Here is a 115,343-nt window from a genome sequence, read left to right as displayed (position 1 = left end):
GACTGCAGAAATACTTGCTAATGCTTTAAAAATTAAAACCTACGAGACAGAAGGACTTGCACCTCTTGATCCACCAGAAATTTGGGCAGATAAATTGAAAAATATTGATAAGTCTATAATGTTAGTTGGACATCTTCCCCATCTTGGACATCTTGCTTCATTGCTAATTTGCGGAGACAAAGAAAAAAATATTGTTTTGTTCAAAATGGCAGGCATCGTATGTCTTGTAAAAGAAAACTTAAAATGGTCACTAAAATGGATGATTACTCCAGATGTTATTCCTGATTAATCTTTTAGTAGGAATTTTTAGGATATAAAAATAAAGGTTGACAAAAGGCAAAATATTGCATAGAATATTTAAAAATTCGATCTGAAGATCGAATTTTTTTATTTGATTGAATATAATTTAGTGGTCATGAAGGCCACGGTTTTAGGCAGAAGCCTGAAGCCGTGGCTTTTTTATTTGAACTATGATAGTAGCTGAAATAAATAAAATCTCTTACTGGAATGAGTATGCCAAGTGGTATAAACTTTGGCGTGAACATAACAATTATCATGACCCAATAAAAAATTTTCTTCTAAAATTTACGCATCGAGGTACAAAAATTCTTGATATAGGTGCAGGAGATGGTATATTAAGTTTTCCTCTTGTTGAACATGGATGTCATGTAACTGCTCTTGAACCATCCCAATCAATGCAAAGCTACTTACTTGAAAATGCAAAAAATTATAAAATTCCAATTTCTATTGATTCAAGAAGATTTGAAGAATTGGATTCCCATGAAATATCAAAATTTGACCTTGCATTAGCCTGTAACAGTTTACATCTTACTGAATATGGAATTGAAGGAGCTCTATGTAAAATTTTTGACTCAAATATTAAAAATGTATTTATGGTTACCGAAAAAATTTTTGCCATTGAAAAACTTCAGGGTCTTTATCCTGGATACATGCTTAATTTTTCCTATTCATATCTTTGTGAGAGTTCCTTTGCCTATCACTGTTCTGAAGAACTCTTTTCTCATTGGGAATGTAAATACAAAAGAAAGCTTTTCAAGTGGGAAAAAATTAAACTTCTAAGCATGGTAACCTTTGAAAGAGAACATATTTGGCTTAAAGACTATGTAGTTGTCAATATATTTTACTGGAGGAGAGGAAGATGATTTTCATTATTTTATTTGCACTTATACTGTTTTTTCCTGTCTTTGTAAATTCAGAGGAAATTTCAAGAATCTATCAACTTGATGAAGTTACAGTCACAGAAGAAAAAGTTAAGGAAGAACAACAAACACCAAATTCCTCAGTAGTTATTCCTGAACTGCTTCTTCAGGGAATTAGTTCAAATCTTGATGGAGCATTATTTAGACAACCTGGCGTAGATGTTCAGAGGCTTCAGGAAATTGGAGGCTCCCTTGATGATGACTCAATCAAAATAAGAGGATTTGGAGCAAGAAGAATAACCCTTGCAGTAGATGGAAGGATTTTAAATACTCCAGGAACAGCAGGTGGATATTTTATTGACTGGACAACAATTCCCCTTATAAACATTGAAAAAATTTACATCATAAAAGGTGTAAGTGATCCAAGATATGGAAATACTTTAGGTGGTGTTATAAATCTTATAACAAAAAAACCATCTGATAAACCTGTCTTTGAATCTCAGGCAATGAAAGCAAGATATGATACTGATAAGTTAAGCTTCTTCCATTCATGGAAACCATCAAACTTTGAATATTCAAGAAGAAAAAAACTTTGATGCTGTGATTCTTTCAAGAGCCTATCTTTGGGATCCTGATATTTATGACCTGTGGCATTCCTCAAAAACTGAAAAAGGACAATGGAATTTTTTCTCATTCAAAGATAAAGAAGTAGACAAATTTCTTGAATTGGGAAGAAAAACAGTTAATTTTAATGAGAGAAAAATTATTTATCAAAGGATTCACAAACTTTTATATGATAAACAAGCCTGTGTGTTTTTATATGAAATTCCTCTAATCTTTTATGCCGATAAAAGAATAAAGCAGATTAAGCCTGCACCCTATGGTTTACTTTATGGAATTGAAAAATGGGAATATGAAATCTCCAAGTGATTTCTCGAATAAAACAAACACCCTTTTATAAAGCCATATTATTTTCAAAAAATTTTTACCAAAATCTTTTCTTTCCTAAATAAACTGTAGGAATTCCAAAATTTTTTTGAAAGTAGGTATTTAGAATATTAATATTAGCAAAAACTTCTAAAACTTTTTCTTTTCTATAGCCAAATTCTGTAAAGAATAACTGCTTTTTTCTGCCATTCTTCAATCTTCCATAAATTTGAAAAATGTATGTACCAGTTCTATTTGCCTTTATCTCCTTTAATTCAATTTGTTCGATTTGATAGAGAGGAAAACTAACTTTTATGAAAAGCTTTTTAACTGTCACTATACCCTTTATTTTTGAAATTTCAAGTTTAATAGGTGCTATTAAATCTTTCATTAAGTAAAGAATTAAAAGATAAAAAGGAATTAACATCGATATAGCATAATAATTTTTCGGAGTAGCATAAATAAAAAGCATTATTATAGCGAAAGGGAAAAAAACCAAAAGAAGGAAAATTCTCAATAAATCATAAAAATTTGCTTTTCTACATAAAACTATCCTTAGAGGATTTAAATCTCTTACTTCAACATAGGGAATTTTAATCTCCTTTGGATTTATATCTTCTGATATCTCTTCAAAAACAATATTATCAATTTCCTCCTCTATTTTTCTTTTCTCATCAAATGTCTTACTCAGGTCCATAATAAAACTCAACTCTCCCACAGTCTTTGCTCCATAGGTATGGAAATTGAGAATATAGCCAATGTTAAGAAAAATCCGTGCAATTTCCTTTATATTATTTGAGCCAGAGATAGAAAAGCTTATTAAAGTTGGTGTTTTTTTATCAGTAAAAATCTCTAAAAGAATTTTTTCATCACTATCCTTTTTAAGATATGAAACAACCATTTTTTTAATTTCATTACAGTGGATTCTTTGAACTCTCTTAAAAATAAAATTTTTTATCCATCCTATCTCAATATTGCAATTATTTGCCCTTATCATAAAAACCTTTGGAACTGCAGAGGCAAATATTATAAAAAATACCAAAATAGGCAATGCAAAGTAGATTATATAAAAATAATCTGACAAATTTTGAATGGTCTTTTTAAGAAAAAGAAGTATTATTGGCAATTCAACAATTATAAGAACACAAATTAGTATTATAATTAGCAAATCTTTTGATAACTTTTCCCTTTTTGCTTCCAAAACAACAGATTCTTTCAATCTAAAATCAATTAAATCAAGAATCATATCTAATTCTTTCTATTTCTCTTCCTTCTCCTTATCCATTTATCTATCTCTACTACAAAAACAACTGACATTGAAACAGCGATAATATTTATCCAGTCGGAAAATGAAATTGGTTCTGTTCTAAAAATCCACTGAAAAGGTGGAAAGTATATAAATGCAAGCTGAGCTAAAAAGGAGGCAACCAAACTAAAAAACAAGAAAGGATTACTTAGTAAACTTATTCTAAAAATTGATTCATATTCAGACCTGCTGTTCCATGCCTGAAAGAATTGAAATAAAACCATCGTGGTAACTGCCACTGTACGAGCCTTTTCAAGGGAGTATCCCTCTTGAAGAGCGCTCATAAAATTAAAAATAATTCCTAATGATATTAATGTTCCAACAATTATAGTTCTTTCTATGAGAAGTCTTGACATAATTCCTTCCTTTGGATTTCTGGGAGGTCTTTCAAGAATTCCTTTCTCACCTGGTTCAAAGGCAAGGGATATGTCCTTAAGTGAATTTGTTACAAGATTTATCCATAATATTTGAGAAGGTACATATGGTATGGGTACTCGGAAAATCATTGCAAAGATAATTGAAATGATAGAAGCTACCCCGGTAGGTATCAAAAAGAATGTAACTTTGCGGATGTTGTCGAAGACAATTCTACCTTCTCTTACAGCATGGAAAATACTTGCAAAATTATCATCAGTAAGAACCATGTCAGAAGCTTCACGAGCTACATCTGTGCCACTCTTTCCCATCGAAATACCTATGTGAGCTGACTTAAGAGCTGGTGCATCATTTACTCCATCTCCTGTAACTGCAACAATTTCTCCATGACGCTTAAGTTGCTGAACAATTCTTAATTTATGCTCAGGAGAAACCCTTGCATAAATTGATACTTCCTTTACTTTATTAAAAAGTTCATCATCTGTCATTTTTTCAAGTTCTTTTCCAGTAAGTACCTTTGATTTTTTATCAGAAATACCAAGCATCTCACCTATTGCCTTTGCTGTAAATGCGTGGTCTCCTGTTATCATTACAACTCTTATACCTGCTTTCTTGCATCCTTTTATTGCATCTAAGACTTCTTGCCTTGGTGGATCAATCATTCCCTGAAGTCCTGCGAAGGTAAGTCCAAAAATATGGTCACATTTCTCAACTTCTTTACATGTAAGCTCTTCTACATGTTCTTCTACTTCTCTGTGAGCAAAGGCAAGAATTCTTAGTCCGTTCTTTGCAAACTCTTCAGCAATCTTTAAAATTTTTTCTCTATCTATTTCATTACCTAAACTATCCCTTACACACATATCAAGAACTCTTTCAGGTGCGCCTTTTACATAAAGATATTTTTTACCTCTATGTTTATGTAAGGTTGCCATATATCCTCTTTCAGATTCAAAAGGCACCATTGAAATCTGAGGATACTTTTCTTTTTCTTCTTCAGGAGTTAGTCCTGCTTTCATTGCAGATACAATTAATGCTCCTTCTGTTGGATCTCCTTCAACTTTGAATTGTCCGTCTTCAATATATAAATTTGATTCATTACAGAGTAAACCTATTCTTAGAACATCAATTAGATGCCTATGTTGTTTTGGATTAACTTGAATACCCTCATGAAGAATCTTTCCTTCAGGTTCATATCCGATTCCTTCTACTTCATAAATATTCTCTCCATCATAAATTACTTTTACAGTCATCTCATTTTTAGTTAATGTGCCTGTTTTATCAGAACAAATTACTGTAGTACTACCGAGAGTCTCTACAGCATGAATTTTTCTGATTAAAGCATTGTATCTTGCCATTCGAGACACTCCAACTGCAAGGGCAATTGTTACAACCACAGGAAGACCTTCAGGTATTGTAGCAACAGCAGCTGCAACCGCTGTCATAAACATATCTTTAATTGATTCTCCAATTATTAATCCTATGCCAAAAAGGAATAAAGATGCCGATATTACAATTATGCCGAGAGAATTGGCAAATTTTTTTATTTTTTCTTGAAGAGGAGCCTTTACTGTTTCAGTTGCTTTTATATATTTTGAAATATTACCTAAAACAGTATTCATTCCAGTTGCAACAACGATTCCCTTTGCTCTACCACTTACAACAATCGTTCCCATAAATGCTATATTTTTTTGATCACCATAGGTTAAATTGTCTTCTTTTATTGCATGGTAATGCTTTTCTACTGGCAAAGATTCTCCTGTAAGAAGAGACTCGTCTGTTTTGAATTCCACACAATGTATGAGTCTTATATCTGCTGGGACACGAATTCCTGAATAAAGCATTACAATATCACCAGGTACAAGTTCATCAGCAGGAATATCTCTTTCAATTCCTTCTCTGATTACTTTAGCTCTATTTACAAGCATCTTTTTTAAAGCTTTAACACTTTGTTCAGCTTTGTATTCCTGAAGATATCCTATTATTGTATTTAAAATCACTGCTACAAAAATTACCCCTGCATCAACATATTCTCTGAAAAGAATGGCTATTAACCCTGCAACAAGTAAAATGTAAATAAGGGGGCTTGCCAATTGTCTAATCAGTATTTTAAGTTTGTTTATTTTATCTTCTTCCTGAAGCTTGTTATAGCCATACTCGGTAAGTCTTTTCTTTGCTTCTTCCTGACTTAATCCTTTTTCTGAAGTTTTCAGTTTATGATAAATATCTCTAATGCTCAGTTGATACCATTGCATAGAATTTCCCCTTTTGTTTTTCTTAAATATACATTGATGTATTTTAAATTAAAGAGCATCTTTATGGTGAAATATTATTTCTTTAAGCTATAATAAAAGCTTATGGAAATAGAGTTTCTAAGAAATATTGGTCAAAGTTTACTTAAGGAGATTTCCTCATCAAAAATTCATCTTAGTGGAACTGCTCTTGGAAGAGGTGCTTCAGGTGATACAACCTTTCCCATTGATAAATTAGCTGAAGACCTAATTATTGAAACCTTTGAAAAAGCAGGGATTAAAATTAATATAATTTCCGAAGAAAGAGGTTCTGAAAACATAGAAGGGAATCATTCATTTCTAATAGTTGATCCAATAGATGGCAGTAAAAATGCAATATCTGGTATTCCCTTTTTCTCTACATCAATCGCCATATCCGATGGAACAACCCTAAAAAGTCTTAAATTAGGTTATATAATAAATCTCATTAATGGAGATGAATTTTGGGCAGAAAGAGGAAAGGGTGCATTTTTCAATGGAGATAAAATTACAACAAAAAATAATGAAAAACCTGTAATAATCGGCTTTGAAGCATCAAATCCCTATGAGGCTTTAAAAAATATATTGTCTCTTTTTAAAATAGCCAACAGAGTAAGATGTTTTGGAAGCACTGCCTTAGACCTTGCATATCTTTCAGCAGGAGCTTTAAATATTTTTGTTACTCCAACTCCATCAAGAATTTTTGATTTTTCAGCAGGGATTTTGATTGCAAAGGAATCTGGGGCTATCATTTCTGACATCAAGGGAAATTCAATTGATGAATTTGAAGTTGCCTTTGATACAAAAACAACTTTACTTGTATCGGCTAATAAAGCTCTTCATAAAAGGGCTCTCAATTTAGTTAATATTAAATAATAGATGAGTCATTCTTCAACAAAGAAACTATCTATCACACTTGGAGTAACTTTACTTATTTTCGTTGTAGAGGTAATAGGCGGTTTGATTAGCAATAGTCTTGCTTTACTTAGTGACGCAGGGCATGTTTTTACAGACTCTTTTGCTATAATCCTAAGCTTAATCGCTTCAATTATTGTAAGAAAGCCTTCTGGGAAAAGAGCTACTTACGGATATCATAAAATTGGCATTCTTGCAGCTTTTATAAATGGAATAAGTTTAATAATTATTGCTTCTGTAATTCTCTTTGAAGGTTATCGAAGATTGATAAACCCTCCCCATATTGATACTGATGTTATGCTTCCTGTTGCTTTATTTGGTTTTATCGGTAATCTATTTATGGCATGGATATTGGGGCATAAACATGAAGATTTAAATATTAAGAGTGCATGGCTTCATGTGATCGGAGATACTATATCATCGGCAGGAGTAATATTTGCAGGATTAACGATAAAATATACAGGCTGGTTAATTATTGACCCCATAATAAGCTGGTTTGTCGGAGCTATTATTATATTTGGTGGTGTGAAAGTTGTTAAGGATTCCCTATGGGTCTTTCTTGATTTTGTGCCAAAAGGATTTGATGTAGATGAGATATCAAATAAAATCAGAAAAATTAAAGGGATTATTGATATCCATGATATCCATATATGGTCAATTGGCTCTGGTGTTACAGCTTTTTCAGCCCATATTGTTGTAAAAGATCAGCTTTTAAGTGAAGTTGATAAATTAAGAAAAGAGATTGAAAGAGAGATTGAACAATTTGGTATTAATCATAGTGTTATTCAGATAGAAAGTATCAAATGTAAAGACAGTTCTATTTATTGTAATTTCGAAAAGCAGTTAAATCATAAGCACTGATGAATCTTTTAAGTCTTTGCTCAATCTGAAGCTGAAGATTAAGATGAAGCCCTTCAAGTTCTCTTAATCTTCTCATTTTATCAACAGGAATTTTTTCTTTTATTTTGTCACATATGAAATTTATACAAAAAGCATCTCTTGCAATAAGACAGCATCCTGATGGAGAGAGAAAAAAACACATATCAGGAATCTGAGACTGATTTGGGAAATTTACCCCTAGAATAAGATTTATTAAAAGAAGCTCATCGGAATACTTAAATTCTATGGCACTGCCACAACAAACCTTGCCTGATTTACCACAATCAATACATATTTCTGTCATTCCAATTTTTGCTCTTTCATTATTTTCTTCAATAATAATTTCTCTTAGTTGATAGAGATTTTCTTCAATCTGTGATAGTATTTTATTTTTTTCTAATTCCTTCATTTTTTTTCTCAATGACTCTATTTTTTCAGTTATCAAATGCATAATTTTATTTTAAACCGGACTTTATAACTTTTTGAATGTAAGTCATTGTAAAATAAGGAAAGTAGTGTTCATTTTCGCCAATACATCTGTTCTGCCTTAATTGACTTTATCCCAAAAAGACCCTCTGAATTACCATGCCTTCTTAGCCAATCTCCAACTGTAGAGGTGGAAGGCATTTTTTGATTCCTATGAGTTTCCTTAATGCTGTATCATTGTTTATCTCTCTTAAATCTTCTATTGTTTTCCCTCCCCCTGTAAGCATAAGAAGTATTGGTTCAATAAACAGTATGCAGGATAACCCAATCTTTGAGGGACAAAGTCCCTCAAACTCTCCTTAGATAAAAATAAAGAATTTATCTTTTTGGGATACAAAGGTGCAAAGCCCCTTTGAGAGTTTCATCATAAACTGCTAAGCCTGCTTTTACTGTTATTTCATCTTTTGTGCGGGATAACTTGAAAGAAAGTATATTTTGTTTTATCATATCGATGAACCTCCTTTTTTTTATTTATTTAATCTATCGGAGGATATTTTATATCACCCTTAAAATTAAAATCCTATAGAAAGGAGGCTCACTTTTTTATATGCCTATCGGCAATCTCAGGATTTATTTCATTAATTAAAGCGGAGACAATTTCATTTTCCTTTACAGTTTTTACAATTTCACCTTTTACAAAAACTATTCCTTGTCCCTTTCCTCCAGCAATTCCAAAATCTGCTTCTCGAGCCTCACCAGGACCATTAACTGAACAACCCATTACAGCAATTTTAATTGGTTTTTTAATTTTTTTAACTGCTGATTTTACCTCTTTAACCATTTTTTTAAGATTTATCTCGCATCTTCCACAGGTTGGACAACTTATAACTTCTACACCAACTTGTCTTAATTGAAGTGTTCTTAATATTTCATAGGCAACTTCTACTTCAGTGACAGGTGATGTAGTCAAGGATACCCTTATTGTATCACCAATGCCTTCCATAAGAAGAATTCCAATTCCAATAGAACTTTTCACTATTCCCTCAGGTGGACAACCTGTTTCAGTAATCCCTACATGTAAAGGATAGTCATGTTTTTCGCTAAATAATCTATAGGCTTCTATTGTTTTTAAAACATCGGAGGCTTTAAGGGAAACTTTTATATCTTTAAAATCGAGTTCTTCAAGTATTTCAATGTGCCTTTCAGCTGCCTCAACCATAGCCTCTGAAGTTGAACTACCATATTTTTTAATTAAATCCTTTGGGAGAGAACCAGCATTAACACCTATTCTTATTGGAATCCCTCTTTCTTTTGCAGCCCTTACAACCTCTTTTACTTTCAATCTGTCTCCAATATTACCTGGATTTATTCTTAATCCATCAACACCTTGTTTTATTGCTTCAAGGGCTAATTTATAATTAAAATGTATGTCTGCGATAAGAGGAATTTTTATTCTTTTTTTTATTTCTCCGATTGCTTTTGCTGCTTCCATATCGGGAATGGCGATTCTTACAATTTCACATCCAGCTTTTTCAAGTTTCTTTATTTGTCTAACTGTTTTAAAAATATCCCTTGTATCAGTTTTTGTCATTGATTGTACAGCGATAGGAGCTCCATCACCTATTGGTACACTACCAATATAAATTCTTCTTGTTTTTTTTCTATTCATTCTTATTACCTCTTATTTCATTTATTGCAGATAGATGACTATCATAATTTACTGAAAATTCATGGGAACCATCACCTTTTGCAACAAAGTATAAATATGGAACTTTGGCTGGATTTAATGCAGCATTAATTGAACTTAAACTTGGAGAGGCAATAGGACCCGGAGGCAATCCCTTAATAATATAAGTATTATATGGGGTTCTATTTAAAAGGTCTTTTTTTGTTACTCCCTGTTTATATCTCTTAATTCCATAAATTGCTGTTGGATCAGCCTGAAGAGGCATTCCGATTTTTAATCTATTGTGATAAACAGCAGATATTAATGGTTTTTCCTCTTCAAGTTTAGCTTCCTTTTCAATAATTGATGCAAGTGTTACTACCTGATTTACTGTCCATCCCATTTTTCTTGTTTTTTCCTGAAGTCTCTCATCGTAAATGCTCCAAAAATTTTTAACCATAATCTTTATTATTTCTTCAATATCCATACCCTTTGGAATACTGTATGTTGCAGGATAAAGATAACCTTCCAAAGATGGAGCATCTATATTGAGAGTTTTTAAAAACTGTTTGTCTTTGCTTAATTTAAAAAGTTTTTCCCCGTAATCAGGATTTAACTTGGAAAGTTTTTCTGCTATTTCAAAGAGACTATCTCCCTCAACGATTGTAATTGTGTAATCAATTATTTTCCCCTCAAGAAGTTTTTCAAGTAATTCAAGAAGATTCATATCCTTTGTTATAAGGTAATAACCTGCTCGGGCTTTTTTTTCCACTCCCAATAGGCGTCCTGTTATTTTAAAAATTGTTTCATCTCCAATTATGTTTTTTCCCTTTAAAATGGAAGCAATAGTTGAAAAACTTGATCCTTGCGGGATAAAAACCTCTGTATCTTCCTTTAATTTTAAAGGTTTTGTAAGTTCAATGGTCACATAAAGAGATAAAAAAACAAGATAACTGAGAAAAACTACTAAAAAGGCTTTCCAGAACTTCATTTTTAAATGATATCAAATAATTGAATTTTATGGCAAATTTGAAAGATTTTACAATTCAAAGATAAAATCCATCTCTAAAGGAGAATCAAGGGGAAGACTACAAACTCCTACGGCAACTCTACAATGCTTACCTTTATCTCCAAATATTTTCAGTAAAAATTCTGATGCGGAATTAAGAATCTTTGGATGTTCGGTAAAATCTGGTGTAGTAGCCACATAACCTGTGATTTTTATGCACTGTTTAATATTTTCAAGACTACCAATGTAATCTTTTACAATAGCCAAAGCATTAAGGACAACCTTAATAGCCTCATTCTGTGCTTCTTCAATAGTTAAATTTTTTCCAACTTTACCAGTTTTTAAAAGTTTTCCGTCTACAAAAGGAAGAATTCCACTTAAAAAAAGTAAATTTCCAATTTTTAATGCAGGAGTGTAAGCCCCAACAGGCTTTATAGCTTTTGGAAGTTCGTAACCAAGTTCTTTAATTTTCTCCTCAATGGTCATATTTTTAATTTAACATAAAGCCGTTGCTAAACTTTAGACAAAAAATTTTTAAACTTTTGATTTAAAACAAAAGATGGTTGTTAAAAGTTTAAAAAATGATTATTATTTAATTAATTAAAGTATGATTAAACTTTTTATTAAAATAAAGTCTAAGATTTTTTCGGAACTTTTGTCTGAATGTATTCTTAAAGATGAAGATTTTAAAATTATAAAGGCAGACAATTTATCAGATGAAGTCCCAGATATAGTTATTACTGACAAATATGAATTGAAGAATGAACTGATTAATAGACATCCTGAATCAAAGATTTTTTTAATTGATACGGGGATTCCAAGAGAAGAATTAATTTCTTTACTTATAAAGTATAAATTAAAAGGAATTTTATCCATGAATTCAGATATTTCACACCTTAAAAAGGCTTTAAAAGTAATTTATAGCGGTCAAACATGGATAAGTGATGAATTAGTTAAATGTCTAATTGAGTTTGATCGATTTAATAATGTTGTAGATATTAAATTGACCGATAAAGAAAAAAAGATTATGAAATTGGTTTGCGAAGGCTTATCAAATAAGGAAATTGCTGCAAAATTATTTATAAGTGAGCAAACTGTTAAGGCACACCTTCACAGAATTTATCAAAAATTAGCAATTAAAAATAGACCTCAGCTTGCAGTAATATATTCAAAGATTTTTAATCAGTAAAACGTTAGTATTAACCCTATCGAATACTTTTTTAAAACTACAATCTTAACCCTTAAGAAAACTAAAAAATATACTTTTGATTAATTGTTTATTATTTGAGAAATCTTTATTCTTAAAGTAAGAACAAGCCCGGCACAGGAATTTTAAAATCTGAAAAAGGAAGGAGGTGAAAAAATGACAAAACTTACAAAAATAATTTTAGCATTAGTTTTAGTTCTTGGTATACCAGCAATGAGTATGGCAACTTGTTTTAATTGTAATCCTTGCGGTGCTAATGGATACAAAGGTTGCACTGAGGCAACAATAACTCAGGTTGGTGGCTTTAACCAGGCTTCTATTGAACAAAATGGTGGTTCATGGTCTTCGAATTTGGCAGTTATTGACCAAAGTGGAATAGGAAATAAAGCTTCTATTTTACAGGCACCATTTGCAGATCATAATAAAGCTATAGTTGATCAGGAAGGATGGAGTAATCAGGCAAATATTAAGCAACAAGGATTAAAAGCTGATTATAATGAAGCCTATATTACCCAAAATGGTCTTGGTAACAAAGCTAATATTGAACAGTATAGTTCCCATAATTTAGCATCAATTACACAGAATGGAATGTGTAATAATGCCTCTATAAATCAAGGAACTATGGGAGGTTCACATTATACTGGTACAATAACTCAAACAGGATTTGCTAACACAGCATCAATTCTTCAGAAGTAAATTCCCAGAGATATTATTTTACCTGTGCTGGGTTTTTGGGGCGGATGAACTCCGCCCTTTAATAAAAAGGAGGTAGTGAAAATGCATCTAAAAGAAATTTTACTCTTGATATTTATAATGTTCATGACAACAACAGTATCTGCTTTTGATTGTGGATATAATGGATACAGAGGCTGTGCGAATGCCGATATTGAACAGATAGGAGCTTTCAATCAAGCTGATATTGAAACCTCCGGGATGAATAGAGTCACAATAAGGCAGGAAGGTATTAAAAATATAGCAAATATTAAACAAAGCTTTGCACTGTTTGGAAATAATGCTGAAATTCTCCAGTATGGAAGTCACAATTCTGTCTTTCAAAATCAGACAGGATTAAATAATTATATTTATGTAGAACAACTGGGAACATTTAATGTTTCCAACCAGATTCAAAAGGGAAATAATAACATTGCTTCAGCAATCCAGTTCGGAATTGGCAATACTATATCACAAACTCAATATACATCGCACAATTTAGCCTTAGCACTTCAAATAGGATTTTACAATAAGGCTTACCAAATTCAGGGATTGACAGGAACTAATGGCAATAAGAGTAATTTACATCAAATAGGTTTTGGTGTTTTAACAATCATTATTCAATGAAAGAGTATAATATGAAAAACTTTTTATTTTTAATTGGAACCATGCTGATTTCAACTATAGTTTTTTCAAATTCCTATGGAGATGAAAAAAAGGATTACGAAGCGTGGTTGATAAAGGAAATTAAAAATTCCCAATTGATTACAAAAGCTTGTGTTAGAAATAACACAAATCGAAGTGTTATACTGATGATCAAAATAACTGGAGAAAAAATAAGTAAAACAGGCATAAGTAGAAGTACTCAATCTAATGAAATATTTCTGAAAGCAAATGAAGAAAAGTGTTCTTCTCAACTAAGTTTTAACTTAATTGATATTGATAATGATGATTATCAGATATCTTTGGAATGTTATAAGGATAATCAATTAATTGCTAAAGATTCAATAAAAAAAGGAATTAAAAGTGAAAAGCCTATTTAAAATAAATTTTATTATTTTCTTGCTATTAATTTTTAGCTTAAACACTGCAGAGTCTCAAATTGAAGGATTCGTAATTGACAAAACAAAAACCAAAATTGGCAGAGATTTTTATGAACTTTTCTATATTAATCTAAGCACAATAGTGAGTGTTGAGAACAGATTAAACATAACTATCGAAGAATTTTTCGATCCTCAGTTCGGCAGTAGAGTATCTGTTTTAATTGATGAAAATATAATTTATCAAAACTTTGTAAGCTCAAGATTTGATGATATAGAAGAGAAAGTTAAAGAAGCAACAGAGATTATTCAATACTTTTTTATGAACTGGAAAGAATATGAAAAATATTTAGAAGAAGAAGGAAAAATAAGATAAAGAGAGGAGTAAGAAAAATGAGAGTATCAATCTTAATAAGCAGTTTTTTAATTGTGTTAGCCTTTACTGTAACTAAATCTAACAGTAGTGAATTAATCTTTCAATTTACAAATCCCTCATTTGGCGGTAATCCACTCAATGGAAGTTTTTTGTTACAGCAGGCTCAACTTCAGAACAAATTTAAGGAAAAAACACAGGAGAAATCTCTTCTTGAACAGTTTGAACCTATGTATCAAGCTCAATATCTTAGCAAAATACTTGATGATGCATATGAGAATAATGGTCAAAATTTAGTTGACGGAACATATGTAATTGGAGGTTTAACTGTTACTGTTACAAAAGATTCTACAAATCGAATTATTACTTTATTAGTTTCAGATCCAGCAACTGGCAGACAAACTACATTTCAAATACCTTATACGCCTTAAAGGAGGAAAATGAGATGTTTAATTTTATAAAATTCAAGTTCATATTAATTCTTTTTTTACCCCCGATTCTATTTGGATGTATGGCAATGACACCAAATATTGCATCTATTAGAGCTACAAGCGGACCAGAATATATTACATCGATTCATCGAGATCTTGTATCTTTGCCAAAGCCTGAAAATCCTATTCCAGTAGCAGTATATAAATTTAGAGACCAGACAGGACAGTATAAAGCACCTGGTAATGCAACAAACTTCTCTACAGCTGTTACCCAAGGTGCTACGTCAATTCTAATAAAAGCCCTTGAAGACAGCGGATGGTTTTTACCTGTTGAAAGAGAAGGGTTGGCAAATCTACTTCAAGAGAGGAAGATTGTCTTACAAATGAGAGAACTTTATCTTACTGAAGAGCAGAAAAAACAGTTTGAACCATTGCCACCTTTACTTTATGCAGGAATTATTTTTGAAGGAGGAATCATAGGTTATGATTCCAATGTAACAACAGGAGGAATCGGTGCAAAATATTTTGGCGCAGGTGGTTCAGCAGAATATAGAGTTGATAAAGTTAGTATTTATTTAAGAGCTGTATCTGTAAAAAATGGGGCTGTTCTTAAAACTGTACAGACTTCAAAGACTGTTTTATCTCAGATGTTGTCATTGGGAATATTTAGATTTGTAAGGCTTAACAGATTACTTGAAGCTGAAGCAGGGATTGCAGCAAATGAGCCAGTTGAGATGGCTGTTCAGGAGGCTATTGAGAAGGCTGTGTATGACATAATAATTGAAGGTGTAAAAACAGGAATATGGAAACCTAAAGATACCAAAGAATTTGAAAAATGGTTAAGTAAATATGAAAATGAACTTAAAGAGAAAACTTTTGCATCAGAATCTATTTCAAAATTATCCAAACAAAAAGAAAGTAAAGACATAGTAAAAGAGCTTTTCAAATATTGACAATTTCCTTCTCTGGTAAGCTTGAATAATTTAAATGCTTACCAGAGTATTTTTTTATTCTTCTGCCATTGAAAATTTTTTCTATAAAAAATATAATTTAAAAAAATTTAATTCAAAGAAGGAGGTGAATCAATTTATGCCAGAAGAATTAAAAGTAGGCTGTGCAAGACCTACAGGTGGTCTTGTAGGTGAAGAACCAAAAAAAGAAGAATCTCAGGAACAAATTATTAAAGAAAAGGAGGGAAGGCAAGTGGTTAAAGTAGGTAAAAAAGCTTCTGATTTTATAGCCCCTGCTTATTATAAAGGTAAGTTTGTAAATGTTAAACTTTCAGAATATCTTGGGAAATGGGTATTACTGTGCTTTTATCCGGGTGATTTCACCTTTGTTTGAGCTACTGAAATTTCGGCAGTTGCCGAAAAATATGGAGAATTCAAAAAGCTCGGGGTTGAAGTTCTATCAATGAGCATTGATAGTATCTTTGTTCATAAAATGTGGAATGATTATGAACTAAGTAAAATGGTTAAGGGCGGAGTACCTTTCCCTATGCTTTCTGATGCAGGAGGTAAAGTAGGAACATTATACGGAGTTTACGATGAAGATGCAGGAGTTGAGACAAGAGGAAGATTTATTATAGACCCTGATGGAGTTATTCAAGGATATGAAATTCTCACTCCACCTGTTGGTAGAAATGTTCTTGAAACTATAAGACAAATACAGGCTTTTCAGCATGTAAGAAAAACTAAAGGAGCTGAGGCAACACCTTCAGGCTGGAAACCAGGAAAGGCAACATTGAAACCAGGACCTGACCTTGTTGGAAAAGTCTGGGAAGTCTGGAAAACAAAAGAAGCCTTTGAATAATTAAAAAATAAAGGAGAAAAGATTCTTCATAATCTTCTTCTCCTTTATCTACCAAATACTTTTCTTAAAAGTTCTGTTACTCTTGCAGATGGGTCTGTTCTAATTTTTTTCTCTTCTAATGCTAACATATAAAATAGTCCATCTAAGGCTTTTTTAGTTACATAATGGTCAAGGTCAATAGATTCCATTCCAAAAAAGGGTGACATAGATGTATATTTATTCATCATATTTTTGTATGCTTTTGTTGTGCCAACTTCATTCATGCTGTTTGAAATTATAGGTTTAAATGATTCATAAAGTTTATTGAAAGTTTTTGACTTGAAATAATCTGTTGCAGATGTTTCGCCTCCAGTGAGAATTTTCCTTGCATCATCAAATGTCATCTCTTTAATTGCCGATATGAATATATCCTTTGCCTTAGGAGTTGCTTTTTCTGCTGCTCTATTCATAGATAGAATAAATTCATCTACCTCTTTTTGATAGCCTATTTTACTTAGGATATTGGCTATATTTTGAATATTTTCAGGGAGTAAAATTTTTATTGCTTCATTTTTAAAGTAGCCATCAATTTTAGAGACCGCGCTTACAGCATTACCAGTTCCAATGGTAAGAGCTTCTTTAAGACCTGCCACTGTTGTATCAGTATCTGTTGTACTTTGTTCTGGTAATTGAAGGTTTCTTAAAATATCATCGAATATTCCAGCTGATGAATGTCCTGCATATAAAATTATTACAAATGTTAAAAACAGAATAATATTTCCAAATTTTTTTATTTTTGACATAACAGCCCTCCATATTTTTTAATTAAAGTATACCATTTATTAAAAGGAATATTTCGATTAACCAATAAACACCATCGAAGTTTTTATTGTTTACCTTAATGCTTATTTTTTGCTAAATTAAATATTATACTTCTATAATGAGGAGGCGGAGTTAATGGAAAGAATTCCTATGACACCTGAAGGTTACGAAAAACTTAAGGAAGAACTTGATAGATTAATAAAAATAGAAAGACCTGCTGTTATAAAGGCAATTGCTGAAGCTCGTGCCCATGGTGACCTTTCTGAAAATGCTGAATACCATGCTGCAAGGGAAAAACAATCCTTTATTGAAGGAAGGATTCAGGAATTACAGGCAAAGCTTGCAAGAGCACAGGTTATTGATCCTGCAAAGATTAATCATGATAAAGTAGCCTTCGGAGCAAAAGTAAAAGTATTAGACCTTGATACAGAAGAAGAAAAGGAGTTTCATCTTGTAGGTCCCGATGAAGCAGATGTAAAAAATGGAAAAATTTCAATTACTTCTCCTGTTGGTAAAGCCTTAATTGGAAAAGAAGTTGGGGAGCAGGTGACAATTAAAGCTCCTGCCAAAACATTTAATTACGAAATAATCTCAATCAGCTTTGAATAAGATATTTAAGGCAGAAATTTTAAAAAATCAAGCACTAACAGAGGATGTTTATTGTCTTAGCATCAATGTGCCTTTTAATATAGAAGCAAAACCAGGACAATTTTTTATCATTAAAATTAACGAAAGATTTGATCCCCTTTTAGGAAGGCCCTTTAGTATTTTTGATTTAGAAGACAAAACATTAAAATTTCTATACAGGGTAAAAGGAAAGGGTACATCTGTATTAAGTAAACTCAGAGAAGGACAAAATCTTCAGATTACAGGTCCCTTTGGAAAATGGTATCCCTTTCCAAAGGATGATTATATTGTAATTGCTGGTGGTATAGGAATAGCTTCAGTTTTTTATCTGATGAAAAAATTTCCGAAAAGAGCTTATTTATTCTATGGAGCACGCCATAGGAGAGAAATTTTTTACTATAAAGAATTAGAAGAAGTTGCAAAGGAAGTTTTTATATCTACTGAATGTGGAACTCTTGATTACAAAGGTGTTATTACGGAGTTATTTAGACAGAAGGGATTACATCTTAATCTACCCATTTACAGTTGTGGACCGATGATTATGATTAGAGAGTTAAAAAAATTACTTAAAAATAAAGATGTTCCCTGCTATGTAGCAACAGAAGAGAGAATGGCTTGTGGTGTTGGTGCCTGCCTTGGTTGTGTTATTGAGACAAAGGAAGGATTTAAAAGAGTATGTACAGAGGGTCCTGTTTTTGAGATTGGAGATTTAATTTTATGAAACCTTTGCTTGAAGTTAAAATCGGAGAATTGACTCTCAAAAATCCTGTTTTAACTGCATCTGGTACTTTTGGTTACGGGCTTGAGTATTCCCAATTTTTTGATATAAGCAAATTAGGAGGAATTGTAGTAAAGGGACTTTCCTTGAAACCCAAGGAGGGAAATCCTCCACCAAGAATATATGAAACACCCTGTGGAATGATTAATTCAATCGGACTACAGAATATTGGATTTGATGCCTTTGTTAAAGAAAAATTGCCTTTTTTAAAAAAATTTGACACAAAAATCATTGCCAACTTTTTTGGCGAAAATCTTGAAGAATATGAAGAGATAGCCCAAAAACTTGATGCCACTGATGGAATCCATGCCCTTGAAATGAATGTTTCCTGTCCAAATAAAACAAGTGAATGGAGGAAAATGGGGCTTCAACCTGAACTTTTAAAGGAATCTGTAAGAAAAGTAAGAAGTAAAGTTAAAAAAACATTAATTGTCAAGCTTTCACCTCAGGTTACTGATATAGCCTATATGGCAAAAATCTGCGAAGAAGAAGGAGCAGATGCCATTTCCCTTATAAATACCATTCCAGCTATGGTTATAGATGTAAAAACAAGAAAGAGCTTAATTGGAACATTAACAGGAGGACTTTCAGGTCCTGCTATCCGACCCATTGCATTAAGAATGGTCTGGGAAGTTGCAAAGGCAGTGAAAATTCCAGTAATAGGAATAGGAGGCATTGTAAATGGCAGAGATGCATTGGAATTTTTTATTGCTGGAGCTAAAGCTGTAGCTGTTGGAACAGCAAATTTTATAAATCCTCTTTCTTCAATAGAGATAATTGAAGAAATAGAAAAATTTTTAATTGAAGAAAAAATTGAAAACATAAATGACCTTATCGGAAGCCTCATCGAGTAAAATAATTACTCTTACCACAGATTTCGGATACTCTGACCCCTTTGTTGGTCAGATGAAGGGAGTTATTTTATCAATAAATCCTGATGTCAAAATAGTTGATATTACCCATGAAATTGAAAACCACTGTATTGAAGATGCTTCCTTTGTTTTATATAACAGTTACAAATACTTTCCTGAGGGTACTGTTCATGTAGTTGTTGTAGACCCAGGAGTAGGTTCTTCAAGACGGGCAATAATAATCCAAACCGATGGTCATTACTTTGTTATGCCTGATAATGGACTTATAAGTTATGTTGTTAAAAATAAATCCTTTAAAGCAGTAAAAATAGAAAACAAAAAATATATTTTAAAAGACAAAAGCCCAACTTTTCAGGGACGGGATGTCTTTGCTCCTGTAGCTGGTTGGTTATCAAAGGGAGTAAATATTGAAGAATTTGGTTCTGAAATAGAAAATCCTGTTATTTTTCCAATTCAAGAACCAGAAATAAAATCAATAAAAGGAAAAAGGAAGATAAAAGGAAGAATTATCTATATAGATAAATTCGGCAATGCCATAACAAACATAAACATAAAACATCTTCAAGAATTTTATAGCCTAAAAGATATTTCAGTAATCAGAATAAAAATTGGTAGACTCTATCTTCCAATTGTCAAATGTTATAGTGAATCACCAAATAAGCCAGCAGCATTAATAAACAGTGATGATTATATAGAAATTTTTGTATACAAAAATAAGGCATCAAAAATTTTAAATTTATCAAAAAATAAACCAGTAGAGGTAGTCATTGATGGATGAGATAGTAAAAGGAATTATCAAGGATGAACATGTTTTAGTTGTTGCTGTAAACTGCACTGAAACAGTCGAGAAAGCAAGAATAATACATGATACCTGGCCTACTGCATCAGCAGCTATGGGTAGAGTAATTGCTGGAAGTCTACTTTTAGCCTCAACTCTCAAGGATAGACAAAAGATAATGATACAAATAAAAGGGGATGGTCCCTTGCAGGAAATTGTTGCAGAGTCAGACTGGCTTTATAGAGTTCGTGCCTATGTGCGAAGACCTCATATATACATGGGGCTTAAAGGTGAAAAAATTGATGTTGGAAGAGCTGTAGGAAAGGGCTTTTTAAATGTTATAAGAGACCTTGGATTAAGAGAATATTATCAAAGCAGTGTAGAATTACAAACAGGAGAGATTGCAACAGATTTAGCTTACTATCTTAATATTTCTGAACAGATTCCCTCTGCTGTATCATTGGGAGTTTTTGTTGAAACTGACAACTCTGTTAAAGCTGCCGGTGGATTCATGATTCAGACAATGCCAGAGACAACGCCACAAATAATAGATTTTCTTGAAAGAAAACTTTCTCATAGTCCTTCTGCCTCATATATGATTCGTCAGGGAATGTCTCCTACACAGATGCTTGAAGAAGCAGTTGGACTTCCAATTGAGGTTTTACAACAAAGTCATGTAACTTACTACTGCCCCTGTTCAAAAGATAGAGTTATAAATGCAGTAATAACATTAGGGAAAGAAGAGATAAAAAAGATGATTAAAGAAGGTGAAACTGTTCAGATTGAATGTTATTTCTGCAAAGAAAAATATCAGTTAAACATAGATGAACTTAAAAACATTCTACGAGATTTATAAATAATTCTTAGAAGACATCAAAAAGTTTAAAGTTTCTCAAACTCAGATAGTGGGCATAAAGAATCAAAAGAGTTCCCTTAGAATTTAGAGTATATAATTTTTCTGGTTGAAGTTTTGAGAGAGCATCTAAATTTGCCATAAGTATATTTCGAAGACGCATTTCTCCATACTTTACATTTATATCAAGATTTAAAGGTTGAAGATAACCATTTTTAAAAATCTCCTGTGAGAATTCCTCTGCATCATGGAAATCCCTTGCAAGTTCAGTAAGTCCTGCTTTTATTTTAGAGAAAAACTCAGTATCATTCCCCTCATCATCAAATAATCTCTCTCCTTCCTCGGACACAAAAGTTTCATCAACTACAATTGAGTAATAATCGTCATCTTTAAAAATTCCAAAGGGATAATGTTTGCAAATATTTGGTATTGCTTCAACTTTCCATGTTCCGTCATCATTTAAAAATATGTTTTTCTGATTAATTCCAATAATTGCAAAGGGAAAAACTATATTGTCTTGAATTCCGAACATTACTGGATAATACATTGTAGCAGTTAAAATTTCAGAATAAGTAAGAGGAACTTTTTCAACTTCCTTCATGAAAGATAAATTATCTGGCATCTTTATCTTTAATTCTCTATGAAGGGTACTATCTAATGCAATGGCTTTCTTAAAGGCTTTCATCAATGCTTTCATTTTTAACCTCCGTAATATTGAAATTTTATGATTATATCCAAAAATTGCTAATTGAGGAAAGACTGTTTTCCTCTCGTCTGTTATTCCGAAGGAGTCCATCCCTTAATGTATCGTCCTCTTTTTTGTCACCCTGAGGCGTAAGCCGAAGGGTCTTCTTCCTACAATAAAAAAAAGAGAAGATATTTCGCTATCACTAAGGATGACAAAATCGCTCAAGACAGCGCTTTTCTAATGGCAATTTTGGGTATCTCAAAGAGTTTGACAGATATTATTAATAAAAAGCAAAATAAATCAATGTCAAAAAATATTGAAATTCCAATAAAAGGGATGACCTGTGCTGCCTGTGCTCAGGCTGTACAGAGAGCTTTAGCTAAATTAAAAGGCGTGGTTAAAGCAGAGGTAAATCTTCTTACTGAAAAGGCAACAGTTGAAGTAACAGAAGAAATTGATATAAAGAGAGTTGTAAGTATAGTAAGGGCAACAGGTTATGATATAGGAAAAACATCTATTTTTCTTCAAGTTAATGAACTTGACCAAGACATAGCAAGGTTAATCGAGGGAAAATTACCCAAACTTGACGGAATCCTTGAAATCAAAACTGACATTGTTAATAAAAATATTAGATTATCATATATTCCCACACTAATTGATGAAAAGGAAATTTTATCAGTCTTTAGAGATTTAAGTGTCAAGGCTAAAAAATATGCAGATAAAGGACTTGAATATGAAGAAAAAAAGAAAGAATTTGCAAAGTTAAAAAGAGACTTGATTTTAAGTTTTATTTTTACACTACCAATTTTTTTAGGAAGTATGTTTAATATTCCCTTGCTTAATAATGGCTATCTACAAATGATTCTTGCCACTTTTGTTCAATTTGTAACTGGATGGAGATTTCACAGATTAGCATTCATTGCTCTTAAACATAGGCAGGCAAACATGAATAGCCTTGTTAGTCTCGGAACAAATGCAGCATATTTTTATAGCCTCCTATCACTTATAACATCACCACATATGCCACATCTATATTTTGAAACATCCGCTGTAATAATTACCCTTATACTTTTTGGTAGAACCCTTGAAGAAAGAGCAAAGACTAAAACCTCAGATGCAATTCAAAGACTCATTCAGATGCAACCAAAAATGGCAACTGTAATAAGAGATGGTAAAGAGATTGAAATTTCCCTTGAGGAAGTCAAATTTGGAGACTCCGTCTTAGTAAAACAATCAGAATCTATTCCTGTTGATGGAACAATTTTGGAAGGCGCAGCATCAATAGATGAATCAATGATAACAGGAGAAAGCATTCCTGTTGAAAAGTCTGTCGGTGATAAAGTAATCAGTGGAACAATTCTTATTTCAGGTGTTATTAAGGTTAAAGCAGAGGCAGTTGGTAAAGAATCCCTTCTTAGTCAGATAATAAAACTCATTGAAGAGGCTCAAACAGGCAAACCACCTGTTCAAAGACTTGCAGACAAAATCTCAGCTATATTTGTTCCAATAGTATTGGCCATTTCAGTAATTACATTTTTATTATGGTTTGTTTTTGGAAGGGAGCTTTCTTTGGCACTTTCAAATGCCATTGCAGTGCTTATTATTGCCTGTCCCTGCGCTTTAGGACTTGCTACACCGACAGCAATAATGGTTGCCACAGGAAGGTCTGCTTCTCAGGGGATTCTTTTAAGAAATGTGGAAAAACTCGAAGAAATTAACAAAATTGAAATTCTTTTTTCTGACAAGACAGGTACTCTAACAATTGGAAAACCAGAGGTAAAAGAGGTGAAATATTTTGGAAGTAATATTCAGGAAATTTTAAAATTGACTGCCAGTGCAGAAAAATACTCTGAGCATCCCTTAGGTAAGGCAATTATAAGACATTGTATGAGACAGGGAATCAGTATTGATGAGCCTCTTCATTTTGAAGTTATTGCAGGGGGAGGTCTTTTTGCAAAGGTTATAGACTCTCAAAACATTGAAAGAGAAATTCTGATTGGGAGTGAAAAATTAATGATAAAAAAACAGATTTCACTACCAGAAATTTTAGATGATGAGCCAACAACTAAGGTATATGTTGCCATTGATGGCAAAATTGTTGCAGTTTTTTCCATTACAGATCCATTAAGGGAAGAAACTTCAGAAATTGTTAATGAACTCAAAAAAATGGGTATAAAAATTGTTATACTTACAGGAGACAATGAAAGGACTGCTCAAGCAGTTGCAAAAAAGCTTGGTATCGAAGAGTATTTTGCGGGAGTTCTTCCAAATGAAAAGGCAAAAATTGTAAGAAAATTTAGAGTAGAAAAAAGAAAAATTGTGGGAATGATCGGAGATGGAATCAATGATGCACCTGCTTTGGCAGAATCTAATGTTGGCATAGCAATGGGAGGTGGTACTGACATAGCAATACATACAGCAGATGTAACTTTAATAAAAGGGGGGCTTAAAGGAGTTCCTTCACTTATCAGATTGAGTAAACTTACTTTAAAAACAATAAAAGAAAATCTTTTTTGGGCATTTATTTATAACATAATAGGAATTCCTATTGCTGCAGGAGTTTTATATATTTTTGGTGGACCCCTTCTAAATCCTATGATTGCGTCCCTTGCCATGTCTTTAAGTTCTGTATCTGTTGTGAGTAATTCATTAAGATTGAAAAGAAGAAGTGGAAAAGAATTTGTCTAAGAATAGTGACCGATGTTTATACTGGGAATTATTCTAATTATTGCTGGATACTTCATACTTTTTAATACTTCTTCCGATGAGTCTGTTGAGATTATTATGAGACAAGCAATAGCAGGAATATCATTAAGCATCTTAGGTGCAGGATTTATTATGTTTTGGATATATAAAAGGTCAAAATGAGTGTAAATTTTATCATTTTCTTTTTATGATATAATAAATTCAAATGAAAAATAAAAAATTTTGGGTTTCGAATAAAATTATGACTAAAGAAGCATATATAAGTATTGAAGGAGTTCATACAAAGATATTTATTCCAAAAAGTAAAAATATTGAAAGAGGTATTTTTTATCAAATTGAAACCAATGAACTTTTAACATTTTTAAAGGAAAATGAAATAAAAGAAATTACGGTATCTCAATTTATCCCTGATTTTATCACATTAACTATTTCAATTCCCTTTGCATCAAAGATACTTAAGAATAAAAAATTATTAAATGGTATAGCGATAACAGAAATTCGTAAAAAATATCCAGCAATACAAAATTTTTCATATTTTTATAAACCCTATGAATCTGCTGGTAGAACTTATTTAAGATGTTATATTATTTTTGAAGAACAATTTAATATTTTCAGTAATCTTGTAATTGAAGGAATTAATGTCAAAGCCTTTTATCCATCTTTTATTCCAATTGTTGAAATTGTTAGAGATTATCAAAATTCTCTGGATACCAATCAGATTATATGTTACATTTCTAAAAATTTGAGATTTCTTTTTATTCTTAAAAAAGATGAAGTCATATTCCAAAGATTTTACGAAAGTGAACCAGATAAATTGACCGAAGAAGATGTTGTTAATATTAATATGACAGTCAATTACGCATTACAAAATCTGAGAATTAATCCTGAAAAAATATTTTTTATCGGTATAAAAACAAAAGAGATTGAAGGATTAAATATACCCTATGAATTTTTAAATTTTTCATCTTTCGAAGAATATATTATTCCGATTTCTCTTCAAAATATTAAGGATAAACTCAAAGGTAAAGAATTTTTCCCCTCTGAATACACAAATTTCAAGAAAACAAAAAGATATTTTCAAATTGCAGTGAGTGTTCTTCTATTGATTGGATTAATTTTAATTTTCAATAATTTTGCCATGATAAAGGAGATACAAATTAATAAGAAACATTTAAATGTTCTAAGAAGCGAAATATTAGCGAAGGAGAAGGAATTTTTTATTTTACAGGATTCCATTAAATATTTTGAGGAAAATATAAAACCTTTTTTAGATCTTCAAAACAAAAAAAATTTTCTTAATGATATAAGGGCATCCATTTATCCTGTAAGTGAAGCAGGAAAGAACAAAGAGAGTCAGATAAGTTCAGTTGAAGTTGAAAATACAAAACCTCAAAAAATAAAAATTACAGGCAAAATATCAGGCAACTCTTTTACTGAACGAGAGATTGCATATACTAAATTTAAAGACATTCTTATCAATAAGGGATTCATAATAACCAAAGAAAACTGGAGTTTTATTAAAGGAGAATTCAATTTAGAGGGAGACTATGAATTTACAGCTCTATCTCAAAAATAATATACAAAGGGAAATATTAAAAATAGCATTAATTTTTACATTAGTCTCCTTTTTGTTTTCATCTTTTATATATCTGAAAAAGATAAATACCGCCCTTAATGAAGATATAAAAAAGCTTGAGATAATTAAAGGTAAAATTCAGAGGACTTCTAACATTGTAAAAACTTTGGAGAAAATTTCTCTTCCTGAATTAAAAACTCCCGAGCTTTTATTAGCTTCCTTACTCGATAATTTAAAATCGAAGTTTCCTGAAACTACCTTTGAAATATCAGAAATAAAAAAAGAAAATTTAGAAACCTTTTGTTCTTTCTCTTTAAAAGGTGAAAGTAATTTTCAAAGACTAACAGATATTTTAGGATTCATTGAAGAATTAAGTTATCCAGTGATAATAATAAAATCAGTTTCATTAAAATCTAAGGATAGTCTTGTAAACTTTGAAATTAAAGGAGAAATTAGGATAATATCTATTAAAAATGAGCGGAAAACTTAAATTATCCTTATTGATACTTATTATTATTTCTATAATAATGCCTGTGGTTGCTTATAAAATCAAGGTGCCCAAGTTTATAACATCCTTAGAAAGTCAAATATTAGAGTTTCATGAACCTGTTCAAATGCAGATTGCTTTAAGAAAAGAATTTAATAAAGTTCTATCTGATCCCTTCAAACTTTCAGAAAAAACGAAAATTTCTGAATCAAAATCTCCAGATATTCAGGTTTTGCCTATTTTGTCTATGATATATGAAGGCAAAGGTCGCTATGCAATAATAGGAGACAGTATTATTAAAGAAGGTGACAGAATTGGTGATTTTAAGATAATAAAAATACTTAAAGATAGGGTTTTATTAATGGATAAAAAAGGAGTGCAACAATGGTTAAAATTGGAAAATTATTGATTTTTTTATCTTTATGTTTATTTATTTTTAGTTGTAATGGTAGGAATATAAAAAGTGAAATTCAAGTTCCTAAGATTGAACCACCCCAAAAAGAAACAGTACTCCAAACACAAAAACTTAAACCAGATTTTAGAATTGAAAATGAAGTTATTAATCCTTTAAAAATTAAGAAAATATCAATTAATGTAAGAAATACTCCTTTAAGAGATGTTTTATTTGTTATTGCAAAGGATGCAGGATTAAATCTTATTCTTGATAAAGATGTTGATCCAGAACTTCCAATTACCCTGATTGTAAGGGATGTTACATTGCAGGATGCCCTTGATTCAGTAATATCATCAACAGACTACTTTTATAAAATTGAAAGAAATATGCTTAAAATATCAGCAACAGATACAAGAATATTTCATTTAAATATATTTCCAATACATCAAACTTACTCAACAGAGGTTGGTGGAGATATTCTTGGAGGTGTAACAGGTCAGTTAACAGGCGCTGGTGGTACAGGAGGAGGTGGTTCTACAGAGCTTAAGGGTAATGTATCTAAAACTGAAAAGTCCGATGATTCAGCCTATAAATTTTGGGATTCTGTTGAAAAAGCTCTTTCATCTATTCTTGGAGTGCAAACTCAAACAATAACTCAAGCTACAGTAACTCAACCTGTTACAGCACAGCTTCAGCCTGGACAAGTTCAGCCACCAAGAGTGGTTGCTCAACCAGTAATACCTACACAGGAAAACTTTGTAATAAACAGACTTACAGGTACAATAATGGTTACAGCAACAAAGAAAAATATGGAGAAAGTTGAGCAATATCTTAATACTGTGAAAGCAGTTATGGGTAGACAGGTTTTGATAGAAGCTAAAGTAATAGAGGTTACTTTGTCAAATTCTCTCAAATACGGAATTGATTGGTCTTTTTTACGAGAATGGTCTCACGGAACACATAACTGGAGCATAGGAGGAAGTACAACTGATTTTACATCAGTTATTCCATCGAATACTCCCTTTTCTGATATTAGATTTTCTCTTACTACAACAGCAATAAAAGATTTCTCTGCTGTAATAAAAGCTCTTGCAGAATTCGGTGATGTAAGAACGCTTTCAAATCCAAGAATAAGCATAATGAATGGTCAAACTTCATTATTGACTGTTGGTAGAAACTTTAGTTTTATATCAAAGGCAGAAAGTAATGTAACAACCTCAGGTACAGGTTCACCAATAGTTACATATACTGTTGAGACAAGCAATCTTCTTTCAGGACTTATTATTGGTATAGTTCCATATATTGATGATAAAGGAGAAATATCTCTTACAATTACTCCTGTCATATCAAATCTTTTAGGGATAACCGAGAAAACTTTTGGCTCTGCAGGTGCTCAAACTATTATTCAGCTTCCCACGGTTGACTTAAGGGAACTTAGTACAACAGTAAAAGTTAAGGATGGAGAACTTGTAATTATTGGAGGATTAATTAAAAGGGAGGAAAATCTTACCGAAAATAAAACACCTATTCTTGGTGATATACCTATATTGGGTAATCTTTTTAAAAGTCATGACAGGGCTCAAACAAACACTGAACTTGTAATCCTTTTGCAACCAAGGATTATTTCACAATGAAGCTTGGGGACCTTTTAATTGAAAAAGGGATCCTTACAGAAGAACAACTTAATATTGCATTAAGTGTTCAAAAAATAACAGGACAAGTTTTGGGTAAATGTTTAACCATGCTTGGCTTTATATCAACACAGGAACTCGCAGAGGTCCTTGCAATACAACACAATCTTGAATATATCGATGTGAGAAACTATCCAATTCAAACAGACCTTCTTAAAAAATTTCATAAAAGTCTTACTGAAACAGCAAAATTTTTACCCCTTGAAGAAATGGAGGATTTTGTTAAAGTTGCTGTAGTTGACCCAAGCAATATAGTTGCTATTGATAGAATTAAAGCATTGACTGGTAAAAGGGCAAAACCTTATCTTACCGATGAAGAAGGTTTTATTGATACCCTAGAAAAGGCATATTATTTTATAGAAAATCCTACTGAAAAAATTATTGAAGATTTTATCCAGATTACATTAAATACAGGTACTGTTCCACCTGAAAAACTCCCATTGCTTGTTGAGTCTATTTTAGCAGAGGGTATAAGAAGAAATGCTACAGATATTCATATATTGATAAATGCAGGTGTTGTCAGTATCTCCTATCGCGTTGATGGAATTCTTCAGTATGCCTACTCTATGTCAAAGACAGTTCATAGTGGAATTATATCTCGATTAAAAATTCTTTCAAAGTTAGATATTGCTGAACAGCGATTACCTCAGGATGGCTCTTTTGTATTCAATTTTCTTGGAAGAAAGTATGAAATAAGAGTTTCAACAATACCAACCATTGAAGGAGAATCAATGGTTTTAAGGATTCTTTTTGGTGGTTCAGAGGAAATATACAGCCTTCCAAGACTCGGGTTTAATGAAGAACTTGTCCATATGATGCAGAGATTAATAAAAAAACCGAATGGAATAATCCTTGTTGTTGGACCCACTGGTTCAGGGAAAAGTACAACCCTTTATGCACTTTTAAGAGAAGTTGACAGACTTCGCAGAAGTGTTATCACTATTGAAGATCCCGTTGAATACAGAATGAGCTTTGCAAAACAAAGTGAAGTTAATGAAAAGATAGGCTATGACTTTGCCCTTGCAGGAAGAAATTTCATGAGGCACGATCCAGATATAATTCTTCTTGGGGAGATAAGAGATGAAGAGACATCACGCATTGCCATTAGAGCATCTATAACAGGTCATTTGGTATTAAGCACTCTTCATACAAATGATGCTGTTAGCGCTATTCCAAGACTTTTTGATCTTGGTGCCGATAAATTTCTTCTTAGTTCTTCTTTGCTTGCTGTTTTAAGTCAAAGATTAATAAGAAAAATATGTCCATATTGTAAAGAATCAAAACAACCGAATGACTATGAAAGGTCTGTTTTTAATAAAGAAGGCATGGAAATATCAAAAGTTTATTATGGAAAAGGTTGCAAAATATGTCGTAATACGGGATATCTTGGTAGAACAGCTATAGGTGAATTAATGATTGTTAATGACGAAATCAGAGAGATGATTTATACAGGAGCCTCTTTCAATGCCTTAGTGCAGGCAGCCAAGAAAAACGGAATGGTTTCACTTAAAATTGATGGCTTGAAAAAAGTTATTGAAGGAATATCAACACTTTCAGAAGTTGAAAGAGTTGTAGGATGAATATTTATTTGTATAAAGCAATTGATCCGAATGGAAAACTTTTTAGAGGTCTCATAAAGGCACAAAATGAAGCATTGGCTATAGATAATTTAATAGCAAAAAATTTTTATGTTGTATCTTTATCTTCTATCCCTAAGATATTTTTACCCCTTTTAACTTTTTTCTCTCCGAAGATAAAAAATATTGAACTTATTGAGTTTACGAAAAATCTTTCAATAATGCTTAAAGCTGGGATACCTTTAACCACAGCACTTTCTGACATATCTGAAAATATAACAAAAGAAAAACTAAAAAGAATTATTTCAGATTTAAAAGAACTCGTTGAAAAAGGAGTTTCATTTAGCCAAGCTATTTCCTATCATAGTGAAGTTTTCCCTCAGATTTTTCAATATCTTATAAAAATAGGAGAGGAAACTGGTAGGCTTGATAAATCCCTTGATGATCTTGCAGAGCATTTTCAAAAAATTGAAGATTTAAAAACTGCTATTAAGAGAGCGTTAATTTATCCTGTTTTTGCAACAGTTGCTTCATTTGGTGCAATGGGTTTCTGGATTATCTATGTTTTACCTAAAATAGTAAGTGCAATGAGAGATATGGGAATAAAGATTCCTTTTATTACCAATCTTCTTGTAGAAATCGGTGTTATCTTACAAAAATATTTTTATCTTATCCCTGTAATTGTCTTTGCCTTGATTGTTGTTTTTAAGATTTTTAAAAGAAATGAAAAGTTTCAATGGGCAATAAGTTACTTAAGTTTTAATCTTCCTATTTTTAAACAGATATTTTATACCCGTGCTGTGGCTCTTTTTTGTGAACAGATGAGAATACTTTTTAGTGCTGGTATTCCTATTGATAATGCCCTTGACATGACAGCAGAAGTTATAAATAATGAACTGATGAAAAAGGCAATAAAGAATGCTAAGGAAAAAATCTTAACAGGAAATCCCATTTCTGATTCCCTTAAAGAGGAAAAAATTTTCCCTTCTCTTTTAATAAGGCTTGTGCATGTTGGAGAGACCTCTGGACGACTTGAAGAACAGTTAAACTTTTTAAATAACCACTATACAGCCTATTTAAGAGAATATTCCGCAAGGCTTGGTAAAGTGATTGAACCTATAATGATAGGAGTTATCGGAGCATTTTTTGCAATTGTCCTTGTAAGCCTGTTAAGTCCTCTTTATGAATTAATTTCCAAATTAGGGAGAGGCTAATGGAGTATTTGAATTTTTATAAATTTAAGGAAGATCCCTTCGGAATAACACCCGATCCGGAATTTTTCTATCCCTCAAGGGTTCATATGGAAGCGCTTCAATCAATGGAGTATCTTTTAAGAAAAGGCGAGGGTTTTATGCTCATTATCGGTGAACCTGGTACAGGAAAAACCACGTTAATTAGAACCTTTTTAAAGAATTTCAACCATGAAGTATCTCCGATTATTGTTTATCAGTCTACTCTCTCCGCAAAGGAATTTCTGAAAGCAATTGTGAGAGAACTTATAAACAATGAGATAATGATAACAGAAAAAATTGAAAAAGTCTTTGACAAGATTGATCTTTTTGAAATTTTGAAAGGTGAATTTATAAAAAGAAAAAATATGGGACTGAAAAATTTAATTATAATTGACGAAGCACAGGATTTACCAGAGGAAACTCTTACAGAGATAAAACATTTATCAAATATTGAAACAGAAAAGGAAAAACTTGTTCACTTTATTTTACTTGGTCAACCTTATTTTGAAGGAATCCTCAAAAGTCCCCATTATGCCCAACTTAATCAAAGAATTAGTCTTAAAGTAAGATTAACACATTTCGACAGAGAAGAGGTAGAAAATTATATAAAATTCAGAATTCAAAGAGCAGGGGATGTGCCTGTAACCTTTGAAAACAAAGCAATAAAGACAGTCTATAAAGTTTCAAAGGGTATTCCAAGAATAATAAATCTAATATGTTCAAGAGCTTTAATGGTTGGTTACTTAGAAAGTTCTTATGTAATTAAAAAATCCTATGTAAAATCTGCTATAAAACATCTCAATTTTTAAAGGTTTTATAAACCTTGATCATTCTCTTTATCTTTTTCTTTCTTTTTAAATAACTTTGACATTTCTTCAAGCTTTTTCATTATATGATAGTTTATAGTTCCTTCAGGATATGTTCCATCGGCAGTAAGTTCACCAGCTTGCATATCTGTAAGTATTTCAAGTCCTTCCTCTACATAATCAATAGCATAAATGTGGAAGGTTCCTTCTTTTATTGCTTTCTGGATTTCCTCTTTCAACATTAGATGTTTTACATTTCTTCTTGGAATTATTACTCCATGGGTTCCATCGAATCCTCTAATTTTACATAGTTCAAAGAATCCTTCAATTTTTTCATTAATTCCTCCAACAGGTTGCACTTCTCCCCTTTGGTCCATTGAGCCAGTAACTGCAATATTTTGTTTAAGAGGTATTTCAGCAATGCTACTTAAAAGGGCATAAAGTTCTGCACAGGTTGCGCTATCTCCTTCTATCATTTCATAGAGTTGCTCAAAAGTAAGAGAGGCACTAAGGCTAATTGGTTTTTTTATGGCATATTTACTCATTAGATAACTTGAAAGAATCATTATAGCTTTTTCATGGATCTTTCCGGACATCTTTGTCTCTCTTTCAATGTTAATTATGCCTGCTTTCCCAAGATATACTCTTGCAGTAATACGAGAAGGTTTGCCAAAGCTATAATCTCCCAAATCAATAACAGCAAGTCCGTTAATTTGTCCAATCTTTTTACCTGAGGTCTCTACAATCAAAACATCTTCAAGAATTAGTTCTCTAAGTTTTTCTTCTATACTTGCTGATCTGTAAACCCTTTGCTCGAGAGCTTTTTTTACATGTTCAGCATAAACTATATCTTTCCTGTCTTTTTTTGCCCAGAAATGGGCTTCTCTTATTAAGTCTGCGATACTGCTAAACTGAGTTGAAAGTTTCTCTTGATGTTCAGCTAACCTTGATCCATATTCTACAATCTTTGCAACAGCTCCTCGATGAAAAGGAAGAAGTCCTTCATCCTTTTGACACAAAGCGATAAATTGAGCATATTTTTTTATATTTTCTTCATTTCTTGGCATTCTAATATCAAAATCTGCTTTTACTTTGAAAAGTTCTCTGTATTCATCGTCATAGTTGTATAGTATGTAATACAGAAAAGGAGTTCCAGTAAGAATAACTTTAACATCTAATGGAATTGGTTCAGGTCTGAGTGTAGTAGTGGTGATTAGCCTATATTGTTCCCAAACATCTTCTATGCGAATTTCTCTGCTTCTTAATGCTCTTTTTAAGGCATCATAGGAGAAAAGATTTTTTATTAAAGCCATAGCATCAATTACAAGATAACCACCATTTGCTTTATGAAGAGAACCAGGTTTGATCATGGTAAAATCAGTTATTGCCATTCCATATTGGATTTTATATTCAATTCGTCCGAAAAGATTAAGATATGTTGGATTAGGTTCATAGACAACAGGAGCTCCTTCAGTGTTAGAGTTGTCAACAATAACATTAACGCTGTATTTAGCAAAGGAGACTTCTCTTTGAAGCTTCATAAAAGGAGGCATGGGCGGAACAGCTTCTTCTTGAATCTTAAAATCCTGAACATTATTAAGTATGTCTTCTTTTACAGCATTGAGGTATTCTATAATTTTTTCATTGAAAGAATACTTTTTCTTAAGCTCTTCAATGGGTTGCTCTAATACATCAAGGGCAATCTGTCTTTCTAAACGGATTAGCATATCTTTTACAATTTTTTCTGCTTCTCTAACTGCTCTTACAACATCATCAAGTTTGTCTTGAAGCATTTTGCCAAGTTCATCAATTCTCTTTCTTGTCTCAGAATCAAGGGCTTGGAATTCTTCTTCTGTAAGTGGTTCACCATCCCGTTTTACAGGAACAATTATTAATCCAGCAAGAGCTTTACGAATTGCAAAGCCTTTTGCTCTTGCCTCTTCTTCTATTGCAGAAAACCATTCTTTTTGTTTTTGCTGAAAATCTTCAAGAATTCTGTTCCTCTGTTTGTCATATTCCTTTGATTCAAAGGCTTTGGGAATTTCAATTTTCAAGGTATTTATTAGATTTTCCATATCTTTTTGAAATTCTTTAGCTTTCCCTGGAGGTAAACTCACTGCAATTGGAGCATCAGGGTTTTTAAAATTATGAAGATAACACCAATCTGGAGGTACAGGCTCTTGTTTGACTTTTTCTGAAAGCATAGTTCTAATGGCACGCATTTTCCCCGTACCCTGAATTCCTAAAGCGTATATATTAAATCCCTTTGCAGGTAAATTTAATCCGAAATCTAAAGCAGCGATAGCTCTATCCTGACCAATGGTACCTGTTAGGGGTTCTAAATCTATGGTTGTATCAAACTGAAAGATAGATTCATCGCAATTTTTATAGACATCCTCTGCTTTTAGTTTGAAAACCATCTTACCCTCCAGTTTTAATTTTTCATATTATACCACTTTATCTTTTAAAATTAGGAATAATCCTTTCGAGTTTATGCTAAATATAATTTATAATAAAAATAATGAACTCTAAAAATTTCTTACAGGAAGAACTTACCCCTCTTATGCGTCAATATATGAAAATAAAGGAACAATATAAAGATTCTATTGTCTTTTTCAGGCTCGGTGATTTCTATGAAATGTTTGCAGAAGATGCCATATTAGCATCAAAAATTTTAGGCATAACCCTAACATCAAGAGATAAATCAAAGGAAAATCCTATTCCAATGTGTGGCATCCCCTATTTTGCTGCTGATTCTTATATTGAAAAACTCATAAAGGAAGGTTATAAAGTAGCAATTTGCGAACAAGTTGGTGATCCAAAAACATCAAAAGGAATTGTTGAAAGACAGGTATTGAAAGTATTAACTCCAGGAACTTATTTACCAGAAGGAGTCAAAGAAAATGTTTATATAATGGCAATGTATCCAACAAAAGGAAAAGTAGGAATTGCCCTTGCAGATATTACTATCGGAGATTTTATTCTTTATGAAAGCAAAAAAAGCATAATTGATGAAATAGGAAGATTTGAACCAAAAGAGATTTTGATTCCAAAAAGTCTTGAAGATACAATAAAATTTGAAAATCTTTCCTATTCTATTACCTGCCTTGATGACTGGAAATTCGATTATATGCTTTCTTACAGGACTTTATTAGAGCATTTTAAAGTTACATCTCTAAAAAGCTTTGGTATTGAAGATTTTTCAACTGCTGTGTCAGCAACGGGAGCACTTATCAAATATTTAGAAGAAAATAAACAGAAGACAGAGTTTAAAAAGTTAAGAGTTTTGAATCTATCTGATTTTATGCTTCTTGATACTGCTACTAAAAAAAATTTAGAAATTTTTACCTCCCTTGATGGTAGCACAGAGGGTTCTCTTTTAGGGGTTTTAGATGAAACAATGACTTCAATGGGAACAAGATTTTTAAAAAATGCTCTTAATTGTCCTCTTCTTAAGATATCAGAAATAGAAAAAAGACTTAATCAAGTGGAATTTTTCTATAGAGATTCCATTTTGAGACAATCTATTCAGAGCATTCTAAAGGATTTTCCTGATATAGAAAGACTTGCCCTTAAAATTAAGTCAGGAAGTATTTCTCCAAAGGAACTGAAAGCATTAAAAGAAGGTTTAAAAAAGATACCTAATATAAAATCAAGCCTTGCAAAGGCTGAATTATTAGAAATTAAAGAACTCTTTGATAAACTCTTTGAACTAAATGAGATGGTAAATCTTATTGAAAATGCCCTTGTTGAAAATCCACCTCATACTGTAACAGAAGGATCAATTTTTAAGAAAGGTTATAATGCAATTATTGATGAACTGAGAATTTTAGCTCATGAAAGTAAAAAATATATTTTGAATATTGAATTAGAAGAAAGGAAAAAAACAGGAATAAATTCGCTTAAAATAGGATTTAATAGAGTTTTTGGATACTATATTGAGGTAACAAAGCCTAATTTACATCTTGTCCCCTCTTATTATATAAGGAAACAAACCCTCGCTAATGCTGAAAGATTTATAACAGAGGAACTTAAAGAGCTTGAATCGAAAATTATCGGAGCTGAGGAAAAACTAAAAGCCCTTGAACAAGAACTTTATATAGAATTGATAAATAAAATAAATCCCTACACAGACTTTATACTTCAAAATGCTAATACATTAGGTTATCTGGATTTTTTATGTAGCCTTGCCTCAGTAGCATCAAAAAATAATTATGTAAGACCTGAGATATGTGAAGATGAAATAATAGAAATACAGGATGGAAGACATCCAGTTATAGAAAGACTTATTCAATTGGGCAGACTTCCTGAACAGAGATTTATCCCCAATGATCTTTTAATAGGTTCAGAAGAACAAAAAATTATAATCCTTACAGGTCCAAACATGGCAGGAAAATCTACATATCTGAGGCAGAATGCTTTAATTGTATTGATGGCTCAGATTGGTTCTTTTGTCCCTGCAACTAAAGCAAAAATAGGAATAGTAGACAGAATTTTTACTCGTATAGGAGCTTCTGATTATCTATCAAAGGGACAGAGTACTTTTATGGTTGAAATGATAGAGACAGCAAATATTCTTAATAATGCTACATCAAAAAGTTTCATAATACTTGATGAAGTAGGTAGAGGTACAAGCACTTTTGACGGAATAAGTATTGCTTGGGCTGTTGTAGAATATATCGCTGAAAAAATTAAAGCAAGAACTCTTTTTGCTACTCACTATCATGAACTGACCGAACTTGCTTTTAATATAGAATGTGTTAAAAATTATACAGTTGTTGTTAAAGAATGGGGCGATGAAATAATTTTTTTAAGAAAAATAGAAAAGGGAGGAACTGACAAGAGTTATGGTATTCAAGTGGCAAGACTTGCAGGGCTACCACAGGAAATATTATGCAGAGCAAGAGAGATTTTGCAGAGATTGGAAAAAAGAGAATTTCAAACCTTTAAGCCACTGGCAAGACAACTTGATCTTTTCTTTCAGGGAGACCCTATTTTAGTAGAGTTAGCAAAAATTGATATAGAAAATTTATCTCCCCAAAAAGCTCTGAAAAAACTTAGAGAATTAAAGGAGATGCTTAAAAATGATTAAAGTGGGGCTTACAGGAAACTACGGAATGGGTAAAAGCACAGTGGCAGAAATTTTTCATAAACTTGGTGCTTATGTTATAAACACAGACAAAATTGTAGAAGAACTTCTTGAAAAGAAAGAAATAATCGAAGAAATCAAGAGATTATTTGGAGAAGAAGTTTTAGTAAATGGTAAGTTAGACAAAAAATACATAGCAAAAGTAGTTTTTGATAATCCTCTTATGCGAATATATCTTGAAAATATTCTTCATCCAAGGGTTTTTGAAAAAATTGATGATTTAATAAAGAACATTCCTAAGAGAGGAGAACCTCTAATTGTAGTTGTTGAGGCTCCAATTATTTTTGAAAGAGGTTATCAAAACAAATTTGATATAATAATTACAGTCTATACACCAGAGAAAATCGCAGTTGAAAGACTCAAACAAAAGGGAATTTCTGAAGAAGAGGTATCACGCAGACTTAAATGTCAGTTTCCAATAGAGATGAAAAAATCAAAGTCAGATTATATAATAGATAATTCTGGAAGTATTGAGGAAACTTCCGTACAGGTTGAGGCAATATTTCAAAAACTCATCACTTTGGAGAGAAAATATGCAGGTAATTAGGGAAGTTAAAAAAATTGAGCATGCTAATACAGTTATTACAATAGGTAATTTTGATGGCGTTCATCTTGGACATCAAAAACTTTTTGATTTTGTAAAGAGAAAGGCAAAGCAAATTAGTGGTAAAAGTATTGTTGTTACCTTTAATCCTCATCCAATAAAAGTACTTTTTAAAGAGCATCCATTAAAACTTATAACAACAGTAGAAGATAAAATAAAATTAATTGAGAAGTGTGGAATAGATATTACAATTTGCATACCCTTTACATTGGAATTTGCTCAAATAGAGGCAGAAGATTTTGTGAGCAAAATACTTTTAGATAAATTTAATGCAAAATGGATTATAGTTGGATATGATTACAGGTTTGGCAAAAATAGACGAGGAGATCGAGAAATGCTTAAAAAACTTTCAGAATTTTACGGATTTAAAGTTACAGTAGTTAAAGCATATAAAAAAAGAGGAAAAATTTTAAGTAGTACTGCTGTAAGAAATGCTCTTATGGAGGGTAACATTAAAGAGGCAAACCTTTTTTTAGGTAGAGCTTATCACATAGATGGAGAAGTGATAAAGGGAGCTGGCAGAGGTTCATCAATTCTTGGATATCCCACAGCAAATATACTGCCAAAACAGGAGATAATTCCAAAGGAAGGAGTATATGCTGTTAAAGTGACCATTAAAGATGGATTAACTTTTAAAGGCGTTGCAAATATTGGCAAAAATCCTACATTTGGCAATACAAATTTAAGTTACGAAGTTCATATCCTTGATTTTAAAGAAGACCTACTTGGAAAAATCATAAGAGTTCATTTTATTGAAAGACTTAGAGATGAAAAAAAGTTTACTTCTTCAGAGGAACTTAAAAACAGAATAGCTCAGGATATTGAGTTCGCAAGAAAAATATTTCGGAAAGACAAAACAAAACTTTTTTTAGATTTTTAAACTTACAGGGTCTACTTCTATTTTATAAGTAATTCCTTTGAAATCTTTAAGCTTATCAATATTTTTTGATAAATCTTCAATTAGTCTTCTTTTTTCCTTTGAGCGAAGGATAAACACAAATTCATATGTTTGTTCTCCTTTAACTGGACCGATTATTTCTCCTGATATATTAGATTTTAAGAATCTTTTTAACTCTTCAATTATATCTGTTGAGGTTGTTTTTTTTAGAAGGAAACTTATTTTAACCAATCTAACAAAGGGAGGGAAATTAGCTTCTCTACGATTTTTAAGTTCCGTCAAGTAGAGTTCTTTAAAATTGTAAGAACGGAAAAATTTGAAAATATCCATTTCTGGTTTTCCTGTCTGAATAAAAAGTATACCTTCTTCCCTTATAAGATGGCTGATAGATAAAACTTTAGCAAAGGCATTTTCAATTGCCCTGTAATCAGGAATAGTAAGGAAGAAATCAAAATCTACAAAAACAGCTCCTTTAAATATTGACGTATATGTTTTTTTAAGCTTGCTTGCCTGTCCAATAAAAATTCCCTGCATTTGATTTTGTCCTAAATCAAAATCTTTTATTTCCACATCTCTTTTGGAAAAAATTTTTTGAAGTTCTTCTTTTAATCTTTCAACACCGATGCCTAATGGATAGAGGTCTAAAGAGGCACAGTAGGGACAAGATTCGAAGGTTTTAACAGTTAAATTACAGCGATTACATCTAATGGTTAAATTATTCTTATTAAAAATCATTCTACTTCCACATCTATCACATTTAATTATTTCTCCACAGTCTGAACATCTTAAAAGACTAAATCCAGCTCTTGGAGAAATCACAAGTACTTTTTCTTTTTCCAAAAGTTTCAGATTAAGCAGAATATCAGGATGAAAAAGGTTGTTTCGAGGTTGCCTTAAAATTTTTATTTCAGGATGTTTAAGTTGATTAAAATCATCAATAAATTTAAATTTTCCAGATAAAACATTATAATAAGAAGTTACTGAAGGTATTGTGTCAAAAAGAATTACAGGACAATTTTCAATAAAGCCTCTTTTTACAGCGCAATCCCTTGTTTGATATCTTGGAGATTCTTCAGCTTTATAAAGCCAACTTGATTCTTGGGAAATCATAATCATAGAGAGTTTTTTAACAGGAACAAAAATTGCAGATCTTGTTCCAACAATTATTTTTACTTCATTAGATATTATTTTTTTTATGGAGTTTTTTAATTCAGTTTTTGTCATTTCACTATGAATTAATACAGCTTTATCATTAAAATGCTTTTCAAAATATTCAAAGCATGATATAGCATCTCTGATTTCAGAAAAAATCAACAGCACAGTTCCCTCAAGATGTAAAAGCTCTTTTACTGCTTCTATCATTAATTTTATTTCATAAAGGATATTTGGAGTGTGAATTAGTAATGTCTTATATTTAGATTCTTTAGCTAAGTCTGTTATTTTTGATAATGTTTCGATATTTATTGGGATACTTTCAAAGGATAAATTTATTTTTTTCTTATTTAGTAGCTTAGAAGAAGATTTTTTTCCTCTTTTTCCTTTTAAAATGGAAATTATCTCATTAAAGAAGGTTGCTCTAAGAACAGTTCCTGTTTCTGTGAGATAATAAAAACTCATCCATTTCAAAAAATCGATAAAACTTTTTGAATAGGCTTCTCCGAGAATAGATTCAATTTTTTTTATCTGTTCAACTTCAACAGGTTTATAATCTTTTTTATCTATTACAATTCCTTCAACTAATTTGTTTTTTAATGGAACTGTTACTGCATAACCTGTTAAATCAATCTCCTTTTCGAAATAGTATGTTAACACTTTAACTTTTTGGGGAATAGATACATCGAAATAAGGCATAATGTAATTTTAACAGTTTTATGGTATAATTTATTCAATGTTTAAAAAAGAGTTGTCAATAATTTTTCTCTTCTTTATTTTTATTTCTGGATGCAGTATGCCTCAAATAGTAGTTTTAAAGGATCCTCTTACTCCTGAAGAACATCTTCAACTTGGATTAAGTTATGAAAAAAAAGGACTTATTGATGAAGCAATAAAACATTTTAAAGAGGCTTCAAAATATGATGCAAGAGGCTTTCTTTTTCTCGGAAACTTATATTTTAAGCAAAACCAATTTGATGATGCTGAAGTAAACTTTAAAAAGGCGATTAAAAAAGACAATAAACTTGCCGATGCCTACAACAACCTTGCTTGGCTTTATTTAACAAAGAACATAAATCTTGATGAAGCGGAAGAATTGGTTAAAAAAGCAATAGAACTTGAAAAGGAAAATACAGAAAAAATTAAGTATTATCAGAATACTCTTGATAAAATTAAAAACCTAAAAACCAAATAGGAGGTGCTTTATGTTTAAGAAATTTTTATCAATTTACCTAATTGTAGCCATATTGGTAATCGGAATGGTTCAATCTGCTACTGCTGCTTTTATCCCATCCGAATTAACTCTTAACACAAAAGCACAGGATTTGGAAAAAGTTCAAAAATTTCTCGAAATGAAAATTGTTTCGCAAAGACTTAAAGATTTTGGATACTCTGAAAAGGAAATTATGGACAGGCTTTCAAAACTCGATGAAACAACTTTACATAACCTGGCATTAAAAATTGATGAAATTAAGGTTGCAGGTGATGCTGGATTAGCTGTAATTTTAGCTTTGGTAATCATAGCATTAGTAGTTTTAATTATTAATCTTACAGGACATAGAGTGGTTGTAAAATAGATAAAAAATAGGGTTGACAAAAAGATATACTCAATGGTAAAAAATAAAAGTCAAAGGGATTTCGGTTTTGACATTAAAAAATCATAGTTGAAAGGAGGTGAATACGTAAGATGAAGAAAATATTGGCATTAGTACTTTCATTAATTCTTATGGTATCCTTTAGCTTTGCTTTGGGATGTAAGAAGGCTGAAGAGCCAAAGAAACCTGAGGCACCAGCACCTGCACCAGCACCAGCACCTGCACCAGCACCTGAGGCACCAAAGGCTCCTGAGGCACCAAAGGCTCCTGAAGCACCAAAGGCTCCTGAAAAAGCTCCTGAAAAACCTGCTGAGAAAAAATAATTTAGCAGGATATAATGAAAGCAACACCGGATTTATTCTGGTGTTGCTTTAAAGTTTTTAAAAGTGTTAAACTTTTTGAAAGAGTGGGTACTCCCACTCTTTTATTTTGATGGAATAGAGGTATCAATTGAATATTAAAGAATTAAAAGAAATCATAAGTAATTATGCAGTTGAAGTTAGCGAAACCGAGGGAGTTGAAGTTATTGACATAGAAGTTCATCCTGGGGGGAAAGGATTGGTAGTTACAGTTTTTATTGATAAAAATGGTGGTGTTACTGTAAAAGATTGTGAAAATTTTTCTCGTTCTTTGGAGGCAATACTTGATATTGAAGATCCTATAAAAAGTTCCTATATATTACAGGTATCTTCTCCAGGTATAGACAGACCTTTAAAAGGAAAAAGAGATTTTTTAAGAAACATAGGAAAAAAAGTGAAAATAACTACAAAAGAAAAAATATCTGATAAAACATTTTTTATTGGTAAAATAATAGATGTTGGTGATGATTGGGTGAGAATAGAAATTCAAGAGACTGATAAAAAGGGTAGAAAAAAATCTGAAAGGGGAGAACTTTTATTTATTCCATTAAATAAAATTCTTAAAGCACAAATTTATATAGGGTAATGATATGGGAAAAGAGTTAAAACTTTTAACAGAACAAATAATGAGAGAAAAGGGTATTAACAAGGATGCAGTAATAGAACTGCTTGAGGCTGCTCTTATATCAGCTATTAGAAAAAAATATGGAAATAAGTCAACTATTAAATTAAAAATAGATCCCCAAATATTTGATATAAAAATTTTTGAGATTAAAAAGGTTGTTGAAGAAGTTAATGATCCTTCTTCAGAAATTTCCATAGAAGAAGCTAAGCAAAAATTTGTAGATAAAGGCATTGGAGATACAGTAGAAATTCCTCTTTCCATTCAAGATTTTGGAAGAATTGCTGTACAGACTGCAAAGCAGGTTCTTTTTCAAAAAATTAGAGATATTGAACGTTCTATAATATATGAAGAATTTAAAGATAAAGTAGGCAGTATCATAAGCGGAACAGTTTTAAGAAAAGAAAAGGGAAATTTCTATATTCTTGTTGGTAAAGCTGAAGTAATTTTGCCTGAGAAAGAAATGCTCCCTCAGGACAATTTAAAAAGAGGAGATATAATTAAAGCCTATATATACGAAGTTAGACAAACAGCTAAAGATCCAATTATAAAAATATCAAGAACCCATCCTAATTTTGTTATAGGATTATTTCATCTTGAAGTGCCTGAAATTCAGGACGGAATAGTACAAATAAAAAGCATTGCAAGGGATCCAGGAGAAAGAACTAAAATAGCGGTATTTTCAAAGGATCCATCTGTAGATCCAGTGGGTGCTTGTGTGGGTATGAAAGGAACAAGAGTTCAATCTGTTGTTAGAGAATTAAGAGGGGAGAGGATAGATATAATACCCTATAGCGAAGATCCAAGTTTATTTATTGCTAAGGCTTTGACACCTGCAACTGTTTTAAAGGTTGGGATTAATGAATCAGAAAAAACTGCAATAGTAGTAGTGGAAAATGATCAGCTTTCTTTGGCAATTGGGAAAAAGGGGCAGAATGTGAGATTAGCCTCAAAATTAACAGGCTGGAACATTGATGTTTTAAGCGAATCTGAATATGCTCAATTAAAACTTAAAGAGGCAGACAAATCTCTTCAGGAAGGTTTCCGTAAAGAAACTTAAATTGAAGTCGTCTATTTTAAAAATTTAAAATGCTTGTAGACAAAGGATTAGACTTACCTATACGATATCTTAAAGGAGTAGGTCCTAAAAAACTATTACTTCTTCAAAAATTAGGAATAAACACAGTAAAGGATGCTGTTTATTATTTTCCTATACATTATGAAGACCGTAGAAACAAAAAAAAGATTTATGAAATAAGTATAGGTGATTTTGTAAGTATTGAAGGTGTTATCGTACAAATCAATGAGATTAAAACTAAAAGAGGATTAACAATCATAGAAGCAATAATTTCAGATAAAACAGGATTTATAAGAGCAAAATGGTTTAATCAAAACTATCTCAAGCGAATTCTTAAAGAAAGAATAAAAATAAAAATATTTGGTAAAGTTCAGTTAGATTATACAGGTACATCATACGAAATACTTAATCCCGAATTTGAAATCTTAGAATTTTCTGAAACGGAACAGGACAGAAAAATCGTTCCTGTATACAGACTTACAGAAGGACTATCTCAGAAACAGATACAATTAGTTATTAATTCAGCATTAGAATACTCCTTTAATTACATAGAAGATTTCATGCCAGATAATTTATTACAAAAACTTAATTTACCCAATCTTTATGAAGCAATTTATAAAATTCATTTCCCTCCCGATGATTCTGATATTAATCTGCTAAATGAGAAAAAAACTCCATATCATAAAAGAATAGCCTTTGATGAATTATTTCTCTTACAGCTTGGCATTCTGATGTTAAAAAATGAAAGATTAAAAGAAAAGGGGATATCAATAAAGGGAGACGGAAACTTAATTGATAAACTTATTAAAAATCTTCCCTTTAAGCTTACAAAAGCACAGAACAGAGTTATTAATGAAATACTCAATGATATGGAAAAAACAGTGCCTATGAATAGACTTCTTCAGGGAGATGTGGGTTCAGGTAAAACAGTTGTAGCATTGATTGCAATGCTGAGGGCAGTTGAATCAGGATATCAATCTGCTTTAATGGCGCCAACAGAGATTTTGGCAGAACAACATTATTTTAATCTTTTGTCCCTTCTAAAAGGTTTGAAAATAAACATTGTAATCCATACATCTTCTTACAATAAGTATACAGATTTAATATCATCTGGAGTAGCAAATATAGTTGTTGGTACCCATGCTCTTATTCAAGAAGATGTACAGTTTAAAAATCTTGGACTTGTAATAATTGATGAACAGCACAGATTTGGTGTTTTACAAAGGTCGATTCTTAAGAAAAAAGGTTTAAATCCTCATACTCTTGTAATGACAGCTACTCCTATACCAAGGACATTAGCGCTTACTGTTTATGGAGATCTTGACTATTCTATAATTGACGAGCTTCCGGCTGGAAGAAAACCGGTTTTAACAAAGGTTGTTGAACCTAAGGATAAAAAAATTGTTTATAAAATGATTGAGGAAGAAATAAATTCTGGTGGACAGGTTTATGTTGTTTATCCTCTTATAGAGGAATCAGAAATTTTAGATTTAAAGTCAGCTACACAGGGATACGAAGCTCTTCAAAAGATTTTTCCTAATTATAAAATTGGACTTCTTCATGGAAGAATCCCTCCAAAACAAAGAGAAGAAATAATGAATGAATTTAGAAAAGGTAATATACAAATACTTGTTGCAACTACAGTTATTGAAGTAGGAGTTGATGTCCCAAATGCAACACTTATGATAATAACTCATGCTGAAAGATTTGGACTTGCCCAACTTCATCAATTAAGAGGAAGAGTCGGAAGAGGACAAAGGTTATCAAAATGCATTCTTATACCTTATAAAATGACAGAAGAGGCAAAATTGAGATTAAAAGCTATGGTAAATTCTAATGATGGGTTTAAAATTGCTGAAGAAGATTTGAATATAAGAGGACCGGGAGAATTTTTTGGGACTAAACAATCAGGGATGCCGGACTTAAAATCTGCTAATTTAATCAAAGACAAAGCTCTTTTACAAATTGCAAGAGAAGAAGCGGAAATACTCTTAAAAAAAGACCCCTATTTACAATCCTTCTCCTCTTTAAAAATCCGATTAGAGGAGTTTTGGAAAAATAAAATAGAGACCTTTTCTGTAGCTTAGTTTTTGTTGTGAGCGTAATTTAAGAAAACTTCTATCTTATTTTTACCATTTTTCTTTGCCTGATAAAGGGCTTTGTCTGCTTTATCTATTGATGATAGAGGATGTTCATTGTAAGATATTTCCTTAACGCCTATACTAACAGTTATATAAAGATATTCCCGTCCAACTCTAATTGGTTTTTTAGCGACATTCATTTTGACTCTATCTAAAGCCATGATAGCATTAATTTCATCGGTATCAGGCAAAATTATAAGAAATTCTTCACCTCCATATCTTGCTACAATATCACAGGTTCTTAAAGAATTTTTAATCTGCAATGCTACATGCCTTAAGACTCTATCTCCTACAAGATGACCGTATGTATCATTTATAATTTTAAAATTATCTATGTCAAGAATAGCAACACAGATAGGTTTTCCGCTCCTTCTTGCTCTTGCTATTTCTTCGTTAAGTCTGTTCATACCTGCTTTTCGATTATAAACTGAGGTTAATTCATCGAAATAAAGTTGGGTTTCAACCTGATCAAGGGAATGTTTTATAATCTTTTCCATTTTTCTTTTTAATGTTTTTGCAATGGTGAAATTGGAAATAATTAGACCTAAACCTGCTAATAATATGCCTGCAAGCACTTCTTTTTGTTCATATTTACTGAAATATAGAAAAATAGCCCATGTGGCGATTAGCATAAGAATATTTAAAACTATAAATCGGTTCATATTTTTTGATAAGTTTATTGATATCTGTCTTATATTCATTCTAATACCTCCATAAATTTTTTGATAATTTTGAAATAACAATTTACATGCCAGGGAAGTATTTCCTTGGCTAATACTACAAGTCTTATAATTTTAAGGAATTTCTTAGGAATTATTAATCTTGTTGACAAAAAGTATGTCAATAAAATAGGCAATTTTTGCCTACAATAGTCAAAAATTTCATCAAGATTCATATTTTTGAAAAAGGATTTATAGGGTTTAGTATAATTAGTATAATTAGATATGGGTGAATTAAAAGCCTTTTCAGAAGAAGTAAAAAGTTTTCCAAATTTTACAATTGTTAAAGCTTCAGCAGGAAGTGGAAAAACTTATTTTCTCACAAAGACTTTTGTTGAATTTCTTCTTTCAGAAAAAATAATTCACAATGAATTAAAGAATATTCTTGCCATTACTTTTTCAAATAATGCTGCCATAGAAATAAAGGAAAAGATACTGAACTGGTTAAAAAAACTTTATTTTAAAGAAGAAGATGCTTTAAAGGAGTTTTGGCATCTTAATTTGTCTGATGAGGCAATTACAGAGAAGGCTGGTATTTTAATAGAAAAAATTCTTGATAATTATTCTGATTTGCAGATTAGAACAATTGACAGTTTTCTAACAAAAATATTTAAAGCAGAAGCTATTAGATTTGGTTATTTTGGTGATTTTGATATTCTCATGAAAAATGAAAATTTCCTTTATAGTGCCTTTGAAAATTTCTTAAATTTATTCAGAGATGAATCTGAAATGACCTCCTTTATTATGGAAGTTATAGATAAAATGGAAGAAAATCTAACAGTAGACTCCAGTTATATATGGAATCCTGGAGAAAAAATTTTTGATGAATTGAAAAATATTTATAATCTTCTTTCTATCAATGGTTATAATTTATCTTACGAAGATATTGAAAAATTTAAGGGATATCTTAGAGATTTTGATAAGGCAAAGGAAAAATTAAAAAGGGCAGTGATAGATTTTGAAAAAAAAGTTCAAGACAGTGGAGGCAGTTTTAGATCAGATAGTAAAATCCCAGGAATAATTGAATCACTTAAGAAGGATGATTTTAATGCTGTAATGAAAGGAACTTTTAACAAAAATCCTGTAAAAAAAAGTACTCCTCAAATAGATGAAGCCTGGAGCAATCTAAAGAGAGCTGTTGCTGATTATGTAACAATTTACTGTAAGAAATATTTCTTGCCCTATTTTATTGTCTTTTTCTATTTTGCAGAAAATCTTGAAGCCCTTAAAAGGAGACAACAGAAGATATTTATTGAGGATGTTAATAATCTAATAAAATCAAAGCTTGATGAGCTTTCAATCCCTGAAATTTATATTAAGCTCGGTGAAAGAATCTATCATTATTTTATAGATGAGTTTCAGGATACCTCTCCTGTGCAATGGAATAATTTGAAGATGCTAATTGAAAACTCTCTTTCAGAGGGTGGAAGTCTTCTAATAGTTGGCGATACAAAGCAGGCTATCTATGGTTTTAGAGGAGCTGACTATACAATAATGACTGAACTTATTAAAGAAGCAGAAAGCCCCCAAACTTTTAAATCTGTTCCCAAATATTACATACTTAACTTATCAAAAAACTACCGTTCTGGTGGAAAAATTTTAAATTTTGTAAAAAATTTTTTTAAAAAGGAACTTAACGAATATCTAATTAATATATCCGATGACAGGGAATATTATGTCGAAGATAACGATCCTACAAATTCTGAGTTTGCTATCCCTCTTGTTCTTTCAGGACTCTGTGATTGTGAACAGCAGGAAAAGGATGATTTAAAAGAAATCGGTTGCGTAAAAATTGAAAAAATTGAATATGAAAAGGGTGATAAAGATGAAAAAGAGGAAAAGGAAAGGAAGACAATTATCCAGTTAATTAAGAAAATCAGAAAACAGGGATTTTCTTATTCAGACATTGCCCTTTTAGCCTTTAAAAACGAAACACTAACAAACATAAGTACATGGCTTAATGAAGAAGGATTTGATTTCTTGTCATATAGCAGTCTTGATGTACGAAAAAGGAAGATTATTGCTGAACTAGTTTTTCTTCTCAAATTTCTTGATTCTCCTGTTGATGATTTTTCTTTTAGTAGTTTTTTGCTTGGAGATATATCGAAAAAAGTCTTTTCAAAGGAGTTTACAAACTGGGAAAGTAAAGTTGAAAATTTTTTGCTTTCTTGCAACAAAAAATTGAATTATGATGGTCAACCATATTACAAAAAGTTTCAAAAACACTTTCCTTATATCTGGAAAAATTATTTTTCCAATATCTTAAGGAAAACAGGTTTTTTACCTCTTTATGATCTATTAACAGAAGTTTATAATCGGTTTTCTCTTTTTGACAATTTCCCTGATGAAGAATCGGCATTGATAAAATTTTTAGAGGTTATTTTAAAGTTTGAAGCAGAAGGAAGCGGATTGAAAAAATTTATTGAATTTTATGAAACAAGTGGGGATGAAGATGAACGATTTTGGGATATAAGTAAACCTATTGGCAAAGATGCAATGACTCTTATGACTGTTCATCAGGCAAAGGGATTAGAATTTCCTGCTGTAATATTGTTAACGGATATTAATACAACTAAAATAGATAAAATTGTTTTTGATGGTAATGATTTCCTAAAGCTTCCTGATGACAAAATTTTGCAAAATGAATACCTGAAAAGAATAAAAAAAGTAAAAGATAAATTTTTTAATAGAAATTTTACTGATGATCTCAACAAATTATATGTTGCTTTAACAAGGGCAAAAGAAGTTTTATACATAGTAGTGTCCTGTGAAAGGAAGGATGAAAATTCAAAAAGTAAAAGCTGTCCAAGAAAAAATCAAGTAGTTAAGTGTTTATATGAAAATCAAGAGTATTCCATTGAGCAAGAATATTACCGTATGATTCCTAAAGTCAAACAGGAAAATAGTCAACAAATATTTGTAAATCATTTTGTAAATAAAAACTTCTTTGATTATCCATTGGAAGAAGAACCTGTAAATATTTATGAAATAAAGAAGGGAGAATTCATTCACAAATTAATGGCTTCTATTTTATTTATCGAAAACAAAGATTTCTTTGAAAAAGACCTTGAAGAAAGAATAAGAAAACTTAATTTTGAATTTAAACAAAACTATGACCCTGAAGAAATAAAAACTCTAATAATGAAAACGATAAATAGATTTGAAAAATATTTCAGATATCAACCTAAAAGAGAGATTTACACAGAAAAGGAGATTCTTGATTTAGATGGAAATCTTCACAGAATTGATAAATTAATTGTAGATTCAGATAGAATAACAGTTATCGAATATAAATTTGGTATTCTCCCCGATGAACAGAAGGCAATAAATCAGACAAAGCTATATATGGAACTTCTAAAGGAACTCTATTTTGACAGAAAAATAGAAGGGTTTATTTATTTATCTACCAAGGACAGAATAATCAAATTATGAGAAAAAAAGTATGAAAGAAATAATACTGTCTCCCAGAGAAAATATGATAGAAAAGATTGTAGATTATATAATTGATAAGGCAGACAACACCACGGATTATTCATCAACCTTGATAGTCTTCCCTAACAAAAGACCAAAATACTTTATGATGAAATGTTTTAAGGAGCGCATAAGAAAAGCTATTTACCCTCCAAAAATTTTTTCAATGGATGAGCTGATTGATTACATATTCAATAGTTTTTTCAAGGACTTTAAAGATCTTTCCTTTCCTGATAATATTTATCTTCTTTATCAGATAATCAGAGAGGATTTTCCTGACTTTTTAAAATATGAGGAAACCCTTTCTATGATTAAATCCTTTTATGAGTTTTATCCCTTAGGTTTGAAAATTTTTGATACCTTTGAGGAGCTCTTTATTGAAATGGTAAGCCCAGAAAAATTCAAATACTATGATTCTCTTATTAGTTCTTACAATTCTTTGTATAAAGTATACGAGATGTTTTATAAATTCATTGAGAATAACAGATTTGCAACAAGATCTTTTAAATACAGAAAAGTTGCGGAAAATGAAATTTTTTCAATTTTTTCAGAATTTAAATCTATAATTTTTTGTGGTTTTTTTGGATTAACAAGAGCTGAAAAGAAATTTTTTAAAAAATTAGATGAACATGTCCAAAGTGGAGACATTTCAGAAGATTTAACTTTCTGGATTTACGAAGAAGAATCATCAGATGAAAAAAAACCTGATATTAAAATTTACCAATGTCCTGACAGACATGGTCAGATTTATCTAATCGGGAATATTCTAAATGAAAGAAAATTAACTGAAGATATCGTGGTTGTCTTACCTTCTGAGGACTTACTTTTCCCTCTTTTAAGGCAAGGATTAACATTTTTAGAAGAAAAGGAATACAACATATCGATGGGGTATCCCATAATAAGAACTCCTATTTGGAATTTTTTTGAGTGTCTATCTCAACTTTTAAATAATATTTTTACCGATGGCAGTGGTAAACATTATGTGGCTCTATCAGAGTATCTGCAGTTTGTTCTTCATCCCTATGTTAAAAACATAAAATACCATGAGGAATCTTTATATTTTAATGAAATCCATAAAAGTGCTACTTTAACAAGAATAATCTTTCACTCCATTGAAAACTACTTTTCAGAAGAAGGAAATATAGTTTTATCAATCGAAGATATAGAAAATTCTGTACTTGAGAGAGTATATCAAAATACAGAAGAATTAAAAGAATACAGTCTCAGCAAGATAAAAAAGCATTTAAAGGAAATACACAAAACGCTTATTTTTCCCTTTTTAAAAATAGACAATCTCTTGGATTTTGCTTCAAAATGCAATGATGCCATTGAATTCATATACTTACAAAGCACAGCAAGGTATCACCCTCTTTTTTTTCCCTTCTATCAAATTTTTTTAGATAAACTCAGAGAACTCTGCCATAGTCTTGCAAAAGAGACAAAATTTAAAGATATAGTAAGCTATTTCAATTTTTTAAAGGGATTTATAAAGAGTGTAAAGTATCCCTTTGAGGGACTGCCTGTAAGGGGGCTACAAATTCTTGGTTTTCTTGAGACAAGAAATATAAGATTTAAAACTGTTTTTTTCCCAGATTTAAATGAAGAAATTTTTCCTCCTCTTTATGAAGACTATATAATGCCATTAAAATTAAGAGAAGCCCTTGAATTACCAACATTTAAAGACAGAGAAAAGTTAATTGAATATTATTTCCGAGTGCTTATAAATGGAGCAGAAGAAGTCCATTTATTTTATGTAAAAGATGAAAAGAGGGAAAGATCAAGATTTTTAGAAAAAATTATATGGGAGAAAGAAAAGTTAAAGGAGTCAATATTAACTCATTCTGTTTTTTATAAAGTTAATTTATCAGCAGTAAAACCCCAATCCATAGAAAAAAACGAAACTCATCTACAGATTCTTAAAAATATTGATTTGAGTCCTTCTGCCATTGATACCTACTTAAAGTGTCCTTTAAAATTTTATTATTCTTATCTTTTAAGATTAAGAAATAAGCAGGATACAGAAATAGATTCAACCTTTATAGGAACTATACTTCATAATGTTCTGGAAAAATATTTTAGGCTTTTTGTCCATAAAAATTATCTTAGCTCAGAAGATATAGACATTACCCTCGTTGAAAATTTTGTTAAAAAAGAGTTTGAGGAACGATACGGACATTACATTGTAGGTAATCCTTACTTAATTATGAGACAAATGATAAAAAGAATAAGAGAGCTACTTGAAAAATATTATTTGCCAATTATTAGAAAGAAAAAATTAAAAATAATGGAAGTTGAATATCCTTTTATTTTTGAATGGAGAAATATAAAAATTACAGGACGTATAGATCTTGTAGAAGAAAGGGATGGGAAAATATTTATAGTTGACTTTAAAACATCTGGCAGGGAAGAATCCTATAAAATTAAAATAGATACTTTAATTGAAGGCATAAAAGATTATGAAAATACTAGAAAATCAGAAAAAAATGAATATCTATCTTACTTTGTAGAGGATAAAGTAGGAAGTATTCAAATACCCCTTTACATAATAGCATACAGTAAAGAGAAGAAAATATCTTTTGAAGATATTGAGGGAATATATCTCTTAATTGGAAAATCAAAATTAAATAATATCGAATTTAAGCCATTGAATAATTTACGGTCTCAAATTGAAGTTTTAAAGTATATAAAAAATTTACTTTCAATGACAATTGAAGAGTTATTTAACATACAAATTCCTTTTTATCCCACTAAAAATTTACGAAAAAACTGTCAATACTGTGATTATCAGGCAATATGTGGCACTCTATGGATAAAGCCAAGATTATAACCTCTTTCACTAAATTTACAAAATTTTTTCAATTTCTGTTAAAATAATTTATCTCCCGTTTAACGGGAGAATTTTATTTTTGAGGTTTTTTAAAATGAAAATTGAGGTCTTTGATATACCAGAAGAAGGACTTGCTTTAGCGGTTGAAGAAACTCCAAAAATAGAAGGAGTAAAAATTATTCAACCTTTTAAAGCAATTTTAAGGGTAGACAAAAGAGGGGTTGAAGTATTTATAAAAGGAGTTGTCAGTGGAGAAGTTGAACTCCAATGCAGTAGATGCCTTAAAGAATATATATTACCTATAAAAACTTTACTTGAAGTTACATATCATCCTGTTCAGCATTTAAATAAAGAGGAACTAATAGAGCTAAAGAGAGATGAAATGGATGTTGATTTCTACAGAGAAGGATTAATTGATACTGAGGATATTATTAGAGATCAGATTTTACTAAATATTCCAATGAAACCTTTATGTTCTGAGGATTGTAAAGGTTTATGCACTATATGTGGAACAGATTTAAATTATTCTGAATGTGGATGCATTGTCCAAGAAATTGATCCAAGAATGGCAATATTACAATCACTTTTAAGGAGGATGAAAGCAAATGGCTAATCCAAGACATCGGCATACCCCTTCAAGAAGGGATAAAAGAAGAGCAAATTGGTTTAAAATGAGCTTACCATCTTTGGTTGAATGCCCAGAATGTAAGGAACCTAAGCTACCTCACAGAGTATGCCCAAATTGCGGAACCTATAAAGGTAGGAAATTATTAGAGGTCGAAGAGTAAATTTAAAAAATGTTAAAAATTGCTGTTGATGCAATGGGGGGCGACTTTGCCCCTGAAGTAAATATCTTAGGTGCCTACGAAGCCGTATCAGATAATGAAGAAATAGAAATTATCCTTGTTGGCGATGAAAAGAAAATAAAGGAGTTTCTAAAAGAAAGAAAGGATTTTAAGGGTAGGTTACAAATTTTAAATGCAGAAGACCAGATTTTAATGGATGAAAATATATCTTCTGCTATCAGAAGAAAAAATACATCCATGAGAAAGTCTGTTCAACTTGTTAAAGAAGGCAAGGCTGATGCTGTAATAAGTGCAGGCAATTCTGGAGCGATGATGGCTTTAAGTTTTCTCTTATTAGGAAAACTTCCTAATGTTGACAGACCAGCAATTGCCACTGTAATGCCCTGTCTTAAAGGACACTTTATTCTACTTGATGCGGGTGCAAATGTTGATTGTAAAGCAGAACATTTATTCCAATTTGCCCATATGGGTGATGCCTATCATAAAGTTCTTTTTAATTCCTCCTGTCCTCGAATAGCTCTTCTTAGTATTGGTGAAGAAGGAACAAAAGGAAATGAGGCAACAAAGGAAGCCTTCAGACTTCTTCAAAAATCCAAACTTAACTTCATAGGTAATATTGAAGGAAAAGATATATTTTTCGGTTCAGCAGATGTTGTTGTTTGTGATGGTTTTGTAGGTAATATTGTTTTAAAAGTAGGTGAAGGACTTGCTGAGGCATTAATGAAAATGCTTAAAAAAGAAATTGCTGATATAATAACAGGAAAACTTGGTTATATGATGATAAAACCTGCAATAAAAAGTTTTCGTAAAAAAGTCGATTACTCTGAATATGGTGGAGCCTTATTACTTGGGATTAATGGAACAAGCATAATATGTCATGGAAGATCTTCAGCAAAGGCAATAAAAAATGCAATAAAAGTTGCTGTAGAAATGGCAAAAAAGCAAATATATAAAAAAATCTTAGACAGTCTAAATTATGCGGAGGAGATAAATGAAAGCCAGAATACTGTCAACGGGTTCTTATGTCCCTCAGAAAGTGTTAACAAACCATGACCTTGAAAAAATGGTAGAGACATCCGATGAATGGATAACTGAACGAACAGGAATAAAAGAAAGAAGAATAGCATCACCACAACAGGCAACAAGTGACCTTGCCTATGAGGCATCAATTAAAGCATTGAAAAATGCCAATTTAAAAGCTGAAGATATAGATTTAATAATTGTTGCTACTGTTACACCAGATATGCTTGTTCCATCCTGTGCTTGTATCCTTCAGATGAAGCTTGGAGCAACTAATGCAGTAGCCTTTGATATAAACGGAGCCTGCTCTGGTTTTATTTTTGCTTTGGCAGTAGCAGAAAAGTTTATTAAAACAGGTGCATCAAAAAGAGCATTGGTTATAGGAGCAGAGACTCTCTCAAGATTTACAGACTGGACTGATAGAACAACCTGTGTCCTTCTTGCCGATGGTGCGGGCGCGGTTATACTTGAACCAACTAAAAAGGATGAAGGAATAAAGATTATAGATATATTTTCTGATGGAACAATGTGGGATTTTATTCATATGCCTGCAGGTGGGGCAAAAATGCCTGTTACAGAAGAAGTAATAAAGCAAAGGCTTAACTTTATAAAAATGAGAGGCAATGAAACCTTTAAAGTTGCAGTAAAAACCCTTGAAGAAACTGTTGATAGTACGTTAAAAAAGGGAGGAATAACTTCTGCAGAACTTTCCTTATTGGTTCCCCATCAAGCAAACATAAGAATAATTCAGGCAATGGCAAAACGTCTTGACTTATCTATGGATAAAGTAATGGTTAACATTAATAAATATGGAAATACCTCTGCTGCTTCAATTCCAATTGCTTTAGATGAGGCTGTTGATGGGGGAAGAATAAAAAGAGGTGATTATGTAATGCTTGCAGCCTTTGGAGCCGGGCTTACCTGGGGTTCAGCTTTGATTAAGTGGTAACTATTTCTTTTTATTTTTTCTGTATTTCCTTATATGCCATATTCTGAAAAGGCGTTCAATTTTTTCTTTAAATAGCCATACCGTAACTGTTACAATGATTGCTATACCAGCAAGGCTTATGAATTTTTTATATTCATGATGCCTAAGATAATCTCCACTTAGTGAAAGAAGAGTTGTTCCAAAAAGTCTACCAACCCCTGCAATCACTGTAAATTCAAACAAACTCAGTCTACTTAATCCTAAAAAATAACTTAGATAATCCTTAGGAAAACCAGGAATGAGAAAAAGAAAAAAAACTAAAAATGCACCTTTATGGTGTAGAAGATAATCGAACTTACCTAAAATAATAGGGTCAACAACTCTTTCAACAAAGGGTTTTCCAAAAACTCTTCCAAGAATAAAAGCAATTACTGAACCAAGGGTAAGCCCTATTGTTGAAAGAACAGTTCCCCAAAAGGTACCATATAAATATCCCCCAAGAAATCCAGTAACCTCACCAGGAATTGGAGCTGCCACAACCTGAAAGGCTTGTAAAATAATAAAACCAACCACCCCGAAAGGACCAAGAGATTGAATAAATTTTTTTAACTTTTCTTCATTAAGAAATAATTCAATAATTCCAAATTCATAAGCCAAAAATACTAATAAAGCAACAAGCACTGCTAAAGCAAAAAGCCTTAGCAGTGCTTTAAAGGTTAATTTATTTTTTAGCACGAGATAAAAGCTCCATAAATGGAGTTATTAAATCAATGGGTAAAGGAAAGAGAATTGTTGAATTTTTCTCTGAGGCAATTTCCTTTAAGGTTTGTAAGTATCTTAGTTGCAATGCTGCTGGTTCAGAAGATATTATTCTTGCTGCCTCGGTAAGTTTTTCAGCAGCCTGAAGTTCTCCTTCTGCATGAATAATTTTTGCTCTACGCTCTCTTTCTGCTTCAGCCTGCCTTGCCATTGCTCTTAACATTTCCTGAGGTAGGTCAACATTTTTAACTTCAACAGCAGTAACTTTAATTCCCCAGGGTTCAGTTTGAGAATCAATCACTTGTTGTAGTTCTGCATTAATCTGTTCACGATTTGTAAGCAAATCCTGAAGTTCGCTCTGTCCAAGAATACTACGAAGAGTAGTTTGTGCAATCTGGCTTGTGGCATAGTAAAAGTCTTCAACTGCTGTTACTGCTTTAATTGGGTCAATCGGTCTAAAATAAACAACAGCGTTTACTTTTACTGAAACATTATCTTTTGTAATAATGTCTTGAGCTGGCACATCCATTGTAACAATTCTTAAGCTTACTTTAACCATTTTGTCAATTACTGGCCAGATAAGAACCAATCCTGGTCCTTTAACTGGAATTACTCTTCCAAGCCTGAAAACAACTCCTCTTTCGTATTCTTTAAGAATTTTGATTGCGCTACTTAAAATGTAAATAGCTAAAAAAACAATTACAATTACAGTTAAAAAAGATGTTTCAAAAAACATATTAACCTCCTTTTTAGATGGTGATATTAAATTTTAAACTTATATATTATTATTTTGCAAATTATGATTAAGTTTCAGGGTTTTAATTTTTGTTATACTAAAGAAGACATTCTTTTAAAGTTTTTTCATGAAAGATATAAAACAGAAAGGAGGAGAAATTAATGGAAATACCACTTAATAAAACACCTGCGTCTCCTGAGGAAAGAAAGGAACTTATTGGCAACATAATTAAACAACAGGAAGAACTCTTTGCCCAAAGCATTGGTTACATTCAAAGATTAATAATAGAAAAATTGATTGATTTAGGATATAAATTTAGTGATATAGAGATAAACAAGGGCTATGAAGTCATTGTTTCTGAAAAGGAAAAATTTTTTGCCACTGTTGATATTCTTTTATGCCTTGAAGGAAAAGTTCTATACGCAATCAAGTGTACACCTGCGAGTATTGAATCATGGGAGAGATTCATGTTTGCCTTTTGCAGAGTTGTTGAACCCTATCAGATTCCTTTTGCAATGGTCACTGATGGTCTAGAGGGAAGAATGATCGATATTATTACAGGAGAAGTAAAAGATTCTATGGATATTCCAAAAAGAGAGGAACTTCTACAAAAACTCAAATCACTTAATTTTATTCCTTATCCTGAAGAAAAACTTCCTAAGGAAAAAAGAATACTTTATGCCTTTGATGCAATTAAGTGTTGTCCAACCTATAACCTATGAGAAAGATTAAAATTGCCCTATGTCAGATAAATCCTACTGTTGGAGATATTGATGGAAATCTTAAAAAGATTCTCTTTTACATAGAAAAGGCATCAAAAGAAGCTGAGATTATTGTATTTCCAGAACTTGCAATAACTGGATATAATCCTGAAGATTTATTATTTTATCCAGCTTTTATAAAAAAAGCAGAGAATGCTTTAAAAGAAATAGTTAAAAATGTTAAAGATTTTATTGTAATTGTTGGTTTACCAGTAAAAAGGGAAGATCTTTATAATTCTGCTGCTGTAGTTGCAAATCAAAGTCTTATTAATATTTATCATAAAATTTATCTACCAAATTACAGTGTTTTTGACGAGATGAGATATTTCAAGCCAGGCAACAGAACTCCAGTTTATGAATACGATGGAGTATTCTTCGCTGTAAATATTTGTGAAGATATATTTCATCCATCACTTCCAAGTCTTATTCAGGCATCAAGTGGTGCAGAATTGATAATAAACATAAGTGCATCACCCTTTTATTCAGGGAAATACAAGAAAAAATTTAGAATGCTTTCAACAAGAGCTTACGACATGGGAGTTTATATTTGCTATCTAAACATGGTTGGTGGACAGGATGAGACTGTTTTTGATGGAAGAAGTTTAATTATTTCACCTTCTGGTGATGTTATTGCATTAGGTAAGGATTTTGAAGAAGATTTAATTTTGGCGGAAATAGATTTAGAAGATGTTGTAAGAACTCGAATGAGAGAACCAAAGATACGATGGGAAAGTGAATTTGAAGATGTAGAAATAATCAAAATTCCTTTAAAAAGAATGCAAAGGTTTGTAGATTCTTCGTCTTTGGCTCAGAATGACATAAAGAGGGCTCAGAATGACATAAAGAGGGTATCTCAAAATGACCTAAAGAGGTTTCTGGTTGATGATGAAGAAGCAGAGGAAGAAGAAATCTTTAAAGCCCTTGTTACAGGATTGAGAGATTATGTTAACAAAAACGGTTTTAAAAGAGTTTGTCTTGGCTTAAGTGGAGGGATTGACTCCTCCTTTGTTGCATTAATAGCCACGGAAGCTCTTGGTAAAGAGAGAGTAGTTGGTGTTTTTATGCCATCAAGATATACATCCCAGGAAAGTAGAGAAGATGTATACGAACTCGTAAAAAATCTCGGGATCGAACTTATTGAAATATCAATAGATGAAATATTTCAGAAATATCTTGACAACTTTAAAAATGTATTTAAAGGGCTTCCAGAGGATACAACAGAGGAAAATATTCAGTCCCGAATAAGAGGAAATATTCTTATGGCACTTTCAAATAAATTTGGCTGGCTTGTGATTACTACAGGAAACAAATCAGAACTGGCAGTAGGCTATTCAACCCTTTATGGAGACATGGCTGGTGGATACGCAGTAATAAAAGATGTATATAAAACAATTGTTTACAGGGTTGCAAAAGGGGTATCTCATGGAAGAATCCCCGAAAGGGTATTTACAAAAGCGCCTTCAGCAGAATTAAAACCTGGACAGACTGATCAGGATACTCTGCCAGCCTATGAAGTTCTTGATAAGATTTTATATTTTCATATAGAAAAATGTATGGGCGAAGATGAAATTGTTGAGTACGGATTTGACAGAGAGGTTGTGAAAAAAGTATTACAGATGATCAAAAAAGCAGAGTTTAAAAGAAGACAGGCGCCTATAGGAATAAAAATATCTCCAGTATCCCTTGGCAAAGACTGGCGCTTCCCAGTTACAAATAAATTTTGAGGAGGGGATAAGATGAAAAAAATATTTATAATTTTAATCAGTATTTGTTTTATTCTTTCAATATCTATTGAACAAGGATACTCACAAACTCAGGTGCAGGTTACAAAAGATAAGGTTCTTCAGTATGCTAAACCTAAAAAACCATTAAAAATAAAGCTTCACAGGGATAAAAAGGGAGAGTACAGCTGGGATATCACTGGTGAAAGTGTTGATGATATAATTAAAGCTGACAAAAGATTAAGGCAATTATTGAAGGAAGAGTAAATGGCAAAAGGAAGGCTTTATATAGTTTCAACTCCTATTGGAAACCTTGATGATATAACATTCAGAGCAGTTGACACCCTTAAAAAAGTTGATTATATTGCCTGTGAAGATACAGAGCATTCTTTAAAGTTACTTAATCATTACGGAATAAAAAAACCTTTGATAAGTTACTGGTCAGAAAAGGAAAAAGTTCGGGCAGAAGAGATAATTGAAAAAGTTAACTCTGGACATTCAGTAGCTTTAATTACTGATGCGGGAACTCCGGGAATTTCAGACCCTGGAGCAGTTGTAATAAAAAGAGCAATAGAAGAAGGCATTGAAATAATTCCAGTACCAGGTCCTACAGCTTTAATCACTGCATTAAGTATTTCAGGACTTTCTACAGAAGAATTCACCTTCATAGGCTTTCTTCCTGTTAAACAGTCGCAAAGAAGAAAAAAACTTCTTGAGTTAAGCTCTGAAAAAAGAACTCTTGTATTTTACGAAGCACCCCACAGGATACTTCAGAGCCTTGATGATATGCTTGAAGTCTTTGGAGACAGAAAAGTATGTATAGCAAGAGAGCTTACTAAAATGTTTGAAGAAGTTTTGAGAGACAATCTTTCAGAGATAATTGAAAGACTTGAAAACTCTAAAATAGCTGGTGAATATGTTATAGTAGTTGAAGGTGCACCTGAGTCAACTCAAAGCTTTGAAGAGGCATTAAGGGAAATAAAAGAGCTTATGAAAAAAGGAAAGGGAAGAAAAGAAGCAGTCAAAATAGTAGCTGAGCTTTATGGATTGAGTAAAAAAGAACTTTATGAAAAAAGTTTGAAGGAACAGGGATAACAAAAATAAGCATATTAAAACTTTAGAATAATGGAAATTAAGTAAAAGAGAATGATGAAAACAGCATATTTAATTAAGCCTGGTAAAATAGAAATTGTTGAAAAAGAAATCCCTTCTCCAAAGGAGGAGGAAGTTTTAGTTAAAATTAAGGCGGCTTTAACCTGTGGTACAGACTTAAAAGCCTACTTAAGAGGTCATCCACTAATTCCAATGCCTGGTCCTTTTGGTCATGAATTTTCTGGAATAGTTGAGGAAGTTGGACAGGCAGTTAATGGATTTAAAAAAGGTGATGAGGTTATGCTTGTTCACACTGCACCCTGTGGAGAATGTAATTACTGCAAAAGAAGATTTTTTAACCTATGTGAAATTTTAAAGAAGGATATGATGCTTGGAGCTTTTTCAGAATTTATTGTTGTAAAAGAAAGAGTTGTTAAACTGAATATGTTTCATAAACCTGAAGAAATAGGCTTTGAAGAAGCAGCTTTTCTTGAACCTCTTTCCTGTGTTGTTCATGGAGTAAAAGCACTTTCTCCTAAAAGAGGTGAGAAAATACTAATAATCGGAACTGGTCCTGTTGGTTTACTTTTTCTCCAGGTTCTTAAAGCTATGGATGTTGATGTTGCTGTATTAGGCAGAAACAGGCATAAATTGGAATTAGCTAAAGCCTTAGGTGCTGATGAGGTTTATAATTCCCATGAGAATCCTATAAAATTTACTGATGGCTTTGGTTTTGACAGCGTTGTTGAATGTACAGGTCAAAAAGAAATATGGCTTAAATCCATTGACTACTTAAGAAAGGGAGGAGTGAGTTTACTTTTTGGAGGACTTAAGGCAGGAACAGAAGTATGCTATGATGCTGGTAGACTTCACTATGATGAAATAACTCTTAAAGGTGCTTTTCATTATACACCAGAGGATGTTAAAGAAGCAGCGGATTTAATAAAATCAGGTAAACTAAAACTTAAAGAGCTTATATCAGAAAAGTTTTCACTTTCTGAAATCTCTAAAGCCTTTGAAAAACTATCAAGAGGGGAGGGTATAAAGTATCTTATTGAAATATGAAAAAGATAAAAAAAGAACAAATAATTGAAACAGTAAAAAAACTTTACATGGAAGCAGTTGTTCATTTACCTCAAGATGTTTCAGATGCATTAAAAAATGCCTATAAAAAAGAAAAGGGACTTACCCAAGAAATCCTAAAACAGATAATTGATAATGAAAAAATTGCTCAAGAAGACAAAATTCCCCTTTGTCAGGACACAGGAGTCGCAGTTTTGTTTGTTGAATGGGGAACAGATGTAATATTCGAAGATGGAGAACCTATAGAGGCATTTAATGAAGGAATAAGAAGAGCAGTAAAAGAAGGTTATTTAAGGGCTTCAGTAGTTGATGACCCTTTATTTGAAAGGAAAAATACAAGAGATAACACCCCTTGTATTATCCATTTTGAAGTTTTAAAGTCAGATAAAGTAAAAATTATTCTTGCTCCAAAGGGTGCTGGAAGCGAAAATATGTCAGCCTTAAGAATGTTAAAACCCTCTCAGGGACTTCAAGGTGTAAAAGATTTTGTAATTGAAACAGTAAAAAATGCAGGAGGGAATCCCTGTCCTCCTGTCATTGTTGGTGTTGGAATTGGAGGAAATTTCGAAAAATCTGCAATTCTTGCTAAAAAAGCTTTATTAAGAAAAGTTGGTGAACCAAATAAAAATTCCCTCTATGCAAATTTAGAAATGGAATTACTCAATGAGATAAATGCACTTGGAATAGGTGCAATGGGAGTAGGGGGAAGCATCACTGCACTGGCTGTCCATATTGAGTATGCACCATGCCACATAGCCTCGCTTCCAGTTGCTGTAAATATTCAGTGTCATTCAGCAAGACATAAGGAGGCAGAGATATGAGCTTGCTTAAGACAGAAGGATTAAGGCTTAAGATAGAGACCCCTCTTACAGAGGAGGTTATAGAAAGCCTTAAGGTAGGAGATATGGTTTTAATAAATGGATATGTTTACACTGCAAGGGATGCAGCCCATAAAAAAATTGTTGAATTAATAAAAAATGATGCACCTCTTCCGTTTTCACTTAAAGGACAAATTATTTATTATGTTGGACCAACTCCTGCTCCACCAGGAAAAGTCATAGGTTCTGCAGGTCCTACCACTTCTTCAAGAATGGACAGTTACACTCCTCTTCTTCTTTCTTTGGGGCTTAAAGGAATGATTGGTAAAGGACAGCGTTCAGAGGAGGTAAAAAGAGCTATAAAACAATACAAAGCAGTATATTTTTTAGCAACAGGAGGAGCAGGTGCTCTCCTTAGTAGACACATTATTTCCTCTGAAGAGATTGCTTTTTCTGAATTAGGCACAGAATCAATAAAAAAGCTTCTTTTTAAAGATTTTCCTGTCATTGTTGCCATTGACTGTCATGGAGGAGATATTTTTAAAAAATTGTAAAATTTTATAACAGAATTAATAGATTTGCCCTCCCTATGAAAAAATTTAATTAAATGTTATAATAAGCACATTTATATAAAGGGAGGGTTATAAAATGAAAAAGTTATCACTAATTTTACTGTCCTTTTTGTTTTTAATCAATTTTACTGCAATTTGCTATGCCATTGAAAATGAATTTGGTGCATCATTAAGATTAAGACAGGAAATATGGGACAATGTTGTTGACCTTGGAACAATGCCATCAGTTCAACCTGATAGAAACTTCTTCAGACTGAGAATTCAACTATGGGATAATGTAAAGTTTAATGAAAACTTCGGAGCCTATGTTAGAATCACAACAGAGCCAAAGTATTACGATAGCCCATATCTTTTACCTCTTGACAACAGAACAAATTTCAAACACTTTGACCAGGACGAAGTTGTTATTGATAATCTCTATATTGACATCAAAAAACCCTTTGACCTTCCTGTAAGTTTTAGAATCGGAAGACAGGATTTTTTAGGAAAGGATATGTATGGTGAAGGTTTTCTTATTCTTGATGGAAATCCTGGAGATGGTTCGAGAACATTTTATTTTAATGCAATAAAAGCAAAAATAGACATTACTCAGGGACATTCAGTAGATTTGGTTTATGTATCAAATCCAAAAACAGATATATATCTGCCAAGCCTTCATCCTGCCTATTTTGATAGTGCATCAGGAGGGCTTTATATTGATCATAAGAAAAGACTTACAGGTTCAAATGAAAGAGGTTTTTGGATTTATGGAAGGCATAAGATAATTGAAGCATTAAATATTGAACCCTATTATATTTACAAAAAAGAAAAGGAATATGATGTAATCAAAGAAAATTACATAAATACCTTTGGAATGAGAGCTGTATTTAAATTAAGCGATTTTTCTTTAAGAGGTGAAATCGCAAAACAATATGGTAAGTATGAAAACGGTAATAAAAGAAGTGGTCTTGGTGGATATGCCTTTGCTGGTTATACTTTTAACAAATGTCCTGTAACTCCAACATTAGAAGTCGGATATGTTTATCTTTCCGGAGACAAAGCAGATACTTCAAAGGATGAAGGATTTAATCCTCTGTTTTCAAGGGCTCCTCAATGGAATGAACTTTTGATTTACACATTAATACCTGAAACAGTAGGTAAGGGAGGACCAATTCCCGGTTACTGGACAAACCTTGAAGCATTGGTAGCAAACTTAAAGTTAAAACCGATAAAAGATATGGAAATAAAGCTTTCATATCAGCATTTGTGGGCTGATGAGAAAACAAATATAACTTCTAGAACATATAAAGACATGTTCTCAAACAATGGTAAAAATCGTGGTGACCTGTGGGCATTTATAACAAATTACAAATTTACAAAAAATCTTGATGGAATGCTTCAGATTGAATACTTTGAGCCTGGAAACTTCTACTCCGATAAGGCAAGAAATGCCACCTTCATAAGATGGCAACTTCAGTATAAATTATAACAAGGGGGTGGAGGATGAGGAAATTACGATACATAACCATATTAATTCTCATCCTCCTTTTTTATTCCAATTCCTATGCATGGGATTGCCTTACCCATTCATACATTGCTAAAAAGGCTGGAATAAGAATTCCTGAGGCAGCCTGTATGCCCGATGTTATCCGTGATGAAAATTATGAGCTTTTAGCTCCTATGCATTATCATAATGCTGCACCAAATGCAGTTGTAACACCAGAATATATTGATAAATATGATGTGAAAGAGGTAATAGTAAATATTGATGGAAGGGCAGTTAAAATTTTGCTACCCCATCAGGCAGGAGTACTTTACTGGAAAATTGTTGATCTTTATGAAAAAATGAAATCCCTTGATAAAACAAAAAATGATGATCGATTAACCTATGAATACTATCTTGTAACAATTGCTCATTATATCGGAGACCTCTCACAACCATTACATAATTTTCCTTACGGAGAATCTCTATCAAGTGATGGGAAAATATATATTGAGGAGGGCAATTTTAATAAAGAATATCACACAAGATTTGACGAAGCATTTAGTGTTTATCTTAATAATCCTAAAACAGAAGAAAAAATAAATAAAGCAATAAAGGAAATAACAATTTCTAATAAACAAGATTTAAAGTATGAGATCTCCAAGATTGCCAATTCAGCAATCAAGATTGCCAATAAATGTTTTAAAGAAAAGAGAATACCCACTGAAGAAGAACTCATTGAACAGATTTCATGGTCAGTTTCTTTGTTAAAGGCAGTTATCAAATCTACCATGATAGTTCAGTAATAAAGTTATTTATATTTTATGTCACCCTGACCCTCATCAAAATGAGGCAAAGACAAAGATCTCCTTTTTTTGAATTGAGATACGTTGATGTTATAGAAAATAAAGGCTATGGTATAATTTTCATAAGAATAAATGAATCACAGGGAGTGTGCAATGAAAGAAATTCCCGAAGAAATAAAAAAGGAGATTGAGAAACTTGTAAAAGAAATAAATTATCATAACTATCGCTATTATGTTCTTGACAGCCCTGTTATTTCCGATGAGGAATATGACATGTTGCTTAGAAAATTAAAAGAACTTGAGAAAAAGTGGGGCTATGTTTTACCAGATAGTCCTACCCAAAGAATCGGCGCTCCGCCTTCAGAAAAATTTGAAAAAGTACAACATCGTGAACCAATGCTTTCACTGGATAATGCCTTTACAATTGAAGAATTAAGAGAATTTGATGCCCGCATAAAAAGACTTCTTGGAAGCAACGATGAATTAGAATATACCGTTGAGCCAAAGTATGATGGCTTAGCTGTAGAACTTAGTTACAAAGAAGGATTTCTCTATAAAGCTTCTACAAGAGGCGATGGTTATGTAGGTGAGGATATTACCCAAAATATTAAAACAATAAAAGCAATTCCATTGAAAATTGAGGGAGTTGAACACATTCCAGAAGAAATTGATATTCGCGGTGAAGTCTACATGAATATTGACGAGTTTGAAAGAATAAATAAGGAAAGACAGCAACGAGGAGAACCTGTATTTGCTAATCCAAGAAATGCAGCATCTGGTTCAGTCAGACAATTAGACCCTGCTATTACAGCAAGTAGAAGACTGCATATGGCATGTTATGGAATAGGATATGTAAAAGGAATAGAGTTTAAAACACAGTTTGAGTTTATTAAATGGCTTGAGCAGGCAAGATTCCCAATCCCTGTATATGTTAAGGTAGTAAAGGGTATTGATAAGGTGATAGAGTGTATTAAAGAAATTGAAAAATTAAGAGAAACCTATCCCTTTGAAACAGATGGTGCGGTTGTTAAAGTTAATCATTTTGAATTTCAGGGACGCCTTGGAGCAAAAACTCGTGAACCTCGGTGGGCAATTGCCTATAAATATCCAGCCCATCAGGGAATTACAAAACTTTTGGAGATTTTACCAAGCGTAGGTAGAACAGGAGTAATTACTCCCGTTGCTATTCTTGAACCAGTTTCTATTGGTGGAGTTACTGTATCAAGGTCAAGCTTGCATAATTGGGATGAAGTAAAAAGAAAAGATATAAGAATTGGTGATTATGTCATAGTTGAAAGAGCTGGTGAAGTAATTCCTCATATAATTGGAGTTGTCGTAGACCGAAGAACAGGAAATGAGATAGCATTAGAACCACCTAAACACTGTCCAGTATGTGGTTCTAAGACGATAAGAGAGATAGGTGAGGTTGCAGTAAAATGCATTAATTTTAACTGTCCTGCACAAGTTGAAGAACGCATAAAGCATTTTGCCTCTCGAAGGGCAATGAACATAGAAGGATTAGGGGAGAAGACTGTAGAACTTTTCCATAAAAGGGGGCTTATAAAAAGTTTTGTTGATATTTATAAACTAAAAGAAGAAGACATAATAGGCTTACCAGGTTTTGCAGAACTTTCATCAAAAAAACTTATTGAAGCAATAAACAAGAGCAAAAATACAACTTTTGCAAGATTTCTGTATGCTTTAGGAATAAGTCAGGTAGGTGAATATGTAGCAAAACTTATTGCTCAACATTTTAAGAATTTTGAAGACCTGTATAATATAAAAATTGACAGCCTTATTGAGATACCTCAAATTGGAGAAAAAACAGCCCGAGCAATTGAACAATTTTTCAATAATCAAGAAAATTTAAAAGCAATTGAAGAACTGAAAAGATTAGGACTAAAAGTCGAAAACCCAGATTATCAAGAAAGGGAAAGGATTTTACCTCTTAAAGGGCTTACCTTTGTTATAACAGGCAGTCTTTCAAAGCCAAGGCATGAAGTTCAGGAAATGATTGAAAAAGCAGGTGGAAAGGTATCATCTTCTGTTTCAAAAAATACAAATTATCTTATTGTAGGAAAAGAGCCGGGAAGTAAACTTGCAAAGGCACAAGCTTTAGGTGTAAAAACTATTTCTTATGAAGAATTATTAAATATGATAGGGTAGCTTTATTTGTATAGGATAAAAATTTTTTGCCCCGGTAAAACAAAGGCAAAATTTATTAAAGAAGGCATAGTTCATTATATCAAGCTTGTTCAACCATATTCAAAAATCGAGTTTACTGAAGTTAAGGAAGGATACGGCGACAGACAAAGAGTAATTGAAGATGAGTCAAAAAACATACTTAACTCTGTTAAAGGAGATTTTATACTTTTACACCGAGAAGGAAAATTAATAGATTCTTTAGAATTTTCTAATCTGATAAAAGCAAAATCAACTCATCAGTTTGTCATAGGAGGAGTTTATGGAGTAAGTGAAGAAGTTTTGAAAAAAGCTTCCTTAATACTTTCCCTTTCACCACTTACTTTTACCCATGAACTTACAAGACTAATCCTTCTTGAACAAATCTATAGAGCCTTCACGATTATTCATGGGAAAAATTATCATTACTGAATAATTCGCATAGACTAAAAGCATTAATGAACGATTTTATGGTATCTTTAATAAATGGAGCTTATAAAAACTTTTTTACTTACCTTTATACCTCTTTTTGTTGCCATTGATGCACCAGGTATCTTACCTATTTATATTTCCCTCGTTGAGGGAATTCCAGAAAGAGAGAAGAAAAAGATTGCCCGACAATCGGTCATAACAGCCTTCCTTGTTGCCATATCTTTTTTATTCCTTGGAAATATTTTATTTTCATTGCTTGGTATAGGATTAGAGGATTTCATGATTGCTGGAGGAATTCTTTTATTGATTCTTTCAATTTCTGAAATTCTTCGAGTAAGGGAAAGAGAATTTTCCATGAGCGAGACTCTTGGTGTTGTGCCAATTGGAACTCCTCTTTTGGCAGGACCTGCAACTCTGACAACTTTAATAATTCTTGCAGGTACTTACGGATATCCAATAGTTATTTTTTCACTTTTTCTTAATCTTATAATTGCTTGGGTTATGATTGAAAAAGCTCAGGTTTTAATAAAAATTTTTGGAATTCATGGCATAAAAGCCTTTGCTAAGGTAATGGCACTTCTACTTGGAGCCATAGCAGTAAGTTTAATAAAAAAAGGACTTATGAGGATTTTAAATTTATGAGAGGATTAATCCATATTTATACAGGCGATGGAAAAGGAAAAACAACAGCTGCTGTGGGGCTTGCAATCCGAGCAGTAGGAAATGGACTAAAAGTTTTCTTTGTTCAGTTTATCAAAGAGAGTTTTACCGGTGAATTGTTAACTTTTTCAGCCTTTCAGGATTCTATACATATATATCGATGTAGTACAGGATTTATAAATGGTAAGCCTACAGATGAGCAAATAAAAAAGATAAAACACTGTCTTAAAGAATTAGAAGAGATTATTACTTCCTATGACTATGATATTATCGTATTTGATGAACTTATAGTTGCATTGAGATTAGGATTACTTTGTAGAGAGGAAGTAGAAAGGTTACTTAAATTGAAGAAGGAGAAAACAGAAATTGTCATTACAGGTAGAGGATCACCAGAATGGCTTATTGACATGGCTGATTTAGTCACAGAGATGAAAAAAATAAAACACTATTTTGACTTAGGCATTACTGCAAGAAGGGGGATTGAGTATTGATGAAGCCAGAATGTGTTTTATACCTTTTAAGACATGGCGAAACAGAAGGACCCAAAAAAGTTTACAAGGGACATATAGATGTTCCATTAAGTGAAAATGGCATAGAGCAAGTAAGTAAAGTGGCTGAAAATTTAAAAAAATTTTTAAGCCGATATGAAATAGACCGAAGAATTATTCTTTCATCCCCTTTAAATAGAGCAATAAAAACTGCTGAAATAATCGGAAAAATTCTTTCAACGGAATATATTCCAATGGAGATACTTAAAGAGAGAAGCTTTGGAAGATGGGAAGGAATGAGCATAGATGAAATAATCTCTCTTTATCCTGATGAATTTGAGAGATGGAGACAAAATCCTGCTCTTTTCTCACCACCAGATGGCGAAAGTACTATGGATGTGAGTAAAAGAGCAAAAAAAGTAATAAATGAAATATTGAAACTATACAAAGGTTTTCAGGTAATAATAACTGCCCATGGTGGTATAAACAGGGTTATCCTTTGTAATATTATGAATATTCCTTTGGAAAAAATTTTCTGTATTGAGCAAGATTTTGCATGCTTAAATATAATTGAGTTTTATGATGGCTATCCTGTTGTAAAGTTGTTAAATGGTGTTTTTTGGAGATGAATATTCTTGAAAGTTTATATCTCTTTTTTTATCAAAGACAAAAGAAAAAAGCTCTCTTTAATCAAAAAAGGCTTCCCTTTCCTGTAATAAGTGTTGGTAATCTCACTTTAGGAGGAACAGGAAAAACTCCTTTTACAATTGCTTTGGCAAAGGAGTCTCAGAAAAGAGGATTCACTCCTGTTATTCTTTCACGAGGATACGGAGGAAAACTCAAAGGTCCTCTTGTTGTGACTACAGAATATAAAGCAGACGATGTTGGGGATGAGCCTCTTATGATGTTTTTTGAGGGTCTTACTGTGATTAAAAGTATTGACCGATACAGAGGTGGTCTTTTTGCTATAGAAACACTTTCAATAAAAGACAATGATAATCCTATATTTATCCTTGATGATGGATTCCAACATAGAAAACTTTACAGGGATATAAATATACTTCTAATTGATGGAATTAAAGGTTTTGGCAATAAAAAACTCTTCCCCATTGGACCATTAAGATCGCCCTTAGAGGAAATCAGAGAGGCTGATATAATTTTTATAACAAAGGAAAAAAATTTTGAACTTACTACACAGTTAATTAATCTTGGAGTAAATTCAATATATAGTGCTCCATTAGAAATAAAAGGTTTATTTGACATTAATAATAAGAAAATAGAGCCTAAAGGACAGGCAATATTTGCCTTTGCAGGAGTTGGGAACTTTGAAAGCTTTTTAAAAAGTCTAAATTTATTAAACATCAATATAATCGGTCATAGAAAATTCATAGATCATAAAAAATATACAAAGCTGACAATCAGAAAGATTATAAAAGATGCGAAAAATTCAGATTTGATTGTTACAACAAAAAAGGATTTTATAAAAATTGCAGGCAATTTTGAAATTGATGGAAGATTTTGCTATTTAGATATTTCTCTTTCAATTCAGAAAGAAGCATTAGCAGAGATATTTTCAAAGTTAGATAACATCCGAAATTTATGAAAAACTGTCTTTCGCTTATTAGATATTCTTTGGCAGTTCAAGCACGCTTCGTTAAAGCTAAATATAAAGTTATAGGCTTCAAGTTGAAGACTGAAGTTTCTTATTGAGTATTTTTTATTCTTTAGCTTTTAAATTGCTTAAAAAAGCTTTTTTATGTTATATTTCCGAATCTTTTATCAATAAATTGATAGGGATTCAAAATGAAAACTAATTATTACTTAATGGAAAATAATGAAGAAATTTTTAGATTGGAATTAAAAACAGATACAGAAGCAGTTAAAAAACAGGCTAAATGGGCTGGTATAAAACCCGGAATGAAGGTTGCTGATATAGGTTGTGGAGCAGGCATAACAACTGTTGTATTATATCAACTGGTTCAACCTGGCGGTGAAGTATTAGGAATAGATAGTTCTATAGAAAGAATAAATTATGCGAAAGAAAATTATGGTAAAAAAGGGATAGAATTTAAATACTTTAATATACTTGAACCTTTAAATATCGAGCATTCTTTTGATTTTATCTGGGTAAGATTCCTTCTTGAATATTATCGTAGGGAATCTTTTGAAATTGTAAAAAATATCTCTAAGCTATTAAAACCAGGTGGTATTTTATGTTTGATTGATTTAGATCATAACTGTTTAAATCATTATCAACTTCCGCCAAGATTAGAAAAAACCTTATTTAAATTAATGAACTCCTTAGAATCGGAAGCAAACTTTGATCCCTATATAGGACGTAAATTATATTCCATGTTATATGATTTAGGATTTACTAACATAAAGGTCAAAGTCGAAGCCCATCATCTTATTTATGGAAAAATTAAAGAAAAGGACGTTTATAACTGGTTTAAAAAAATAGAAGTTGTCTCAAAAAAGATAAAATTCAAATTTGAAGAATATGAAGATGGATATGACGGATTTTTAAGAGAATTTAAAGAATTCTTTTTAAATTCAAGAAGATTTACCTATACTCCTCTCATTTTATGTAGAGGCCAGAAGTCTGTTTTACATTGATTGAAGGCAGGTTGACACTATAAGTCTTTTTATAAAACCTTATAAAGGAATCTACAATTTCCTCATCGTAGTGGACCCCTCTTTTTTCAATTAATAAAGAGAAGGCTTCATCTAATGGTAAAGCATTTCGGTAGTGTCTATGAGAAGTAATGGCATCAAAAAAATCTGCAACAGCAAGAATTTTAGCACCAATCGGAATTTGATCACCTGTAAGACCTTTAGGATAACCGCTTCCGTCAATTTTCTCATGATGATAGGTAATCACTTCAACAATACCTTGATATTTTTTATCAAATTCAATCTGTTCTATTATTTTTTGAGTCTTATCTACATGTGATTTTATTTCTTCATATTCATAATTAGTTAAGGGTCCTTCTTTTTTTAAGATAGAATCAGGGATTCCTATTTTGCCATAATCATGAAGTAATCCTGCTACATAAATCATTTCTATAAAATCATCTGACATTCCAAGTTCTTTAGCAATTCCTTTAGCATATTCTGCGACTCTTTCAGAATGTCCTCTTGTTAAATTATCTCTTGCATCAATGCTTTCTGCTAAAACTTTTAGTGTAGACTGGAATTGTTTTTCCTTTATTTCAAAAAGTTTTGCATTATTGATGCTTATACCAATTTCCGTAGCAATTCCCATAAGTAAATTTATATCTCTTTGAAGCAAAGGTCTTTTTGATTTAACATTATCAACTGCAAGAATTCCCAATGATTCTTCATTATAAACTATAGGGCAACAAATAAATGATTTTGTACCGAGCTTCTTTGCAAATTGAAGACTTCGAGGAGAAAGATTTAATGCTATTTCATCTAAATCATTAACTAAAATTGGTTTTTGTTCTCGAAAGGCAACAATAAAAGGTCCCTTAGACTCAGGCTTGTCAAGATGAAAATTTGTATTCTTTATATATTCATACTGTTCAAAGTCATATCCAAAACCTGTTTGAGGAATAAGTTTTGTTTTGTCCTCATTTGCAAGAAGGATAATTCCTCTATCATAATCAAGTCTGTTTTGTAAAATTTGTATGGTTTCAGAAAGTATATCTTCAATTTTTATTTGTTTACTTAAAACCTGTCCTATTTCATTTATTAAAAAAGCCTGATCATAATTTATTTGTATATTTTCTAAGACTTCTTCAGATGCATCCTGAAAATTTTTTAATGAAGCTTCTAATTCCTTGTTTTTAATTGAAGCAGAGACATTTGTAAGGGTTAATATTAAAATAGCAGATAAAGGTAAAGCAAATAAAGAAATTTCTGGATAAAAAATAAAAAATATTATGTTCAATACTAAAAATAACAAAGCCAGATAAACTACCAATCTATTTAATCTTGCTGAAAGTGATTCTTCCCAAGAGATTATATATCGGCAAACATTACCGCCATGGAACATGCATTCTGGATGTTCTATTTTGGGTAATCTGTAATTAAACAATAAAGCAATTGCTTCCCAAAATCCCATTCTATTTTCACATTGAAAAATTTTTTCTTCTATTCCTTTAAAAGGAGTTACAGTTATTTCAACTCTATTCCTTTTTATTTTTTTTGATTTGTAATGTGATGATCTGGTGAACTTATTAGCATATTCACCGATAAATTCATAAACTTTCGCAGGTCCAACAAGGGAAAGTATGTATTGTCTAATTAGCCCAAGAGCATCAGGTGAGGCAGCATATCTACCTGCTTCTCTTGCAATATTTGGATTACCTGTTAATTTCACTAATTTTTCATAGAATCTGTCTATTTGTTCCTGCGTAAACCAGTGCCCTTCATCATCTACTTGATATGGCTCTATGCCTGCATAATTTAATATTTCGTAAATATCAACATAACTGTATTTATTTTTTATTAGTTGAAGATAGATTTTTATGATTTTACTGTTGTATAAAGGTTTATTTTTCATTATTTCTAATCCATTTTCTTAAATATTTAAGAAATTCATCTGAATACTTTGGATTCAGAATCCATAAACTATACACCTTTTTATATAAAATCGGCTGAAATTCGAAATAATTTAATGGATAAATAAGAACAGGAATTTTTTCCTTATCATAATGTTTTGAAAGTAAGAATACTGTAAAATATAACAATTGATCATTTAGTAACTCAGGCTTCATAACAATTATGTGAATGCAGTTTGCCAAATTAGAAAGATTTAAACCGGTTTCCGATATTGTAAGTGATATTATCGCAATTAAATCTCTATTTTTTTTCAAAGAGTATATTTTTCTTTTTCTTTTAAATCCTGCTTTTTCATACTCAAAATTTAAATTATGAACATTAATCATTTCTGGTTTAAGGTCTAAAGCATCAAGCAGGAGACCGCCTGAATTAAATTTATAAAAATTTTCTAATTCTGACAAGTCATCTTCAGTACTTTTATTTAGTTTCCATCCTAATAAATCATAGGGCTGTAACGTCAAAATATAAGAATTCTTTCTAAAATTGAAATATCCAAAATTATCAATAGAACAACCTTTTAAATTATTTAATTCCTTTTGAAAACCCCCAAAAACACGAGCTGGGAATTTATTATTAGGTCTGAAGTAACAAATGATAAAATCAATAGATGTTGAATTCATATGATAAAAATCATTTACATATCTGCTAATTTGATCTAATACTGACAAACCAGCTGATAAATTAATAGATCTGCTTGCATGATGATGAAATAGCCATGTTTTTTCATATAATCTTAACATTGATATATGTCCAACAATTTTACCTTTATCCTGATATATAAAATGCCTTGCAATATGAGGATTTTCAAAATATAGTTTCTGATAGATTTTTTTTATTTCCTCTTTATTTGATTGTAAAAAAGCATATTTTTCAGCATAGAAAAAACCAGTATCAAAGAAAAACTCCCATAGTGCATCAAGGTCAACCCTGTTACATACATATGCTCTATCATCTTTTGCTCGATGAAGGAATGATGAGAGTTTAGCCTGATCTTGAATATTTAAATCAAGGAATGTAATGCCAGATTTTACAGTTGATTTTTCATCATCAATTTGGTTTATTTTTCTGTATATAACTTGAGCTTTGCAATTTATGGTAAATCCCGGTGTAAATTCTATCTCAAGCTCAGGAATTATTAATCCTGGTAAAAGGATTGAATCATTATAATATTCTTCTACTGAAACCCCTGAACCAGATATGTCTTCAACTTTAAGTGTTACAGTTCTATCTGTTAAAGGATGTTTAAAAACAATAACTGGTAAAGGACATAATTTATATCGTGGGCTTCTTATTTCTTTCGGTTTAAATATTGGTATATTTTCGTCTACAGGTTTTAATACAACCACAGGGTTTGGAATAAGTTTTCCTTTATCATTGACTATGTTTTTTCTTATTATTTCACATTCTCCTGAATAAAAAATGTTTTCTTCTTTCCTAAAAACTGCTGTAACTCGAGATTCAAGAATTAAATATTGATGGAGGGTTTGTAAGCTAAAAAGCTCAATACAAAAGGCTGTATTGCTAAAATCAACGAGTTTTCCTCGTAAGACAATACCAGATTTAAATATTTCAACATCTATATCTTTACATTTATATCTTTTAAACTTTCGTGAATTAAGATCATAACTTATTTCAGGAAGAATGAAAGATATTTTTTCTTTATTTATATCTTTTAATTCTGGTTCAACTAAAATAAACCTGTAACCATCTGCAATAAAAAAATTCAGAAATTTATAATCACTTAGATTTTCTTTTCTATCTAATAATATGCAAACTAAGGTATCGGAAAAACAGGGTTCAATCTGAGCTCTGACAGATATAACATTGTTGTACTTGAGATGTTTAAATTTTAAAATTATGTATTCATTCTGAAAATTTATGTAGTTTAGAATATTGATTAAATTTTTTTTAAAAATTTTTTTTGCTCTTTCTTGAAATAATTTTGATTCGAATTGTGAATTAATTTTTACATCATCTAATTTTTCCATTATTTTATTAATTAATGTTTTTTAGTTATTCTATTTTTCTTTAAAACATTATCTATTGTCAATAACATATTTTTCAGGTTACAATCTGTTAATCATCAAATTAGGAGGTATTGAAAATTATTAACCCAATTAAAGGAGGGTGAAGCAGATGGAAAAAATATTTAAAATTAGCAGATGGAGTATTATTTTTATTTTTGCTTTTTTCTTAAATGTCTCTAATACTTACGGGTCTGGATTTGCTATATATACCCAAAGCTCATCATCTCTGGGGCAAAGTGCTGCAACTATTGCTCATACTGAAGATGCTTCAGCTATTTTTTTTAACCCAGCCTTGATCAACAAACTCGAAGGTACTCAAATACAGATTGGAACAACTTTAATGTTTCCAAATAGAAAGTTTACAAGTGATTATTCGGGAAAAACATATAAAGAGGAGACAGATTTACATTTCCCATCAACATTTTATATGACTCATAAATTTAATGAAAAGGTTAGTGTTGGCTTAGGTGTTTTCAGCCCCTTTGGACTTGGGACAAAGTGGCCAGATGACTGGGAAGGCAGATACATTACAACCAAGGCTGATATGAAGACTTATAATATTAATCCTGTAATTTCCCTTCAGATAACACCTGATATTTCATTGGCTGGTGGTCTTAATATCCTTTATCTTGATACAACTTTGGAGAAAAAATTGAATTTTTCACCTCTTCCTGATGGAAATCAAAAATTTAAAGGTGATGGAATGGGTTTTGGTTGCAATTTTGGAGTCTTAGTTGACCTTACAAAGGATTTATCAATTGGTGCATCTTATAGAAGTAGAATAAAAGTTGATATAGATGGCTCTTTAACTCATAATTTACCATCTCCATTGCTATCTGATTTATTCCCAAATACAAATGGAAAGGTTCAACTTACATTACCAGCACAGTTTCATTTTGGTGTCTTTTATAAAGGATTAGATCCATTCACATTTGAAATTGCAATGAGATGGGAAGGCTGGTCTTCCTATAAAGAGTTAAAATTAGATCTGGAGCAACCTATTTTTTACTCTAATACATTAATTACTCCAAAGAATTGGAAGGATACATACTCTTTTAACGTAGGTATAAAATATCAGATAAATGAAACCCTTGCATTACTTGCAGGCTATCTATACAGCGGAAATCCTGTTCCTGACAGTACCTTTGAACCAACAATTCCTGATGCTAATACTCATTTGTTAACTGCTGGGATATTAATAAAAAAGAAGAATTTCAATTTTGACATATCCTATGCCTATCAGAAATTGCAAAATAGAAAAAAGAATAATACAATTGACGATAATCCCTTGGATGTTTCTTTTAATGCTAATTACAGTGCAAATGGAACTTATAAATCTGATATACATATGATTGGGCTAAGTTTGACTTACAAATTTTAATTATCCTTTTATTTTGAATAATAATAAAGGGTGGTGAAATTTTATGAAAGTTGTTAAATCACAGGAAATGGCAAAAATTGATAATTTAACCATTGAAAAATACGGTATTCCATCTATTGTTTTAATGGAGAGGGCTGCTTTGTCAGTAAGTAATCATGTTATAAAGGAATGTCCAGATAGCCTAATAATTTTAGCTGGTCCGGGAAACAATGGTGGAGATGGAGTTGCTGTTGGAAGGATTTTAAGTAGTAAAATAAAGGATATTAAGATATTTCAGATATTTCCCGATGAAAAACTTTCATCAGAATGTAAAATTCAGATTGAAATAGCAAAAAAATTTAAAGTATCTATTTTAAAAGGATATCCGACAAAAAGAGAGTTACAAGAAACGCAAGTAATAGTAGATGCTCTTTTTGGAACAGGTTTAACAAGAAATATTGAAGGTGAACTTGTGGAATTTATAAGGGTTCTAAATTCCCTTAAGAAAAATGTTATTGCAATAGATATACCCTCAGGTATTTCTTCGGATTCAGGAGAAGTGTTAGGAGAGGCTATAAAGGCTAAAAAAACAATAACCTTTGGTCTTCCAAAAAGGGGACACATTCTTTATCCCGGTAAAGATTATGCAGGTGAGCTCACAGTTGAAGATATAGGGTTTCCAAAGGAATTAACTGAATCGGAGGATTTGAAGGTAAATCTTGTAACAAAAAATTTTGCAAGAAAAATTATTCCAGAAAGACCTGCATATTCTCATAAAGGCAAATATGGACATGTTTTGGTTATTGCTGGTTCAGTAGGGAAAACAGGGGCAGCACTTATGACAGCTAAATCTGCTTTGAGAACAGGTTCAGGATTGGTTACTTTAGCAATACCGTCAACACTTAAAGGAGTCTTTCAAAGTAATGTCCTTGAAGAAATGATTCTTCCTCTGCCATGTAATACCAAAACTTTGTCAAAGGAGTCAGCAGAACAAATTATTAGTTTTGTCAATGAAAAAGCAGATTCAGTAGCCTTTGGTCCTGGAGTAGGAATAAACGAAGATATAGAAGAAATTCTAAAAAATCTTTTAATGAATTGTTCTGTGCCAATTGTTATTGATGCAGATGGAATAACTTTATTAAGCAAAAAAAAGGAAATTTTAAGGGATGCTAAAGCAAAGACAGTCATTACTCCCCATCCTGGTGAGCTGAGCAGATTAATTGGACTTTCTGTTAAGGATATTGAAAAACAAAGAATTGACATCGCAATGGATGTTGCAAAGGAATTGAATACTATAGTTGTTTTAAAGGGTGTTCCAACAGTTATTTCCGATGGAAATCAAGTATTTGTTAACACGACAGGTAATCCAGGAATGGCAACAGGTGGCTCAGGAGATGTTCTTACTGGAATGATTTCATCACTTATTGGACAGGGGGTGAATGTTTTTTATGCTTCAATTTTAGGTGTCTACTTGCACGGTTTAAGCGGAGATATTGGTTCTTCTGAAAAGGGATATCACGGACTTATTGCTCGAGATATCATAGAAAATATTCCTTTTGCCATTAAAGAGACACTAAATGAAATGGATTAATAGTACAGAAAATCCTCTTATTAAAACAATTTTAAAAATCAAAAAAAATCCTGTTGACAGAACGCTCATAGAAGGTTTAAATCTAATAAAAACTGCTATAGAAGCCTTATCCATTCAAAAAGATGCTCCTTTTTATATAGAACAGATTCTTGTTACAGAGGAGTTTATAAGAAAAGAGAAATCTTTTTTTTATTTGATAAATAGAAAAAATTATCCAATTGTTGGTATTAGTGAAAAAATTGCAGAAAAGATATCTGATACTATAACTCCACAGGGTATTTTTGGAGTTTTATCCTTTCAAATAAGAAATCTAAAGGATATAAATATCAATAATCCAGAGATTGTTGTAATACTTGATAAAATTCAAGACCCTGGGAATCTTGGTACAATTATCAGAGCTTCTGAGGCATTGGGTGCAAATTTTATAATTTTAACTCTGGGAACATGTAATCCCCTTTTAACAAAGGTTTTAAGGGCATCGGCAGGAAGTATTTTTTATATTCCCATTGTAAGAGCAGATTATATTGAAATAGAAAAATTTATCGTAAGAAATAATTTAAATCTTATAATTGCAGAGCCAAAGTCTGAAAAATTCATTTTTGATGTAGACTTTTCTAAACCCTTGGTAGTTGTTTTTGGAAATGAATCAAAGGGAGTAAGTGGAGATTTAAGAAAAATTCCTCATATATCCTGTCGAATACCTCATATTGGGCAATCAGAAAGCCTCAATGTGGCAATTAGTGCAGCTATTTTTCTTTATGAAATATTAAGAAGCAAAATAAAGAAGTCCATTTAGTCGAAATAGTATATAAGTCCCAAGCCTGTTTTCCATTCATTATATCCACCAGATATATTCCCAACTCCGTATCCGTAAATTTTAAGATTTTTATTTATAGAGTGCTTTATTTTTCCTTCTAAGGTTCCACCAAATTTTGATTTTTTCTCACCAGCATAGAAGGCTTTTATGTCATTCTGTGCTGAAGGATTAAATAAATCTATACTGTCTTGAAATTTTGGATAATGGGGAGAGTTATCGGTTCTGTAATATAAGTAACCGAAAGATAGTCTCAAATCAATAAAGTTTTCACAACAATCTCTTACCTGGTATCTAAATGTTGGTCCAATCATCTGAAAAAGCTGGGGACTAAAATAACCACCATGCCCAAAGGTGAAAAAGTTGCTGTTTCTTCTAAAATGCTGTATTACATAAAATAATCCTGCATCAAACTGAGATTTTTCATTTAAAATAAAAGTTTTACCAATGCTAATATTTCCTTTTAAAGAGTAGTTTTCCCATACATTTTTGCCCCATATATAGTTAAAATCAGTAGATAGTGCTGTCCAGTAAGAATTGGAAAAACTGAAATTCAAGCCTGTGCTAATACCTGTTTTTAATACTCTTCCCCATTTTGTATTAGTATAAGGGTCTTTTTGTCCCTGTATTGAAAGAATAGATTCCTCAATGGGAAGTTGATGAATATTAAACCATAATTTTTTGTAATCTACATTTATAGAAAAAGTGGGCATAGCAGAAACAAGTCCATTCAAAGGAGTGCTTCCGACTGAGATTTTTATATGAGGATATCCTTCAACTTCATAGGAAATATCTGGTTGAATAAGCCATTTTAAGGTGACAGGCGTGTTTTTTTGCTGAGTTCCATTTAAAAAGTAATAGTAATTCCCCAAATATGGATTTTTCTCTATTTCCCCAGAATTTACATATTTTGGAATTACTGTAAAAGTTAATTTTTTCCCTGATTCTATTGGATAATGAAAAGAAAGGGGTAGAGAAAATTCTTTTAGTTTGGAGCTTCCCTCATCTCCTGATTTCTGTCTATAAAAGAAGCCAGTCTCAAAGTGGGGAAATTTTTCCTTATAATAACAAGCTTCTTTTGATAAATCAGTATGGGAGGCTAACAGGAAAAATCCCTGTCTACAATACCATTGGGCAGATCTTTGCTTAAATAATTGATTTTTTTGTTTTGAAAGTTTATCTATTGTTAAAAATGCTGTTTTGAAATCCCTTTCTGAAAAGGCTTTGTCAGCTTTTCTTATATAAGAATTGGCTTTGATTTCATCTAACTTTGGTGATTGTAAATTTACTTTTTCAGCAAATTCAATTAATTCATCGTCTTTATTTAATGAGAAATAACAGTAGGAAATCCCAAGTATGTAGTCCTCTTCATCGGGATATTGTTTGTTTAAATCGGTAAAAATATCAAGGGCTTTTTCGTATTCTTTTTTGTTAAAGTGATACCACGCAAGAGAAGTTTTTGCTGATTTGTCTTCAGGTTGAAATTTTAAAATTTTATTAGCTATTTTCTCTACCTCAGGAGAGTTTAAATCTAATGAAGCGAGTTTTTGCCTGTATAGATTAATTTCAATTGATTTAATTTTATCAAGATAATCTTTATCGTTGATTGAATAACTCTCTCTTTTTAAAATTTCTAAGGCTTGATTAAAAGAAACAAGGGAAGTATATTCATAGATTATTCCTAATCGGAATTGTAAATCTTCATTTACACATTGCAAAAGCTTATTTAAGATATCAACTGCTTCTTGATTTTCTTTTAATAGAGCCAATTTTTTGCTTAGTTCAAAAAACACAGATGTTCCAATGCATTCTTTTAGCATTTCTTCTGTTTCATTTTTAAATTTTAAATAGGCAGAACGTTCATCTTTTGGAGAAAGGCTTTCAAATTTTTTTTGCAAATAGGCTTCTCTAATTTTATTTGTTATAGGTTTTCTATCTGATTCTTTTAAATAATTGGCGTATATTTCAGCTCTTTCAAAATCTTCTTGTTTAATATAAAGCTCAATTATATGGATAAGAATTTCGTCTCTTCTATAATTTTCCTGCCATAGTTCTTCAAAATGAAGCAATGCTTCTTCATTTTTATTGAGATTTTTAAGACTATAGGCAACTCCCAGTCTTGCAGAATTTGATATTTCTCTGTCAGTTGAATGAATAAGATTTTTAAACTTTATTAAAGACTCTTCATATTTACCTTCCTCATAAAGTTTCCATCCTTCCTTTAATCTATTTCTCTCAACAAATTTTAACTCCAATTTTTTAGGTTCATAAATAGGTTTTTTTATTTTTGGCTCTTCCGTAATTTTTTTGGTTTTTTCATCTATATTTGTTAAAATTTCTTGCTTAAGAGGATTTTGAATTACTGTAGTCTGCTCCCTTTGTTTTTCAATTCTTATTATGTTTTCTTGTTTTCCTTCTTGAGCAAGGATGCCAGAGGGAAGCAAAAAAATTAAAAAGATAAATATAATATTCTTCATTTTACTTCACTCCCTTAGAAATTAATGATAAAGTATAGGAATAATAATTTTGGGTTTCTTCTTCTAATTTTTTATACCCTCTTTCTCTTAGACTTTCTGCAAGTTCCTTCTTCCCAGTTTTATCTGCTAAGAGAGAGGCAATAAAATATTGAAAGGCAGCTCCTTCTTCTGGTGATATTTCATTTGTTTTTAAATTAATTTTCATTGGCACATAGCCTATTTTTTCTATAACATTGAGATATTCAGAGAATTTATTCAGAATAGCGTTATCATTTATCATTGCTGAGTATAGAATTATTCTGATTGCTTCAATACCAAAGGATTCATTTTTCTCATAAAATACTGAGCTTTTTCCATCTTTTACAATAATCCAATCTGCAGGAAGTTTAAAATCACCAAAATTTAGATTTATAAGAAAATTAAGGCTTTTTTCAAAAAATTTATTCCAGAAATCTTTATCGTCACATTCTGAAAAGGCTTTAAAGGCTGGAAGCACATAGTATGAGGGATTTATGATAAGAAGATCATCTTTATAAAAACCAAAATATCCTGGTAAAAGGTAAAATGAATCATTGTTTTTTAATATGAGTAGTGCTTTTATGTCCTTTATAATTTTCTTTGCTTCCTCTAAATATTCGGACTTTCCCCAATTTTTATAAGCAAGGCAGAGACCATAGGCAACAAGAATATCTCCATCTGTTGCATTGTTATAATCCAGAATTGTCCATTTTCCTGAAATATGTTTACCCCAACTCCATGATAAAAGGTTGTCTGTTTTCCTTACCTTTAAGTTATTTTTTGTCCAGTTCCATAATTTTTCAAAGGTTTCTATATCATTGAACATTAAACTTAGAAGTATACCATAGCCCTGTCCTTCAGAATGGCTAATAGAGTTATTCTGAAAATCAATAACTCTTCCATCATGGGAAATAAAAATTTTTTTGTAAAGCTCCCATTCTTGATTAAAACCCAAAACATTCTGATTACTCATAAACGTAATAAAACAAATAATGAATAGGCTAACTCTTTTTTTCACCCATTCTAATCCTTCTGAATTTTTTAATAAATCTAAAAATGAAGAATGCCAGAATAGCTATAATTAGCATTATCAATAGAGTAAATAAAACTGGATGAGCATATATCCAGGAAGTTACTGAGGTTAAAAATCCTAAATTACCCAAATAATAGGTATCCTCTCCTTTGGAAGCAAAAAGAGTCTCTTCGGGATTTGTTGTATCAAAGATAACCAGAGAGCCAAAGGTTTTTGCACTAACAGAGGGTTCCCATAAAGCAGAAATTCCTTTAGAAAGTTCCTTTCCATCTATTGAAGAAATCATTAGAATCGTATTCCTGCTTTTATAAGGAGAGACAAATTCAGAAATTACTAAAAAATTGCCTTCAAGCTTTGAAGAAAGATTTATCAGACTTTTGCTGTATTCATAATCGGATTTTGTTTTAGTAAGAGGGAATATTTTTTCAATAATTGAGCGAATTTTGCTGTTTATACTTGATTCGCTCTTTTCAAAATTTTTTGATAAATAATATACAAAACTTCCCGCATGTTCATTTTTTATGTTTCCTGCCTTTAAATATTCCTCTGGAATTTTTGTTATAGTTCCTACAATCAGGAGATTTTTATCCTTTAATTTGCCGATATCAAAGGAGACTTTTAAATTAATTGGAAGATATCCTGCTTTTTGAGATGCCATTGCTATTAAATTAATGGCAGATGAAAGAATTTCATTACTTTTTTCTGTGAGATAAACTCCAGAATTACCGAAATCATAGGGTCTTGAAAAAGGAAAGGCATCTACAAAAAATAAATTTATATTAGGCATTTCTGCCCAGTAGGAAGCCTTAGGAAATAGTATCTTTGAATCTTCAAAGAGAGTTAATTGTAAATTTTCTGTTTGAACAAACTCACAGTATCCAGTAATGAGTGGAGAGAGTACTGCTGTGAAAGTTATCTGGTTATATCCTGGTTTAAAAAGACTTAAAGGTATATCAATAAGATAATTTCTTATCAAACCACCTCTTACATTTTCAAGATAGATTGATGCAACATATTTTCCATTTATTTGAATATTAAGAGTACTGTCTTTCCTCATACCACTTCCATAGCTAAAGTTAAGTTTAAGAGTAACAAAGGAGTTTGGTTTTAAAAATGTATCTGATGGAATTTTAAAATCCATTGAAACAGATTTTGCGCCAACTCCCTGAAAATTAGTAGTAAAAAATCCTAAATCCTTAAAAGAATACTCATAACCTGGTAATACTGTAGATTTCCCTATTTTGGGTGTTTGAGGTGTGATCTTTACATTTTCAATTTTCATAGACGAAGTTTTTGGAAAGGGAAAATTTATTGAAGCAAAAGCTAATGCTGATTTTTTTATTTCTTCTGCAGTATCTCCTTTTAAAATTATAAGAGCATGATAGGGATCATTTGGTAGTGCCTTGATTTTAATGTAAGCCTCCTTTTCTGGAAATAAATCTCCAGTTAATTCTTTGATGAATATACTGTCACCTATTACAATGTTATCAACTCCATTCTTTATGCTCTGAGAAACAATAAAATTAACAGGTCTGTATTCAAATTTCATAGCAATACCAGAGGCAACTATCATAGCAGATTCTATGTATTCTTCTTTTAGTTCTGGAATAACCAGATTTATTTCATGCTTTATAAAGCTCTTTGAATCAAAAAGAAAATTGGATATTGCTGTTAAATCCTCAGGCACTTTTTTTAAAGCTATTTCAAAATCAAAGGAAGCTTTATCAAATTCTATTGTAGTCCATAATTCTGAAGACCCCGGGTCTTCGCATTCTAATGTATAGTGTTGGGCAACAGTGAATTTTAGCTCGTTATATCCTGATTTTATTAGATTAACTGGTAAATTTACAGAAACTTTACCCTCTGGTAGATGAGGATTAAGAGTTATCTGGGCAATGGGATGTTCATTTAACCATACAACAAGCCTTGACCTGCTTTGTAAGAGTGCTGTTGAATTTATATAGGAAAAATTAAGTGTTGCCCTTTTAATCTGCCATCTATCAGAGGCAGGTATTTTAACTTTTATAAAGTTAGAAGCTCCTGTAAGAGTAGAGGTTTTTATAGGAGCAACCTTTGAAAAGGGAACATTAAACTTTAATATTTCCTCTGAAAAGCATAATCGAGGATTTGTAAAAAGTATCGTAAATATAAAAAGTGAGACAAAAAAAACTATGCTTTTTAAATTTTGCTTCTGAAAATTTTTAAACTGTATCGTCTCCATAGACCCTCCATAAAATTAAATTTTATTAAATTTGAAAAAATAAATTTAAATAATCCTCTTATATTTCTTCCCATGGAAACAAAACCAATCCTGAGTAAATAAATAAATCCCGAAAGAATTCCTTTTTGTATTTCTCTTCGTTCCCAGAATTTTTCCCATCTACCTGAGTCTCCATAAACAAATTTTACTATTTCTTGAAAATCGTTTAAATCATTAAAACTACATCCTATTGTAATGGCTTTGTCTGTGCTTACTCTTTTTACTGTTGTTTTAAATCGATATTGCTTGCCATAACTATCCCATGTAACTACTTCTATGTTACTTCCCAAAAAGGGAATAAAGGCTTGCTCTTTCAATTGTAATGCCATACCTCCTAATGATATATCTTTTATTGATGCCTTGAAACTTTTAAGAGTATTTGGAATTATCAGTAAAGCTTCCTCATTAGTTTCAATTCTATGGAATCTTCTTATTTGTCTTAATTCATAGAGAGCTCCGATACAGGCTATTATCATTGCTATATTGAAAAGATTCCATGAAATACATACTGCAACAGCTCCTCTTTCAAGGGGAGAATAAATCCATTTATTTATTCCTGCAAAAATACCAGCAATACATAAGACAAGCAAAATGTAAAATATTAGAACTCTCATGTTGACCACGCTTTGTTTTAGAGAAGTTCCTTTTGGAGTAACCTTAAAAGTAGGTTTTTGTGGATTTAACAGAACTCCAATAGTTGGAAAAAGAAGGAAAAAGCTTTGTGCTGACTCAAAAACTTCAGAGAAGAAAGGATGTCTCACCTTTCCATAAAGATAATTGGATAGGCTAAGTGAATAAAAAAGATGGGGAATAGCATAGGATAAAATCTGCTCAATTGATACATTATAAACCCTTAAACTGAATAGTAGATACATAAGAGGAGCAAATATGAATATTACTCTTGCTAAACCGAAAAACCAGAAAATACAGTTATTGGTGTAACATAGTTTCTGATACCATCTTAATCCTTTTTGTTTAAAAGGATTTTTTAAAAGCAGTATCTGAATCATTCCCTGAGTCCATCTACTTCTCTGGGTTATAAAATCATCAAAGGTTTCAGGAGAAAGCCCACAAATCATAGGTTTCCTTAAGTAGGCACTGTTGTAGCCTTTACTATGTAAAGTCAATGAGGTTTCAGCATCTTCAGTAATAGTCCTGCCAGAGAATCCCTGAGCTTCTTCCAGATATTTTCTCCTCAATATAGCACCTGAACCACAGAAAAAGGATGAATTCCAGAAATCTAATCCTCTGTGAATTTCTCCATAAAACATCTCATTTTCTCCGGGAGTTTCAACATAGGTTCCTAAATTTTTTTCAATAGGAGTAGGATTTATAAAGAAATGGGGAGTTTGAACTAAAAAAAGTTTTTCATCTTTAAGAAAGAATCCAACTGTATTTTCCAAAAAATCAACTGTAGGAACGTGGTCACAATCTAAGACTACAATAAGGTCTCCTCCTCTTTTTGGTGGTTTTCCATAACAAAACCATTCAGATTTTCCAGTTTCCGTTTTATATCCCTCTGAGGTAAGCCATAGAGCATTATTTAAATTACCCGCCTTTGCATGTTCATTTTTTTCTCTTGTAATGTAATTTATCTCTAACTCCTTAGCAAGGGTCTTCAAACTTTCATATCTTTTCCAAGCTGAAGAAGATTTTTCAGAGTCTGGGTCATTTCTTTTTTGGAAGGTAGCTCCGTCATCAAGGATGTATATGTTCAATTTATCCTGAGGATATCTAAGTTGTTTACAGGCAGTAGCTGTTACTTTGATAATTTCTTCAGATTCATTATAGGTTGGAATAAATATATCAACAGTTGGAAGTAATTTTTTATCTTCAGGAAGTGGTGGTGGCGTTCTTTTTATTGGATTAAGATTTACAAATATTCCTAAAAGATAAATTACAATCGCATAGGTCTCAGCAATATAAAGAGAAGTCATGGCTAAACTGTCAAAGAATCCTGTATAACCAAGAGTATGAAAGGTTCTGAAAATCCAGTATCTTAAAGTAATAAACAAACCAATTGATAGAATAAAAATTCTAAGATAATCCTTTTGTTTTTTTATTTTTGTAAACAAAAGTCCCAATATCATTAATCCATAGGCTAAAATTGCCTGCTGAAACATATCAAGATAAATTGACGAGGTAAAAATAAGAATTAAAATAATTAATGGAGTAGATAATTTTGAAAATAATTTATGATTTTCTAGTCTCATTTGCAATATATAATTTTACAATATTTCACAACGATTTCTACCCCTTCTTTTTGCTAAATAAAGGGCTTCATCTGCTCTTTTTATAAGACTATTTTCATTGTCTGTAGGAAGAATTTCTGTCAAACCAAAACTTGCTGTTATATTACCTTGAATTCCTTTAATGTTCATTTTTTCTATTTTCTGCCTTATTCTCTCTGAAGCTTGATAGGCATTATCTATCTTTGTATTTGGCAGAATAAGAATAAATTCTTCTCCACCATATCTACCGAATATGTCTTCCTTTCTTATTAATTTTTTAATTTTGTTTGCAAAACTTTTTAAAACATAATCTCCCTTTTCATGTCCGTATGTATCATTTATTTTTTTAAAAAAATCTATATCAATCATGACAACAGATAGGGGAATTTTATGCCTTAAAGCTAATGAAATTTCACGACCTATCATTTTGTCTATTGCTCTTCTATTAAAAACACCTGTTAAGGGGTCTGTATTCATCATTCTTTTTACAGTAGATAAAGCCTCTGATAATTGAATATTTTTCTTTTCAAGCTCCCTTGTTATATTAACTATCTGGTCATTTAATTTAGACATTTTTACAATCAACTCATTGTAGGTAAGACGGTGTTGTTCAAATACAAGGAGATATAATTCATCACAGGGGAAAATATAGCCTTTAATGAGAATTTCAGCTTCTCCTAAGACATCAAATAAGAGATTAAGTTTTGAAAACACATTTTCAGGAAAAGAGATTTTTTCAGAATTTTTAGACAGAAGATTATTTATATTATGATTTATCGGTTTATCTTTAAGTCCTACTAATTCTAAAAATCCTCTGTTACAATCCAAAATTTTGCCTTTTTTATCAATTAAAACCAAACCAGTATTACTTAGTTTTGAAAAATAAAGGATTATCTTTTCATTGTATTTTTCAAGTATTTCTGAAATTTTCATAAATTTTTAATCTTACGGGCAATTTCTACTGCTTCCTTAGCATCTTTAGCCCAGAAGTCAGCTCCGACTGTTTTATATAAATCAGGCATAATATTAAAAGCAATACCGCCAACCATTATTTTTGGAATATAGGACTCCATATTTTTTAATGATTTTATTATTTTTTCAGCCTTTTCAAGATTAAAGGGCATAGTTACAGAGAGAGCAATTAATTTGGGTTTAGTTTTTTTAACAATTTTAATTAATTCTTGTTCAGGAACATTAGCGCCTAAATAGGAAACATCCCATCCATCCATTTCGAGAAAATCAGCCACAATTCTGCCTCCTAATTCATGATATTCATTAGGTGAAGATGCGACAATGGCTTTTAATTTGCTTTTTTTAGTTTTTGGAAAGAGAATATATATGTTTGCCATTACTCTTCCAACAATAGATGTAGCAAGATGTTCTTCTGCTACTGAAATTTTTCCTGTTTCCCAAAGATTTCCAACATCATACAGGGCAGGTTGAATTATTTTTAAATAAAAATTTTCAATATCCTCATATTTTTTCACAATTTTTTTTGTAAATTTCAAAGCCTTTTCAAAATCACCTTCTAAAATATATGAGAGAAATTGATTTTTTTTATCCCTCCATTCATCTTCTAATTTTATGGTAAAAGTTTCCTGATTTTTTGATAACTCTACCATAATTTCAAGTTTTTCAATAAGCCAATCATATGTTTTTATGATTTCAGTTGCGCTTGACTCATTAAGAAATTTTTTTATTGCTCTTTTCCATGTTCCCAATTCAACTAAGAAATAATCATAAGAAAAACCATGATTGTGATAGGATCTATAAACCCATGGCACTATTTTTATGAGTAGCTCAAACAAGGAAAACTTAAAAACATTAATCATAAAGTTTATATGATTTCTGTGATTGTCAAACATCATCTGTAAAGAGTTTCCTCCAATTAATTGAACCGAATCTTTTCTTTTTGACATTTCTGTATTTACAAAATCAAGCATAAAATCCTTCTTTTTCTCATAATCCTCTGCTGATTCATAGGATATTGGTAACTTTTTTTCAGCTTCTTTGATTAGTTCTTCCATTTTGATACCCCGATAGAGATTTATAATAAGTATAACAAATAAATTTTTTAATTTCTATGAAAAAAGTTGCTAATTTAAAGGAAAATATATATAATTTAAAAAATAGCCGTAGGAGGAGAAAAAATGCCTGAAAAATTTCAAAAAACAAAAATTTCCTCTGGTATTAAAGGATTAGATGATATTTTAAATGGTGGCTACTTTGAATATAATTCATATCTTATTGCTGGAGGACCTGGAAGTGGAAAAACTACTATTTGTCTTCATTTTCTTGAAGAAGGAGACAAAAAAGGCGAACCTTGTCTTTTTATAACATTAGGAGAAAAGGAAGAACAAATAAGAAGCAATGCTTCTTTACTTGGATTAAAACTTAAAAATGTAGAGTTTCTTGATTTAAGCCCTTCAGCAGAGTTTTTTACTGAAGTTGAATCCTATGACATATTTTCACCTGCAGAAGTTGAGAGAGAACCAGTTACGAAGGCAATCAAAGACAAAATTGAATCTTTAAAACCTAAAAGAGTTGTTATTGATTCAATGACACAGTTCAGGTATTTATCAACAGACGTATTTCAGTTCAGAAAACAGGTACTTTCTTTTCTTAGATTTCTTAATGAAAGCGGTGTTACAGTGTTATTCACTGCTGAGACAAGTCAAGATGCTCCTGATGATGATTTAAGATTTCTTGCAGATGGAATAATTGATTTATCATATTCTGAAATAGGCAAACAATTAGAAGTCAAAAAATTTAGAGGTTCAGATTATCTTTCAGGAAAACATTATTACGAAATTAGAAATGATTACGGTATGGTAGTTTTCCCAAGAATTCTTCCATTAGAGAAAAAAGTAAATCTTACTTTTGAAAAACTTCCTTCTGGTGTACCAGAGATTGATGAACTTCTTTATGGAGGAATTGAAAGAGGAACAGTTACGATTATTTCAGGTCCTTCTGGTACCGGGAAAACAACTCTTGGAATGCAGTTTATAAAGGAAGCTGCTGGAAGAGGTGAAAGAAGTGTTTTATATACCTTTGAAGAATCCATTGAAAAAATTATTGAAAGATCATCTTCAGTTAATATCCCCATAAATCAGATGATTAAAAAGGGAACCCTTGAGATAAAAAAGATTGAACCTCTTATTTTTACACCCTGTTCTTTTGCTAGTATGGTGAAAGATGATGTTGAAAAGAATACAACAAGAATTGTTATGCTTGACTCAACCTCAGGGTATAAACTATCTGTTAGAGGTAGTGAAATTACCACCCATCTTCATGCTCTCTGTAAATACCTTAGTAATAATGGCGTTACAGTTTTCTTGCCTACTGAAACAAAAAATATTACAGGAGATTTTCAGATTGCCCAAGAAGATATAAGTTATCTTGCTGACAATGTAATTATTTTGAGATATATTGAGGTTCAGGGAGAACTTAGAAGAGCAATAGGAGTACTTAAGAAAAGACTTGGAGATTTTGAAAAAACACTAAGAGAATTTCAGATAACAAAATACGGCATAAGAGTTGGAGAGCCTCTAAAAAATATGAGAAATATATTATCTGGAAGCCCTGTTTTAGTTAAAGGAAAATAAAATGACAACTATTCTTATATTAAGCAAGTTGAATAAAAACCTTGAATTAGTGGCAGAATTTTTTAAAAAACAGGGATTTGATTCTGTTAGTGCTTCTTCCTATGAGGATTTAGATAGAATTTTGTCGTCACTATCCTTTGATATAGCATTACTTGATATCGGAGGATTTGACAGTACAATTTGGCATTATTGTGAAAAAATTAACAAGCATGGTAAACCTTTTTTTATTATATCGGCAGTAAAAAATCCTAAAATTGACAAGGAAGGTATAAAAAAAGGAGCAAGAGGAGTGCTTGTCAAACCTCTTGTTATGAAAGAACTTAATGAAATCATCAAGGCTTTAGTATAATAAAAAGTTATGGACAGAATATTAATTTTAGTTTCTAATAAAAAAAATTATGCCTTGCTTAAGCAAGAACTTCAAAAAAAATACATTATTGTAAAAAATGAAAGTGATATTCAAACCCTTAATTTTGATTTAATAATTATTGATGGTGTTGAGTTAAAAAAGAGACAAACAGAAATTACAGAATTTAAAAATAAAAACTTTCCTCTTTTTTTGCCTGTTATTTTACTTACAACTAAGGAAGACTTAAGTATTGCAGAAAAATTCCTTTACGAAGTGGTTGATGATTTAATTCGGATTCCAATTGAAAAACTTGAGCTTAGAGTGAGGATGAATATTTTATTGCGAATGCGTTTTTATACTTTGGTGCTTTCTCGGGAAACTGTTATAGACCCGCTTACAGATATTTACAATAAAAAATTTTTCTATGAAATGGCACAGAAAGAATTTGACTACTTTAAAAGATATGGCAGAAAATTTAGCCTTCTTTTCATTGATATAGATGATTTCAAAAAAATAAATGACAGATATGGGCATCTCTCAGGCGATATGGTACTGCAAGAAATTGCCAAAAGACTGCAAAAAGCTGTTAGAAAAAATGATATGGTTTTTAGATTTGGCGGAGAGGAATTTGTTGTATTGCTTCATGGAGCAAATTCTGAAAGAGCAATATCTATAGCAGAAAGAATCAGGCAGGAAGTAGCCAATGAAGAAATTAAAATTTATGAAGACAATAAGATTTCTATAACTATTAGCTGTGGTGTAGCAACAGTTAATGAAAGTATAAAGGATGTTCAGGAATTGGTAGACAGGGCAGACATTGCAATGTACAAAGCCAAACAATCAGGTAAAAACAGAGTTTCTCTATAATTTATCAAGAACTTCTCTTACTTTATTTAACAACTCTAAAACTGTAAAAGGTTTACTTAGAAATATTTTTTTGTTTAGAATTTGTCTTTCAATTTGAGGAATATCAGGATATCCTGAAATAAAAAGAACCTTAATAGATGGATTTAACTCTTTTAATTTTTCATAAAAGGCAACGCCACTCATATTGGGCATAACAATATCTGAAATTAAAAGGTCAAATTTTGTATTTTTCTCTCTTACAAAAGATAAGGCATCCAAAGGATTTGTAAAAGTTGTAACTTTGTATCCTTTCATTTCAAGGGAAGCACAAATGAATTTTTGTACTTCTTCACTGTCTTCTAAGACAAGAACTGTTTCATTTCCACCTAAGGGTTCTGTCTGTTCATTAAATTTTTCTTCTTTAAAAATTTTCTCTGCAAAGGGTAGATATATCTTAAAAGTTGTTCCCCTGCCTACTTCACTATAAACTGATATATGACCATTGCTTTGTTTAATAATTCCGTAAACAGTGGCAAGTCCCAAACCTGTTCCTTTTTCTTTGGTAGTGAAAAATGGTTCAAAGATATGCTCCATCACTTCTTTACTCATTCCTGTGCCTGTGTCTGTAATATTTAAAACCACATAACTACCAGCTGGCAATTGGTAGTATTTTTCTGACAAGTCAATGTTTGCAGTTGATATATATATTTTACCTCCCTGTGGCATTGATTCTCTTGCATTTGTTACAAGATTCATTATTACCTGTGTAATCTGAGTTTTGTCTGCCTTTATACTATGAAGATCTTCTGCAAGAGAGTATATAATTTCAATATCTTCTCCTATTATTTTTTCAATCATCTCTTTGATTTCTATGATTAGATCATTAATATTGAAGACTTCAAGTTTTTGAATGCTTTTTTTAGAAAAAGACATGAGTTGTCCAATAAGTTTTTTTGCATTGTTTCCAGCCTTATATATGTTTTCTGAGTATCTATAAATTTTATTATCTTTATCAACTGTTTTTAGAATCAGATCTGAAAAACCTATTATTGCATTAAGCATATTATTAAAATCATGGGCTATACCACCCACAAGCCTTCCTATTGCTTCAAGCTTTTGTGATTGAATTAATTGAGTGAAAATTTTTTTATATTCGGTAATATCATTGAAAATAGCCACTACAGAGGAAATATCTCCCTTTTCATCTAAAATAGGAACGATGCTGATTGTTATATCAATTTTTTCTCCGTCCTTTCTTATAATTTGGTATTCTTCAAACTTATAAGATTTTTTCTCTTTAAAAACTATTTTTATTGGGCATTCATCATAAGTTATTTCTTTTCCTTCCAAATTATAAATTTTTGAAATAAATTCCTTACAAAATTTTCCTTTGACCTCATCCTTTGATATATTAAATATTTTTGCGTAGGCATCATTTACAAATATTATTTTTTCATCTTTATCAATAAGAACAATTCCTACAGGACTATAGTTTACAATAGTCTCTAATAAATGCCTTTCCCTTTTTGCAAGAGCCTCTAATTCTTTTTTTCTTATGGCATCTTTGATTGCAAAAGGAAGCTTTTTGATATATTTTTTCAGGATATAATCATCGGCACCTTTTTTAAGACAATCAACAGCTACTTCTTCACTTATAGACCCTGTAAATACAATAAAAGGTATATTGGGATAATATTTTTTAAATATTGACAGAACATCTATTGCTGTGAAACCTGGAAGATTGTAATCACAAACAACTATATCAGGAGCAAATTCCATCAGTTTACTTTCTAATTCATAAAGAGTTGAAACATTTTCACTAATAAATTCTATATTCTCCCTTCTTATTACTTCTTCAGCAACTATTACATCTTCGGGAATGTCCTCAACAAATAAAATTTTTATTGGATTTTTTTCTATCATCTGTATATTGTTGGTTTGAATGGAAGATTAATAAAAAATCTGCTACCCTCTCCAATTTTTGATTCAACCCATACTCGTCCATTCATCAGTTCAACGCATTTTTTTACAATACAGAGACCCAAGCCTGAACCCCTATGGTTTTTAACACTATGAAGTCTATAAAACATCTGGAATATATTATCAAGCTCTTTCTCAGGAATTCCTATTCCGTTGTCTTTTACCTCAATTATTATTTCCTTATTCTTTTTTTCAACGGAAATTTTTATTTTTGGTGGTATATCTTTTTTGGAATATAAAATTGCATTTAGAATAAGATTTCTCAGAATAACCTCTATTAAATTCTTATCAGCATAAAATTCAAATTCCTTTTCTAATTCAACAGAGGCATTTTTTTCTTCTATTTCTTGACCTAAGTCTTTTTTAAGCCCTTCAATTATTTTACTTAATTGAATTTTATCTATATTAATACCTGCTTTGCCTATCGTAAGAAAATTATAAAGTGATTCATTAATCTCATGAACTCTTTCAGAAAGTTTAATTATATGTTGACAATAATTCTTACATTTATCTTTAATTGCCTCACTACAGTCACTTTGAATAAATTCTGAAAAATGTTTTATAGCTCTTATGGGAGACTGCAATTCGTGTCCAAGAGCATGGGCAAAGATTTTGATTTCTTCAAGTCTGTTTTTCATTTGAAGTGAATAATATCTTGCCCTTAAAAGAACAGCAATTCTTGCCTGAAGCTCAACCTTAATTATTGGGATAGTAATGACTTCATCAATTACTTTCCATAGGTGCTTTGTGGCAAGTCCTATATCTTTGTTGCTTGTAATCATAAGAAAGGGTAAAAATAATGGTTTTTCCTCATATCTTCTTAATATTATGTCTTTTTGCATTTTTTCTAAATTTATACCATCAATGATTGCCATATCAAAAAATTGTTCAATATCCTTTGAAGAGTTACCAATTAAAATTTCGTAATTACCACTTAGCTCTTCTTTTAAGAGTTTTTCGTTTTCCTTATTGTTGAGCAATAAAAGTATTCTATTCATTTTTTAATTTATTTTTATCATTTTTTAAGATTTTTTTCAACTCATTGATTTATGACAATAAAGAAAAAATTTTTAAGTTTTTAATTGAATAGAACTCAATAATTCGGAGGAATAGAGATTATGCTGGAGTGCTCTCCCTCTTTTAAAACTTCTATCATTGCAGATAATGATTTAAGGTGAAAGGATTCGAATAATTCCGGATTTTTTAGTTCACCAAAGTTAAAGGCAGACAGAAAAATAAGGGAATTATATATTTTTTTAGATGTTTTAAGAGATAAAGCAGGATTAATAAAAGATTTTTCAAAAAATTTATCGCTTATCCTTTTTACTTTTTTATTTATTGACATTATTTGAAGCCAGTAATAGCGGTCAATCATTCTGTCAGCTTTAAGTTCAAAAATCATATGCTGGAAAGGATTTAATTTTTTTATATCTTTATGAAGGACAGCATCTGCTGCTAAATGAGTCAGAAAACCATAGGCAAAACTTTGTTCTTCAGGTGTTTTTGCTTCATTTATTAAGAAAAATGCCCTATTCCATGAATGGGGATTTTTATCTTCTGGTAAATATTTTTTCCCAAAAACTGTATCTGGAAGAATATTGCCATAAATGAAATAATCTCTATAAGTATTTATTATTGGTAATACAGTTAATGGAATCATATGGGTAACAGAAAAAATCTGCTGGGAAAGGTAAGCATGGGTTAAAGGACCCCAGGCATAGGAAGTATCAGGAGAAAATAGAAAAATAAAGAAAAATAGAAAAGTAATGGGGAACATTAAATTTCCTCTCTATTATATAGATTCATTGCTTTATCAACTCCTTCGCTTATTATTGTAACAATTGAATCTACCGCCTGTGAAATTTTTTCTTTTATTATAGCTTTTTGTTCTTTTGAAAAGGGACTTAAAACGTAATCTGATACTTCTTGCAAAGGGTCTTTACCAATTCCTATTTTTATTCTGATAAAATTTTTTGTGCCTAAAAAATCAATGATAGACTGAACTCCCTTGTGTCCTCCTGAGGAACCATTTTTTTTTATCTTCATTTTCCCAACAGGTAAATCAAGGTCGTCATGGATGACTATTAGAGAATTAGGTAAATTATTTAAAATTTTTTGATTTACTAATTGCTTCACAGCCATTCCACTTAAATTCATATAAGTCAAGGGTTTAACTACTGTAATATCCTGATTTTGTATTTGACCTTTTGCAATACAGTAATGCTCTTTTTTAGTAAAAATTAAATTGTATTTATCTGCAAGTTCATCGATAACCATAAATCCCACATTATGCCTTGTTCTGCAATACTTTTTCCCAGGATTCCCTAATCCCACAATTAATATCATTCAAATTATTACTCTTCTTGCTCTTCTTTTGCCTTTTTACCCTTCTTTATAACTTCTGGTTCAATAGGTTCTTCTACTTTAGGAGTTAATTCAATTTCTTCAGCTTCAACAGTTACTGTGGCAATAACTTCATCGGGATCAGATATTACTTTTATACCTTCCTCAAATTTAATATCGCTTACATGGATTGAGTCTCCAACTTCTAAATCTGAAACATCCACTTCTATGTGTCCAGGTATTTTTTCTGGAATAGCTTCTATTTCTATTTCAGAAATTCCGTGTTGAAGTACTCCTTTGTCTTTTTTAACGCCTATTGGTTCACCTATTAGGACCACAGGTACAGTAACTCTGATTTTTTCAGTAGCACTTACTTCCATAAAATCAACATGTAAAAGTTTTCCTGTTATTGGATCAACTTGATAATCCTGAAGGATTGCTTGTTTTTCTCCTTCTTTAAATTTTAAAGTGACAAATAGTTTTTCCTTTGTAGCAATATTCATGAATGGTAGCATTTCTTTTGCTGCAATCTGTATAGGTGTAGATTCCCCATTTTTATAAATAACACATGGAATAAGTCCCTCTCTTCTTAACTGTCTTGCAGCTCCTTTTCCTTTTCTTTCTCTTTTTTCTACTGTTAATATGAACTTCTCCATTTTTTTCTCCTCCTTATACAAATAATGAGCTTATTGATGTTTCTTCATGGATTCTTTTAATTGCCTCACCTAATAGATGGGCAACTGTTAACACCTCAATTTTAGGGCACTTTTCTTTTTTATCTCCAATTGGTATGGTATCAGTAATTATAATTTTTTCCAGTACTGAATTATTTAATCTTTCTATTGCAGGACCAGAAAGCACTCCGTGAGTGGCTGCTGCAAAGACTCTTTTTGCACCTTTTTCTTTAAGAGCTAATGCTGCCTGGGTAATTGTTCCAGCAGTATCAATCATATCATCTATCAATAAGGCATCTTTATCTTTTACATCACCTATTACATGCATAACCTTCGATACATTAGGAGCATCCCTTCTTTTATCAACTATTGCAAGGGGAGCATTTATCTTTTTTGCAAAAAATCTTGCCCGCTCGGTTCCTCCAGCATCGGGAGATACTACGATAATGTTACCGAGGAGTCCGTTCTTTTTTAAATAATCAAGAATTACAGGAATTGCAAGAAGATGATCTACAGGAATATCAAAAAATCCCTGAATTTGTCCTGCATGTAAATCAATTGAAAGAACCCTGTTTGCACCTGCTACTGTAATTAAATTAGCGACAAGTTTTGCAGAAATTGGAACTCTTGGTTGAACTTTTCTGTCCTGTCTTGCATATCCATAGTAGGGAATTACAGCTGTTATTCTTCGTGCCGAAGCTCTTTTAAGAGCATCAATAATTAGAAGTAGTTCCATTAAATTATCATTTACAGGGGTGCATGTTGGCTGAATTACAAAAGCATCAGCCCCTCTTATGTTTTCTTTAATTTGCACCATTATTTCACCATCACTAAAGTTTGTTACAGCTGTCTCAGTAATTGGAATTTTTAAATAATCACTAACTTTTTTAGCCAGTTCAGGATTAGCATTTCCTGTCAATAAAATAATACCATTTGGCATTTCAAACTCCTAAAAATAAAAATAACCCTCCCACTGAGGGTTTATTTTTACTGGGGAGGCAGGATTCGAACCTGCGAATGGCGGATCCAAAATCCGCTGCCTTGCCGCTTGGCGACTCCCCATTATGAAGCCAGAGTTTTTACAACTTTAACCCAATATCCCTTAAAAAACTCTGATGCTTCCAATGCCTTTTTTTCATCTGTAAACAGTCCAAATACTGTAGCACCGCTTCCACTCATTAAACTTACCTTTGCACCAGTTTTAATCAACATTTTTTTTATCATTTCTATTTCAGGATATTGCTTAGAAACTACAACCTCTAAATCATTCCAAAGATAAAGATTTTCAATATCTCCTTTTTTAAGGTTTTGATATAATTGCCAAATATTATTATTTATCTTTTCATAATTTTCTGTCAATTGAGTTTTTAAATTTAAAGATTCATATGCCCATTTTGTTGATATACCAAAAGATGGTTTGACTAATAGGAGAGTATATGTTTTGTCAATTTTTAGTGATTTTACTATCTCTCCGCGTCCTTCTATGATGCAAATAGGAAGATTTAAAAAGAAAGGTATATCGCTTCCGATAGATGCTCCGATTTGGATTAGATTTTCTAAAGAAAGTTTTAATTGCCAAAATTCATTTAATGCTTTTAGGGTAGACGCCGCATCTGAACTTCCTCCCCCTAATCCACCACCTATTGGAATCTCCTTTTTTAAAGTCACCCTTATTCCTTTTTTTATTCCAGTAAAATTCTTTAAGGCTACAATAGCCTTATAAACAAGATTATTTTCCATTCTTATGGGCGAGTTTGTTTGAATTTCAATATTGTCAGATTCTTCAAAAGTTAAATAATCATATAAGTCTATTGCTTGAATAAGGGATAATATATCGTGATATCCATCACTTCTTTTTCTTATAACAGATAATGCCCAGTTTATCTTTGCAGGTGCTAAAATAGTAAGCATTAGTTAATTTTTAATATAGGGAGTAATCTCTTTTATTTTCTTTTCTACTCTTTCCTTAAGTCCTTCTTCTTTTTCATGATAAAAGAGAGATTTCTGCCATGCCTCTAAAGCATTTTTATACTGTCCAAGTTCTTTATATACATCCCCAAGATGTTCAAAAATAACAGGATCATCATTAACATATTTTATAGCTTCTATTAGATAATTTAGGGCTTTTTGTTTATCTCCAAGTTTGAAATAAACCCAGCCAAGACTATCAAGATAATAACCATTATTAGGTTTTAAATTAACTGCTTTTTCAATCAATGATAAAGCTTCCTGAAGATTAATCCCTCTGTCGGCATAGCTGTATCCAAGGTAATTAAGGGCTTCTGCATGATCAGATTTGATGGATATAACTTTTTTCATAAATTTCTCTGTTTCAGAAAACTGTCCGAGTTTATCAAAAACAATTCCTGCCCAAAAATTTATATCTAAATTATCAGGAAATTTTTCTAAAGCTTTTTCAGTGTATTTTTTTGCTTTCTGATAATCTTTTAAATCTAATGCTACCTCAATAGCATAAATATATATATCTGGCAAATCATCAGAGAATTGCAGTATTTCATCATATATGTTTAATGCTTCTACAAGTTTTTTCTGTTTTATATAAATCATTGCTAAGTTTAAAAAAGCATTGACCTGTTTTGGGTTAATAGAAATAATTTTTTTTAACAGATTTTCTGCCTCTTGGTATTTTTTGGTGTCAATGTAAATCAGGGATAGATAATACATCAAATTTAAATCATTAGGACGCTTTGAAAGTAAATAAGAAATTTCTTCAGTGGCTTTATCATACTGTTTTGTTTGAAGATAAAGAAGAGCAAGTTGTTCATGAATCTGTTCTGACTCTGATTTTCGTTCTTTTAAATGTTCAAGCTCTTCAATAGCTTCTTTATAAGATTTTTTTGTAAGGTAGAGGTTAATAAGCCTTTCTCTTGCAAAGAGATTCTCTGGATTAAGATTTAATACCTTTTTAAAATAGCTTTCTGCTTCTTTGAGATTCCCTTCCAATTCCGAAATAGCTCCGAGATTAGTGTATGCGGGTTCATAATCTGGATTTATCTGTAATATTTTTTTAAACATCTCCTTGGCTAAATTAAATTCTTTACTTTCGATATAAATCATACCAAGAAAGTGAAGTGCCATTATATTTTCGTTGTCTTCATCTAAAATTTTTCTAAATGTAATAATTGCTTTATCTACCATGCCTAAGGAGAGATAAAGATTCCCAATTTTTGCAAGAATTTCTATTTTATTTGATGATTTCTCAAGAATTTTTTCGTATACTGATATGGCATCATTAATCTGTCTTTCTTTAACATAAATTGAAGCGAGTACTTTTAAGGCTTCCAAATTATCTGGTAAGTCCTTTAAAACGGTTTCAATATATTTTTTTGCTTGTTCTAAATTATTTGTTTTTAAATAGGCATCTGCAAGAATTATTTTTAAAAAATTAGATGTCGGGTCTTCTTTTAATGCTTTTTCATAATAATAAATGGCAGAATTCAAATTGCCGTTTATACTACTATAATATCCCGCTATAAAATTAAAATAAGGATTTTCCTCTATTGCAAAGGTCAAAGATGGTATAAATAAAAATGGTATAAATAAAAAAAGAAAAAATACAATACAATTTCTTAACATGAATTATTATGACATACTGGTTGTAGATTTAACAAGGAAAGGAGCGTAATTGAAAAGAGAGGGAGGATTACCCCCTCTCTTTAAGGGCTAACAAGAACTCTTGCATTTGCATGTAGGCATTGCCTTACCAGAGACCTTTCTAATCATAATACCCCTCCCCTTCATAGGGATTTAAACCTCTTCATGAGGTTTTTTTAGAGCTTCATGCTCTAATTTGATTATATCAATTTTTTGTAAAAATTATTCAAAATAAATTATCATTAATCCATGAAGGCAAAATTAAAAAAAATTTTCCAGTGCCAAAGTTGTGGATATATTTCACCTAAATGGATTGGTCGCTGTCCAGACTGTGGTGCATGGAATAGCTTTACTGAGGAGATAATTGAGGATAAAAAGAGTGAAATCAAAACTTTAGCCGAGTCAATTAATCCTATCCCAATAAATTTAGTTGAACTTACAACTTCTCCAAGACTGCTGACAGGAATTAACGAATTTGACAGAGTCCTTGGTGGAGGCATTGTAAAAGGTTCACTTATCTTGATTGGAGGAGACCCTGGTATTGGAAAATCAACAATTTTACTACAAGCCTCTAATAATCTTGCGAAACAGTTCGGCAATCTCCTTTATGTTTCTGGAGAAGAATCTCTCACTCAAATAAAATTAAGAGCAGAAAGACTTGGAATAAACTCAGACAGAATTTTACTTCTAAGTGAAACACTTGTTGAAAAAATTATTGATTGTGCTAAGGAGGAAAAGCCAGCTGTGTTAATTATTGACTCAATTCAGACTGTCTATACAGAAGAATCTCTTTCAGCGCCTGGCTCTGTTAGTCAGATCAGAGAGTCTGCAACAAAGTTTATGGGTTTTGCAAAAAGTACTGGTGTTCCTGTCTTTTTAATTGGTCATGTCACAAAAGAAGGAGCAATAGCAGGTCCCCGAGTGCTTGAACATCTGGTGGATACGGTTCTTTATTTTGAAGGTGATCGAGGTTATGCTTATAGAATCCTTAGAAGTGTAAAAAACAGATTTGGTCCAACCAATGAAATAGGAGTATTTGAGATGACCTCAGAGGGTCTTATAGAGGTTGAAAACCCTTCTTTAATTTTTCTTTCTGAACATGAATCATCAAGTGGTTCGGCAATAACAGCAACAATTGAAGGAACAAGAGCAATTTTAACAGAAATACAAGCACTTGTTGCACCTTCAAATTTTGGTATACCAAGAAGAAACTTTATCGGAGTTGATTATCAAAGAGTTAATCTGCTTGTTGCTGTTCTTGAAAAGCGTGGAAGGGTAAACCTTGCAGGTGCTGATATTTTTGTGAATGTAGTGGGAGGACTGAAAATAACCGAACCTTCATCTGATTTAGCAATAATCTCATCGATAGTTTCATCTTTTAGAGATATTCCCCTTCCTGAAGGAACTGTTATCTTTGGTGAAGTTGGATTAAGCGGAGAGGTACGCGCAATATCTCAAACTGAGTTAAGATTAAAGGAAGCATCCCGAATAGGCATGAAAAGTGCAATTATTCCTAAAAGCAATTTTGAAAGGCTTAAAGAAAATTATGGATTAAGCATAAAGGGAGTAAGGTCAATAAATGAACTTCTTGAAAGTATTATTAGTTAGTCTAATTATAATTACAATTTCAGGCTGTGCTGAAAAGAAACCTCAGGTATTAAAGGAGTTTTATGCAGAGAATATTCAAGAGTTTATAAGGAAGATGCAAAACTATCAGAGCCTCGAAAGTTCATTAACTATTGATTACGAAAGCAAGGGAAGTCTTCTCAGTGGAGATGCTGCCCTTAAAATCTATAAAAATGAAACCCTTCTTCGTGTTTATTATATGGGCTTTCCTGTCGGCGAGGTATATGAAAAGGAAGGTGAATTTTCATCGAACTTGCCTATGGAAAAAGACAAAATAATACAAATCTTAACAGGTATAAAAAGGGGTTTTATGTGGTGGAATGGCGATTTTGAAGTAATTGAAAATGAAAAAAACTTTATTTTAAGAGAAAGAGAAAGTGATAGAGAAATTGTCTTAACAAAAAATGGGTTTATGCCTGTAAGTCAGACTTTTACCTTTGAGAATCAGAAAATTTTTATTGTCTATGAAGATTTTAAAGAGTTTCAAACCCATGATAACACTACTTTAATAATGCCTTCGCAAATTATAGTTTATTACAAAAACAAAAATTTAAAAATCAGAATAGAAAAGTTAAAACTAATAAATGGGTAAAAAATTAGGACAACATTTTTTAAGAAATAAAGAGATTCTTCAAAGAATTGTAAATTCTGCAGAAATTGGTCCTCAAGATAAGGTAGTTGAGATTGGTGCAGGAATGGGAGATTTAACGGAGCTATTAATTAAAACTACAAAAGAAGTAATTGCCATAGAGCTTGATCCTTTTCTTTTTAAAATTTTAGAGGAGAGATTTGTCCAGAGAGAAAATTTGAAATTAGTTAATCAGGATGCCCTTAAATTTCCCTTTGAAGAAATTGGAACATTTAAGGTGGTGGCAAACATTCCTTATTATATAACGAAACCAATAATTTTTAGACTAATCGAAGCAAGAAATCTTATTTCAATGACTTTGACAATACAAAAAGAAGTGGCACAGAGACTTGTTGCAAAACCTGGCTCAAAGGCATATTCTACTCTTAGCATTATTGCCCAATATTATACAATTCCTGAAATAAAATTTTATATCCCTCCAAAATTTTTTAGTCCTCCTCCTAAAGTTGAGTCAGCAGTAATAAAAATGGATAGAAGAAATGCTCCTCTGGTAGAATTAGAAGATGAAAGGCTTTTTTTTAAAATTGTTAAAGCATCCTTTGGTCAGCGCAGAAAAATGATATCTAATTCCTTAAAATCGATTATTAATCAACCAAAGGAATTTTTATTAAAAATCGGCATAGACCCGATGAAAAGAGCAGAAGAATTCAAAATTGAAGATTTTGCATACATAACCAACGAACTCTGCAAATTTTGCAAATAACAATGCAATTTTTTCAAAATCAGAGCCTTCCTTTATTAGTCTTTTAATCCTCAACATAATAAAAATAAAGCATTTTTAGTTTTGGCATGATAATTGATATATATAAATATCAAATGGAAAGAAAACAAAAAGGAGGTGAGAGAAAATGAAAAAGACATTTATTATTACCATTGCGGCTCTGTTTGTTTTAGGAATAATTGGTGGTGCAGCTTACGCATGGAGAGGTGGAGGCCCCGGATACGGAGGCTATGCATGTCCCTATTACAGTAGCACAGTAGACCCTCAAAAAGCACAGAAGTTTTACACTGATACTTTACCGTTAAGACAAAAACAACTTCAGCTTAGAGCAGAACTTGCACAGCTTTATGGACAACCAAATCCAGACTGGAATGCTATAACAAAGAAACATCAGGAAATGGTTCAGCTAAGAACGGAAATACAGAAGAAAGCTCAGGAATATGGACTACCCTATGGTCGTGGAATGATGATGCAAAAGTATCACAGAGGATGGTAAAATTGATTAAATTAATGTAACCTTTTGCTTTGCAAAAGAGTTAACAAAAAGGAGGTTTGAACCATGAAGAAGTTACTGAGTATAATTGCGGTGGCATTAGTAATTGCAGTATTTGCAGGTGTATCTTTTGCACAGAAAGGAATGGGGCCCCAATATCCAATGGGAGTTGATCCAGCTAAAGCACAGCAGTACTGTAAAGAAGTTCAACCTCTCTATCAAAAAGATTTACAGTTAAGAGGTGAACTTCTAACATTATGGGCACAGCCAAATCCTGACTGGAATGCTATAAAACAAAAAGAACAGGAAAGAGCATCTCTGAGAGTTGATATGCACAAAAAGGCATATGAAATGGGACTTCCCTATACTAAAGGAAGAGGTTTACAAATTAGAAGAATCTGCGGATGGTAAAAATTAAGGGGGCAGTAGCCCCCTTTTTAAGGATTAACGAAATGAAATGGAGTATATTGATAATGATTTTTTTAATAACCATAGGTGCAGTTGCATCTGCCCAAGAATGGCATGAATCCTATGACCCGAATACGGAAATTTCTATAAAGGGAAAAATTGTTGAAGTTATCGAAAAAGGAAAAGGCCCTGTGGTTATTGGAATTATGAAGAATGAAAAAATTTATAATGTTATTACAGCACCAGGATGGTATATCATACAGGAAAGAATAGATTTTAAGCTCGGAGATGAAGTGGTTGTTCATGGCTCAAAGTTTTTTTCAAAAAAAGGTGAACTTTTTATTATCGCAAGATCAATTCATAACATACAAAATGGAAAGATATATCAACTAAGAGAAGACCATAATATGATGCCAAAATGGCGCGGTAAAGGAAAGCATTTTAGATATTGAGCTGTTCCTTTTTAATAGGACCGAATACAGTAAGATTAAAGTTATCCTTTTTTAAATAATTTGCTACTTTTCTGATATCTTCAAAATTAATTTTCTTAATCTGGGATATTTGCTCTTTTACTTTATAAACGCCACCCAAGTATATTTCATTATATGCAAGAGTTTGCATTACAGAAGATGGAGATTCGGAGGAATATATAATTTGTGATATTATCTGTGTCTTTGCTCTTGCTATTTCTTCTTCTTTTAGACTCCCTGGAAGCTTTTTTAATATATCCATTATAATTTTTATGACTTTGTTTATTTTCTTATGCTCACTTGCTGTGTATATTCCAAATACACCGGTATCAGAATAAAAGGAAACAAAGGAATAAATGTTGTAAGCCAGCCCTCTTTTTTCTCTAATCTCTTGAAAAAGTCTGGAACTTACACTTCCTCCAACAATACAATTTAGCAATGTAAGAGGTAGTCTATCTTCATGTCTAAAAGGAACAGTTTCGAATCCTAAACAAAGATGAACTTCGTGAAGATCTTTTTCATAAACTTTGATGCCTGGTGAAAACTTTGCAGGATTATTAAGAAAAACAGGTTTTGAGCTTCTTTTTTTTATATTTTTTTCAAGAAAATTCGTTAGTTCCTTTTCATCAAAATTTCCTGCACAGCATATTAGACTATTTCCTATACCATAATAATTTTTAAAACAATTAATTATATCTTCTCTTGTAATATTAGTTACAGTATTCTCTTTTCCTAAAATAGGAAGCCCAAGACTATTTTGAAAGGCATTTTCCATAAAAATATCATGGGCAAATTCTTCAGGAGTGTCATTAACCATTCTGATTTCGTCGAGAATAATTGAACGTTCTTTTTCTATCTCTTGTTCAGGGAAAAGAGGGTTCGAATATAAATCACAAAGTAAATCTAAGTATCTTGATATTTGCTTTTTTAATCCCTTTACATATATAGATGTAAATTCTCTTGTTGTAAAGGCGTTTATATCTCCCCCTAAGGAATCTATCTCAAGAGATATTGTTTTAGCATCTCTTCTTTTTGTCCCCTGAAAAAATAAGTGTTCAATAAAGTGGGATAAACCATTTTTTTCTGCAGGGTCATGTCGAGAACCATGTTTGATCCAAATTCCTAAGACAAAAGACTGGAAATTGTCCATTTTTTGTAGTATTACAGGAATTCCAGAAGAAAGATAGATTTTTTTGGGCATTGACTATTTTATATAATTTTTTCCTTCAATCTCTTTAATAGCTTCTTTTCTGCTTAAACGAGGTCTACCAAGTTCGTCAATTTCAAGGACTTTAACAGGGACTTGTTCTCCGATTTTCAAAACATCGGATACTTTTTGAATTCTTTTGTCTGCTATCTGAGAAATATGAAGAAGTCCTTCTACTCCTGGAAAAATTTCAACAAAAGCACCAAAATCAACAATTTTCGTTACTTTTCCCATATAAATTTTTCCAACTTCTGCTTCTTGCGTAATTCCCTTAATTATCTCAATTGCTCTTTTTGCAGAAGCTTCGTTGGTAGATGCTATTTTTACAATACCTTCTTTGTCTTGAATATCTATTTTAACTCCTGTTTCTTCTATGATTCCTTTGATAACCTTGCCTCCAACACCAATAATGTCCCTTATTTTTTCAGGTTTTACTGATAATTTATAAATTCTTGGCGCAAAAGGTGAAAGCTCTTTTCTTGGTTCAGATATTGTCTCAAGCATCTTTTCAAGAATTTTTAGCCTTGCTAACCTTGCCTGCTCAAGAGCGAGCTGAAATAAATCATTACTAATTCCTGATATTTTTACATCCATTTGAAAGGCTGTTATACCCTTTGAAGTACCAGCAACTTTAAAATCCATATCGCCATAATGGTCTTCCATACCAAGAATATCAGTAAGAATCACAGTTTTGTCTTTTTCTTGAATTAATCCCATGGCAACTCCTGCAACAGGTGACTTTATCGGGACTCCTGCATCCATTAGAGATAAAGTAGCCCCACAAACTGTAGCCATTGATGATGAACCATTTGACTCAAGTATGTCTGATACAACTCTTATTGTATAGGGGAATTCTTCCTTAGATGGAATAACATAGTTTAAAGCTCTTTCAGCCAAATAGCCATGTCCTATTTCTCTTCTGCCAGGACCCCTAAGGGGTTTAACCTCACCAACACTGAAGGGTAAAAAATTATAATGGAGCATGAAAGTTTTAAAGGCTTCTCCTTCAAGAGAATCTATCTTTTGTTCATCTTCTGATGTGCCAAGCGTTGTTGCAACAAGTGCCTGAGTTTCACCTCTGGTAAAAACAGCTGAACCATGCACTCTTGGAAGTATACCAACTTTACAATAAATTTCTCTTATATCTTCGGGTTTCCTTCCATCTACTCTTAATCCTTTTTCAATGATATTTCTACGAATGGTATTTTTCAGAATTTCATCAAAATATTTTATTATTTCTGAAGTTAAATCTTTTGTTGGGTCTCCAGTTATTTCTTTTCTTATTTCTTCTTTGTTGATAGTTAAAATTGCCTCATTTAACAGTTCATCAAGAGCCCTTTGACGTTCCTTTTTACCCTTTACAAATAAGGCTGATTCTAATCTGTCTGCTACAATCTTTAATATTAAGTCTTTTAATTGGTTATTATCTTCAATTGAAGTTAAAACTCTTTTTTGCTTCCCTGCAATATGCTTTAGTTCTAATTGAAGTTTAACTATTTTTTTGATGTATTCATGGGCAAACTTAAGAGCTTCTGTGAGGGTTTCTTCAGATATTTCATTCCCTCCGCCTTCAACCATTGTTACAGCTTTTTCTGTTCCTGCTACAACAAAGTTAAGATCGCTTTTTTCAACTTCTTCATTATCAGGATTTAATACAAAATTTCCATCAATTCTTCCAACTCTAACTGCACCAACAGGTCCTTCAAAGGGAATATCAGAAATAGTTAAAGCAGCAGATACTCCTATGATGCTTAAAATATCTGCAATATTTTCATCCCCATAAGAAAGCACAGAAGCTATTGCTTGAGTTTCATAGTTAAAACCTTTAGGGAAAAGAGGTCTTATTGGTCGGTCAATTAGACGGGAAACAAGAACTTCTCTATCTGTTGGTTTTCCCTCTCTCTTAAAGAAGCCCCCAGGAATTTTACCTGCCGAATAAGCTTTTTCCTGATAGTCTACAGTTAACGGAACAAAATCTAAATTTTCCTTTGGATTTTTTTCTGAAACTATTGTACATAAAACATAAGTATCACCATATTTTACTAATACTGAACCATCTGATTGTCTTGCTATGAATCCTGTTTCTAATATAAGATTTTTTCCCTTTAATTCAATTTCTACTTCCACATCCTACCTCTTATAGTTTATTTTCTGAGATTAAGTCTTTCCAGAATTTTGTTATATCTGTCTTTGTCCATTTTCTTTAAATAGTTTAAAAGCTTTCTTCTTTGAGCAACTAACTTTAATAAACCCCTTCTTGAATGATGGTCTTTCTTATGGACTTTGAAATGTTCGGTTAAATAGGAAATTCTCTCTGTAATAAGAGCAATTTGAACTTCTGGAGAACCTGTATCGGTAGGATGTGTTTTAAAGCTTTCAATTATTTCTCTTTTTCTTTCAGTAGAAATCCCCATTTTTTTCACCACCTTTCTTAAGATAAGATTAACTTTAAAAGTTAACATAAATTTAAGAATTTAGTAAAGTTTTACCCAATTTTTGTGATTATTCGCTTACTCTATAAGGTCTTTTTTACCTCTTTTGCTTTTTCAATATATTAATTTTACACATAAAAATTTTTACACTACCCTGTAAACAATACTTGACATTAATTAACCGTAGTGTGTTATTATAAAAATGTCTGGTGGCTATACCGGAGGGGAAACACCCGTTCCCATTCCGAACACGGAAGTTAAGCCCTCCAGGGCCGATGATACTATGACCGCAAGGTCATGGGAAAGTAGGTCGCTGCCAGGCATTTTTTTATAAATAAATTCAGTTTATTCTTAATTCCCGAAAAATAATCCTAACTTTTTAATCGTTTAGCTTCTTCAACTATTTTATTCATCATCATTTTAAAAATTAATTTGTGGAAGGGAAGAAGGCAATACCAGTAAATCCTTCCAAAAAGCCCTTTTGGATAAAAGTAAGCAGTTTGAGTAAAAAGTTCACCATCAATTGAAAATTCAAGCCATGCTTTGCCTGGGAGCTTCATTTGGGCTTCAAGGAGAAGTATTTTTCCCTCTTTAATATCTATTACTTTCCAAAAGTCTATAACATCGCCCACTCTTATTTCTTTTGTCTGTCTTCTACCTCTGTTTTTACCGTAGCCACCTAAGATTTTGTCAATAAGTCCTCTTATCCCCCATAAAAAATTCAGTGCATACCATCCTTTTTGTCCTCCAAGATTTTTATATACATCAAATATTTTTGAAGCATAGGAACTATCAATCTCTTTGATGTAAATGTCTCGGAAAATAGCTTTTGAAATATCGGGGACTTTAGGTACATCACATACTAATCCTTTTGAACTATCACACCATCTGCTTAATACTTGATTTTTTTCAATTTCTTCCAAAGCTTTTTTGATAGCCTCTTTAAAGGGTGTTATTTTTATTTGAGGAAAATATTTTTCAGCATTATCATTCATTTTTACTGTTTTTGTCTTTAATCCTAAAACTAATTCTCTTGCCAATTCGTAATTCACAGGTGTAAAAAGAATAAGCCAATATGAAGAAAGTCTTGGTGAAAGAACAGGTACTCCAATGATAATTCTCTTTAATCCCATAACTTGAGCAGTTTGAATTAACATTTCTTTAAAGGTCATCGGAGACATTCCTATGTCTATCATTGAATGTATTGGCATTTCATACATGATTGCGTCTTTAAGATATTCAATTACATCATCTATATAGATCGGGGATGTTTCAGTATTAACCCATTTAGGAGTTATCATTATAGGAATTTTTTCTACAAGATTTCTTATTATTTCAAAGCTTGCAGAACCGGAACCAATAATAACGCCAGCTCTAAACCAAGCAACACTTACATTTTCGGGCTTTTCACTTAGAATTTTACCCGTAAGAAATCTACTTTTTAAATGTGTGCTTGCATCCTTGAATTCACCTAATCCACCTAGGTAGATTATTTGTTTAACTTTATTTCTTTCACAGCAGACTCTAAAATTTTCAGCACTTTGCTTCTCCTTCTCAAGATAATTTTCATCTTTTCCCATCATATGAATTAAATATACAGCAACATCGACATCTTTAAGAGCTTCCTGTAAGACCGAAATATTAAAGGTATCACCTTCATAAACTTGGCATCTTTCTAAGATATGATTCTCAAGTTTATTTTTATTGCGAACTAATAGCTTGATATTTACATTTTCATTTATAAGACTATAAAGTAGTCTTCTTCCTACAAAACCTGTTGCTCCTGTAAGTAAAACAGTTTTCATTTAATTGTTTTGATTAATGTTTGTGTCCTTTTTCAGAGTGTCCACCGGCAATAATATAAATTACTTCTGAATCTGATATATTTTCGAAAAGACAGCTTTCTTCTTCTACAATATGAAAGGCATCTCCTTCAGATAGAATTCCATTGAATTCTCCTGTAACCTTGACGGTCCCTTTTAAAATTAAAACTATCTCTTCATGACCTTTGCCTGGTTTTATAAGTCTATTTTTTTCTTTATGTCCTAATATTCCGTAAATCATGTAACAGGCATGGGAACCAGTTAGTTCAGAACCAATTATAAATTCATCAGATTTTAATTCTTCAATAGATTTTTTTACATTAAGAAATTTCATCAATTAAATTTTAAACTTTCTGTGTAATAAAATCAATCAGTGGATTTTGCAATTTTATGTAAGAATTATATCGAGAATTTGGACAAAACTAAACATCTATTTCTGTTAATCTGAGCATGAAAAATTTATTTATCAAGGACTTCTCTTATTTTATTTGATAAAAGTTCAATTTTTCTTACATTTTCGTCATCATCTATAACAAGAACTGTTTTATTACCTGTATAGATTTTATCTTCTTTTTCAATGAATACTTTTTCTATCTTTTTATCAACTCTTGGAAGATAAACTTTAAAAGTTGTTCCCCTGTCTTTTTCAGTATGCACTGTAATACTTCCTTTATGTTTTTTAACTATACTGTATACGGTTGACAATCCTAATCCTGTTGAGTATTCTTTAGTAGTAAAGAACGGTTCAAATATTTTATCTATAAAATTTGAAGGTATTCCAACTCCCGTATCAGTAAAAGAAATTGTGACATAATGTCCTTTTTTCAAACCGTGATATTTATTCAGATGTTCATCATTAATTTCCACATTAGAAGTTTCGATAATGAATTGACCTCCAAGAGGCATAGCATCTTTGGCATTTGCGGCGATATTCAAAATAACTTGAATGATTTGTGAAGAATCAGCCTCTATAGCTCCAATGTCGGGTGATAGTTTTTTTACAAGCAGAATGTCTTCACCAAGTAGTCTTTTAAGAATATCCTCAATATGTTCAATTAATTCATTAACATTTAATACTTCCGAGAATTTTGCGAAATTGAAGGCTTTAGCTCTCTGAAGAGGTCAATAAAATAGCAGAATATAGCTAATAAGAGCAAATACATGGGATATTTTCAATTAATAAAGACAACGGATGTAGCAATATATGTAACAGTAAGCAGGATAGAGAAGAATAAATGGAAAGTGCCGATTCCTTTAGTTAAGTCTGCGTTATAAGAATTTGAAAAAAATGTTTGTAAAAAATTTTTATGTACAGATGTAATAATAAATTCAAATATTTAATTTTTAATTAATTTTCCAAACCATTAGTTTCAGCTGTGCGTAGTTTTGTTTCTTCTTTAGCTATTTTATCTAAAATTCCATTTATAAAAGCTACACTTTCTTTTGTTGAATATTTTTTAGCTATTTCTAATGCTTCATTTATAGAAACCTGAAAAGGTATATCAGGTCTGTAAAGTATTTCATAAATTGCAAATCTTAAAATATTTTTATCAATTGTTAGAATTCTCTCAACATCCCATTTTTTAGCATATTTTTTTATTAAAATGTCGATGTTTTCTAAATTTTCTAAAGTTCCTTCAATAATCTCATTAGTAAAAGATTTTATATCTCTGTCTTCTTCTCCGCAACTATCCCAAAACTTTTCTAATTCATCGTGAATTATATTATAAAAGGAGTTTTTTTTACAGTAATCGTTAATTTCCCAGGCATATAAAAATTTAAGAATATATTCTCTTGCTTTCCTTCTTTTCATGTTAATCGTATTTTTAAATCATTTTCTTATATTTGCTCAATAACTCTTGCCATTTCAATAGCTGCCATAGCAGCATCCCACCCTTTATTACCAGATTTTGAGCCTGCTCTTTCAATGGCTTGTTCTATATTTTCTGTTGTTATAACTCCGAAGGAAACAGGAATTCCTGTTTCAAGACTAACAAGAGCAATTCCTTTTGAAACTTCAGCTGCAATGTAGTCAAAATGTGGTGTAGCTCCTCTTACTAAAGTGCCAAGACATATAATTGCATTGTATTTACCTGATAGAGCTAATTTTTTAGCTATCAATGGAATTTCAAAAGAACCAGGAACTCGAACAATTTCTATGTCTTCTTCATTAGCTCCATGTCTTATTAATGCATCAAGGGCACCTTCAAGAAGTTTTGATGTAATGAATTCATTAAATCGGCTTACAACAATTCCAAATTTTAATCCTTTTGCTTGAAGTTTTCCTTCAATTATTCTCATCATAGCCTCCTTATGGATAAAATAATTCAAACCTTCTCATTCTAACATTTATTATTAATGCAATGCCTATAAAATTTGCCAACAGGGTTGTACCTCCATAACTCATAAAGGGAAGGGGAATTCCGACTACTGGCATAATTCCTAAAGTCATTCCAATATTGATGAAAAAATAAAAGATAAAGATTGTAGTAAATCCGATTGATAGTAAATTGCCAAAAGAGTCTTTGGCTATAGTTGCGACTTTAAAATTTCTTATAAAAAATATTAAATATAAAGACAGCAATACAAGACAACCAAAAAATCCCCATTCTTCAGCAAATATAGGGAATATAAAATCAGTGTGTCTTTCAGGTAAAAATTTTAGAGGTCCTTGGGTTCCACTTAAAAAACCTTTGCCAAAAAATTGCCCAGAGCCAACTGTAATCATTGACTGGACGATGTTATAACCAATTCCTTTGGGATCTACAGTAGGATCAATGAAAGCAATTAATCGATTTCTTTGATATTCTTTTAATCCCTCCCATAAAATTTCCCATAGAAAAAAAACAGAGATTAGAGCAAGGCAGACAAAGAAAATTAATAGTCGGGTAGGTATACCTTTGTAAATTAGTATTATAAAGGTTATAAAAACAATAATAAGAGCAGTTCCTAAATCAGGTTGCTTTAAAATCAAAATAAATGGTAAAAAAGCAAAAATAATTAAAATTTTGATACTCTCAAAAATGGTAAGAGGTGATTTTTTATCGGATAAATAGGCAGATAAACTGATGACAAATATTATTTTAAAAATTTCTGATGGTTGAAAGGAAAAAAAGCCAAGATTTATCCATCTTTTTGCTCCCATGGCTGTTTTGCCTGAAAAAAGAACAATGATTAAAAGAAAGAGCCCAAAAAGGTAAAAAATAACCCAGAAATTTTTCAATTTGGTATAATCAAAGCTTACAAAAATAAAAAGAAATATGATAGCAATCGTGAGCCAGATTATTTGTTTTATATAAAAGGGAGGACGTTCACCCTCATCTAATGGTGGTCTTGTGGCAGAATAAATAGTTAGAATTCCTATAAAACAAATGACAATTACAGTGATAAAAGTTATCCAATCAAAATTTTCAATAAGTCTTCTGTCAATTTTCAACATTTAACTGTCTCTTTTTTAAAATGTATCCTTCAAGTATATTTTTTGCTACAGGAGCTGCAACTGCTCCACCGCTTCCACCATGTTCTATAATGACAGAGAAGGCAATTTCAGGTGTATCTAAAGATGCAAAGCCAATAAACCATGCGTGATGTTCAAAATGTTTATAAGAAAATTTTTCCTTCACCTTTTTACTTACAACTTGAACAGTTCCAGTTTTTCCCCCAAATTTAATCAAGTTTGAACGAGCCTGGGCAGCTGTTCCTGAAGGTTCGTTTACAACAGCTATTAGTGCGTCTTTTATGATGTCTAAATTGTTTTGATTTAAATTTAGTTTTTCAAATTCAGGTTGCATATTTCTTATTATAGTAGGTTTATATTTTATACCACCATTTACAATTGTTGCCATTACCAAAGCCATTTGAAGCGGTGTTACTTTTAAAAAGCCTTGTCCAATTGAAGTATTAAAGGTATCTCCAAGAAACCAATTTGTTTTTAAAACTTTTTTTTTCCATTCTTCATCTGGCACTAATCCGTTTTTTTCGTCAGAACTGAATCCCGTTGGACTTCCTAATCCAAGAGTTTTAGCATATTTAGATATTCGATTAATTCCAAGAATTCTTCCTAACTCATAGAAGTATACATCACAGGATTCTGCAAGAGCTCTTCTGAGGTTGACAGCCCCGTGTCCATCTTTTCTCCAGCATCCAAAAGTCCATTTTCCAAAACTTAATCCTCCATGGCAAGTAGTAAGAATCTGTTCAGGAGTTATCAATCCCTCTTCAAGTCCTGCAAGGGCTGTAATAACCTTAAATGTAGAGCCAGGTGGATATAATCCCTGAATAGCTTTGTTTAATAAAGGTTTTTTTGGATTATTTATTAATGCAGTCCAGTATTTAGGATCAATTCCTTCTACAAAAAGATTTGAATCAAAGGAAGGAGTGCTTACCAATGCTAA

111 protein-coding genes, 1 tRNA gene and 1 rRNA gene (2 of these 113 cut by a window edge) are annotated in these 115,343 nt (G+C 31.6%); 72 read left to right on the top strand and 41 right to left on the bottom strand.

Translation table 11 applies throughout. From position 1 onward, the window contains the following. The 4 genes from sixA to QI155_RS09625 form a co-directional block, all read left to right on the top strand. A protein-coding gene (gene sixA, locus QI155_RS09640) for a phosphohistidine phosphatase SixA (protein WP_068859973.1) crosses the window boundary here: on the top strand, nt 1-289 show its 3' portion. 170 nt of this gene lie to the left of the window's left edge; 289 of the gene's 459 nt are visible here — the last part of the coding sequence; the start codon falls outside the window, past its left edge; its stop codon occupies nt 287-289. 181 nt (nt 290-470) lie between these two features. Beyond that, nucleotides 471-1,163 (top strand): class I SAM-dependent methyltransferase, encoded by a 693-nt coding sequence (locus QI155_RS09635; RefSeq protein WP_281321508.1) that lies wholly within the window; start codon nt 471-473, stop codon nt 1,161-1,163. Then, nucleotides 1,160-1,756, top strand: coding sequence for a TonB-dependent receptor plug domain-containing protein (locus tag QI155_RS09630; RefSeq protein ID WP_281321507.1), 597 nt, complete (start codon nt 1,160-1,162; stop codon nt 1,754-1,756). Before QI155_RS09635 ends, QI155_RS09630 begins: the two co-directional genes overlap by 4 nt. Beyond that, entirely contained in the window at nt 1,728-2,090 is a 363-nt protein-coding gene (locus QI155_RS09625) for a hypothetical protein (protein WP_068859977.1), read from the top strand. The genes QI155_RS09630 and QI155_RS09625 overlap by 29 nt, the downstream gene beginning before the upstream one ends. Nucleotides 2,091-2,145: 55 nt before the next feature. Here QI155_RS09625 and QI155_RS09620 read toward each other — a convergent pair whose 3' ends face one another. Both QI155_RS09620 and QI155_RS09615 read right to left on the bottom strand, forming a co-directional pair. Next, nucleotides 2,146-3,333, bottom strand: coding sequence for a hypothetical protein (locus tag QI155_RS09620; protein WP_281321506.1), 1,188 nt, complete (start codon nt 3,331-3,333; stop codon nt 2,146-2,148). A gap of 2 nt (nt 3,334-3,335) precedes the next feature. Further along, the gene (locus tag QI155_RS09615; RefSeq protein ID WP_281321505.1) at nt 3,336-6,020 is read right to left on the bottom strand and encodes a cation-transporting P-type ATPase; all 2,685 of its coding nucleotides are present in this window, start codon (nt 6,018-6,020) and stop codon (nt 3,336-3,338) included. 102 nt (nt 6,021-6,122) lie between these two features. On the opposite strand from QI155_RS09615, the gene QI155_RS09610 reads away from it, so the two are divergent. Further along, nucleotides 6,123-6,911 carry an inositol monophosphatase family protein gene (locus QI155_RS09610; RefSeq protein WP_281321504.1) on the top strand — a complete coding sequence of 263 codons (789 nt, stop codon included), beginning with the start codon at nt 6,123-6,125 and terminating at the stop codon, nt 6,909-6,911. 3 nt (nt 6,912-6,914) lie between these two features. Beyond that, the gene (locus QI155_RS09605) at nt 6,915-7,811 is read left to right on the top strand and encodes a cation diffusion facilitator family transporter (protein ID WP_281321503.1); all 897 of its coding nucleotides are present in this window, start codon (nt 6,915-6,917) and stop codon (nt 7,809-7,811) included. On the opposite strand, the gene QI155_RS09600 is transcribed toward QI155_RS09605, so the two are convergent. From QI155_RS09600 to QI155_RS09580, 5 genes are all read right to left on the bottom strand, one after another. Beyond that, nucleotides 7,768-8,238 (bottom strand): hypothetical protein, encoded by a 471-nt coding sequence (locus tag QI155_RS09600; RefSeq protein WP_281321502.1) that lies wholly within the window; start codon nt 8,236-8,238, stop codon nt 7,768-7,770. The genes QI155_RS09605 and QI155_RS09600 overlap by 44 nt on opposite strands. Before the next feature lie 395 nt (nt 8,239-8,633). After that, nucleotides 8,634-8,762, bottom strand: a complete 129-nt coding sequence (locus tag QI155_RS09595; protein WP_281321501.1) for a hypothetical protein — start codon at nt 8,760-8,762, stop codon at nt 8,634-8,636. 88 nt (nt 8,763-8,850) lie between these two features. Beyond that, nucleotides 8,851-9,924, bottom strand: a complete 1,074-nt coding sequence (gene ispG, locus QI155_RS09590; protein ID WP_068859997.1) for a flavodoxin-dependent (E)-4-hydroxy-3-methylbut-2-enyl-diphosphate synthase — start codon at nt 9,922-9,924, stop codon at nt 8,851-8,853. After that, nucleotides 9,917-10,912, bottom strand: coding sequence for an endolytic transglycosylase MltG (mltG, locus tag QI155_RS09585; RefSeq protein WP_068859999.1), 996 nt, complete (start codon nt 10,910-10,912; stop codon nt 9,917-9,919). The genes ispG and mltG overlap by 8 nt, the downstream gene beginning before the upstream one ends. A gap of 48 nt (nt 10,913-10,960) precedes the next feature. Continuing rightward, a complete protein-coding gene (locus QI155_RS09580) occupies nt 10,961-11,416 on the bottom strand; it encodes a RidA family protein (RefSeq protein ID WP_281321500.1) in 456 nt (151 codons plus the stop codon). Between the two features lie 121 nt (nt 11,417-11,537). Between QI155_RS09580 and QI155_RS09575 the strand changes: the two genes are divergently transcribed. The 8 genes from QI155_RS09575 (at nt 11,538) to prxU (ending at nt 16,504) form a co-directional block, all read left to right on the top strand. After that, nucleotides 11,538-12,119 carry a response regulator transcription factor gene (locus QI155_RS09575; RefSeq protein WP_068860007.1) on the top strand — a complete coding sequence of 194 codons (582 nt, stop codon included), beginning with the start codon at nt 11,538-11,540 and terminating at the stop codon, nt 12,117-12,119. A gap of 174 nt (nt 12,120-12,293) precedes the next feature. Then, a complete protein-coding gene (locus QI155_RS09570) occupies nt 12,294-12,833 on the top strand; it encodes a hypothetical protein (protein WP_068860009.1) in 540 nt (179 codons plus the stop codon). Between the two features lie 81 nt (nt 12,834-12,914). Continuing rightward, nucleotides 12,915-13,475, top strand: coding sequence for a hypothetical protein (locus QI155_RS09565; protein WP_068860011.1), 561 nt, complete (start codon nt 12,915-12,917; stop codon nt 13,473-13,475). Between the two features lie 11 nt (nt 13,476-13,486). Continuing rightward, the gene (locus tag QI155_RS09560) at nt 13,487-13,891 is read left to right on the top strand and encodes a hypothetical protein (protein WP_281321499.1); all 405 of its coding nucleotides are present in this window, start codon (nt 13,487-13,489) and stop codon (nt 13,889-13,891) included. Next, nucleotides 13,875-14,264, top strand: coding sequence for a CsgE family curli-type amyloid fiber assembly protein (locus tag QI155_RS09555; protein WP_068860015.1), 390 nt, complete (start codon nt 13,875-13,877; stop codon nt 14,262-14,264). The genes QI155_RS09560 and QI155_RS09555 overlap by 17 nt, the downstream gene beginning before the upstream one ends. Nucleotides 14,265-14,281: 17 nt before the next feature. Next, nucleotides 14,282-14,692, top strand: a complete 411-nt coding sequence (locus QI155_RS09550) for a curli assembly protein CsgF (RefSeq protein ID WP_068860017.1) — start codon at nt 14,282-14,284, stop codon at nt 14,690-14,692. A gap of 14 nt (nt 14,693-14,706) precedes the next feature. After that, complete coding sequence (locus tag QI155_RS09545) at nt 14,707-15,645, top strand: CsgG/HfaB family protein (protein ID WP_068860019.1); 939 nt, start codon at nt 14,707-14,709, stop codon at nt 15,643-15,645. 136 nt (nt 15,646-15,781) lie between these two features. Then, on the top strand, nt 15,782-16,504 hold the full coding sequence (gene prxU, locus QI155_RS09540; protein ID WP_254045451.1) for a thioredoxin-dependent peroxiredoxin: 723 nt from the start codon (nt 15,782-15,784) through the stop codon (nt 16,502-16,504). Nucleotides 16,505-16,548: 44 nt separating this feature from the next. On the opposite strand, the gene QI155_RS09535 is transcribed toward prxU, so the two are convergent. Beyond that, nucleotides 16,549-17,286, bottom strand: a complete 738-nt coding sequence (locus tag QI155_RS09535; protein ID WP_281321498.1) for a DUF4197 domain-containing protein — start codon at nt 17,284-17,286, stop codon at nt 16,549-16,551. A gap of 154 nt (nt 17,287-17,440) precedes the next feature. Here QI155_RS09535 and greA point away from each other — a divergent pair, with 154 nt between their 5' ends. Genes greA through hslO form a run of 5 tightly spaced genes read left to right on the top strand, consistent with a single transcriptional unit; the run spans nt 17,441 to nt 21,216 of the window. Then, the gene (greA, locus tag QI155_RS09530) at nt 17,441-17,914 is read left to right on the top strand and encodes a transcription elongation factor GreA (RefSeq protein WP_281321497.1); all 474 of its coding nucleotides are present in this window, start codon (nt 17,441-17,443) and stop codon (nt 17,912-17,914) included. Further along, on the top strand, nt 17,907-18,653 hold the full coding sequence (locus QI155_RS09525; RefSeq protein ID WP_281321496.1) for a dihydroorotate dehydrogenase electron transfer subunit: 747 nt from the start codon (nt 17,907-17,909) through the stop codon (nt 18,651-18,653). The genes greA and QI155_RS09525 overlap by 8 nt, the downstream gene beginning before the upstream one ends. Then, nucleotides 18,650-19,564 carry a dihydroorotate dehydrogenase gene (locus tag QI155_RS09520; protein ID WP_068860031.1) on the top strand — a complete coding sequence of 305 codons (915 nt, stop codon included), beginning with the start codon at nt 18,650-18,652 and terminating at the stop codon, nt 19,562-19,564. Before QI155_RS09525 ends, QI155_RS09520 begins: the two co-directional genes overlap by 4 nt. Then, on the top strand, nt 19,536-20,360 hold the full coding sequence (locus tag QI155_RS09515; protein WP_068860033.1) for an SAM-dependent chlorinase/fluorinase: 825 nt from the start codon (nt 19,536-19,538) through the stop codon (nt 20,358-20,360). Before QI155_RS09520 ends, QI155_RS09515 begins: the two co-directional genes overlap by 29 nt. Then, nucleotides 20,353-21,216, top strand: a complete 864-nt coding sequence (gene hslO, locus QI155_RS09510) for an Hsp33 family molecular chaperone HslO (protein ID WP_068860038.1) — start codon at nt 20,353-20,355, stop codon at nt 21,214-21,216. The genes QI155_RS09515 and hslO overlap by 8 nt, the downstream gene beginning before the upstream one ends. 7 nt (nt 21,217-21,223) lie before the next feature. On the opposite strand, the gene QI155_RS09505 is transcribed toward hslO, so the two are convergent. Beyond that, nucleotides 21,224-21,910: a SapC family protein gene (locus QI155_RS09505; RefSeq protein ID WP_068860040.1), complete on the bottom strand. Its 687-nt coding sequence runs from the start codon at nt 21,908-21,910 to the stop codon at nt 21,224-21,226. Between the two features lie 231 nt (nt 21,911-22,141). Here QI155_RS09505 and QI155_RS09500 point away from each other — a divergent pair, with 231 nt between their 5' ends. The 9 genes from QI155_RS09500 (at nt 22,142) to QI155_RS09460 (ending at nt 32,373) form a co-directional block, all read left to right on the top strand. Beyond that, nucleotides 22,142-24,589, top strand: coding sequence for a heavy metal translocating P-type ATPase (locus QI155_RS09500; RefSeq protein WP_281321495.1), 2,448 nt, complete (start codon nt 22,142-22,144; stop codon nt 24,587-24,589). A 12-nt stretch (nt 24,590-24,601) separates the two neighbouring features. After that, nucleotides 24,602-24,769, top strand: coding sequence for a hypothetical protein (locus QI155_RS09495; RefSeq protein ID WP_159426685.1), 168 nt, complete (start codon nt 24,602-24,604; stop codon nt 24,767-24,769). A 79-nt stretch (nt 24,770-24,848) separates the two neighbouring features. After that, nucleotides 24,849-26,183 (top strand): hypothetical protein, encoded by a 1,335-nt coding sequence (locus QI155_RS09490; RefSeq protein WP_281321494.1) that lies wholly within the window; start codon nt 24,849-24,851, stop codon nt 26,181-26,183. Continuing rightward, entirely contained in the window at nt 26,155-26,673 is a 519-nt protein-coding gene (locus tag QI155_RS09485) for a hypothetical protein (RefSeq protein ID WP_068861515.1), read from the top strand. The genes QI155_RS09490 and QI155_RS09485 overlap by 29 nt, the downstream gene beginning before the upstream one ends. Continuing rightward, on the top strand, nt 26,657-27,079 hold the full coding sequence (locus tag QI155_RS09480; RefSeq protein WP_068861514.1) for a hypothetical protein: 423 nt from the start codon (nt 26,657-26,659) through the stop codon (nt 27,077-27,079). The genes QI155_RS09485 and QI155_RS09480 overlap by 17 nt, the downstream gene beginning before the upstream one ends. After that, a complete protein-coding gene (gene mshL / locus QI155_RS09475) occupies nt 27,055-28,698 on the top strand; it encodes a pilus (MSHA type) biogenesis protein MshL (protein ID WP_281321493.1) in 1,644 nt (547 codons plus the stop codon). Before QI155_RS09480 ends, mshL begins: the two co-directional genes overlap by 25 nt. After that, nucleotides 28,695-30,335, top strand: coding sequence for a GspE/PulE family protein (locus QI155_RS09470; protein WP_068861512.1), 1,641 nt, complete (start codon nt 28,695-28,697; stop codon nt 30,333-30,335). Before mshL ends, QI155_RS09470 begins: the two co-directional genes overlap by 4 nt. Then, entirely contained in the window at nt 30,332-31,546 is a 1,215-nt protein-coding gene (locus tag QI155_RS09465) for a type II secretion system F family protein (RefSeq protein WP_068861511.1), read from the top strand. Before QI155_RS09470 ends, QI155_RS09465 begins: the two co-directional genes overlap by 4 nt. Then, complete coding sequence (locus QI155_RS09460) at nt 31,546-32,373, top strand: AAA family ATPase (protein WP_281321492.1); 828 nt, start codon at nt 31,546-31,548, stop codon at nt 32,371-32,373. The genes QI155_RS09465 and QI155_RS09460 overlap by 1 nt, the downstream gene beginning before the upstream one ends. A 5-nt stretch (nt 32,374-32,378) precedes the next feature. Here QI155_RS09460 and QI155_RS09455 read toward each other — a convergent pair whose 3' ends face one another. Next, entirely contained in the window at nt 32,379-34,790 is a 2,412-nt protein-coding gene (locus tag QI155_RS09455; RefSeq protein ID WP_068861509.1) for an ATP-binding protein, read from the bottom strand. A gap of 101 nt (nt 34,791-34,891) precedes the next feature. Here QI155_RS09455 and mutS point away from each other — a divergent pair, with 101 nt between their 5' ends. From mutS to QI155_RS09440, 3 genes are read left to right on the top strand one after another with little or no spacing between them, the layout of a single operon-like run. Then, nucleotides 34,892-37,462 carry a DNA mismatch repair protein MutS gene (mutS, locus tag QI155_RS09450; RefSeq protein ID WP_281321491.1) on the top strand — a complete coding sequence of 857 codons (2,571 nt, stop codon included), beginning with the start codon at nt 34,892-34,894 and terminating at the stop codon, nt 37,460-37,462. After that, nucleotides 37,455-38,066 carry a dephospho-CoA kinase gene (gene coaE / locus QI155_RS09445; protein WP_068860196.1) on the top strand — a complete coding sequence of 204 codons (612 nt, stop codon included), beginning with the start codon at nt 37,455-37,457 and terminating at the stop codon, nt 38,064-38,066. The genes mutS and coaE overlap by 8 nt, the downstream gene beginning before the upstream one ends. Next, nucleotides 38,053-39,003, top strand: a complete 951-nt coding sequence (locus QI155_RS09440) for a bifunctional riboflavin kinase/FAD synthetase (RefSeq protein ID WP_068860194.1) — start codon at nt 38,053-38,055, stop codon at nt 39,001-39,003. The genes coaE and QI155_RS09440 overlap by 14 nt, the downstream gene beginning before the upstream one ends. On the opposite strand, the gene priA is transcribed toward QI155_RS09440, so the two are convergent. Further along, nucleotides 38,992-40,872: a primosomal protein N' gene (gene priA / locus QI155_RS09435; RefSeq protein ID WP_068860192.1), complete on the bottom strand. Its 1,881-nt coding sequence runs from the start codon at nt 40,870-40,872 to the stop codon at nt 38,992-38,994. The genes QI155_RS09440 and priA overlap by 12 nt on opposite strands. 97 nt (nt 40,873-40,969) lie before the next feature. Here priA and QI155_RS09430 point away from each other — a divergent pair, with 97 nt between their 5' ends. From QI155_RS09430 to recG, 6 genes are all read left to right on the top strand, one after another. Beyond that, the gene (locus QI155_RS09430; RefSeq protein ID WP_068860190.1) at nt 40,970-41,368 is read left to right on the top strand and encodes a tetratricopeptide repeat protein; all 399 of its coding nucleotides are present in this window, start codon (nt 40,970-40,972) and stop codon (nt 41,366-41,368) included. 10 nt (nt 41,369-41,378) lie between these two features. Continuing rightward, a complete protein-coding gene (locus QI155_RS09425; RefSeq protein ID WP_068860188.1) occupies nt 41,379-41,750 on the top strand; it encodes a PA2779 family protein in 372 nt (123 codons plus the stop codon). Nucleotides 41,751-41,860: 110 nt separating this feature from the next. Next, the gene (locus tag QI155_RS09420) at nt 41,861-42,091 is read left to right on the top strand and encodes a hypothetical protein (protein ID WP_068860186.1); all 231 of its coding nucleotides are present in this window, start codon (nt 41,861-41,863) and stop codon (nt 42,089-42,091) included. Nucleotides 42,092-42,218: 127 nt separating this feature from the next. Next, nucleotides 42,219-42,713, top strand: coding sequence for a ribosome maturation factor RimP (gene rimP / locus QI155_RS09415; RefSeq protein ID WP_068860184.1), 495 nt, complete (start codon nt 42,219-42,221; stop codon nt 42,711-42,713). Between the two features lie 4 nt (nt 42,714-42,717). Next, on the top strand, nt 42,718-43,809 hold the full coding sequence (gene nusA / locus QI155_RS09410) for a transcription termination factor NusA (RefSeq protein WP_068860182.1): 1,092 nt from the start codon (nt 42,718-42,720) through the stop codon (nt 43,807-43,809). A 29-nt stretch (nt 43,810-43,838) separates the two neighbouring features. After that, a complete protein-coding gene (gene recG, locus QI155_RS09405; RefSeq protein WP_281321490.1) occupies nt 43,839-45,914 on the top strand; it encodes an ATP-dependent DNA helicase RecG in 2,076 nt (691 codons plus the stop codon). On the opposite strand, the gene QI155_RS09400 is transcribed toward recG, so the two are convergent. After that, the gene (locus QI155_RS09400; RefSeq protein ID WP_068860178.1) at nt 45,911-46,669 is read right to left on the bottom strand and encodes a GGDEF domain-containing protein; all 759 of its coding nucleotides are present in this window, start codon (nt 46,667-46,669) and stop codon (nt 45,911-45,913) included. The two genes, recG and QI155_RS09400, sit on opposite strands and share 4 nt — an antisense overlap. Before the next feature lie 243 nt (nt 46,670-46,912). On the opposite strand from QI155_RS09400, the gene QI155_RS09395 reads away from it, so the two are divergent. The 6 genes from QI155_RS09395 to QI155_RS09370 all read left to right on the top strand — a co-directional run bounded on the left by QI155_RS09395 (nt 46,913) and on the right by QI155_RS09370 (nt 55,760). Beyond that, entirely contained in the window at nt 46,913-50,119 is a 3,207-nt protein-coding gene (locus QI155_RS09395) for a UvrD-helicase domain-containing protein (protein ID WP_281321489.1), read from the top strand. A 10-nt stretch (nt 50,120-50,129) separates the two neighbouring features. Beyond that, a complete protein-coding gene (locus tag QI155_RS09390) occupies nt 50,130-52,985 on the top strand; it encodes a PD-(D/E)XK nuclease family protein (protein ID WP_281321488.1) in 2,856 nt (951 codons plus the stop codon). Between the two features lie 94 nt (nt 52,986-53,079). Then, complete coding sequence (locus QI155_RS09385) at nt 53,080-53,598, top strand: DUF177 domain-containing protein (protein ID WP_281321487.1); 519 nt, start codon at nt 53,080-53,082, stop codon at nt 53,596-53,598. Continuing rightward, nucleotides 53,591-53,773, top strand: a complete 183-nt coding sequence (gene rpmF / locus QI155_RS09380; protein WP_068860166.1) for a 50S ribosomal protein L32 — start codon at nt 53,591-53,593, stop codon at nt 53,771-53,773. Before QI155_RS09385 ends, rpmF begins: the two co-directional genes overlap by 8 nt. A gap of 9 nt (nt 53,774-53,782) precedes the next feature. Further along, the gene (plsX, locus tag QI155_RS09375; protein ID WP_068860164.1) at nt 53,783-54,844 is read left to right on the top strand and encodes a phosphate acyltransferase PlsX; all 1,062 of its coding nucleotides are present in this window, start codon (nt 53,783-53,785) and stop codon (nt 54,842-54,844) included. Then, nucleotides 54,783-55,760, top strand: a complete 978-nt coding sequence (locus QI155_RS09370; protein ID WP_068860162.1) for a beta-ketoacyl-ACP synthase III — start codon at nt 54,783-54,785, stop codon at nt 55,758-55,760. The genes plsX and QI155_RS09370 overlap by 62 nt, the downstream gene beginning before the upstream one ends. Here QI155_RS09370 and QI155_RS09365 read toward each other — a convergent pair whose 3' ends face one another. Both QI155_RS09365 and QI155_RS09360 read right to left on the bottom strand, forming a co-directional pair. After that, nucleotides 55,761-56,474 carry a TVP38/TMEM64 family protein gene (locus QI155_RS09365; protein WP_068860160.1) on the bottom strand — a complete coding sequence of 238 codons (714 nt, stop codon included), beginning with the start codon at nt 56,472-56,474 and terminating at the stop codon, nt 55,761-55,763. Next, nucleotides 56,461-57,234 (bottom strand): slipin family protein, encoded by a 774-nt coding sequence (locus QI155_RS09360; protein ID WP_068860158.1) that lies wholly within the window; start codon nt 57,232-57,234, stop codon nt 56,461-56,463. Before QI155_RS09360 ends, QI155_RS09365 begins: the two co-directional genes overlap by 14 nt. Before the next feature lie 161 nt (nt 57,235-57,395). Here QI155_RS09360 and QI155_RS09355 point away from each other — a divergent pair, with 161 nt between their 5' ends. The 16 genes from QI155_RS09355 (at nt 57,396) to QI155_RS09280 (ending at nt 71,926) form a co-directional block, all read left to right on the top strand. After that, nucleotides 57,396-57,956 (top strand): type I restriction enzyme HsdR N-terminal domain-containing protein, encoded by a 561-nt coding sequence (locus QI155_RS09355; protein ID WP_068860156.1) that lies wholly within the window; start codon nt 57,396-57,398, stop codon nt 57,954-57,956. Beyond that, nucleotides 57,953-59,719, top strand: a complete 1,767-nt coding sequence (locus QI155_RS09350) for an NAD+ synthase (RefSeq protein WP_281321486.1) — start codon at nt 57,953-57,955, stop codon at nt 59,717-59,719. The genes QI155_RS09355 and QI155_RS09350 overlap by 4 nt, the downstream gene beginning before the upstream one ends. Nucleotides 59,720-59,731: 12 nt before the next feature. Then, nucleotides 59,732-59,983, top strand: a complete 252-nt coding sequence (locus QI155_RS09345) for a hypothetical protein (RefSeq protein WP_068860152.1) — start codon at nt 59,732-59,734, stop codon at nt 59,981-59,983. Continuing rightward, a complete protein-coding gene (rsmI, locus tag QI155_RS09340) occupies nt 59,984-60,811 on the top strand; it encodes a 16S rRNA (cytidine(1402)-2'-O)-methyltransferase (RefSeq protein WP_068860151.1) in 828 nt (275 codons plus the stop codon). A 54-nt stretch (nt 60,812-60,865) separates the two neighbouring features. Beyond that, nucleotides 60,866-61,873 carry a zinc-binding dehydrogenase gene (locus QI155_RS09335; RefSeq protein ID WP_068860200.1) on the top strand — a complete coding sequence of 336 codons (1,008 nt, stop codon included), beginning with the start codon at nt 60,866-60,868 and terminating at the stop codon, nt 61,871-61,873. After that, entirely contained in the window at nt 61,870-62,712 is an 843-nt protein-coding gene (locus tag QI155_RS09330) for a fumarate hydratase (RefSeq protein WP_068860149.1), read from the top strand. Before QI155_RS09335 ends, QI155_RS09330 begins: the two co-directional genes overlap by 4 nt. Further along, nucleotides 62,709-63,263 carry a Fe-S-containing hydro-lyase gene (locus QI155_RS09325; protein WP_068860147.1) on the top strand — a complete coding sequence of 185 codons (555 nt, stop codon included), beginning with the start codon at nt 62,709-62,711 and terminating at the stop codon, nt 63,261-63,263. The genes QI155_RS09330 and QI155_RS09325 overlap by 4 nt, the downstream gene beginning before the upstream one ends. Nucleotides 63,264-63,357: 94 nt before the next feature. After that, complete coding sequence (locus QI155_RS09320) at nt 63,358-64,749, top strand: alginate export family protein (protein ID WP_068860145.1); 1,392 nt, start codon at nt 63,358-63,360, stop codon at nt 64,747-64,749. A 14-nt stretch (nt 64,750-64,763) separates the two neighbouring features. Continuing rightward, complete coding sequence (locus tag QI155_RS09315; protein ID WP_068860143.1) at nt 64,764-65,549, top strand: S1/P1 nuclease; 786 nt, start codon at nt 64,764-64,766, stop codon at nt 65,547-65,549. Nucleotides 65,550-65,702: 153 nt separating this feature from the next. Then, nucleotides 65,703-67,715, top strand: a complete 2,013-nt coding sequence (gene ligA, locus QI155_RS09310) for an NAD-dependent DNA ligase LigA (protein ID WP_068860141.1) — start codon at nt 65,703-65,705, stop codon at nt 67,713-67,715. 6 nt (nt 67,716-67,721) lie between these two features. After that, nucleotides 67,722-68,162, top strand: a complete 441-nt coding sequence (locus QI155_RS09305) for a 23S rRNA (pseudouridine(1915)-N(3))-methyltransferase RlmH (RefSeq protein WP_068860139.1) — start codon at nt 67,722-67,724, stop codon at nt 68,160-68,162. Nucleotides 68,163-68,216: 54 nt separating this feature from the next. Next, nucleotides 68,217-68,804 (top strand): MarC family protein, encoded by a 588-nt coding sequence (locus QI155_RS09300; protein WP_068860136.1) that lies wholly within the window; start codon nt 68,217-68,219, stop codon nt 68,802-68,804. Further along, on the top strand, nt 68,801-69,313 hold the full coding sequence (cobO, locus tag QI155_RS09295) for a cob(I)yrinic acid a,c-diamide adenosyltransferase (protein ID WP_068860134.1): 513 nt from the start codon (nt 68,801-68,803) through the stop codon (nt 69,311-69,313). The genes QI155_RS09300 and cobO overlap by 4 nt, the downstream gene beginning before the upstream one ends. Next, nucleotides 69,313-69,939, top strand: a complete 627-nt coding sequence (locus QI155_RS09290; protein WP_068860132.1) for a histidine phosphatase family protein — start codon at nt 69,313-69,315, stop codon at nt 69,937-69,939. The genes cobO and QI155_RS09290 overlap by 1 nt, the downstream gene beginning before the upstream one ends. Next, a complete protein-coding gene (gene lpxK / locus QI155_RS09285; protein ID WP_068860130.1) occupies nt 69,936-70,913 on the top strand; it encodes a tetraacyldisaccharide 4'-kinase in 978 nt (325 codons plus the stop codon). Before QI155_RS09290 ends, lpxK begins: the two co-directional genes overlap by 4 nt. A gap of 200 nt (nt 70,914-71,113) precedes the next feature. Next, nucleotides 71,114-71,926 carry a class I SAM-dependent methyltransferase gene (locus tag QI155_RS09280; RefSeq protein WP_068860128.1) on the top strand — a complete coding sequence of 271 codons (813 nt, stop codon included), beginning with the start codon at nt 71,114-71,116 and terminating at the stop codon, nt 71,924-71,926. On the opposite strand, the gene QI155_RS09275 is transcribed toward QI155_RS09280, so the two are convergent. Both QI155_RS09275 and QI155_RS09270 read right to left on the bottom strand, forming a co-directional pair. Beyond that, on the bottom strand, nt 71,889-73,838 hold the full coding sequence (locus QI155_RS09275) for an HD domain-containing phosphohydrolase (RefSeq protein ID WP_281321485.1): 1,950 nt from the start codon (nt 73,836-73,838) through the stop codon (nt 71,889-71,891). The two genes, QI155_RS09280 and QI155_RS09275, sit on opposite strands and share 38 nt — an antisense overlap. Continuing rightward, nucleotides 73,828-75,885 carry a PilZ domain-containing protein gene (locus QI155_RS09270; protein ID WP_068860124.1) on the bottom strand — a complete coding sequence of 686 codons (2,058 nt, stop codon included), beginning with the start codon at nt 75,883-75,885 and terminating at the stop codon, nt 73,828-73,830. Before QI155_RS09270 ends, QI155_RS09275 begins: the two co-directional genes overlap by 11 nt. Nucleotides 75,886-76,033: 148 nt before the next feature. On the opposite strand from QI155_RS09270, the gene QI155_RS09265 reads away from it, so the two are divergent. The 3 genes from QI155_RS09265 to QI155_RS09255 are packed head-to-tail and all read left to right on the top strand — an operon-like array spanning nt 76,034 to nt 79,671. Next, the gene (locus QI155_RS09265; protein WP_281321484.1) at nt 76,034-77,305 is read left to right on the top strand and encodes an OmpP1/FadL family transporter; all 1,272 of its coding nucleotides are present in this window, start codon (nt 76,034-76,036) and stop codon (nt 77,303-77,305) included. Nucleotides 77,306-77,348: 43 nt separating this feature from the next. Further along, a complete protein-coding gene (locus QI155_RS09260; RefSeq protein WP_281321483.1) occupies nt 77,349-78,875 on the top strand; it encodes an NAD(P)H-hydrate dehydratase in 1,527 nt (508 codons plus the stop codon). Next, the gene (locus QI155_RS09255) at nt 78,862-79,671 is read left to right on the top strand and encodes an RNA methyltransferase (RefSeq protein ID WP_281321482.1); all 810 of its coding nucleotides are present in this window, start codon (nt 78,862-78,864) and stop codon (nt 79,669-79,671) included. Before QI155_RS09260 ends, QI155_RS09255 begins: the two co-directional genes overlap by 14 nt. Here QI155_RS09255 and QI155_RS09250 read toward each other — a convergent pair. From QI155_RS09250 to QI155_RS09225, 6 genes are read right to left on the bottom strand one after another with little or no spacing between them, the layout of a single operon-like run. After that, entirely contained in the window at nt 79,668-82,166 is a 2,499-nt protein-coding gene (locus tag QI155_RS09250) for a cellulose synthase subunit BcsC-related outer membrane protein (protein ID WP_281321481.1), read from the bottom strand. The genes QI155_RS09255 and QI155_RS09250 overlap by 4 nt on opposite strands. A gap of 1 nt (nt 82,167) precedes the next feature. Next, nucleotides 82,168-83,157 (bottom strand): glycosyl hydrolase family 8, encoded by a 990-nt coding sequence (locus QI155_RS09245; protein WP_281321480.1) that lies wholly within the window; start codon nt 83,155-83,157, stop codon nt 82,168-82,170. Nucleotides 83,158-83,185: 28 nt separating this feature from the next. Next, nucleotides 83,186-85,438, bottom strand: a complete 2,253-nt coding sequence (locus QI155_RS09240; RefSeq protein WP_281321479.1) for a cellulose biosynthesis cyclic di-GMP-binding regulatory protein BcsB — start codon at nt 85,436-85,438, stop codon at nt 83,186-83,188. Then, nucleotides 85,396-87,690, bottom strand: coding sequence for a glycosyltransferase family 2 protein (locus QI155_RS09235; protein ID WP_281321478.1), 2,295 nt, complete (start codon nt 87,688-87,690; stop codon nt 85,396-85,398). The genes QI155_RS09240 and QI155_RS09235 overlap by 43 nt, the downstream gene beginning before the upstream one ends. Nucleotides 87,691-87,705: 15 nt before the next feature. Then, nucleotides 87,706-88,641: a GGDEF domain-containing protein gene (locus QI155_RS09230; protein ID WP_281321477.1), complete on the bottom strand. Its 936-nt coding sequence runs from the start codon at nt 88,639-88,641 to the stop codon at nt 87,706-87,708. Beyond that, complete coding sequence (locus QI155_RS09225) at nt 88,638-89,735, bottom strand: cobalamin-dependent protein (RefSeq protein ID WP_281321476.1); 1,098 nt, start codon at nt 89,733-89,735, stop codon at nt 88,638-88,640. The genes QI155_RS09230 and QI155_RS09225 overlap by 4 nt, the downstream gene beginning before the upstream one ends. Before the next feature lie 123 nt (nt 89,736-89,858). Here QI155_RS09225 and QI155_RS09220 point away from each other — a divergent pair, with 123 nt between their 5' ends. From QI155_RS09220 to QI155_RS09210, 3 genes are read left to right on the top strand one after another with little or no spacing between them, the layout of a single operon-like run. After that, nucleotides 89,859-91,313 carry an ATPase domain-containing protein gene (locus QI155_RS09220; RefSeq protein WP_068861190.1) on the top strand — a complete coding sequence of 485 codons (1,455 nt, stop codon included), beginning with the start codon at nt 89,859-89,861 and terminating at the stop codon, nt 91,311-91,313. A gap of 1 nt (nt 91,314) precedes the next feature. Beyond that, nucleotides 91,315-91,662: a response regulator gene (locus QI155_RS09215; RefSeq protein WP_281321475.1), complete on the top strand. Its 348-nt coding sequence runs from the start codon at nt 91,315-91,317 to the stop codon at nt 91,660-91,662. 9 nt (nt 91,663-91,671) lie between these two features. Beyond that, nucleotides 91,672-92,529, top strand: coding sequence for a GGDEF domain-containing protein (locus QI155_RS09210; RefSeq protein ID WP_281321474.1), 858 nt, complete (start codon nt 91,672-91,674; stop codon nt 92,527-92,529). On the opposite strand, the gene QI155_RS09205 is transcribed toward QI155_RS09210, so the two are convergent. From QI155_RS09205 to QI155_RS09165, 9 genes are all read right to left on the bottom strand, one after another. Then, a complete protein-coding gene (locus QI155_RS09205) occupies nt 92,524-94,431 on the bottom strand; it encodes a response regulator (RefSeq protein ID WP_068861187.1) in 1,908 nt (635 codons plus the stop codon). The genes QI155_RS09210 and QI155_RS09205 overlap by 6 nt on opposite strands. Then, nucleotides 94,428-95,486 carry an ATP-binding protein gene (locus QI155_RS09200; RefSeq protein ID WP_068861186.1) on the bottom strand — a complete coding sequence of 353 codons (1,059 nt, stop codon included), beginning with the start codon at nt 95,484-95,486 and terminating at the stop codon, nt 94,428-94,430. Before QI155_RS09200 ends, QI155_RS09205 begins: the two co-directional genes overlap by 4 nt. Nucleotides 95,487-95,581: 95 nt before the next feature. Next, the gene (locus QI155_RS09195; RefSeq protein WP_068861185.1) at nt 95,582-96,265 is read right to left on the bottom strand and encodes a zinc dependent phospholipase C family protein; all 684 of its coding nucleotides are present in this window, start codon (nt 96,263-96,265) and stop codon (nt 95,582-95,584) included. Further along, complete coding sequence (gene pth, locus QI155_RS09190; RefSeq protein WP_281321473.1) at nt 96,265-96,834, bottom strand: aminoacyl-tRNA hydrolase; 570 nt, start codon at nt 96,832-96,834, stop codon at nt 96,265-96,267. The genes QI155_RS09195 and pth overlap by 1 nt, the downstream gene beginning before the upstream one ends. Nucleotides 96,835-96,842: 8 nt before the next feature. Continuing rightward, nucleotides 96,843-97,487 carry a 50S ribosomal protein L25 gene (locus tag QI155_RS09185; RefSeq protein ID WP_281321472.1) on the bottom strand — a complete coding sequence of 215 codons (645 nt, stop codon included), beginning with the start codon at nt 97,485-97,487 and terminating at the stop codon, nt 96,843-96,845. Between the two features lie 13 nt (nt 97,488-97,500). Then, entirely contained in the window at nt 97,501-98,445 is a 945-nt protein-coding gene (locus QI155_RS09180) for a ribose-phosphate pyrophosphokinase (protein WP_068861183.1), read from the bottom strand. Nucleotides 98,446-98,495: 50 nt separating this feature from the next. Beyond that, nucleotides 98,496-98,567 (bottom strand) — tRNA-Gln (locus QI155_RS09175). Continuing rightward, nucleotides 98,568-99,416, bottom strand: coding sequence for a 4-(cytidine 5'-diphospho)-2-C-methyl-D-erythritol kinase (gene ispE, locus QI155_RS09170; protein ID WP_281321471.1), 849 nt, complete (start codon nt 99,414-99,416; stop codon nt 98,568-98,570). It abuts the tRNA gene before it with no gap. Between the two features lie 3 nt (nt 99,417-99,419). Beyond that, nucleotides 99,420-101,102 carry a tetratricopeptide repeat protein gene (locus tag QI155_RS09165; RefSeq protein WP_068861181.1) on the bottom strand — a complete coding sequence of 561 codons (1,683 nt, stop codon included), beginning with the start codon at nt 101,100-101,102 and terminating at the stop codon, nt 99,420-99,422. Between the two features lie 267 nt (nt 101,103-101,369). Here QI155_RS09165 and radA point away from each other — a divergent pair, with 267 nt between their 5' ends. The 6 genes from radA (at nt 101,370) to QI155_RS09135 (ending at nt 105,469) form a co-directional block, all read left to right on the top strand. After that, nucleotides 101,370-102,728, top strand: a complete 1,359-nt coding sequence (radA, locus tag QI155_RS09160) for a DNA repair protein RadA (protein WP_281321470.1) — start codon at nt 101,370-101,372, stop codon at nt 102,726-102,728. Then, complete coding sequence (locus tag QI155_RS09155; protein ID WP_068861179.1) at nt 102,700-103,338, top strand: hypothetical protein; 639 nt, start codon at nt 102,700-102,702, stop codon at nt 103,336-103,338. Before radA ends, QI155_RS09155 begins: the two co-directional genes overlap by 29 nt. Then, complete coding sequence (rsmA, locus tag QI155_RS09150) at nt 103,331-104,098, top strand: 16S rRNA (adenine(1518)-N(6)/adenine(1519)-N(6))-dimethyltransferase RsmA (RefSeq protein ID WP_281321469.1); 768 nt, start codon at nt 103,331-103,333, stop codon at nt 104,096-104,098. The genes QI155_RS09155 and rsmA overlap by 8 nt, the downstream gene beginning before the upstream one ends. Nucleotides 104,099-104,243: 145 nt before the next feature. Continuing rightward, on the top strand, nt 104,244-104,612 hold the full coding sequence (locus QI155_RS09145; RefSeq protein ID WP_068861177.1) for a periplasmic heavy metal sensor: 369 nt from the start codon (nt 104,244-104,246) through the stop codon (nt 104,610-104,612). A gap of 63 nt (nt 104,613-104,675) precedes the next feature. Next, nucleotides 104,676-105,020, top strand: a complete 345-nt coding sequence (locus QI155_RS09140; protein WP_068861176.1) for a hypothetical protein — start codon at nt 104,676-104,678, stop codon at nt 105,018-105,020. Further along, a complete protein-coding gene (locus QI155_RS09135) occupies nt 105,014-105,469 on the top strand; it encodes a hypothetical protein (protein ID WP_068861175.1) in 456 nt (151 codons plus the stop codon). Before QI155_RS09140 ends, QI155_RS09135 begins: the two co-directional genes overlap by 7 nt. Here the strand turns inward: QI155_RS09135 and QI155_RS09130 are convergent. From QI155_RS09130 to rpsO, 3 genes are read right to left on the bottom strand one after another with little or no spacing between them, the layout of a single operon-like run. Beyond that, on the bottom strand, nt 105,459-106,688 hold the full coding sequence (locus QI155_RS09130; RefSeq protein WP_281321468.1) for a pitrilysin family protein: 1,230 nt from the start codon (nt 106,686-106,688) through the stop codon (nt 105,459-105,461). The genes QI155_RS09135 and QI155_RS09130 overlap by 11 nt on opposite strands. 3 nt (nt 106,689-106,691) lie before the next feature. After that, the gene (gene pnp / locus QI155_RS09125; protein WP_068861173.1) at nt 106,692-108,821 is read right to left on the bottom strand and encodes a polyribonucleotide nucleotidyltransferase; all 2,130 of its coding nucleotides are present in this window, start codon (nt 108,819-108,821) and stop codon (nt 106,692-106,694) included. Between the two features lie 17 nt (nt 108,822-108,838). Beyond that, nucleotides 108,839-109,108, bottom strand: coding sequence for a 30S ribosomal protein S15 (gene rpsO, locus QI155_RS09120; protein ID WP_068861172.1), 270 nt, complete (start codon nt 109,106-109,108; stop codon nt 108,839-108,841). Nucleotides 109,109-109,331: 223 nt separating this feature from the next. On the opposite strand from rpsO, the gene rrf reads away from it, so the two are divergent. Then, nucleotides 109,332-109,448 (top strand): 5S ribosomal RNA (rrf, locus tag QI155_RS09115). A 49-nt stretch (nt 109,449-109,497) separates the two neighbouring features. Here the strand turns inward: rrf and QI155_RS09110 are convergent. The 7 genes from QI155_RS09110 to mrdA form a co-directional block, all read right to left on the bottom strand. Beyond that, nucleotides 109,498-110,931 (bottom strand): SDR family oxidoreductase, encoded by a 1,434-nt coding sequence (locus QI155_RS09110; protein WP_068861171.1) that lies wholly within the window; start codon nt 110,929-110,931, stop codon nt 109,498-109,500. Between the two features lie 13 nt (nt 110,932-110,944). Then, the gene (locus QI155_RS09105) at nt 110,945-111,283 is read right to left on the bottom strand and encodes a hypothetical protein (protein WP_068861170.1); all 339 of its coding nucleotides are present in this window, start codon (nt 111,281-111,283) and stop codon (nt 110,945-110,947) included. 125 nt (nt 111,284-111,408) lie between these two features. Beyond that, complete coding sequence (locus QI155_RS09100; protein ID WP_281321524.1) at nt 111,409-111,900, bottom strand: ATP-binding protein; 492 nt, start codon at nt 111,898-111,900, stop codon at nt 111,409-111,411. Nucleotides 111,901-112,297: 397 nt separating this feature from the next. Further along, nucleotides 112,298-112,762: a transcription antitermination factor NusB gene (gene nusB, locus QI155_RS09095; protein ID WP_068860274.1), complete on the bottom strand. Its 465-nt coding sequence runs from the start codon at nt 112,760-112,762 to the stop codon at nt 112,298-112,300. Between the two features lie 26 nt (nt 112,763-112,788). Next, nucleotides 112,789-113,253, bottom strand: a complete 465-nt coding sequence (gene ribE, locus QI155_RS09090) for a 6,7-dimethyl-8-ribityllumazine synthase (protein ID WP_173894042.1) — start codon at nt 113,251-113,253, stop codon at nt 112,789-112,791. Nucleotides 113,254-113,260: 7 nt separating this feature from the next. After that, nucleotides 113,261-114,388 carry a rod shape-determining protein RodA gene (rodA, locus tag QI155_RS09085; RefSeq protein WP_281321467.1) on the bottom strand — a complete coding sequence of 376 codons (1,128 nt, stop codon included), beginning with the start codon at nt 114,386-114,388 and terminating at the stop codon, nt 113,261-113,263. Next, a protein-coding gene (gene mrdA, locus QI155_RS09080) for a penicillin-binding protein 2 (RefSeq protein WP_281321466.1) crosses the window boundary here: on the bottom strand, nt 114,375-115,343 show its 3' portion. 786 nt of this gene lie beyond the right edge of the window; the window shows 969 of its 1,755 coding nt (coding positions 787-1,755); its start codon lies off the right edge, out of view — the gene reads right to left on this strand; the stop codon is at nt 114,375-114,377. The genes rodA and mrdA overlap by 14 nt, the downstream gene beginning before the upstream one ends.

It is taken from the genome of Thermodesulfovibrio sp. 1176, assembly GCF_029946585.1.
Classification (GTDB): domain Bacteria; phylum Nitrospirota; class Thermodesulfovibrionia; order Thermodesulfovibrionales; family Thermodesulfovibrionaceae; genus Thermodesulfovibrio.
This window is presented reverse-complemented; position numbering and strand designations above follow the sequence as displayed.

Coding starts and splice junctions, on each gene's coding strand:
- QI155_RS09635 (WP_281321508.1), top strand. CDS start 471: ATGATAGTAGCTGAAATAAATAAAATCTCTTACTGGAATGAGTATGCC.
- QI155_RS09630 (WP_281321507.1), top strand. CDS start 1,160: ATGATTTTCATTATTTTATTTGCACTTATACTGTTTTTTCCTGTCTTT.
- QI155_RS09620 (WP_281321506.1), bottom strand. CDS start 3,333: ATGATTCTTGATTTAATTGATTTTAGATTGAAAGAATCTGTTGTTTTG.
- QI155_RS09615 (WP_281321505.1), bottom strand. CDS start 6,020: ATGCAATGGTATCAACTGAGCATTAGAGATATTTATCATAAACTGAAA.
- QI155_RS09610 (WP_281321504.1), top strand. CDS start 6,123: ATGGAAATAGAGTTTCTAAGAAATATTGGTCAAAGTTTACTTAAGGAG.
- QI155_RS09605 (WP_281321503.1), top strand. CDS start 6,915: ATGAGTCATTCTTCAACAAAGAAACTATCTATCACACTTGGAGTAACT.
- QI155_RS09600 (WP_281321502.1), bottom strand. CDS start 8,238: ATGAAGGAATTAGAAAAAAATAAAATACTATCACAGATTGAAGAAAAT.
- QI155_RS09595 (WP_281321501.1), bottom strand. CDS start 8,762: ATGATAAAACAAAATATACTTTCTTTCAAGTTATCCCGCACAAAAGAT.
- ispG (WP_068859997.1), bottom strand. CDS start 9,924: ATGAATAGAAAAAAAACAAGAAGAATTTATATTGGTAGTGTACCAATA.
- mltG (WP_068859999.1), bottom strand. CDS start 10,912: ATGAAGTTCTGGAAAGCCTTTTTAGTAGTTTTTCTCAGTTATCTTGTT.
- QI155_RS09580 (WP_281321500.1), bottom strand. CDS start 11,416: ATGACCATTGAGGAGAAAATTAAAGAACTTGGTTACGAACTTCCAAAA.
- QI155_RS09575 (WP_068860007.1), top strand. CDS start 11,538: ATGATTAAACTTTTTATTAAAATAAAGTCTAAGATTTTTTCGGAACTT.
- QI155_RS09570 (WP_068860009.1), top strand. CDS start 12,294: ATGACAAAACTTACAAAAATAATTTTAGCATTAGTTTTAGTTCTTGGT.
- QI155_RS09565 (WP_068860011.1), top strand. CDS start 12,915: ATGCATCTAAAAGAAATTTTACTCTTGATATTTATAATGTTCATGACA.
- QI155_RS09560 (WP_281321499.1), top strand. CDS start 13,487: ATGAAAAACTTTTTATTTTTAATTGGAACCATGCTGATTTCAACTATA.
- QI155_RS09550 (WP_068860017.1), top strand. CDS start 14,282: ATGAGAGTATCAATCTTAATAAGCAGTTTTTTAATTGTGTTAGCCTTT.
- QI155_RS09545 (WP_068860019.1), top strand. CDS start 14,707: ATGTTTAATTTTATAAAATTCAAGTTCATATTAATTCTTTTTTTACCC.
- QI155_RS09535 (WP_281321498.1), bottom strand. CDS start 17,286: ATGTCAAAAATAAAAAAATTTGGAAATATTATTCTGTTTTTAACATTT.
- greA (WP_281321497.1), top strand. CDS start 17,441: ATGGAAAGAATTCCTATGACACCTGAAGGTTACGAAAAACTTAAGGAA.
- QI155_RS09520 (WP_068860031.1), top strand. CDS start 18,650: ATGAAACCTTTGCTTGAAGTTAAAATCGGAGAATTGACTCTCAAAAAT.
- QI155_RS09515 (WP_068860033.1), top strand. CDS start 19,536: ATGACCTTATCGGAAGCCTCATCGAGTAAAATAATTACTCTTACCACA.
- hslO (WP_068860038.1), top strand. CDS start 20,353: ATGGATGAGATAGTAAAAGGAATTATCAAGGATGAACATGTTTTAGTT.
- QI155_RS09505 (WP_068860040.1), bottom strand. CDS start 21,910: ATGAAAGCATTGATGAAAGCCTTTAAGAAAGCCATTGCATTAGATAGT.
- QI155_RS09500 (WP_281321495.1), top strand. CDS start 22,142: ATGGCAATTTTGGGTATCTCAAAGAGTTTGACAGATATTATTAATAAA.
- QI155_RS09495 (WP_159426685.1), top strand. CDS start 24,602: ATGTTTATACTGGGAATTATTCTAATTATTGCTGGATACTTCATACTT.
- QI155_RS09490 (WP_281321494.1), top strand. CDS start 24,849: ATGACTAAAGAAGCATATATAAGTATTGAAGGAGTTCATACAAAGATA.
- QI155_RS09485 (WP_068861515.1), top strand. CDS start 26,155: ATGAATTTACAGCTCTATCTCAAAAATAATATACAAAGGGAAATATTA.
- QI155_RS09480 (WP_068861514.1), top strand. CDS start 26,657: ATGAGCGGAAAACTTAAATTATCCTTATTGATACTTATTATTATTTCT.
- mshL (WP_281321493.1), top strand. CDS start 27,055: ATGGTTAAAATTGGAAAATTATTGATTTTTTTATCTTTATGTTTATTT.
- QI155_RS09470 (WP_068861512.1), top strand. CDS start 28,695: ATGAAGCTTGGGGACCTTTTAATTGAAAAAGGGATCCTTACAGAAGAA.
- QI155_RS09465 (WP_068861511.1), top strand. CDS start 30,332: ATGAATATTTATTTGTATAAAGCAATTGATCCGAATGGAAAACTTTTT.
- QI155_RS09460 (WP_281321492.1), top strand. CDS start 31,546: ATGGAGTATTTGAATTTTTATAAATTTAAGGAAGATCCCTTCGGAATA.
- QI155_RS09455 (WP_068861509.1), bottom strand. CDS start 34,790: ATGGTTTTCAAACTAAAAGCAGAGGATGTCTATAAAAATTGCGATGAA.
- mutS (WP_281321491.1), top strand. CDS start 34,892: ATGAACTCTAAAAATTTCTTACAGGAAGAACTTACCCCTCTTATGCGT.
- coaE (WP_068860196.1), top strand. CDS start 37,455: ATGATTAAAGTGGGGCTTACAGGAAACTACGGAATGGGTAAAAGCACA.
- QI155_RS09440 (WP_068860194.1), top strand. CDS start 38,053: ATGCAGGTAATTAGGGAAGTTAAAAAAATTGAGCATGCTAATACAGTT.
- priA (WP_068860192.1), bottom strand. CDS start 40,872: ATGCCTTATTTCGATGTATCTATTCCCCAAAAAGTTAAAGTGTTAACA.
- QI155_RS09430 (WP_068860190.1), top strand. CDS start 40,970: ATGCCTCAAATAGTAGTTTTAAAGGATCCTCTTACTCCTGAAGAACAT.
- QI155_RS09425 (WP_068860188.1), top strand. CDS start 41,379: ATGTTTAAGAAATTTTTATCAATTTACCTAATTGTAGCCATATTGGTA.
- QI155_RS09420 (WP_068860186.1), top strand. CDS start 41,861: ATGAAGAAAATATTGGCATTAGTACTTTCATTAATTCTTATGGTATCC.
- nusA (WP_068860182.1), top strand. CDS start 42,718: ATGGGAAAAGAGTTAAAACTTTTAACAGAACAAATAATGAGAGAAAAG.
- recG (WP_281321490.1), top strand. CDS start 43,839: ATGCTTGTAGACAAAGGATTAGACTTACCTATACGATATCTTAAAGGA.
- QI155_RS09400 (WP_068860178.1), bottom strand. CDS start 46,669: ATGAATATAAGACAGATATCAATAAACTTATCAAAAAATATGAACCGA.
- QI155_RS09395 (WP_281321489.1), top strand. CDS start 46,913: ATGGGTGAATTAAAAGCCTTTTCAGAAGAAGTAAAAAGTTTTCCAAAT.
- QI155_RS09390 (WP_281321488.1), top strand. CDS start 50,130: ATGAAAGAAATAATACTGTCTCCCAGAGAAAATATGATAGAAAAGATT.
- QI155_RS09385 (WP_281321487.1), top strand. CDS start 53,080: ATGAAAATTGAGGTCTTTGATATACCAGAAGAAGGACTTGCTTTAGCG.
- rpmF (WP_068860166.1), top strand. CDS start 53,591: ATGGCTAATCCAAGACATCGGCATACCCCTTCAAGAAGGGATAAAAGA.
- plsX (WP_068860164.1), top strand. CDS start 53,783: ATGTTAAAAATTGCTGTTGATGCAATGGGGGGCGACTTTGCCCCTGAA.
- QI155_RS09370 (WP_068860162.1), top strand. CDS start 54,783: ATGAAAGCCAGAATACTGTCAACGGGTTCTTATGTCCCTCAGAAAGTG.
- QI155_RS09360 (WP_068860158.1), bottom strand. CDS start 57,234: ATGTTTTTTGAAACATCTTTTTTAACTGTAATTGTAATTGTTTTTTTA.
- QI155_RS09355 (WP_068860156.1), top strand. CDS start 57,396: ATGGAAATACCACTTAATAAAACACCTGCGTCTCCTGAGGAAAGAAAG.
- QI155_RS09350 (WP_281321486.1), top strand. CDS start 57,953: ATGAGAAAGATTAAAATTGCCCTATGTCAGATAAATCCTACTGTTGGA.
- QI155_RS09345 (WP_068860152.1), top strand. CDS start 59,732: ATGAAAAAAATATTTATAATTTTAATCAGTATTTGTTTTATTCTTTCA.
- rsmI (WP_068860151.1), top strand. CDS start 59,984: ATGGCAAAAGGAAGGCTTTATATAGTTTCAACTCCTATTGGAAACCTT.
- QI155_RS09335 (WP_068860200.1), top strand. CDS start 60,866: ATGAAAACAGCATATTTAATTAAGCCTGGTAAAATAGAAATTGTTGAA.
- QI155_RS09330 (WP_068860149.1), top strand. CDS start 61,870: ATGAAAAAGATAAAAAAAGAACAAATAATTGAAACAGTAAAAAAACTT.
- QI155_RS09325 (WP_068860147.1), top strand. CDS start 62,709: ATGAGCTTGCTTAAGACAGAAGGATTAAGGCTTAAGATAGAGACCCCT.
- QI155_RS09320 (WP_068860145.1), top strand. CDS start 63,358: ATGAAAAAGTTATCACTAATTTTACTGTCCTTTTTGTTTTTAATCAAT.
- QI155_RS09315 (WP_068860143.1), top strand. CDS start 64,764: ATGAGGAAATTACGATACATAACCATATTAATTCTCATCCTCCTTTTT.
- ligA (WP_068860141.1), top strand. CDS start 65,703: ATGAAAGAAATTCCCGAAGAAATAAAAAAGGAGATTGAGAAACTTGTA.
- QI155_RS09300 (WP_068860136.1), top strand. CDS start 68,217: ATGGAGCTTATAAAAACTTTTTTACTTACCTTTATACCTCTTTTTGTT.
- cobO (WP_068860134.1), top strand. CDS start 68,801: ATGAGAGGATTAATCCATATTTATACAGGCGATGGAAAAGGAAAAACA.
- QI155_RS09290 (WP_068860132.1), top strand. CDS start 69,313: ATGAAGCCAGAATGTGTTTTATACCTTTTAAGACATGGCGAAACAGAA.
- lpxK (WP_068860130.1), top strand. CDS start 69,936: ATGAATATTCTTGAAAGTTTATATCTCTTTTTTTATCAAAGACAAAAG.
- QI155_RS09280 (WP_068860128.1), top strand. CDS start 71,114: ATGAAAACTAATTATTACTTAATGGAAAATAATGAAGAAATTTTTAGA.
- QI155_RS09275 (WP_281321485.1), bottom strand. CDS start 73,838: ATGAAAAATAAACCTTTATACAACAGTAAAATCATAAAAATCTATCTT.
- QI155_RS09270 (WP_068860124.1), bottom strand. CDS start 75,885: ATGGAAAAATTAGATGATGTAAAAATTAATTCACAATTCGAATCAAAA.
- QI155_RS09265 (WP_281321484.1), top strand. CDS start 76,034: ATGGAAAAAATATTTAAAATTAGCAGATGGAGTATTATTTTTATTTTT.
- QI155_RS09260 (WP_281321483.1), top strand. CDS start 77,349: ATGAAAGTTGTTAAATCACAGGAAATGGCAAAAATTGATAATTTAACC.
- QI155_RS09255 (WP_281321482.1), top strand. CDS start 78,862: ATGAAATGGATTAATAGTACAGAAAATCCTCTTATTAAAACAATTTTA.
- QI155_RS09250 (WP_281321481.1), bottom strand. CDS start 82,166: ATGAAGAATATTATATTTATCTTTTTAATTTTTTTGCTTCCCTCTGGC.
- QI155_RS09245 (WP_281321480.1), bottom strand. CDS start 83,157: ATGAGTAATCAGAATGTTTTGGGTTTTAATCAAGAATGGGAGCTTTAC.
- QI155_RS09240 (WP_281321479.1), bottom strand. CDS start 85,438: ATGGAGACGATACAGTTTAAAAATTTTCAGAAGCAAAATTTAAAAAGC.
- QI155_RS09235 (WP_281321478.1), bottom strand. CDS start 87,690: ATGAGACTAGAAAATCATAAATTATTTTCAAAATTATCTACTCCATTA.
- QI155_RS09230 (WP_281321477.1), bottom strand. CDS start 88,641: ATGAAAATTTCAGAAATACTTGAAAAATACAATGAAAAGATAATCCTT.
- QI155_RS09225 (WP_281321476.1), bottom strand. CDS start 89,735: ATGGAAGAACTAATCAAAGAAGCTGAAAAAAAGTTACCAATATCCTAT.
- QI155_RS09220 (WP_068861190.1), top strand. CDS start 89,859: ATGCCTGAAAAATTTCAAAAAACAAAAATTTCCTCTGGTATTAAAGGA.
- QI155_RS09215 (WP_281321475.1), top strand. CDS start 91,315: ATGACAACTATTCTTATATTAAGCAAGTTGAATAAAAACCTTGAATTA.
- QI155_RS09210 (WP_281321474.1), top strand. CDS start 91,672: ATGGACAGAATATTAATTTTAGTTTCTAATAAAAAAAATTATGCCTTG.
- QI155_RS09205 (WP_068861187.1), bottom strand. CDS start 94,431: ATGATAGAAAAAAATCCAATAAAAATTTTATTTGTTGAGGACATTCCC.
- QI155_RS09200 (WP_068861186.1), bottom strand. CDS start 95,486: ATGAATAGAATACTTTTATTGCTCAACAATAAGGAAAACGAAAAACTC.
- QI155_RS09195 (WP_068861185.1), bottom strand. CDS start 96,265: ATGTTCCCCATTACTTTTCTATTTTTCTTTATTTTTCTATTTTCTCCT.
- pth (WP_281321473.1), bottom strand. CDS start 96,834: ATGATATTAATTGTGGGATTAGGGAATCCTGGGAAAAAGTATTGCAGA.
- QI155_RS09185 (WP_281321472.1), bottom strand. CDS start 97,487: ATGGAGAAGTTCATATTAACAGTAGAAAAAAGAGAAAGAAAAGGAAAA.
- QI155_RS09180 (WP_068861183.1), bottom strand. CDS start 98,445: ATGCCAAATGGTATTATTTTATTGACAGGAAATGCTAATCCTGAACTG.
- ispE (WP_281321471.1), bottom strand. CDS start 99,416: ATGCTTACTATTTTAGCACCTGCAAAGATAAACTGGGCATTATCTGTT.
- QI155_RS09165 (WP_068861181.1), bottom strand. CDS start 101,102: ATGTTAAGAAATTGTATTGTATTTTTTCTTTTTTTATTTATACCATTT.
- radA (WP_281321470.1), top strand. CDS start 101,370: ATGAAGGCAAAATTAAAAAAAATTTTCCAGTGCCAAAGTTGTGGATAT.
- QI155_RS09155 (WP_068861179.1), top strand. CDS start 102,700: ATGAACTTCTTGAAAGTATTATTAGTTAGTCTAATTATAATTACAATT.
- rsmA (WP_281321469.1), top strand. CDS start 103,331: ATGGGTAAAAAATTAGGACAACATTTTTTAAGAAATAAAGAGATTCTT.
- QI155_RS09145 (WP_068861177.1), top strand. CDS start 104,244: ATGAAAAAGACATTTATTATTACCATTGCGGCTCTGTTTGTTTTAGGA.
- QI155_RS09140 (WP_068861176.1), top strand. CDS start 104,676: ATGAAGAAGTTACTGAGTATAATTGCGGTGGCATTAGTAATTGCAGTA.
- QI155_RS09135 (WP_068861175.1), top strand. CDS start 105,014: ATGGTAAAAATTAAGGGGGCAGTAGCCCCCTTTTTAAGGATTAACGAA.
- QI155_RS09130 (WP_281321468.1), bottom strand. CDS start 106,688: ATGCCCAAAAAAATCTATCTTTCTTCTGGAATTCCTGTAATACTACAA.
- rpsO (WP_068861172.1), bottom strand. CDS start 109,108: ATGGGGATTTCTACTGAAAGAAAAAGAGAAATAATTGAAAGCTTTAAA.
- QI155_RS09110 (WP_068861171.1), bottom strand. CDS start 110,931: ATGAAAACTGTTTTACTTACAGGAGCAACAGGTTTTGTAGGAAGAAGA.
- QI155_RS09105 (WP_068861170.1), bottom strand. CDS start 111,283: ATGAAATTTCTTAATGTAAAAAAATCTATTGAAGAATTAAAATCTGAT.
- nusB (WP_068860274.1), bottom strand. CDS start 112,762: ATGAAAAGAAGGAAAGCAAGAGAATATATTCTTAAATTTTTATATGCC.
- ribE (WP_173894042.1), bottom strand. CDS start 113,253: ATGATGAGAATAATTGAAGGAAAACTTCAAGCAAAAGGATTAAAATTT.
- rodA (WP_281321467.1), bottom strand. CDS start 114,388: ATGTTGAAAATTGACAGAAGACTTATTGAAAATTTTGATTGGATAACT.